The organism is Caulobacter sp. GW822-FHT01G02 (genome assembly GCF_058802865.1).
The window spans coordinates 401,729-491,445 of sequence record NZ_JBXAON010000001.1 but is presented as its reverse complement, the minus strand read 5'-3'; the positions used below and the strand labels follow the sequence as shown (position 1 = coordinate 491,445).

91 protein-coding genes, 1 tRNA gene and 2 pseudogenes are annotated in these 89,717 nt (G+C 67.8%); 49 read left to right on the top strand and 45 right to left on the bottom strand.

The genetic code is table 11. The annotated features are described in order from the left end of the window. Together AC1RNC_RS02245 and AC1RNC_RS02240 are read left to right on the top strand one after the other, a co-directional pair. Nucleotides 1-224: pseudogene (locus AC1RNC_RS02245) on the top strand (hypothetical protein); the annotation flags it as partial. Between the two features lie 15 nt (nt 225-239). Continuing rightward, the gene (locus AC1RNC_RS02240) at nt 240-701 is read left to right on the top strand and encodes a hypothetical protein (RefSeq protein ID WP_492883359.1); all 462 of its coding nucleotides are present in this window, start codon (nt 240-242) and stop codon (nt 699-701) included. Here the strand turns inward: AC1RNC_RS02240 and AC1RNC_RS02235 are convergent. After that, nucleotides 698-1,324 (bottom strand): glutathione S-transferase family protein, encoded by a 627-nt coding sequence (locus AC1RNC_RS02235; RefSeq protein ID WP_492883357.1) that lies wholly within the window; start codon nt 1,322-1,324, stop codon nt 698-700. The genes AC1RNC_RS02240 and AC1RNC_RS02235 overlap by 4 nt on opposite strands. A gap of 91 nt (nt 1,325-1,415) precedes the next feature. Between AC1RNC_RS02235 and AC1RNC_RS02230 the strand changes: the two genes are divergently transcribed. The 9 genes from AC1RNC_RS02230 to AC1RNC_RS02190 all read left to right on the top strand — a co-directional run bounded on the left by AC1RNC_RS02230 (nt 1,416) and on the right by AC1RNC_RS02190 (nt 12,952). Then, a complete protein-coding gene (locus AC1RNC_RS02230) occupies nt 1,416-2,750 on the top strand; it encodes a spinster family MFS transporter (protein WP_492883355.1) in 1,335 nt (444 codons plus the stop codon). Between the two features lie 107 nt (nt 2,751-2,857). Then, entirely contained in the window at nt 2,858-4,360 is a 1,503-nt protein-coding gene (locus tag AC1RNC_RS02225; RefSeq protein WP_492883353.1) for a spinster family MFS transporter, read from the top strand. A gap of 53 nt (nt 4,361-4,413) precedes the next feature. Further along, nucleotides 4,414-5,724 carry an adenylosuccinate lyase gene (gene purB / locus AC1RNC_RS02220; RefSeq protein WP_492883351.1) on the top strand — a complete coding sequence of 437 codons (1,311 nt, stop codon included), beginning with the start codon at nt 4,414-4,416 and terminating at the stop codon, nt 5,722-5,724. Nucleotides 5,725-5,726: 2 nt separating this feature from the next. Continuing rightward, nucleotides 5,727-6,485, top strand: a complete 759-nt coding sequence (locus AC1RNC_RS02215) for a 2OG-Fe(II) oxygenase family protein (protein ID WP_492883349.1) — start codon at nt 5,727-5,729, stop codon at nt 6,483-6,485. Further along, the gene (locus AC1RNC_RS02210) at nt 6,457-6,966 is read left to right on the top strand and encodes a DNA-deoxyinosine glycosylase (protein ID WP_492883347.1); all 510 of its coding nucleotides are present in this window, start codon (nt 6,457-6,459) and stop codon (nt 6,964-6,966) included. The genes AC1RNC_RS02215 and AC1RNC_RS02210 overlap by 29 nt, the downstream gene beginning before the upstream one ends. 98 nt (nt 6,967-7,064) lie before the next feature. Next, nucleotides 7,065-9,059 carry a M13 family metallopeptidase gene (locus tag AC1RNC_RS02205; protein ID WP_492883345.1) on the top strand — a complete coding sequence of 665 codons (1,995 nt, stop codon included), beginning with the start codon at nt 7,065-7,067 and terminating at the stop codon, nt 9,057-9,059. Between the two features lie 113 nt (nt 9,060-9,172). After that, nucleotides 9,173-10,546: an ethanolamine ammonia-lyase subunit EutB gene (locus AC1RNC_RS02200; protein WP_492883343.1), complete on the top strand. Its 1,374-nt coding sequence runs from the start codon at nt 9,173-9,175 to the stop codon at nt 10,544-10,546. After that, entirely contained in the window at nt 10,543-11,349 is an 807-nt protein-coding gene (gene eutC, locus AC1RNC_RS02195) for an ethanolamine ammonia-lyase subunit EutC (RefSeq protein ID WP_492883341.1), read from the top strand. The genes AC1RNC_RS02200 and eutC overlap by 4 nt, the downstream gene beginning before the upstream one ends. A 109-nt stretch (nt 11,350-11,458) precedes the next feature. Continuing rightward, nucleotides 11,459-12,952 carry an amino acid permease gene (locus AC1RNC_RS02190; protein ID WP_492883339.1) on the top strand — a complete coding sequence of 498 codons (1,494 nt, stop codon included), beginning with the start codon at nt 11,459-11,461 and terminating at the stop codon, nt 12,950-12,952. A 56-nt stretch (nt 12,953-13,008) separates the two neighbouring features. On the opposite strand, the gene AC1RNC_RS02185 is transcribed toward AC1RNC_RS02190, so the two are convergent. Continuing rightward, entirely contained in the window at nt 13,009-13,326 is a 318-nt protein-coding gene (locus AC1RNC_RS02185; protein ID WP_125156314.1) for a DUF1476 domain-containing protein, read from the bottom strand. A 403-nt stretch (nt 13,327-13,729) separates the two neighbouring features. On the opposite strand from AC1RNC_RS02185, the gene purC reads away from it, so the two are divergent. Then, nucleotides 13,730-14,488: a phosphoribosylaminoimidazolesuccinocarboxamide synthase gene (purC, locus tag AC1RNC_RS02180; RefSeq protein ID WP_125156313.1), complete on the top strand. Its 759-nt coding sequence runs from the start codon at nt 13,730-13,732 to the stop codon at nt 14,486-14,488. Nucleotides 14,489-14,542: 54 nt separating this feature from the next. After that, nucleotides 14,543-14,782, top strand: a complete 240-nt coding sequence (gene purS / locus AC1RNC_RS02175) for a phosphoribosylformylglycinamidine synthase subunit PurS (RefSeq protein ID WP_395442981.1) — start codon at nt 14,543-14,545, stop codon at nt 14,780-14,782. A 43-nt stretch (nt 14,783-14,825) separates the two neighbouring features. Here purS and AC1RNC_RS02170 read toward each other — a convergent pair whose 3' ends face one another. Beyond that, on the bottom strand, nt 14,826-15,452 hold the full coding sequence (locus AC1RNC_RS02170; RefSeq protein ID WP_492883336.1) for a TetR/AcrR family transcriptional regulator: 627 nt from the start codon (nt 15,450-15,452) through the stop codon (nt 14,826-14,828). 82 nt (nt 15,453-15,534) lie between these two features. On the opposite strand from AC1RNC_RS02170, the gene AC1RNC_RS02165 reads away from it, so the two are divergent. The 7 genes from AC1RNC_RS02165 to AC1RNC_RS02135 all read left to right on the top strand — a co-directional run bounded on the left by AC1RNC_RS02165 (nt 15,535) and on the right by AC1RNC_RS02135 (nt 21,544). Continuing rightward, a complete protein-coding gene (locus AC1RNC_RS02165) occupies nt 15,535-16,809 on the top strand; it encodes a cytochrome P450 (protein ID WP_492883334.1) in 1,275 nt (424 codons plus the stop codon). Between the two features lie 11 nt (nt 16,810-16,820). After that, nucleotides 16,821-17,000: a rubredoxin gene (locus AC1RNC_RS02160; RefSeq protein ID WP_492883332.1), complete on the top strand. Its 180-nt coding sequence runs from the start codon at nt 16,821-16,823 to the stop codon at nt 16,998-17,000. 171 nt (nt 17,001-17,171) lie between these two features. Next, nucleotides 17,172-17,384: a ParD-like family protein gene (locus AC1RNC_RS02155; protein ID WP_492883330.1), complete on the top strand. Its 213-nt coding sequence runs from the start codon at nt 17,172-17,174 to the stop codon at nt 17,382-17,384. 34 nt (nt 17,385-17,418) lie between these two features. Beyond that, complete coding sequence (gene map / locus AC1RNC_RS02150; RefSeq protein WP_492883329.1) at nt 17,419-18,165, top strand: type I methionyl aminopeptidase; 747 nt, start codon at nt 17,419-17,421, stop codon at nt 18,163-18,165. Between the two features lie 133 nt (nt 18,166-18,298). Further along, a complete protein-coding gene (locus AC1RNC_RS02145; RefSeq protein WP_492883327.1) occupies nt 18,299-18,784 on the top strand; it encodes a DUF3291 domain-containing protein in 486 nt (161 codons plus the stop codon). A 55-nt stretch (nt 18,785-18,839) separates the two neighbouring features. Beyond that, nucleotides 18,840-19,502: a phosphoribosylformylglycinamidine synthase subunit PurQ gene (gene purQ, locus AC1RNC_RS02140; RefSeq protein ID WP_492883326.1), complete on the top strand. Its 663-nt coding sequence runs from the start codon at nt 18,840-18,842 to the stop codon at nt 19,500-19,502. Nucleotides 19,503-19,612: 110 nt separating this feature from the next. Continuing rightward, a complete protein-coding gene (locus AC1RNC_RS02135; RefSeq protein ID WP_492883324.1) occupies nt 19,613-21,544 on the top strand; it encodes a CocE/NonD family hydrolase in 1,932 nt (643 codons plus the stop codon). A 62-nt stretch (nt 21,545-21,606) separates the two neighbouring features. Here AC1RNC_RS02135 and AC1RNC_RS02130 read toward each other — a convergent pair whose 3' ends face one another. Next, the gene (locus AC1RNC_RS02130) at nt 21,607-21,786 is read right to left on the bottom strand and encodes a hypothetical protein (protein ID WP_492883322.1); all 180 of its coding nucleotides are present in this window, start codon (nt 21,784-21,786) and stop codon (nt 21,607-21,609) included. A gap of 349 nt (nt 21,787-22,135) precedes the next feature. Here AC1RNC_RS02130 and AC1RNC_RS02125 point away from each other — a divergent pair. The 3 genes and pseudogenes from AC1RNC_RS02125 to AC1RNC_RS02115 all read left to right on the top strand — a co-directional run. After that, nucleotides 22,136-22,336, top strand: a pseudogene (locus tag AC1RNC_RS02125) (hypothetical protein); the annotation flags it as partial. 117 nt (nt 22,337-22,453) lie between these two features. Continuing rightward, on the top strand, nt 22,454-24,661 hold the full coding sequence (gene purL / locus AC1RNC_RS02120; protein WP_492835041.1) for a phosphoribosylformylglycinamidine synthase subunit PurL: 2,208 nt from the start codon (nt 22,454-22,456) through the stop codon (nt 24,659-24,661). A gap of 20 nt (nt 24,662-24,681) precedes the next feature. Continuing rightward, nucleotides 24,682-25,035: a hypothetical protein gene (locus AC1RNC_RS02115; protein ID WP_492883320.1), complete on the top strand. Its 354-nt coding sequence runs from the start codon at nt 24,682-24,684 to the stop codon at nt 25,033-25,035. Between the two features lie 12 nt (nt 25,036-25,047). On the opposite strand, the gene AC1RNC_RS02110 is transcribed toward AC1RNC_RS02115, so the two are convergent. The 3 genes from AC1RNC_RS02110 to AC1RNC_RS02100 form a co-directional block, all read right to left on the bottom strand. Then, nucleotides 25,048-25,800: a hypothetical protein gene (locus AC1RNC_RS02110; RefSeq protein ID WP_492883318.1), complete on the bottom strand. Its 753-nt coding sequence runs from the start codon at nt 25,798-25,800 to the stop codon at nt 25,048-25,050. A 64-nt stretch (nt 25,801-25,864) separates the two neighbouring features. Continuing rightward, a complete protein-coding gene (locus tag AC1RNC_RS02105) occupies nt 25,865-27,682 on the bottom strand; it encodes a PAS domain-containing hybrid sensor histidine kinase/response regulator (RefSeq protein WP_492884374.1) in 1,818 nt (605 codons plus the stop codon). 118 nt (nt 27,683-27,800) lie between these two features. Continuing rightward, nucleotides 27,801-28,721: a M20/M25/M40 family metallo-hydrolase gene (locus AC1RNC_RS02100; protein ID WP_492883316.1), complete on the bottom strand. Its 921-nt coding sequence runs from the start codon at nt 28,719-28,721 to the stop codon at nt 27,801-27,803. Between the two features lie 145 nt (nt 28,722-28,866). Between AC1RNC_RS02100 and AC1RNC_RS02095 the strand changes: the two genes are divergently transcribed. From AC1RNC_RS02095 to AC1RNC_RS02080, 4 genes are all read left to right on the top strand, one after another. Continuing rightward, the gene (locus AC1RNC_RS02095; RefSeq protein WP_492835049.1) at nt 28,867-29,103 is read left to right on the top strand and encodes a BolA/IbaG family iron-sulfur metabolism protein; all 237 of its coding nucleotides are present in this window, start codon (nt 28,867-28,869) and stop codon (nt 29,101-29,103) included. Nucleotides 29,104-29,112: 9 nt separating this feature from the next. Further along, entirely contained in the window at nt 29,113-30,003 is an 891-nt protein-coding gene (locus tag AC1RNC_RS02090; protein WP_492835051.1) for a hypothetical protein, read from the top strand. Nucleotides 30,004-30,073: 70 nt separating this feature from the next. Beyond that, nucleotides 30,074-30,415: a Grx4 family monothiol glutaredoxin gene (gene grxD, locus AC1RNC_RS02085; protein WP_492835053.1), complete on the top strand. Its 342-nt coding sequence runs from the start codon at nt 30,074-30,076 to the stop codon at nt 30,413-30,415. Nucleotides 30,416-30,422: 7 nt separating this feature from the next. Next, entirely contained in the window at nt 30,423-30,842 is a 420-nt protein-coding gene (locus AC1RNC_RS02080) for an acyl-CoA thioesterase (protein ID WP_492883313.1), read from the top strand. On the opposite strand, the gene AC1RNC_RS02075 is transcribed toward AC1RNC_RS02080, so the two are convergent. The 9 genes from AC1RNC_RS02075 to AC1RNC_RS02035 form a co-directional block, all read right to left on the bottom strand. Then, on the bottom strand, nt 30,839-31,066 hold the full coding sequence (locus tag AC1RNC_RS02075) for a hypothetical protein (protein ID WP_492883311.1): 228 nt from the start codon (nt 31,064-31,066) through the stop codon (nt 30,839-30,841). The genes AC1RNC_RS02080 and AC1RNC_RS02075 overlap by 4 nt on opposite strands. Further along, a complete protein-coding gene (locus AC1RNC_RS02070; protein WP_492883309.1) occupies nt 31,066-31,422 on the bottom strand; it encodes a hypothetical protein in 357 nt (118 codons plus the stop codon). The genes AC1RNC_RS02075 and AC1RNC_RS02070 overlap by 1 nt, the downstream gene beginning before the upstream one ends. An 89-nt stretch (nt 31,423-31,511) precedes the next feature. Next, nucleotides 31,512-32,453 carry a zinc metalloprotease HtpX gene (gene htpX / locus AC1RNC_RS02065; RefSeq protein ID WP_492883307.1) on the bottom strand — a complete coding sequence of 314 codons (942 nt, stop codon included), beginning with the start codon at nt 32,451-32,453 and terminating at the stop codon, nt 31,512-31,514. Nucleotides 32,454-32,469: 16 nt separating this feature from the next. Then, nucleotides 32,470-32,781, bottom strand: coding sequence for a TFIIB-type zinc ribbon-containing protein (locus tag AC1RNC_RS02060; protein ID WP_492883305.1), 312 nt, complete (start codon nt 32,779-32,781; stop codon nt 32,470-32,472). 306 nt (nt 32,782-33,087) lie between these two features. Then, entirely contained in the window at nt 33,088-33,705 is a 618-nt protein-coding gene (gene rpsD, locus AC1RNC_RS02055) for a 30S ribosomal protein S4 (RefSeq protein WP_099580201.1), read from the bottom strand. Between the two features lie 163 nt (nt 33,706-33,868). Continuing rightward, nucleotides 33,869-34,093: a type II toxin-antitoxin system RelE/ParE family toxin gene (locus tag AC1RNC_RS02050; RefSeq protein WP_492884372.1), complete on the bottom strand. Its 225-nt coding sequence runs from the start codon at nt 34,091-34,093 to the stop codon at nt 33,869-33,871. 29 nt (nt 34,094-34,122) lie between these two features. Then, nucleotides 34,123-34,299, bottom strand: coding sequence for an antitoxin (locus tag AC1RNC_RS02045; protein ID WP_492836063.1), 177 nt, complete (start codon nt 34,297-34,299; stop codon nt 34,123-34,125). Nucleotides 34,300-34,350: 51 nt separating this feature from the next. Further along, a complete protein-coding gene (gene fghA, locus AC1RNC_RS02040) occupies nt 34,351-35,184 on the bottom strand; it encodes an S-formylglutathione hydrolase (RefSeq protein ID WP_492883303.1) in 834 nt (277 codons plus the stop codon). A 1-nt stretch (nt 35,185) separates the two neighbouring features. After that, nucleotides 35,186-36,295 (bottom strand): S-(hydroxymethyl)glutathione dehydrogenase/class III alcohol dehydrogenase, encoded by a 1,110-nt coding sequence (locus AC1RNC_RS02035; protein WP_492883302.1) that lies wholly within the window; start codon nt 36,293-36,295, stop codon nt 35,186-35,188. A 115-nt stretch (nt 36,296-36,410) separates the two neighbouring features. Here AC1RNC_RS02035 and AC1RNC_RS02030 point away from each other — a divergent pair, with 115 nt between their 5' ends. After that, complete coding sequence (locus AC1RNC_RS02030) at nt 36,411-37,301, top strand: LysR substrate-binding domain-containing protein (RefSeq protein ID WP_492883301.1); 891 nt, start codon at nt 36,411-36,413, stop codon at nt 37,299-37,301. Here AC1RNC_RS02030 and AC1RNC_RS02025 read toward each other — a convergent pair. The 3 genes from AC1RNC_RS02025 to AC1RNC_RS02015 all read right to left on the bottom strand — a co-directional run bounded on the left by AC1RNC_RS02025 (nt 37,298) and on the right by AC1RNC_RS02015 (nt 39,984). Further along, nucleotides 37,298-38,590: a DUF1254 domain-containing protein gene (locus AC1RNC_RS02025; protein ID WP_492883300.1), complete on the bottom strand. Its 1,293-nt coding sequence runs from the start codon at nt 38,588-38,590 to the stop codon at nt 37,298-37,300. The genes AC1RNC_RS02030 and AC1RNC_RS02025 overlap by 4 nt on opposite strands. An 80-nt stretch (nt 38,591-38,670) precedes the next feature. After that, entirely contained in the window at nt 38,671-39,087 is a 417-nt protein-coding gene (locus AC1RNC_RS02020) for a host attachment protein (RefSeq protein WP_492883298.1), read from the bottom strand. A gap of 90 nt (nt 39,088-39,177) precedes the next feature. Beyond that, nucleotides 39,178-39,984, bottom strand: a complete 807-nt coding sequence (locus tag AC1RNC_RS02015) for an RNA methyltransferase (protein ID WP_492835074.1) — start codon at nt 39,982-39,984, stop codon at nt 39,178-39,180. A gap of 77 nt (nt 39,985-40,061) precedes the next feature. Between AC1RNC_RS02015 and AC1RNC_RS02010 the strand changes: the two genes are divergently transcribed. Continuing rightward, nucleotides 40,062-41,057: a serine hydrolase gene (locus tag AC1RNC_RS02010; protein WP_492883296.1), complete on the top strand. Its 996-nt coding sequence runs from the start codon at nt 40,062-40,064 to the stop codon at nt 41,055-41,057. Here the strand turns inward: AC1RNC_RS02010 and AC1RNC_RS02005 are convergent. Next, nucleotides 41,054-43,540, bottom strand: coding sequence for an ATP-binding protein (locus AC1RNC_RS02005; protein WP_492883294.1), 2,487 nt, complete (start codon nt 43,538-43,540; stop codon nt 41,054-41,056). The two genes, AC1RNC_RS02010 and AC1RNC_RS02005, sit on opposite strands and share 4 nt — an antisense overlap. Nucleotides 43,541-43,800: 260 nt before the next feature. On the opposite strand from AC1RNC_RS02005, the gene AC1RNC_RS02000 reads away from it, so the two are divergent. The 4 genes from AC1RNC_RS02000 to AC1RNC_RS01985 all read left to right on the top strand — a co-directional run bounded on the left by AC1RNC_RS02000 (nt 43,801) and on the right by AC1RNC_RS01985 (nt 47,199). Continuing rightward, on the top strand, nt 43,801-45,012 hold the full coding sequence (locus AC1RNC_RS02000; protein ID WP_492883292.1) for an NADP-dependent isocitrate dehydrogenase: 1,212 nt from the start codon (nt 43,801-43,803) through the stop codon (nt 45,010-45,012). A 175-nt stretch (nt 45,013-45,187) separates the two neighbouring features. After that, nucleotides 45,188-45,766 (top strand): DUF2939 domain-containing protein, encoded by a 579-nt coding sequence (locus AC1RNC_RS01995; RefSeq protein ID WP_492883290.1) that lies wholly within the window; start codon nt 45,188-45,190, stop codon nt 45,764-45,766. 10 nt (nt 45,767-45,776) lie between these two features. Beyond that, nucleotides 45,777-46,712, top strand: coding sequence for an AEC family transporter (locus AC1RNC_RS01990; protein WP_492883288.1), 936 nt, complete (start codon nt 45,777-45,779; stop codon nt 46,710-46,712). Nucleotides 46,713-46,818: 106 nt separating this feature from the next. Next, complete coding sequence (locus tag AC1RNC_RS01985; protein ID WP_492883286.1) at nt 46,819-47,199, top strand: VOC family protein; 381 nt, start codon at nt 46,819-46,821, stop codon at nt 47,197-47,199. A gap of 61 nt (nt 47,200-47,260) precedes the next feature. On the opposite strand, the gene alaS is transcribed toward AC1RNC_RS01985, so the two are convergent. Then, nucleotides 47,261-49,906, bottom strand: a complete 2,646-nt coding sequence (alaS, locus tag AC1RNC_RS01980; protein ID WP_492883284.1) for an alanine--tRNA ligase — start codon at nt 49,904-49,906, stop codon at nt 47,261-47,263. 303 nt (nt 49,907-50,209) lie between these two features. After that, on the bottom strand, nt 50,210-51,280 hold the full coding sequence (gene recA, locus AC1RNC_RS01975; protein WP_099580226.1) for a recombinase RecA: 1,071 nt from the start codon (nt 51,278-51,280) through the stop codon (nt 50,210-50,212). 279 nt (nt 51,281-51,559) lie between these two features. Here recA and AC1RNC_RS01970 point away from each other — a divergent pair, with 279 nt between their 5' ends. Next, on the top strand, nt 51,560-53,167 hold the full coding sequence (locus AC1RNC_RS01970; protein ID WP_492883281.1) for an EAL domain-containing protein: 1,608 nt from the start codon (nt 51,560-51,562) through the stop codon (nt 53,165-53,167). A 51-nt stretch (nt 53,168-53,218) separates the two neighbouring features. Here AC1RNC_RS01970 and AC1RNC_RS01965 read toward each other — a convergent pair whose 3' ends face one another. Beyond that, complete coding sequence (locus AC1RNC_RS01965) at nt 53,219-55,042, bottom strand: DUF885 domain-containing protein (protein ID WP_492883279.1); 1,824 nt, start codon at nt 55,040-55,042, stop codon at nt 53,219-53,221. A 111-nt stretch (nt 55,043-55,153) separates the two neighbouring features. Then, on the bottom strand, nt 55,154-55,531 hold the full coding sequence (locus tag AC1RNC_RS01960) for a nuclear transport factor 2 family protein (protein WP_492883277.1): 378 nt from the start codon (nt 55,529-55,531) through the stop codon (nt 55,154-55,156). A gap of 63 nt (nt 55,532-55,594) precedes the next feature. On the opposite strand from AC1RNC_RS01960, the gene AC1RNC_RS01955 reads away from it, so the two are divergent. The 5 genes from AC1RNC_RS01955 (at nt 55,595) to AC1RNC_RS01935 (ending at nt 59,386) form a co-directional block, all read left to right on the top strand. Then, nucleotides 55,595-56,116, top strand: coding sequence for a GNAT family N-acetyltransferase (locus AC1RNC_RS01955; RefSeq protein ID WP_492883275.1), 522 nt, complete (start codon nt 55,595-55,597; stop codon nt 56,114-56,116). A 101-nt stretch (nt 56,117-56,217) separates the two neighbouring features. After that, nucleotides 56,218-57,837, top strand: coding sequence for an autotransporter domain-containing protein (locus AC1RNC_RS01950; protein ID WP_492883273.1), 1,620 nt, complete (start codon nt 56,218-56,220; stop codon nt 57,835-57,837). A gap of 139 nt (nt 57,838-57,976) precedes the next feature. Beyond that, nucleotides 57,977-58,288 (top strand): hypothetical protein, encoded by a 312-nt coding sequence (locus AC1RNC_RS01945; protein ID WP_492883271.1) that lies wholly within the window; start codon nt 57,977-57,979, stop codon nt 58,286-58,288. A 20-nt stretch (nt 58,289-58,308) separates the two neighbouring features. Next, nucleotides 58,309-58,722, top strand: coding sequence for a response regulator transcription factor (locus AC1RNC_RS01940; RefSeq protein WP_492883269.1), 414 nt, complete (start codon nt 58,309-58,311; stop codon nt 58,720-58,722). Nucleotides 58,723-58,840: 118 nt separating this feature from the next. Next, the gene (locus AC1RNC_RS01935; RefSeq protein ID WP_492883267.1) at nt 58,841-59,386 is read left to right on the top strand and encodes a DUF4199 domain-containing protein; all 546 of its coding nucleotides are present in this window, start codon (nt 58,841-58,843) and stop codon (nt 59,384-59,386) included. Between the two features lie 18 nt (nt 59,387-59,404). Here AC1RNC_RS01935 and cckA read toward each other — a convergent pair whose 3' ends face one another. The 7 genes from cckA to AC1RNC_RS01900 form a co-directional block, all read right to left on the bottom strand. Beyond that, a complete protein-coding gene (gene cckA / locus AC1RNC_RS01930) occupies nt 59,405-61,480 on the bottom strand; it encodes a cell cycle histidine kinase CckA (RefSeq protein ID WP_492835104.1) in 2,076 nt (691 codons plus the stop codon). A 102-nt stretch (nt 61,481-61,582) separates the two neighbouring features. Next, the gene (flhB, locus tag AC1RNC_RS01925; protein WP_492883265.1) at nt 61,583-62,692 is read right to left on the bottom strand and encodes a flagellar biosynthesis protein FlhB; all 1,110 of its coding nucleotides are present in this window, start codon (nt 62,690-62,692) and stop codon (nt 61,583-61,585) included. A 9-nt stretch (nt 62,693-62,701) separates the two neighbouring features. After that, nucleotides 62,702-63,457 carry a flagellar biosynthetic protein FliR gene (gene fliR / locus AC1RNC_RS01920; RefSeq protein WP_492883263.1) on the bottom strand — a complete coding sequence of 252 codons (756 nt, stop codon included), beginning with the start codon at nt 63,455-63,457 and terminating at the stop codon, nt 62,702-62,704. A gap of 21 nt (nt 63,458-63,478) precedes the next feature. Next, the gene (gene fliQ, locus AC1RNC_RS01915; protein ID WP_099580251.1) at nt 63,479-63,742 is read right to left on the bottom strand and encodes a flagellar biosynthesis protein FliQ; all 264 of its coding nucleotides are present in this window, start codon (nt 63,740-63,742) and stop codon (nt 63,479-63,481) included. A 145-nt stretch (nt 63,743-63,887) separates the two neighbouring features. Next, nucleotides 63,888-65,144 carry a DUF418 domain-containing protein gene (locus tag AC1RNC_RS01910; protein ID WP_492883261.1) on the bottom strand — a complete coding sequence of 419 codons (1,257 nt, stop codon included), beginning with the start codon at nt 65,142-65,144 and terminating at the stop codon, nt 63,888-63,890. A gap of 105 nt (nt 65,145-65,249) precedes the next feature. Next, complete coding sequence (locus tag AC1RNC_RS01905; RefSeq protein ID WP_492835112.1) at nt 65,250-65,552, bottom strand: hypothetical protein; 303 nt, start codon at nt 65,550-65,552, stop codon at nt 65,250-65,252. A 77-nt stretch (nt 65,553-65,629) separates the two neighbouring features. After that, a complete protein-coding gene (locus AC1RNC_RS01900) occupies nt 65,630-67,003 on the bottom strand; it encodes a hypothetical protein (RefSeq protein WP_492883259.1) in 1,374 nt (457 codons plus the stop codon). A gap of 381 nt (nt 67,004-67,384) precedes the next feature. On the opposite strand from AC1RNC_RS01900, the gene AC1RNC_RS01895 reads away from it, so the two are divergent. Next, entirely contained in the window at nt 67,385-67,864 is a 480-nt protein-coding gene (locus AC1RNC_RS01895) for a ribonuclease H family protein (RefSeq protein ID WP_492883257.1), read from the top strand. On the opposite strand, the gene AC1RNC_RS01890 is transcribed toward AC1RNC_RS01895, so the two are convergent. Continuing rightward, nucleotides 67,861-68,232: a methylglyoxal synthase gene (locus tag AC1RNC_RS01890; protein WP_492883255.1), complete on the bottom strand. Its 372-nt coding sequence runs from the start codon at nt 68,230-68,232 to the stop codon at nt 67,861-67,863. The two genes, AC1RNC_RS01895 and AC1RNC_RS01890, sit on opposite strands and share 4 nt — an antisense overlap. 168 nt (nt 68,233-68,400) lie before the next feature. Between AC1RNC_RS01890 and AC1RNC_RS01885 the strand changes: the two genes are divergently transcribed. Continuing rightward, nucleotides 68,401-69,630: a pyridoxal phosphate-dependent aminotransferase gene (locus tag AC1RNC_RS01885; protein WP_492883253.1), complete on the top strand. Its 1,230-nt coding sequence runs from the start codon at nt 68,401-68,403 to the stop codon at nt 69,628-69,630. Between the two features lie 13 nt (nt 69,631-69,643). On the opposite strand, the gene AC1RNC_RS01880 is transcribed toward AC1RNC_RS01885, so the two are convergent. The 3 genes from AC1RNC_RS01880 to AC1RNC_RS01870 form a co-directional block, all read right to left on the bottom strand. Continuing rightward, a complete protein-coding gene (locus AC1RNC_RS01880; RefSeq protein ID WP_492883251.1) occupies nt 69,644-71,242 on the bottom strand; it encodes a peptide chain release factor 3 in 1,599 nt (532 codons plus the stop codon). 18 nt (nt 71,243-71,260) lie between these two features. Then, on the bottom strand, nt 71,261-72,751 hold the full coding sequence (locus AC1RNC_RS01875; RefSeq protein ID WP_492883249.1) for a DUF1570 domain-containing protein: 1,491 nt from the start codon (nt 72,749-72,751) through the stop codon (nt 71,261-71,263). 115 nt (nt 72,752-72,866) lie between these two features. Continuing rightward, on the bottom strand, nt 72,867-75,248 hold the full coding sequence (locus tag AC1RNC_RS01870; RefSeq protein ID WP_492883247.1) for a TonB-dependent receptor: 2,382 nt from the start codon (nt 75,246-75,248) through the stop codon (nt 72,867-72,869). Nucleotides 75,249-75,487: 239 nt separating this feature from the next. On the opposite strand from AC1RNC_RS01870, the gene AC1RNC_RS01865 reads away from it, so the two are divergent. Next, entirely contained in the window at nt 75,488-75,625 is a 138-nt protein-coding gene (locus tag AC1RNC_RS01865) for a hypothetical protein (RefSeq protein WP_492835127.1), read from the top strand. 4 nt (nt 75,626-75,629) lie between these two features. On the opposite strand, the gene AC1RNC_RS01860 is transcribed toward AC1RNC_RS01865, so the two are convergent. Then, nucleotides 75,630-76,010, bottom strand: coding sequence for a hypothetical protein (locus AC1RNC_RS01860; protein ID WP_492836067.1), 381 nt, complete (start codon nt 76,008-76,010; stop codon nt 75,630-75,632). Between the two features lie 147 nt (nt 76,011-76,157). After that, the gene (locus AC1RNC_RS01855; protein ID WP_492883244.1) at nt 76,158-76,487 is read right to left on the bottom strand and encodes a DUF1491 family protein; all 330 of its coding nucleotides are present in this window, start codon (nt 76,485-76,487) and stop codon (nt 76,158-76,160) included. A gap of 123 nt (nt 76,488-76,610) precedes the next feature. Between AC1RNC_RS01855 and AC1RNC_RS01850 the strand changes: the two genes are divergently transcribed. Beyond that, the gene (locus AC1RNC_RS01850; RefSeq protein ID WP_492883242.1) at nt 76,611-77,534 is read left to right on the top strand and encodes a hypothetical protein; all 924 of its coding nucleotides are present in this window, start codon (nt 76,611-76,613) and stop codon (nt 77,532-77,534) included. Here AC1RNC_RS01850 and divJ read toward each other — a convergent pair whose 3' ends face one another. After that, the gene (gene divJ / locus AC1RNC_RS01845) at nt 77,535-79,286 is read right to left on the bottom strand and encodes a cell cycle sensor histidine kinase DivJ (RefSeq protein WP_492835131.1); all 1,752 of its coding nucleotides are present in this window, start codon (nt 79,284-79,286) and stop codon (nt 77,535-77,537) included. A gap of 197 nt (nt 79,287-79,483) precedes the next feature. On the opposite strand from divJ, the gene AC1RNC_RS01840 reads away from it, so the two are divergent. The 5 genes from AC1RNC_RS01840 (at nt 79,484) to AC1RNC_RS01820 (ending at nt 82,596) form a co-directional block, all read left to right on the top strand. After that, nucleotides 79,484-80,278 (top strand): sensor histidine kinase, encoded by a 795-nt coding sequence (locus AC1RNC_RS01840; RefSeq protein ID WP_492883240.1) that lies wholly within the window; start codon nt 79,484-79,486, stop codon nt 80,276-80,278. 43 nt (nt 80,279-80,321) lie between these two features. Next, nucleotides 80,322-80,762 carry a SufE family protein gene (locus AC1RNC_RS01835; RefSeq protein ID WP_492883238.1) on the top strand — a complete coding sequence of 147 codons (441 nt, stop codon included), beginning with the start codon at nt 80,322-80,324 and terminating at the stop codon, nt 80,760-80,762. Further along, nucleotides 80,755-81,705 (top strand): oxygen-dependent tRNA uridine(34) hydroxylase TrhO, encoded by a 951-nt coding sequence (gene trhO, locus AC1RNC_RS01830; RefSeq protein ID WP_492883236.1) that lies wholly within the window; start codon nt 80,755-80,757, stop codon nt 81,703-81,705. Before AC1RNC_RS01835 ends, trhO begins: the two co-directional genes overlap by 8 nt. A 53-nt stretch (nt 81,706-81,758) precedes the next feature. Beyond that, complete coding sequence (locus AC1RNC_RS01825; protein WP_492883234.1) at nt 81,759-82,208, top strand: PA2169 family four-helix-bundle protein; 450 nt, start codon at nt 81,759-81,761, stop codon at nt 82,206-82,208. A 94-nt stretch (nt 82,209-82,302) separates the two neighbouring features. After that, on the top strand, nt 82,303-82,596 hold the full coding sequence (locus AC1RNC_RS01820) for an ArsR/SmtB family transcription factor (RefSeq protein ID WP_492883232.1): 294 nt from the start codon (nt 82,303-82,305) through the stop codon (nt 82,594-82,596). Nucleotides 82,597-82,808: 212 nt separating this feature from the next. Here AC1RNC_RS01820 and AC1RNC_RS01815 read toward each other — a convergent pair whose 3' ends face one another. After that, nucleotides 82,809-83,516 carry a hypothetical protein gene (locus AC1RNC_RS01815; RefSeq protein WP_492883230.1) on the bottom strand — a complete coding sequence of 236 codons (708 nt, stop codon included), beginning with the start codon at nt 83,514-83,516 and terminating at the stop codon, nt 82,809-82,811. A 185-nt stretch (nt 83,517-83,701) separates the two neighbouring features. Between AC1RNC_RS01815 and AC1RNC_RS01810 the strand changes: the two genes are divergently transcribed. Next, nucleotides 83,702-84,451: a glucose 1-dehydrogenase gene (locus AC1RNC_RS01810; RefSeq protein WP_492883228.1), complete on the top strand. Its 750-nt coding sequence runs from the start codon at nt 83,702-83,704 to the stop codon at nt 84,449-84,451. Between the two features lie 60 nt (nt 84,452-84,511). On the opposite strand, the gene AC1RNC_RS01805 is transcribed toward AC1RNC_RS01810, so the two are convergent. From AC1RNC_RS01805 to AC1RNC_RS01780, 6 genes are all read right to left on the bottom strand, one after another. Beyond that, complete coding sequence (locus AC1RNC_RS01805; RefSeq protein WP_492884370.1) at nt 84,512-85,183, bottom strand: DUF6456 domain-containing protein; 672 nt, start codon at nt 85,181-85,183, stop codon at nt 84,512-84,514. A 62-nt stretch (nt 85,184-85,245) separates the two neighbouring features. Continuing rightward, complete coding sequence (locus tag AC1RNC_RS01800) at nt 85,246-85,617, bottom strand: helix-turn-helix domain-containing protein (RefSeq protein ID WP_395442938.1); 372 nt, start codon at nt 85,615-85,617, stop codon at nt 85,246-85,248. A gap of 120 nt (nt 85,618-85,737) precedes the next feature. After that, entirely contained in the window at nt 85,738-86,673 is a 936-nt protein-coding gene (locus tag AC1RNC_RS01795; protein ID WP_492883225.1) for a hypothetical protein, read from the bottom strand. A gap of 15 nt (nt 86,674-86,688) precedes the next feature. Beyond that, nucleotides 86,689-87,621, bottom strand: a complete 933-nt coding sequence (locus tag AC1RNC_RS01790) for a sugar kinase (RefSeq protein WP_492883223.1) — start codon at nt 87,619-87,621, stop codon at nt 86,689-86,691. Nucleotides 87,622-87,623: 2 nt separating this feature from the next. Beyond that, nucleotides 87,624-89,408: a DUF885 domain-containing protein gene (locus AC1RNC_RS01785; RefSeq protein WP_492883221.1), complete on the bottom strand. Its 1,785-nt coding sequence runs from the start codon at nt 89,406-89,408 to the stop codon at nt 87,624-87,626. 111 nt (nt 89,409-89,519) lie between these two features. Continuing rightward, a tRNA-Gly gene (locus AC1RNC_RS01780) sits at nt 89,520-89,594 on the bottom strand. Between the last annotated feature and the right edge of the window lie 123 nt (nt 89,595-89,717).

The window sequence follows — 89,717 nt, the reverse complement described above, 5'->3', positions numbered from 1 at the left end:
TCCCTCGCCCCCTCTTGGCGCCCCCGGCCCGGCCGGCGCCCGTCCGTCAGGTCTACTACGACCACATGGGCAACCCGGTCGCGACCGGCGAAGTCCGCGACGGGACCTTCCAGCAGGTCTCGGCCACCGCGCCGACCGGCGGGACGTGCCGCAACGCGACGATCTCCTACTACGACGAGCGCGGCCGCCTGGCCCAGCGCCCCGTCCAGATCTGCCCCCGCTAGAACGGAATCAAAACGATGATCCGCAAGCCCGTGATGGCCGCCCTGGCCCTCGCCACCCTCGCCCTGGCCGCCTGTGAAAACGGGCATGAGGCCATGTCCAACCCGAAGATCTGCGCCGACTTCCGCAACAACGCAGGTCCTGGCGCCACGGCGGCTTCGGATCCGTCGACGCCGGTCGACGAGTGCGCCCGCCGCTGGGCCTACAGCCTGGCCGGCTCCAAGGACGGCGCCGAGATCGTGGCGGAGGCGGTCGTGGCCGCCTGCGCCCCGGTGCTCAGCCGCTGGAACCAGGCCTCGCTAGGCCAGACCGCCAATAGCGGCGAGCAGGCCCTGAGCCTGACCACCGGCCAGCCGACCAACCCGCTGGCCGAGCACAGCAGCTTCGCCCAGGGTCGCGCGCTGTTCTACGTGGTCCAGGCCCGCGCCGGCCGCTGCAAGCCGCCGCCGGTCACCAACGGGGCGCCGGCGGGCCTCTAGGCCAGCGAAGCGCGCTCCCACTCCAGGAACTCCGGCGTCGTCAGCAGGCGCTCGGCGTAGGCTTGCGCCGTTCCGGTGTCGCCGTAGTCCGCGGGCTTGATCCCGTAGGTGCGGAAGCGCGTCGCCACCGGCGCGTAGAAGGCGTCGGCGATCGACCAGTCGCCCAGCAGGAACGGCCCTCCGGACTTCGCCAGCAGCTGGTTCCAGCGCTCGACGATCGTGCGGACGTTCTTCCGCGCGGCCTCGGAGATGTCGAGCGCGTGGGGCGCCTCCTCCAGCGCCATCGGGCATTCGCCGCGCAGGGCCTGGAAGCCGCCATGCATCTCGGCCGCCGCCGAACGGGCCAGGGCGCGCAAGGTCGGGTCGGCCGGCCACAGCTTGGCGTCGGGATAGGTCTCGGCCAGGTATTCGCAGATGGCCAGCGAGTCCCAGATCGTCAGGTCGCCGACCTTCAGCACCGGCACCTGCCGGCTGGGCGAGTGCGCCGCGATGGCCGCGTCGCTGGCCGCGCCCTGACGCAGCTGGATCTCGATCTCCCGGAACGGCGCGCCGGTGCGCTTCAGCGCCAGCCACGGCCGCAACGACCAGCTGGACCACTTCTTGGTGCCGATCACGAGTTCCATGGCGCGCGCTCCCTGATGCGATTGCCGCCCGGCTTACCCTGCGTCTAAGGTGGCCTCAACGATTAGAACAACTGTTCGAGGAAGAGCGCTCATGGCGGAAGCGGCTACACCGTCACCGGTCATCAATCCCGTTTCGACGGGTTATCGCCGGTACGCCCTATGGGTGCTGCTGATCATCTACACCCTGAACTTCCTGGACCGGCAGGTGGTCAACATCCTGGCCGAGCCGATCAAGCGCGACCTTGGCCTGGCCGACTGGCAGCTGGGCATGATGACGGGCCTGGCCTTCGCCATCTTCTACACCGTGCTGGGCATCCCGATCGCTCGCCTGGCCGAGACCAAGAACCGGCCCTTCATCATTGGCGCCTCGGTGGCCGCGTGGAGCGCGTTCACCGTGCTGTGCGGCTTCACCCAGAACTTCTGGCAGCTGATCCTGGCGCGGATCGGCGTCGGGGTCGGCGAGGCCGGCTGCACGCCGCCCGCCCACTCGCTGATCACCGACTACGTGCCGCGCGAGAAGCGGGCCAGCGCCATCGCCTTCTATTCGATCGGCACGCCCCTGGGCACCCTGGCCGGCATGGCCATGGGCGGCCTGGTCGCTGACGCCTATGGCTGGCGCGCGGCCTTCATGGTGGCCGGCGCGCCGGGCGTGATCTTCGCCCTGGTCGCGGCCTTCACCCTGGTGGAGCCGCGCCGCCAGTTGGCCGCCGACATCGCCGCCCGCGCGAGCTCGCAGATCAGCTTCGCCGCCGCCATTGCGGTGCTGGCGACCAAGAAGACCTTCTGGCTGGTGGCCCTGGCCGCCTCGATCAAAGCTTTCATCGGTTACGGTTACGCGCCCTTCATCGCCTCGTTCTTCTTTCGCAACCATGGACCCGAGATCGCCCAGTTGGCCGCCGGCTTTGGCCTGAAGTCCGCCGGCTTCCTGGGCCTGGCGCTGGGCCTGATCGGCGGCACCGCCGGCGTGGTCGGGGCCTGGCTGGGCGGCGTCCTGGCCGACCGCCTGGGGGCCCGTGACCTGCGGGCCTATGTCATGGTCCCGGCCTTAGCGTCGCTGGTGACCATTCCCATCTTCATCACCGCCGTCAGCCTGGACGCGCCGATGCACGCGATCGGCTTTCTATCGATCAACGCCCTGCTGGCCACCCTGTGGTACGGCCCAGTCTACGCCACGGCTCAGAGCATCGTCGAACCCCACATGCGGGCCACCGCCTCCGCGGTACTGCTGCTGATCATCAACCTGATCGGCCTGGGCCTGGGACCGGTGGCCGTCGGCCTCCTGAGCGACGTGCTGGCCGGTCAGATGGGCCTGGGCGAGGCGCAGGGCGTCCGCTGGGCGCTGATCGTCTCCGCCACGCTGGGCTTGGCCGCCTTCGGCCTGTTCTGGGCCGCCCGCAACAGCATCCGCGAGGAGATGGTCGCCTGATTCCCAGAGCGCCAAGGGCCCGGAATTTAGCCTCTGGCGCTTTGGCTTCCGCTCCGTCACAGTCCCCTCAAACAATTAGAACAAATGTTTGAAGGGAGAGAGTCAGTATGGCCGACGCGCGTGCGTCCGGCGGCGAACGGCCGCTTTATTCGAATGGCTACAAGGCGACGGTGCTGGGGCTGCTGCTGGCCACCTACACCTTCAACTTCATCGACCGGACGATCATCGCCACCATCGGTCAGGCCATCAAGGTCGACCTGAAGCTGACCGACACCCAGCTGGGCTTGCTGGGCGGCCTCTACTTCGCCCTGCTCTACACCCTGCTCGGCATTCCCATCGCGCGTCTGGCCGAGCGCTGGAACCGCGTGACCATCATCTCGCTGTCGCTGGTCGTCTGGTCGGGCTTCACCGCCCTGTGCGGCGCGGCGACGAGCTTCGCCCAGCTGGCCCTGTTCCGCTTCGGCGTCGGCGTCGGCGAGGCCGGCTGCTCGCCGCCCAGCCACTCGCTGATCAGCGACTATTACGAGCCCAAGAAGCGCGCCTCGGCCCTGTCGATCTATTCGTTCGGCATCCCCCTGGGCACCATGTTCGGCGCGGTGGCCGGCGGCTGGCTGGCCCAGGAGTTCAGTTGGCGGGTGGCCTTCGTCATCGTCGGCCTGCCCGGCGTGATCCTGGCCCTGATCGTCAAGCTGGTGATCAAGGAGCCGCCGCGCGGCCATTCCGAGATCGTCGAGCGCCCGATCGAACCCGAGAACCTCGTGGTCGAGCCCGCGCCCAAGCCGGCCTTCTCCATGGCCAACGAGTTCTCCGAGCTGTGGGCGGTCTTCAAGATCCTGTTCTTCAAGTGGCCCGTCCTGCACATGGTGCTGGGCGTGACCATCGCCTCGTTCGGCTCCTACGGTTCAGGCGCCTTCGTGCCGTCCTACTTCGTGCGCGCCTTCGGCCTGGGCCTGGCTCAGGTGGGCCTGATCACCGGCCTGATCGGCGGCTTCTCGGCCGGCGTCGGCACCCTGGTCGGCGGCTTCTTGAGCGACTGGGCCGGCAAGCGCAGCGTCAAGTGGTACGCCTGGGTCCCCGCCATCGGCCTGATCATCTGCACGCCGATCTACATCCTCGCCTATCTGCAGAGCGACTGGCAGGCGACGGCGATGATCCTGCTGATCCCCGGCATCTTCCACTATGTCTACCTGGCCCCGACCTTCGCCGTGGTCCAGAACTCGGTGGAGCCGCGCCGCCGGGCCACGGCCACGGCCCTGCTGTTCTTCTTCCTGAACCTGATCGCCCTGGGCGGCGGGCCGGTCTTCACCGGCTGGCTGATCGACCACCTGGCGCAGTACCACTTCAACACCCCGGACGCGGCCGGCGTGGTCCACAGCCTGCTGGGCTCGTTTGGCGTCGAAGGCGGCCAGAGCTTCGCGGCGACCTGCCCCGGCGGCATCGCGCCCAAGGGCTCGGCGCCCGAACTGGCGGCGCAGTGCCGCTCGACCCTGGCCCTGTCCAGCCAGCAGGGAATCATCATCTCGCTGTGTTTCTACGCCTGGGCCGGCGTCCACTACGCCCTGGCCGCCATCGGCATGGTCAAGCACATGAAGTCGCGCGAAGCGGCGTAAGTAATAAGCCTCTTCCCTTGACTCCCGGGGCGGGCGGGCCGAAACGCCCGCCCATGATCAGCCGCTACGCCCGCCCCGAAGCCGCCGCCATCTGGTCCAGCCAGACCAAGTACAAGATCTGGTTCGAGATCGAGGCCCACGCCGCCGACGCCATGGCCGAGATCGGGACCATCCCGAAGCTCGCCGCCGAGACGATCTGGGAAAAGGGCCGCGACGCGGTCTGGGACAGCGACCGCATCGACGAGATCGAGCGCGTCACCAAGCACGACGTGATCGCCTTCCTGACCCACGTGGCCGAGATCGTCGGCCCCGAAGCCCGTTTCCTGCACCAGGGCATGACCAGCTCGGACGTCCTGGACACCTGCTTCGCCGTGCAGCTCAGCAAGGCCACCGACCTGCTGCTGGAAGACGTCGACCTCGTTTTGGCCGCCCTGAAGCGCCGGGCGCTCGAGCACAAGATGACCGTCTGCGTCGGCCGCAGCCACGGCATCCACGCCGAACCGATCACCTTCGGCCTGAAGCTGGCCGGCTACTACGCCGAGTTCCAGCGCGCCAAGGAACGCCTGGCCATGGCCAGGTTCGAGATCGCCACCTGCGCGATCTCGGGCGCCGTCGGCACCTTCGCCAATGTCGACCCACGCGTCGAGCAGCACGTGGCCGACAAGATGGGCCTGGCGGTCGAGCCGGTCTCGACCCAGGTGATCCCGCGCGACCGCCACGCGGCCTATTTCGCGGCCCTCGGCGTCGTGGCCTCGTCGGTCGAGCGCCTGGCCACCGAGATCCGCCACCTGCAGCGCACCGAGGTCCTGGAAGCCGAAGAGCCGTTCGATCCGGGCCAGAAGGGCTCGTCGGCCATGCCGCACAAGCGCAACCCGATCCTGACCGAAAACCTGACGGGCCTGGCCCGCCTGGTCCGCTCGGCCGTGGTCCCGGCGATGGAGAACGTCGCCCTCTGGCATGAGCGCGACATCAGCCACTCGTCGGTCGAGCGCGGCATCGGCCCCGACGCCACCATCCACCTCGACTTCGCCCTGCGCCGCCTGGCCGGCGTCATCGAGCGCTTCAACATCTATCCCGACAACATGGCCAAGAACCTGGACAAGCTGGGGGGCCTGGTCTTCTCGCAGCGCGTCATGCTGGCCCTGACTCAGGAAGGCGTCTCCCGCGAAGACGCCTACGCCGCCGTGCAGGGCAACGCCATGAAGGTCTGGCGCGGCGAAGGCCGGTTCATCGACTTCCTGAAGGCCGATCCCGTCGTGTCCAAGGCCCTGTCGGACACCGTGCTCGAGGAGCTGTTCGACTACGGCTACCACACCAAGAATGTCGACGTGATCTTCAAGCGCGTCTTCGGCGAGCAGGCCTAAGCATGAGCGAACCGCCGGTTCTCCGCCTCAATCCGGCGCTGGATCCGGCGGTCTTCGCGCAAGCCTATGCGCGCGACGGCCTGGTGCGTATTCCCGAGGCGTTCGAGGCGGCGGTCGTCGATCGCCTGGCCGGCATTCTCGAACAGACCATCGACTGGGACATCATCTGCTCGGATGAACACGGCGGGGCCGAGGTCATCACCCGCGCCCGCCGGGCCGAGCTGGGCGATCAGGTCGTGGCGGGCAAGCTGTACGCGGCCACGGTCCGCGCCCGCACCGGCTTCGCCTATGTCTATCTCGGCTATCCGATGATCAACGCCTATGTCGAAGGCCGCGACCCGGGCCATCCGATCCACGCCCTGACGGCGTTCCTGAACAGTCCCGAGTTCATCGCCTTCGGCGCCGCCGTCACCGGCGAGGCGGGGATCACCAAGATCGACGGCCAGGCGACCTGCTACCGCCCGGGCGACTTTCTGACCCAGCACGACGACACCGGCGTCGGCGAGCGCCTGGCCGCCTATACCCTGGGCCTCACCCGCCAGTGGCGGCCGGACTGGGGCGGCCAACTGCTGTTCCACGACGATCACGGCGACGTGGCGCGCGGCTTCGCGCCGGCGTTCAATGTCCTGACCCTGTTCAAGGTGCCCCAGCAACATTCGGTGGCCCCGGTCGCGCCCTATGCCGGCGCCCCGCGCCTGACGGTCACCGGCTGGCTGCGCAACGATCCGCCCAATGGCGCCGGCGCCCCCATTGGCGGCTAAGCGCGGCTTCCCACCGGTCGTCGACGCGAACACCCGTGTTCTCGTGCTGGGCAGCCTGCCCGGCGAGGCCTCGCTCGCGATCAGGCAATACTACGGCAATCCACGGAACGCCTTCTGGCGGCTGATGGAAGGCGTGATCGACGCGCCGCTTACGCCGCTGGCCTACGAGGCGCGGCTGGCGACGCTGCTCGAGCACGGCGTCGGCCTATGGGACGTGATCGCCGAGGCCAAGCGCGAGGGCAGTCTGGACGCGGCTATTCGCGATCCGGCGGCCAACGACCTCTTGAAGCTGATCGAGACCTTGCCGGCGCTGCGGTGCGTCGCCTTCAACGGCGGCACGGCGGCGAAGCTCGGCGCGCGGCTGATCGGCGAGCGGGCGCCGACGATCGCCCTGCCCTCGTCCAGCCCCGCCCACGCGGCGCGCAGCTTCGGCGAGAAGGCGGACGCCTGGGCCCGCCTCAAGACTTTTCTCGTCTCCTAGTCCCGGTCCGGGCGAGCCGGCGACGACATTACGGGAAATTCATCTGCGCGCCGGCCGCGCTTGGGGCAGCATCCCCGGCTCAGAGGGGAATCCTACACATGCGCATCTTCCTGCTGGCCGCCGTTTCCGCGGCTGCGATTTCCGGCGCGGCCTTCGCCGCCGACAAGCCGATGTATGGGACCTGGGGCGTCGACCTGACGTCGCGCGACCTGACGGTGAAGCCGGGCGACGACTTCAACAAGTTCGCCAATGGCGCCTGGGAGAAGCGTACGACCATCCCGGCCGACCAGGCCTCGGCCGGCGTCGGCTACGACGTCTACAACCGCTCGCAGGACCAGCTGCGCACCTTGATCGAGACGGCCGACGCCTCGACCCCGATCGGCGCGCTCTATAAGAGCTTCGTCGACGAGGCCAAGGTCGAGCAGGTCGACGACGCGCCGCTGAAGGTCGATCTGGCCGCCATCCAGGTGATCACGTCCAAGGCCGAACTGGCCAAGGCCATGGGCCGCGCCCACGGCGGTTTCGGCCCCGACCTGTTCTCGCTGGACATCTTCGCCGACGCCAAGATCCCCGAGATCAACACGCTCTATATCGGCCAGTCGGGCCTGGGCCTGCCGGACCGCGACTACTACCTAACCGACGGCTTCAAGCCGCAGCTCGAAGCCTACAGGGCCTTCGCCGAGCGGGCGCTGAAGATGGCCGGCTACGCGGACCCGGCCAAGGCCGCCGCCGACGTGGTGGCGTTCGAGACCGCCGTCGCCAAGGTCAGCTGGCCGGTCGCCGACCGCCGCGACATCGACAAGGTCTACAACCCCGTCTCCCTCACCGAACTGCAGGCCTATGCCCCCGAGATTCCGTGGGCGGACTATCTGGCCGCCGCGGGCGTCACGGGCCGCGACCAGGTGGTGCTGGGTGAGAAGACCGCCGTCCGCGACATCGCCAAGCTGTTCGCCGCCACGCCGCTGGAAACCCTGAAGGCCTGGCAGACCGTACAGGGCGTCCAGGAGATGTCGCCCTATCTGTCCAAGCGCTTCGTCGACAGCCGCTTCGAATATGTGAAGGTGTTGAGTGGCCAGACCCAGTTGCGCCCCCGCTGGAAGCGCGGTGTTCAGCTGGTCGACGGCAGCCTCGGCGAGGTGGTCGGCCAGACCTATGTCGCCAAGTACTTCCCACCCTCGTCCAAGGCCCAGATGGTCGAGCTGATCGCCAATCTGAAGATCGCCATGGCCGAGCGGATCCAGAAGGCGCCGTGGATGGCTCCGGCCACCAAGCAGGCGGCGCTGACCAAGCTGTCGAAGATGACGGTGATGGTCGGCTATCCGGACAAGTGGCGCGACTATTCGGCCCTGAAGCTGGACGCCAACGATCTCTACGGCAATGTCCGCCGCAGCGGCGCCTTCGAGTGGGCCTATGCCCTGAACGACCTGGGCAAGCCCGTCGACCACGCCAAGTGGGGCATGACCCCGCAGACGGTGAACGCCTACAATGGCGGCCTGGAAAACAAGATCGTGTTCCCGGCCGGCATCCTGCAGGCGCCCTATTTCGATCCGGCCGCCGACCCGGCGGTGAACTACGGCGCGATCGGCGCGGTGATCGGCCACGAGATCAGCCACGGCTTCGACGACCAGGGCCGCAAGATCGACGAGACCGGCAAGTTGCGCGACTGGTGGACGGCCGAGGACGCCAAGCGCTTCGACAGCCAGGCCGCGGTGCTGGGCGCGCAATACGACGCCTACGAGCCGGTGCCGGGCATGCGCATTAACGGCCAGCTGACCATGGGCGAGAACATCGCCGACCTGGCCGGCCTGCAGGTGGCCTATGACGCCTATCACGCCTCGCTGAAGGGCAAGCCCGCCCCGGTCGTGGCCGGCATGACCGGCGACCAGCGCTTCTTCCTGGCCTTCGCCCAGGCCTGGCAGGACAAGTCGCGCCCCGACTCGCTGAAGCAGCAGATGGCCTCCGACCCGCACGCGCCGTCGAACTTCCGGGTCATCGGCCCGACGCGCAATGTCGACGCCTGGTACGCGGCCTTCGGCGTCAAGCCGGGCGACAAGTTCTACCTGCCGCCGGAAAAGCGCTCGCGCATCTGGTAGCCGCGGAACTGACCAACCGAAAAGCATGGGCGGGGGCGTCGCATCGGCGCCCCCGCTTCGCGTTTGCGGCGCCGCGCTTCTCGGGGCACCCTCTCCGCGACCTCGGAGAGAGCATGACCTTCGCCTCAACCATCGGCGCGACAACGTGGAGGTTCGACGGCCTGGCCGACCTGCTGGCCAAGGCTTCTCCACCGCGCTCGGGCGACGCCCTGGCCGGGATCGCCGCGACCAGCGCCCAGCAGAACGTCGCCGCCAAGCACGCCTTGGCGGACGTCCCGCTGAAGGCCTTCCTGTCCGAGGCCGTGGTTCCCTACGAGACCGACGAGGTCACCCGTCTGATCCTGGACGGCCATGACCTGGCGGCCTTCGCGCCCGTCGCGTCCCTGACCATCGGCGAGTTCCGTGACTGGCTGCTCTCGGAAGCCGCGACACAAGCCGCCCTCGCCCGCCTCGCGCCGGGCCTGATCCCCGAGATGGCCGCCGCCGTCAGCAAGATCATGCGCAACCAGGACCTGATCCTGGCCGCCAGCAAATGCAGGGTCGTCACGAAGTTTCGCGACACCATCGGCCTGCCAGGAACCATGGCCGTGCGGCTGCAACCCAACCACCCGACCGATGATCCGGCCGGGATCACCGCCTCGATCCTGGACGGGCTGCTGTACGGGTGCGGCGATGCGGTGATCGGCATCAACCCGGCCAGCGACAACCTCTCGGTGCTGGGCGACCTGCTGCGGCTGATGGACGACCTGATCCAGCGGTTCGAGATTCCCACCCAGTCGTGCGTCCTGACCCACGTGACCAGCGCCGTGGAACTGGTCGAGCGCGGCGCGCCGGTGGATCTGGTCTTCCAGTCGATCGCCGGAACCGAGGCGGCCAACGCCAGCTTCGGCGTCACCCTGGCCCTGCTGAAGGAAGGGCTGGACGCCGGCCGCTCCTTGAGGCGCGGGACCGTCGGAGACAACCTCATGTACTTCGAGACCGGACAGGGCTCGGCCCTGTCGGCGGGGGCGCACCACGGTGTCGACCAGCAGACGCTGGAAGCCAGGGCCTATGGCGTGGCGCGCGCGTTCGAGCCTCTGCTGGTCAATTCCGTCGTCGGCTTCATCGGCCCCGAGTACCTGTACGACGGCAAGCAGATCATCCGCGCCGGGCTGGAGGACCACTTCTGCGGCAAGCTCCTGGGCGCGCCGCTGGGGGTGGACGTCTGCTACACGAACCACGCCGAGGCCGATCAGGACGATATGGACACCCTGCTGACCTTGCTGGCCACGGCGGGCGTCACCTTCGTCATGGGCGTGCCGGGGGCGGACGACGTGATGCTGAACTACCAGTCCACCTCGTTCCACGACGCCCTCTATGTCCGCGAGCTGCTGGGCCTGAAGCGCGCGCCCGAGTTCGAGGCCTGGCTGGCCCGGCTGAGGATCACCGGCGACGACGGCCGGCTGGCTCCCGCCCGCGCCGGCCATCCGCTACTGGCCAGCGCATGAGCCGGCTGGTCCCGCCCGACCCCTGGAGCGCCTTGCGCGCGCGCACCCCGGCCCGCATCGCCATCGGTCGCTCCGGGTCCAGCCTGCCGACTCGCGAGGTGCTGGCCTTCTCGCTGGCCCACGCCCAGGCCCGCGACGCGGTGCGCACGCCGTTCGCGGCCGAGCAGGTCGCCGCCGGGATCGAGGCGCTGGGCGTCCCCACGCTGCGCGTCGACAGCGCCGCGCCCGACCGCGCGACCTATTTGCGCCGGCCGGACCTGGGCCGCCGCCTTTCCGACGCCAGCCGCATCGCCCTGGCCTCGGCGCGCGGTCCGGCCGACCTGGCGATCGTCGTGGCCGACGGCCTCTCAAGTACGGCCGTCCACGCCCACGCCGCGCCGCTGGTCGCCGCCCTGCTGCCCTACGTCAGAACCGAAGGCTGGAGCCTCGCGCCCATCACCGTCGCCGGTCAGGCCCGCGTGGCCCTCGGAGACGAGGTCGGCGAGTTGCTCGGCGCGCGGCTCGTGTTGCTGCTGGTCGGCGAGCGGCCGGGCCTGTCCTCGCCCGACAGCCTCGGGGCCTACCTGACCTTCCAGCCGCGGGTCGGGCGCACCGACGCCGAACGCAACTGCGTTTCCAACATCCGCGCCGAGGGGCTCTCCTACGACCAGGCCGCCTTCAAGCTGGCCTGGTTGATGCGTGAGGCGCTGCGCCTGTCGGCCACCGGCGTGGCGCTGAAGGACGAAAGCGACATGAAGGGCCTGTCCGACGCCGCCGAGCAGCCGATGATCGCCCGCGATTTGGACGAACCGCGTTCGCCGTGATGAAATAGTAAACGGCGATCGGGGTCGGGCGACCGACAGATCCTCCAGGACTCGTCCGCGGGCGAACGCGGGGCGCACCCTCGACGTCCAGACCATGGAGGGACGGGTCATGAGCGAACCAGGACCGGGCGGCGGCGTCAGCTACGAGACCGTCGACGACGGCTATTTCGAAAAGCGCGGCCTCAAGCGCTACGCAGGCGTGTTCTCGCTGTGGGCGCTGGGCGTCGGGGCGGTGATCTCGGGCCAATTCTCCGGCTGGAACCTGGGCATGGGCGTCGGCGGCTGGGGCGGCATGCTGGTCGCCACCCTGATCATCACCGTCATGTATCTGGGCCTGACCTTCTCGATCGCCGAGATGGCGGCGGCCCAGCCCCACACCGGCGGCGCCTATTCGTTCGCCCGCTCGGCCATGGGTCCCTGGGGCGGCTTCATCACCGGCCTGTGCGAGAACGTGGAATATGTGCTGACCGCGGCCGTGGTCTGCTTCTTCATCGGCAGCTATCTGGGCGGGATCTTCGAGACGCCGGCCTGGGTCCAGCCGCTCTACTGGATCGGGGCCTATGTCGTGTTCGTCGGCCTCAACGCCGGCGGGGTGGCGATGTCGTTCCGCTTCACGGTGTTCATCACCCTGCTGGCCCTGGCCTGCCTCGTCGTGTTCTGGGTCAGCGCCTTCCCGCACGCCGACTTCGGCAGATACGCCCTGAACGTCGGCCCCGGCGGGACCGAGCTGAAGGACGGCCACGGCCCCTTCCTGCCGGCCGGGATCGGCGGCGCCCTGGCCCAGCTGCCGTTCGCGGTCTGGCTGTTCCTGGCCATCGAGCAACTGCCCCTGGCCGCCGAGGAATCGCACACGCCGCAGCGCGACCTGCCCAAGGGCATCATCCTGGGCATGCTGACCCTGATCGTCTCGGCCCTGCTGGTGCTGTGGCTGAACAGCGCGATCCCCGCCGGGACCTTCGCCCTGTCCAAGTCGGGCGAACCGATCCTGGACGGCTTCCGGGCGATCTACGGCGGCTCGCTAGCCAAGCTCCTCTCGGCGATCGCCGTGGCCGGCCTGGTGGCCAGCTTCCACGCGATCATCTTCGCCTATGGCCGGCAGATCTATTCGCTGTCGCGGGCCGGCTACTTCCCGCGCGCCCTGTCGGTGACCCATGGCGTGCGCAAGACCCCGGACGTGGCCCTGATCACCGGCTCGCTGGCCGGCCTGGCGGTGATGCTGGTCGTCTGGTTCGCCCTCGGCGCCGAGAAGGGCGCGGCGATGATCGGCGGAACCCTGCTGAACATGGCCGTCTTCGGGGCCATGCTGTCCTATGTCGCCCAGGGCGCGTCCTACATCCTGCTGCGCCGGAAACTCCCGAACCTGGAACGGCCCTATAAGAGCGTGTTCGGCGTGGCCGGGGCCGGCGTGACCGTGATCATCTCGCTGGTCACGATCTTCTACCAGCTGAAGGACCCGGTCTATCGGACCGGAGTCATCGGGGTGGCGATCTGGTTCGCGGTGGGAATCGCCTACTTCGCCGCCGTCGGCCGCAAGAAGCTGGTGCTGTCGCCCGAGGAGGCCTTCGCCATCAACGGCGGCAAGGCCGCCTACGAGAGCCACTGACCATGAAAAAGGCCGCCCCAAGGGGCGGCCTCGTTCAGACCATCAAGGCTTGAGGCTTACTCGCCGGCCTTGATCTGCTCGCGCGCGACGGCCAGCAGTTCGTCCATCTTCATGCGAACCTCGCCCTCGGAGGCGGCGACGCCCGAGCCCTTGAGGTCCTCGAAGACCTTGCGCAGCACGTCTTCGTCGCCCGGCTGTTCGAAGTCGGACTTCACCACGGCGCGCGCGTATTCCTCGACGGTCGCCAGGCCCATGAGACCGGCCGCCCATTCGCCCAGCAGGCGGTTGCGGCGCGCGGCCGCCTTGAACTCGATTTCCTGGTCGTGCGCGAACTTGCGTTCGAAACCCTGTTCGCGTTCGTCGAAGGTGGTCATGAAGGCCCCAAAGTCGCCGAGAGCCTGTCGCGGCAAGATAAGTCATCTGGCCGCGACAGGCTCTAATTCTAAACGTTTAGAGCATGATGGTCGCCGAAACCGGCGTCCACTTTCGACTATCATGCTCTTACGCCGGCTGCATATCCTGCGGCGGTCTCCGCCGCAATCGGCGGATAGGCCGCGGATGACGTTTCCAACCATAACATAGCCCCAACACCGTCCGAAAGTTGTCCTTCGTTTGCGCGGCCGCGCTGATTCAGGTAGGTTCCGCGCGACATTTTCCAGTGAGCGGCCTTGAGTCGAACGCCGCGCGCAGCTATCCGCCGCGCGCGCTTTTCGTTTCTCCGGAAGATTCCGGACTTGAGGAGCGGCGCGCGCTTACAGAAGGGCCTCGACGAGAGCCATGACGACCCGTCGCAAGAAGATCTACGAAGGCAAGGCCAAGATCCTCTACGAAGGCCCCGAGCCCGGCACCCTGATCCAGTACTTCAAGGACGACGCGACGGCCTTCAACGCCCAAAAGAAGGCCATCCTGGAAGGCAAGGGCGTCATCAACAACCGGATCAGCGAGTACATCATGACTCGCCTGAACTCGATCGGCGTCCAGAACCACTTCATCCGCCGCCTGAACCTGCGCGAGCAGCTGATCAAGGAAGTCGAGATCGTCCCGCTCGAGGTCGTGGTGCGCAACATCGCCGCCGGCTCGATCGCCACGCGCCTGGGCCTGACCGAGGGTCAGCCCCTGCCCCGCTCGATCATCGAATTCTACTACAAGGACGACAAGCTGGGCGACCCGATGGTCTCCGAGGAGCACATCACCGCGTTCAACTGGGCCGCGACCCAGGAGATCGACGACATGATGGCCACCGCCCTGCGGGTGAACGACTACCTGTCGGGCCTGTTCAGCGCTGTCGGCATCACGCTGGTGGACTTCAAGATCGAGTTCGGCCGCATCTACGAGGGTGACTTCTCGCGGATCATCCTGGCCGACGAGATCAGCCCCGACAGCTGCCGCCTGTGGGACACCGTCACCAACGAGAAGCTGGACAAGGACCGCTTCCGTCGCGACCTGGGCAATGTCATCGAGAGCTATACCGAGGTGGCCCGCCGCCTGGGGATCATGAAGGAAATGCCGACCGTCATCCAAGGCGGCGTGCACTAAACCCTTCATCTGGAAGCAGCGCGGCCCGGAGCGCCGCGCGGGGAGAATCTGTCAGTGAAAGCCACCGTCCACGTGTTCCTGAAGCCCGGCGTGCTCGACGTTCAGGGCAAGGCCGTCGAGAACGCCCTGCATGGCCTGGGCTGGCCGTCGGTGAAGGACGCCCGCGTCGGTCGCGTCATCGAGTTCGACCTCGACGCCGCGGACGCCGAAGCCGCCAAGGCCGAGGTCAAGACCATGTGCGAGAAGCTGTTGGCCAACATGGTCATCGAAAGCTACCGCATCGACATCGCCTAGAGCCGTTCAAAAGGGCTCTAAACGTCTGATTCTAGAGCGCGATCTAGGCGCTGAAGCTGGCCCTCAGCGCCGCCAGGCTGGTCTCCCGGATGGGCTCCAGGTCCATGCCGGGATCGACCAATAGCTGGGTCGAGAGCCCCAGCAGCAAAGCCCCCACCATCAACGCGACCGCGTCGGCGTTCAGCCCGGCGCGGATCACGCCCTCGCGCTGCCCCCGCAGGACCAACGCCTCCAGGCGGGTCTCGACGTCCCTGTGCGCGGCCGCGAACGGCGCGCGCAGGTCCGAGACGTCGGACACCGCCCCGGCCATCAGCGTGAAATAGGCCCGCATCTCGCCGTCGCGCGTCAGGTTGCGCAGGAAGACGTCGACGAAGCCCAGCACGGCCTCCAGACCGTTCAGCGTGTCCAGCTGGCGGGCGTCCAGCAGCGCCTCGACCCGCGCCCCCAGCCGCGCGATCAGCGCCTCGATCAGCCCCTGCTTCGAACCGAACCTCTGGGTGACGAGCCCCCGGCTGTAGCCGGCGCGCTGGCCGATGCTCTCGAAGGTGGCCGCCGCCACGCCGCGCTCGGCGATCAGCTCGGCCGCCGCCCGAAGGAGCTCGCTCTCGGATTGCTGGCGGCGATCGAGCTGGGTTCGGCGCGCGGCGGGCGCCTTAAGGGTCGCGGTCATCTTGCGGAACATAGTTATTTGTTGGACAACAAGCAAATAAGAAGGACGGCCCCTAGGCCGCCGGGAGGAACGAGGAGCCGCCATGACGATCTCCACCGACATCGCCAACACCATCATCGACCCGAAGGCCTACGCCGACGGCGATCGCGTCGACCAGGCTTTCGCCCAGCTGCGCCGCGAAGCGCCGCTGGAGGTGGCCCAGCCCGACGGCTTCGATCCGTTCTGGGTGGTGACCCGCCACGCCGACATTCTCGAGGTCGAACGCCAGAACGAGCTGTTCCACAACGGCGACCGCGCCACGGTGGTGACCACGATCGAGGCCGACAAGAAGGTCCGCGAGATGATGGGCGGCTCGCCCCATCTCGTCCGCTCGCTGGTCCAGATGGACAACCCCGACCACTTCGCCTACCGCAAGGTCACCCAGGGTTCGCTGCTGCCACAGAACCTGCGGGCGCTGGAAGCGCGGATCCGCGAGATCGCCCGGGGCTTCGTCGACCGCATGGCCGAGCACGGCGACCGCTGCGACTTCGCCCGCGACGTGGCTTTCCTCTATCCCCTGCACGTGATCATGGAGGTGCTGGGCGTCCCGGAAAGCGACGAGCCCCGGATGCTGAAGCTGACCCAGGAGCTGTTCGGCAACGCCGACCCGGACCTGAACCGGTCCGGCAAGTCGGTCACCGACGTCAACGAGGGCATCGACAGCCTGCAGTCGGTCGTCATGGACTTCATGATGTACTTCAACGCCATCACCGAGGACCGTCGCGCCAAGCCGCGCGAGGACCTGGCCAGCACCATCGCCAACGGCAAGATCAACGGCGAGCCGATGGGGCACCTGGAGGCGATGAGCTACTACATCATCGCCGCCACGGCCGGGCACGACACCACCTCCTCGACCACCGCCGGCGCGCTATGGGCCCTGGCCGAGACCCCCGAGCAGTTCGCCAAGGTCAAGGCCGATCCGTCGCTGATCCCCGGCCTGATCGAGGAATCGATCCGCTGGGTCACGCCGGTGAAGCACTTCATGCGCACCGCCACCGCCGACGCCGAGTTGGCGGGCCGCAAGATCGCCAAGGGCGACTGGATGATGCTGTCCTACCCGTCCGGCAACCGCGACGAGGCGGTGTTCGAGGACCCGTTCAAGTTCCGCGTCGATCGCACGCCCAACAAGCACGTGGCCTTCGGCTACGGCGCCCATATCTGCCTGGGCCAGCACCTGGCGCGCATGGAGATGCGGGTGCTGTGGGAAGAGCTGTTCGCTCGCCTCGACAGCGTCGAACTGGACGGCCAACCCACCCGCATGGTCGCCAACTTCGTCTGCGGTCCGAAGTCGGTGCCGATCCGCTTCAAGATGCACTGAAGGGCGGAACGATGAGCGCGGAACCCTTCAAGGTCTGGCAGTGTCGCACCTGCGGCTACATCTACGACGAGGAGCAGGGCGATCCGGGTGAAGGCTTGGCGCCTGGAGCCCGCTGGGTCGACATCCCCGATGACTGGATCTGTCCGATGTGCGGCACGCCCAAGTCCGACTTCGACATGATCGAGCTGTAGCGCCAGCTAGGAGATCCTCCTGAACGCCCCGTCATTCCCGCCGGGAGATGACGGAACATCCGCCGCGACGTCTGCGGCTTCCTGATCGATGAGGCGCGCGCCAGGTCCAGTTGCCATGAGCCGTTTTGGAATATATGAAATATATACGTATCGTATATTCCGGAGCGCTGGGTGGGTATCGTCAATATCGAGGATGAGCTGCACGAGCGGCTGCGCCGCGCGAGCAAGGCGTCTTATCGGTCGATCAACGCCCAGGCGGCGTTCTGGATCAAGATCGGGATGCTCTGCGAATTGAACCCGGGCCTCACCTTCCAGGAGTTGGTGGCGCGTGAGCTGCGGGATGCGGGTGTCGACGCCCTTGATCCTGCCGGCGCGGCAACATGACAAAGGCCAAGGCCAAGGTTCCTCGGACGCCGTCATGACCATCGAGACCGAAGAGCAGCTTGAGAAGCTGCGCGCCGTTGGCGCTCTGGTGGCTCGCACCCTGGCCGCGATGGGCGAGGCGCTGGAGCCCGGGATGACGACCAAGGCGTTGGACGATTACGGCCGCGCTCTGCTGGAGAAGGAAGGCGCGCGTTCGGCCCCCGAGCTCACCTACGGCTTTCCGGGCGCGACCTGCATTTCGGTGGGGCCTGACTGCGCGCATGGCATCCCGGATGACACCGTGGTGAAGGCGGGCGACCTGATCAACATCGACGTCTCGGCCGAACTGGACGGGTTCTTTGGCGACACCGGCGCAAGCTTCGCGGTTCCGCCGACGAGCGCTCGCATTGAACGCCTCTGCCGCGACGGCCGCCGGGCGATGTGGGCTGGAATTCGGGCCGTGAAGTCTGGCTCCTCGTTGAACGAGGTCGGCCGGTCCATCGAGACCTTCGCCCGGAAGCACGGTTACAGCCTGGTGCGCAATCTGGCGAGCCACGGCGTCGGCCGTTCGCTGCACGACGAGCCGACGGAAATCCCGACCTGGTATGAGCCGCGTGACCGCCGAACGATCCCGGAGGGCTTGGTCTTCACCATCGAGCCATTCTTGTCGCTGGGCGCGGAGTGGGTCGAGGAACAGGATGATGGTTGGACGCTGCGTCCACCGCTGCATCAGGCCACGGTGCAGTACGAGCACACATTGGTCGCGACCCGCCGAGGACCGATAATCCTGACGCTAGCCTGAGCCCGTATCGGATCGGGCTCACGCGCGGCGTCCAAGCGCGGTGGAACTTGCAATCCTCAAAATTCCCGCACCGCCCCCTTCCGCTCGAAGCTTCGCCGCACGATGTTCGGCCGGAGCGGAAGGGAGATCGCCGATGAACGCCAAATTCCATCTGGCCGAGGTCAATGTCGGCCGGCTCAAGGCCCCGATCGATCACCCGATGATCAGGGACTTCGCCGACAACCTCGACCGGATCAACGCGCTCGCGGAAAGCTCGCCCGGCTTCGTCTGGCGGCTGACGGGCGAGGGAAACAACGCCACCGACCTGGCGATCGACAATGATCCCCTGTTCATCCCGAACCTGTCGGTCTGGGAGGACATCCCCTCCCTCGGCGCCTACGTCTATCGCAGCGGTCACGTGGAGATCATGCGCCGTCGCCGCGAGTGGTTCGAGCATATGGACCTCTACATGGCCCTCTGGTGGGTCCCCGCCGGCCACACGCCGACGGTCGAAGAGGCCTTGGAGAAGCTCGCCCTGCTCGAGGCCCACGGCCCGACGCCGGCCGCCTTCACCTTCAAGTCGCCCTTCCCCCCGCCTACCGGCGAGGCGGTCGAGCCCGAGCTGGACGAGTGCGCCTGACTTTCCCACCGCGCGGGACTGACATCCCGGCCAAACGGTGCTACAGGCCCGCGCCATGAAAGCCGCCGTCGTCGTATTCCCCGGTTCGAACTGTGACCGCGACTGCAAGGTCGCCATCGAGCGCTCCGCCGGCGCCCGCGTCGAGATGGTCTGGCACCAGGAGACGGCGCTGCCGGACGACCTGGACCTGATCGTCCTGCCCGGCGGCTTCTCGTATGGCGACTATCTGCGCTGCGGCGCCATGGCGGCCCAGAGCCCGGTCATGAAGGAGGTCGTCGCGGCCGCCGACAAGGGCGTCGCCGTCGTCGGCATCTGCAACGGCTTCCAAGTCCTGACCGAGGTTGGCCTGCTGCCCGGCGCCCTGCTGCGCAACGCCGGCCTGAAGTACGTCTGCAAGGCCGTCGACCTCGACATCGTCAACGGCCAGACCCGCTTCACCGCCGGTTACGGCGAGCAGCGCGAGGCGGTCATGACCGTCGGCAACGGCGAGGGCAACTACTTCGCCGACGAGGAAACCCTCGACCGGATCGAGGGCGAGGGCCAGGTCGTGTTCCGCTACAAGCAGAACCCGAACGGCTCGGCCCGCGACATCGCCGGTATCGTCAACAAGGGCGGCAATGTCCTGGGCCTGATGCCCCACCCCGACCGCTCGTTCGACCCGGACCTGGGCTCGGACGACGGCGCGGTGCTGTTCCGCAGCATCTTCCAGAGCGCCTGAGTCCGACCTCCCTCCGTCCGCCGACGAAAAATGGGCTCGGCGACGCTGTTACTGTGTAGCAGCCGAAAAGTCCCGGTCCTAAGGTGCGGCCCTCTGTAGGAGGGCCACTTATGAATCTCGTCTCCACCCTGCGCGCGGGCCTGCTGGCCGCCGCGGCCTTGACCGCCTTCGGCGTCGCCGCCCACGCCCAGGTCACGCCGATGACGCCGGACATCGACGGCAAGTACGTCGCGGCCAAGATCAACTACGACTACGAAAAACGCGTGGTGATGATCCCGATGCGCGACGGGACCAAGCTCTACACCGTCATCGTGGTCCCCAAGGGCGGCAAGAACCTGCCGATCATGCTGACCCGCACCCCCTACAACGCCGCAAAGCGCGCCGCCCGCGCCGACAGCCCGCGCATGGTCGCCGCCATGCCGCAGGGCGACGAGCCGTTCGTCGCCGACGGCGGCTATATCCGCGTCTTCCAGGACATCCGCGGCAAGTACGGCTCGGAAGGCGAGTACGTGATGACCCGGCCGCTGAAGGGGCCGCTGAACTCGTCCGAGGTCGACCACTCCACCGACGCCTACGACACCATCGACTGGCTGGTGAAGAACGTGCCCGAGACCAACGGCAAGGTCGGCATGCTGGGCAGCTCGTACGAGGGCTTCACGGTCGTGATGGCCCTGGTCAATCCGCACCCGGCCCTGAAGGTCGCCGCGCCGATGAGCCCGATGGTCGACGGCTGGATGGGCGACGACTGGTTCCAGTACGGCGCCTTCCGCCAGATCAACTTCGACTACTTCACGCGCCAGACCACCGTCCGCGGCGCGGGCGAAGGCGTCCAGCGCCAGGGCTATGACGACTACGCCAACTTCCTGCGCGAAGGCTCGGCCGGCGACTACGCCAAGAACCATGGTCTGGACCAGCTGACCTGGTGGAAGAAGCTGGCCCAGCACACGGCCTATGACAGCTTCTGGAGCGAGCAAGCTCTCGACAAGACCATGGAGAAGACGCCGCTGAAGGTGCCGACCATGTGGATCCAGGGCCTGTGGGACCAGGAGGACATCTGGGGCGCGGTGCACAGCTACCCGGCGCTGGAGTCCAAGGACGTCAACAACGACAAGAACTATCTGGTCCTGGGCCCCTGGCGGCACAGCCAGGTGAACTACGACGGCTACAACCTGGGTCCGTTCAAGTGGGACGGCGACACCGCCCTGCAGTTCCGCCGCGACGTGATGAAGCCGTTCTTCGACCAGTATCTGAAGGACGGCCCCAAGGCCGACACCCCGCCGGTGCTGATCTACGATCCGGGCCAGAACAAGTGGAACCGCTACGCCAGCTGGCCCCAGGGAGGAACGCAGGCGAAGGCCGGCAAGAACCTCTATCTCAGCGCCCAGGGCGCCCTCTCCTTCTCGGCCCCGGCGCCGGCCAAGGGCGCGGCGGCCTATGACGAGTACGTCTCCGACCCCGCCAAGCCGGTGCCGTACGTGCAGCGTCCGGTGCAGTTCGCCGACGGCGACCGCTGGAAAGCCTGGCTGGTCAGCGACCAGCGCCACGCCGAGAGCCGCACCGACGTCGTGAGCTATGTCACCGAGCCACTGAAGGAGCCGCTGAAGATCGCCGGCGTGCCGAAGGTGAACCTGTTCGCCTCGACCAGCGGCACCGACAGCGACTGGGTGGTCAAGCTAATCGACGTCTTCCCCGACGAGGTTCCCAGCCAGCCCGAACTGGGCGGCTACGAACTGGCCGTGGGTATGGACATCTTCCGCGGCCGCTATCGCGAGAGCTTCAGCGAACCCAAGGCCCTGACGCCCAACAAGCCGCTGAAGTACCAGTTCATCCTGCCGACCGCGAACTACACCTTCCAGCCGGGCCACCGGATCATGGTGCAGGTCCAGTCCAGCTGGTTCCCACTGTACGACCGCAACCCGCAGACCTTCGTCCCGAACATCTTCTTCGCCAAACCGGCCGACTACGTGAAGGCCACGCAGAGGGTGTTCCACAGCGGCGCCGACGCCAGCTTCATCGAACTGCCGGTGGTGGACGGCAAGTAACAACGAGAAAGGCCGGCGGGGTCACCGCCGGCCTTCCTTCTACGGAGAGAGTGTCGATCAGGTCAGCGGTCGCCGCGCCTGACGTTTTCATCCTGCTGATTGGCCTCGCCACCAGGGTTGCGGCCCTGCTCGTCCTGCCTGGGTCCGTCCTGCCTGGGTTGCCCTTGCTGCTGTTGCTGGCCGGGCGTTCGGCGTTGCTGGTCGTTCTGCTGCTGCTGCGGATCGCGGTTGTTGTCAGCCATGGGCCTTACTCCTGTTACACAGCGCGCTCGTGACGCACGGAGATAGAACGGGTCGGGACTCGCGGCGTTCCTACGGCCGAGCCGCCTTAATTCAGGCTAAGCTTTGGAATTCACACAGCTTTGCCAGAAACCCTCGCCACGCTGCCGCGATCGCCCGAAGCCGAAACGTTCATTCCGCTGATCGCGCCACTTAAAGCAAAGCTTTCGCCTCCAGCGTGAGATTCAAGGTTAATCCGCACTTTGCGGGGGAGAGAACTGGAATCCTCGTTTCGCAGCGCGCAACGTCAGCCGAACACTGAATGGGGAGGCGTCGGCGGAGCCCTCCGAAGACGCACAGAGTCAAAACACCATGGCCGACCACGAAGTTCGGTTCCCCGAGACCTATGTCAGCGGCGTGCCCGTCTGGGCCAAGCGCCGCAAGCGCTCCAGCGTGCATCCCCTGCTGAATCTGGTCCTCATCCTGCTGGCCCTGTTCGGGGCCGTGGTCATCGGCGTGTCGCTGCGCATGGGCTCGGTCGAGAAGGGTGGCGTCGTGATCGATCACTGGCTCGGCGAGGGCGGCGCCCACATGGAGCGCCTCATCAGGTCGATGTAGCCCGCCGTTCGGCCGGCAAGAAGAGCGACAGACTGTGGCGGAATCTGAACGAGCGGGGTAGAAGGCGCGCCCATGAGCACGCCCCAAAAGCCCATGGCCGAATTGGCCGCCGAGTTCGGCCTGAAACCGGCCGAGTATGACGTTGTCCTCAAGCGCCTGGGGCGAGAGCCCAACTTGGTGGAGTTGGGCGTGTTCTCGGTGATGTGGTCCGAGCACTGCTCGTACAAGTCCTCGAAGAACCAGCTGAAGAAGTTCCCGATCGACGGACCGCGCGTGATCTGCGGGCCTGGCGAGAACGCCGGCGTCATCGACATCGGCGACGGCGACGCGATCATCTTCAAGATGGAGAGCCACAACCACCCGTCCTACATCGAGCCCTACCAGGGCGCGGCGACGGGCGTGGGCGGCATCATGCGTGACGTCTTCACGATGGGCGCGCGGCCGATCGCCCTGCTGAACGCCCTGCGCTTCGGCGATCCGGAGCACCCGAAGACCAAGCGCCTGGTGGACGGCGTGGTCGCCGGCATCGCCGGCTACGGCAACTGCGTGGGCGTGCCCACGGTCGCGGGCGAGACCAACTTCCACAAGGGCTACAACGGCAACATCCTGGTCAACGCCATGTGCGTGGGCCTGGCCAAGGCCGACAGCATCTTCTACTCGGCCGCCCCTGGCCCGGGCCTGGCGGTCGTCTATTTCGGCTCCAAGACCGGCCGCGACGGCATCCACGGCGCGACCATGTCCTCGACCGAGTTCACCGAGGACTCCGAGGAAAAGCGCCCCACCGTCCAGGTCGGCGACCCCTTCGCCGAGAAGTTGCTGATCGAGGCGACCCTGGAGCTGATGGCCACCGGCGCGGTCGCCGCCATCCAGGACATGGGCGCGGCGGGCCTGACCTCCTCGTCGGTCGAGATGGCCGGCAAGGGCGGCGTCGGCATCGAGCTGAACATGGACATGGTCCCGCAGCGCGAGACCGGCATGTCGGCCTACGAGATGATGCTGTCGGAAAGCCAGGAGCGCATGCTGGCGGTCCTGAAGCCTGGCCGCGAGCAGGACGGCCACGCCATCTTCGAGAAGTGGGGCCTGGACGCCGCCGTCATCGGCTACACCACCGACACCGGCCGCCTGGTGCTGAAGCACCACGGCGAAACGGTCTGCGACGTGCCGCTGGCGCCGCTGTTCGACGACGCGCCGCTGTATGACCGCCCGTGGGTCCAGCCCAAGCTCGACCCGCGCCTCGATCCCGCGACCATCCCCGCCCCGATCGACTGGAACGAAGCGGTCCTGAAGATCGTCGGCTGCCCCGACATGGCCTCCAAGCGCTGGCTGTGGGAGCAGTACGACCGCCACGTGATGGCCGACACCCTGGAAGACAGCGCCACCGGCTGCGACGCCGGCATCGTGCGCATCCACGGCACGGGCAAGGCCATCGCCGTCACCAGCGACTGCACCCCGCGCTACGTCCAGGCCGATCCCTACGAGGGCGGCAAACAGGCCGTGGCCGAGGCCTGGCGCAACCTGACGGCCGCCGGCGCCCTGCCGATCGCCATCACCGACAACCTCAACTTCGGCAGCCCCGAAAAGCCCGAGACCATGGGCCAGATCGTCCGCGCCACCGACGGCATGGCCGAGGCCTGCCGCGCGCTGGACTTCCCGGTCGTGAGCGGGAATGTCAGCCTCTACAACGAGACCAACGGCGTCGCCATTCCGCCGACCCCGACCGTCGGCGCCGTGGGCCTGCTGGAAGACTACGACCTGCGCACCGACTTCTCCAGCGTCGCCGAGGGCGATACGCTGGTGCTGATCGGCGAGACGCGCGGCGAATTGGGCGCCTCGATCTATCTGCGCGAGATCCTGGGCCGCGAGGACGGCGCGCCGCCGCCGGTCGACCTGGCGCTGGAGCGTAAGAACGGCGACTTCGTGCGCGGCCTGATCAGCTCGGGCCTTGTCGCGGGGGTCCACGACCTGTCCGACGGCGGCCTGCTGATCGCTGCGGCCGATATCGCGCTGGCCAGCAAGGTCGGCGTCACCCTGAACGCCACCAGCACCGCCCACGCCCACCACTATCTGCTAGGCGAGGACCAGGCCCGCTACCTGATCGCCACGCCGGATCCCGACGCGGTGCTGGACGCGGCCAAGGACGCTGACGTTCGCGCCAGTGTCGCCGGCGTCGCCGGCGGGAACGACTTCGCGTCGAAGGACCTTTTCAGCGTCTCGCTCGACGCCCTGCGCACGGCTCACGAAGCCTGGCTGCCGGGCTACATGAACGCCCCGAAGGCCTAAGCCCGGAAGGCTCCAGCACGATGCGTATCCCCGCCCTAACCGCCGCCATCGCCGCCCTGATGCTGAGCGCCTGCGCGGCGCCCAGCGCCCAACAGGCCGCTCTGTCCGCCCAGACCCTGGCCGCCCAGTGCTCGGCCAAGGGCGGTTCGATCCAGCCGGTCGGCAAGGCCCAGATCCCGACCTGCGTCGTGCCCTATGCCGACGCTGGCAAGGCCTGCACCGACAAGAGCCAGTGCGAGGGCGCGTGCATCCTCGAGGGCAACCTGGAACCCGCGAGCGACGTCACCGGCCAGTGCCAGAAGACCAATCGCCAGTTCGGCTGCTACGCCAAGGTGGTGAACGGCAAGTCGACCGGGGCGATCTGCGTCGACTGATCCCGCTCGGGGTCAGGCGTAGGTCACGTTCTCCAGGCTGAAGGCGAAGGGCGTGGACGTTCGTCCCGGCCCGCCGCCGGTCATCACGATATCCGCGCTGACCAAGCCCAGAAGTGAGATCTCGGTGTTGACCTGGGACAGGATGGCCGCGTTCATCACCTCGCCCTCAACGACCTGAGAGGCCACGCCGATCCAGATCGTCGGCCTGAACGAGAAGACGGCCTTCTGGCCGGGCGCGATGCTGGTCTTGCTCGCGAAGAGCTTTCCGGCCTTGTAGATGTTGGCGTTGATCGCGCCCATGGCCAGGTTGTTGCGGACTTCGATCTCGGTCACGCTGGTCGCCGGACCGGCGGCCTGCAACGTGTCGCCCGAGGCCGTTAGCGACAGAGCGAACGCCTGGCCATTCGCCGCCGACATCTGCGGCGAATAATTGCCATAGCTGTCGGAAGCCGAGACCATGTTGCTCATGGGATAGGTGAAGGGGTGGTTCCAGCCCTGGCCGCAGTTCTTGATGACCCGCCAGGCCACCGCCAGTTCGTCGAACGACGTCGAGGCGTTCCTGCCGAAGATCACGATGTCGCTGCTGTTGAGATCGTTCGACTGATTGATGAAGTTCAGCTTGACGGCATGGCCGTCCCGCTCATCGCCCGCCTGAGCGAAAGCGGTGACGTCGGCCTGGTTACGGTCGTTGGACTCGTTGACGAAATCTGGCGTGGCCACCTCCGTCGAGGCGGCCGCAAGCGGTTCAGCGGTGTCGGCGGGCATGGCTATCCTCCCAGCGTGGATCGCAATCCAAACTAGAATAACGCCGATATGCAACCAAGTCGAATCAGGCGGCGTGCGTCCGGCCCGACCACCGCGCCACCGTCTCCAGCAGCTTCGTCGGGTTGATCGGCTTTCCCAGGTGGTCGTCCATGCCGGCCGCCAGGCAGGTGGCGATCTGTTCGGGCAGGACGTTGGCGGTCATGGCCACGATCGGGGTGGCCGCGCCGCGCGCGCCCTCCATGGCCCGGATCTCGCGGGTGGCGGTCAGGCCGTCCATGACCGGCATCTGCACGTCCATCAGCACGAGGTCGAAATGGCCCTGGCGCATGGCCTCGACGCCGGCGACGCCGTCATTGGCGGTCTCCACGTCCACGCCGAACGGCTCCAGCATGGTCTTGATCAGCTCGCGGTTGACGGCGTTGTCCTCGACCAGCAGCAGGCGCACGCCCGCCTCGCCATCCAGCAGCGGCGTGGCCTCCGCCTCCTGCGCGGCCAATTCGGCCAGCGGCCCGCGGACCTCGAACCAGAAGGTCGAACCCTGCCCTTCGACGCTGTCGACGCCGATCTGGCCCTCCATACGCTCGACGATGCGGCGCGAGATGGCCAGGCCCAGGCCCGTGCCCCCGAACCGGCGCGAGACAGCCGCGTCGGCCTGCGAGAAACGGTCGAAGATGTTGTCCAGGTGCTCCGGCGCGATGCCGATGCCGGTGTCGGTCACCGCGCCGCGCAACAGCGCCGCGTCGCCCTCGACTTTCTGGCTAAGCGCCACCGTGATCGAGCCGTGGGCCGTGAACTTCACGGCGTTGGACAGGAAGTTCAGCAGCACTTGCGACAGGCGCGGCCCGTCCAGGTTCATGGGCCTAAGGCCCTTGCTGGTCTTGACCTTGATGACCAGGCCCTTGGCGACGGCCCGCTCCTCGACGAGCGCCGCGCAGGACGAGGCCATGGCGGCGGGATCGAACGGCGCCGGGTCCAGCTCCAGCCCGCCGGCCTCCAGCCGCGAAAAGTCCAGCACGTCGTTGACCACGCTCAGCAGGGTGTTGCTGGCGTCGAGGATGTGGCCGACCTGGCGGGCGGCGGTTTGGCTCAGGCCGCGCGAGCGGCGCAGCACCTCGGCGAAACCGATGATGGCGGTGAGCGGCGTGCGCAGCTCGTGGGTCATGTTGGCCAGGAAGTCGGACTTGGCCGCCGACGCCGTCTCGGCCAGCTCCAACGCCTTGGCGATGTCCAACTCCAGCTGCTTGCGCTCGGTGATATCGCGCGAGGTGACCAGCAGGATCCCGGAGCCGTCGCCCAGCAGAGAATAGGCGCTCTCCAGCCAGATCAATGTTCCGTCCTTGCGCGTGCACTCGTAGTCGGCGGTGGCGGGCGGGCCTCCGGGCGTCAGGCCGCGGATCAGCTTCTGGACGCGCGCGAAATCGACCTCGCCGACCATGGCCTGGGGCGGCAAGGCCATGAACTCGTCCAGCGTGTAGCCGGTGATCCGCTGGATGCTGGGCGAGCTATAGACGCGCTCGCCCTTTGGCGACCACAGGGCCACGTGGTCGGTCAGGTTGTCGCTCAGCAGGCGATAGAGGCGTTCGGCCTCCTCCGCCTCGACCCGGCGACGGTCGGCCTCCTCGATCGCCTCCTGCTTGGCGTCGAGGCTGGCGGAGAGGTCGTCGCGCAAGCGTTCCAGCCGCAGGCGCTGGCTGGTCAGCCAGTAGGACAGCGGCGCGGCCACCACCAGCGCGATCAGCAGGGTCGAGAGGGGCGTGTAGGCGTTCGGCGTGTTCAACAGGACGATGTTGACCAGATAGTCCGTCGCCATGACCGCGCACACGATGAGAGCCACCGTCGGCGCGGTTCCAAAGATCCGATCTTTCAAGACGCCCAGGTTGATGGTGTGCTCCCGCTGCCGACTGAATCACGTTGCACCTCGCCAGAATAAGGAAAGATTGCGTGGCTCCGCCAGCCGCGGCGACATTTCGTCGCGCGGAAATTCAAATCAAACCCGAGACTTAGCGCCCCGAAGCCTTGACCACATCGTCGAGGTCCTTTTCGAGCGCCAGGCTGGCCTGGACGACGGTCGCCACCGAACGCTTGAAGAAGTCCTGAGGCACGGTCGCGAAATCATCCGTGGGCTTATGATATTCGGGATGGTCCTCGACCCCGAAATAGACCCACGGCACGCCCTTTTCGCCAAAGGCGTAGTGGTCGGACTGGGTGGTCCAGTTGTTTTCCTTGCCGTCGGTGTCGGTGTCGTGGCCCAGCTTCAGCGTCACCTTCGCGGTCGTGGCGACCTTGACCAGGATCGGCTTCAGGAAGGGGAACGGCGAAGCGCCCGAGACGTAGAGCTCGTTCTTGGCGTTCTTGCCCAGCATGTCGAAATTGACGTCGAGCGCGATGGTCTCCAGCGGAACCGGCGGGGCGGCGGCGAAGGCCTTGGCGCCGCGCAAGCCGCTCTCCTCGGCGTCGACCACCGCGAAGATCACGTCGTGCTTGGGCCGCTTGGCCTTGAAGGCCTCGGCCACGGCCAGCAGACCCGCCACGCCCGAGGCGTTGTCATCGGCGCCGTTGTAGATCTCGCCGTTACGGACGCCCAGATGATCGTAGTGGGCCGAGACGACCATCGCCTTGCCGGGCCTGGTCCCCTTGATGCGGGCCACCAGGTTGACGCCCTGCAGCTTGGTCCCGTCGCGCTTGGCGAACTCGAAGGGCTGCTCGAACCTGTCGCCGATCGGCGAGAGGCCGATCTGCGCGAAGCGCGACAGGATGTAGGTCCGCGCCTTTTCCGAACCCGGCGTGCCAGGCGCACGGCCCTGCATGTCATCGGCCGACAGGGTGCGGACATCGTCGATGGCCTTGTCGCCGGGAGCGGCCAGCGCCGGCGCGGCGGCGGAGAGGATCGCCGCGGCGATCAGCGCAGAAAGACGGATCATGGCGCCTACATGCCGTGCGCGAGGTGGCGAATTCAATTAAATCTCGCTCATATCGCCGTGGACCCTCGTGACCAACGCTGTCAGCGTAGGTTCGTTGTTAAGAAATCCCGGCCAAATAAGCCCTTCAGAGACCGGAGCCTTCCCAGTGCCCATGTCCCACGCCGAGCTTGAGGCCCGCCTCACCAAGGCCTTCCCCGATTCCGAGATCGTGCTGACCGACCTGGCCGGCGACAACGACCACTGGAAGGCCCGCATCGTCTCGCCGGCCTTCAAGGGTCTGCCGCGCGTGCGCCAGCACCAGCTGGTCAACAAGGCCCTGGCCGACGTGCTGGGCGGGACTCTGCACGCCCTGGCCCTCGAAACCGCTGCTCCGGCGGAATAGGAGAAGGGCGTGCGCTACCGGCCCTTCGGCGCCTCGGGCATGGCGATTTCGGCGCTCACGCTGCGCCTGGCCGACAGCTCGCGCCTCCGGACCAGCGAATGGCGCGCCCTGATCTTCACGGCGCTGGAAAACGGCATCAACAGCTTCCAGGTCGAGGGCGACTCGCCCGAACTGCTGAAGGGTGCGGCCGAGGCCTTCGCCAGCGTCGAGCGGCGGCTGCTGTTCCTGACCTGGCGGGTGCGCGGCGACGCGGCGGCCCTGGGCCACGAGGCCGTCGACGACCTGCTGAAGTCGGCGTTCGAGGGTCTTTCGCTAGACTATCTCGACCTCGTGCTGATCAACGACCCGCTGGCCCCGGCCCTGCCGCCCGTCTTCGAGGCCGGCCTGCGCTCGCTGTACGACAGCCACGCGATCCATGGCCTGGGCGTCGCCAGCCGCGGCGACATCGATCCGCATCTGCTGAAGAACGGGATGGTCACGACCATCTCCTCGCCGTTCAACCTGTCGTCCGGCTGGGCCGAGCGTCACCGCATCCGCCACGCCTCGACGCACGATTTCGCCGTGATCGGCGAGGACTTCTGGCCCCAGGTCCTGCGCGAGGGCGGCGGCCTGGCCGCTCCGAAACCGTCCCTTTGGCGGCGCCGGTCCGACCCTCTGGCCGATATCGGCGGTTATGAGTTCCTGCACGCCACCCAGGGCTGGAGCGGCGAGGACATCTGCCTGGGCTACGCCCTGACCGAGCCGTCGCTGTCGACCGTGCGCATCACCGCCGACACCCGCCAGGATGTCGAGCGTCTGGCCGCCGTGGTCGAGCGCGACCTACCCAACGGCGTCTGCGCCCAGATCGAGATGGCCCGCTTCTCGGCCCAGGAACGCGAGAAGGCCGCCAATCGTACTTGATAGACAGGGCGCACTTGACCCTTCGGCCCGGGGCGCCTAGCTGAAAGCCTTGAGTTCCAGGACAATCCCGATGACCGACGTCGCCTCCTCCCCCGCCCTCGACTTCATCGCCAAGACCGTGGCCGAAAATCCGGTCGTGGTGTTCATGAAGGGCGTGCCGGACCAGCCGCGCTGCGGCTTCTCGTCGGTCGTCGTCCAGATCCTCGACCACCTGGGCGTCGAGTTCATCGGCGTCGACGTCCTGCAGGACGACGACCTGCGCCAGGGCGTCAAGACCTTCACCGACTGGCCGACCATCCCACAGCTCTATGTGAAGGGCGAATTCCTGGGCGGCAGCGACATTATCCGCGAGATGTTCCAGTCGGGCGAACTGAAGACCCTCTTCGTCGACCAGGGCCTCATCGCGGCCTGATCCGCGCGTGAGCCGCCTGTTCGTCCCTCCGGGTGACGCCTATTCCCTGACCTTCGAGCCCAAGGCGTCGGACATCGACGCTAACGGCCACGTCAACAACGTGGTCTATTTGGGCTGGGCCCAGGACCTGGCCATCGCCCATTGGGAAGCCTGGGCGACGGAGGAGCAGCGCGCGCCCTGGAGCTGGATCGCGCGCCGCCACGAGATCGACTATCGCCGCGAGCTGCTGCCCGGCGAAATCGCCACCGGCTACACCTGGGTCGGCGAGCTGAAAGGCCCGCGGTTCGAGCGCTATGTCCGCATCGACGGCCCGGACGGCGAGATGTGCGCCCAGAGCCGCACCGACTGGGTGCTGCTCGACATCGCCGCCAAGCGCCCCGCGCGCGTCCTGCCCTGGATGATCGAACGCTTCACGCCGAAGGGTTAGGGAAGCGTCTTCTCAGGCTTGTAGATCCGGAGCATCCGGAGGCCGCCGCACCGCGAACATGTGCCGAGCGTGTAGCTCGTTCCAAAGCCTCCGTAGCGGATGCCGCCCGTGGAGGCCAACGACCGCTGCCGACCACAGCTCGTGCACTGGATCTTCCAAGCGCTCGACTCTCGGGCCACATTCTCGGCGAAGTTGCCGAGGGCCTTCCGGATTTTGTCGAACATCAGAGGCCCCCTCGCCGCTGCCCTTCAGACGCTGTCGGATTGGCGATCAAGACCCGCTCGCCGCGCTTCAGACCAAGCTCTTCATAACTAAACGTCATGTCCGCCCAGACCTTGGGACCCTTGCAGGTCTCCAGTCGGCGACGGGCGAAGGCGACCACCGCCCGGCCATCCTTGCGGTCCACCCGGAAGACCATGTCCGCCCGGTTGGCGCAGCCTCGGCTCTCGATCCGGATCGTCACCGCGCGGCGCTCCAGCGAGACCATGAGCAGAGGCTCCAGCTCCGGCCAGGTTTCGCCGGAGACAAGCCTCGGCGTCGTCGCGCAGCCGGCCAGCACGAACGCCGCGCCGGAGAGCATGAAACGCCTGCGTGACCCTCCGCTCGCCATCCACTCCACATGTCGCTAACCGCCCGGAGGCGGAGCATCCCCTAACGAGGATCGGCTGGCTACCCCCAGGGACCGGGCTCGCGGTCGGGGCTGGGTGGGACCGAGGGCGCGGTCGCCATGGCCGGGACGGGGCGACGGGCCTGGCGCGAGACGCCCAGCCGCATCAGCGCCTCGACGCGGTTGCGGGTCGCCGGGTGGGTCGAGAACAGGCTGTCGGCGCCCTTGCCGTTCAGCGGGTTGATGATGAACATGTGGGCCGTGGCCGGATTGCGCTCGGCCTCGTAGTTCACATAGCCGCCGCGGGCGTAAGCCTCGATCTTCTCCAGCGCGCGGGCCAGGGCCGCCGGGTCGCCGCCGATCGACGCGCCGATGCGGTCGGCCTCGTACTCGCGGGTCCGGCTGATGGCCATCTGCACCAGCATGGCGGCGATGGGCGCGAGGATGGCGATGGCGATCGCCCCGATCACGCCGCCCGGCCGCTCCTCGTCCCGCGAACCGCCGAAGAAGAACGCGAAATTGGCCAGGGCCGAGATCGCGCCCGCGATGGTGGCCGTCACGGTCATGGTCAGGGTGTCGCGGTTCTTCACGTGGGCCAGTTCGTGGGCCATCACGCCCCGGATCTCATCGCGAGTCAGCAGGGACAACAGGCCCGTGGTCGCGGCGACGGCGGCGTGGGCCGGGTCGCGGCCGGTGGCGAAGGCGTTGGGCTGGTCGCTCTGGATCACCGTCACGCGCGGACGCGGCAGGCCAGCCTTCCGCGCCATCTCCACGACGTCCGTCACATAGTGACGGATCAGCGGCTCGGGATGGCTCTCGTCCACCGTCTGCGCGCCATAGGTCCGCAGCACGATCTTGTCCGCGTTCCAATACGAGAACGCGTTCAGCGCCACGGCGAAGGCCAGGGCGATCAGCATCCCCGTGGGACCGCCGATCAGATAGCCGGCGCCCATGAACAGCGCGGTCAGGCCCGCCAGCAGCATGTAGGTCTTGAGGTGGTTCATCGGTCTATCAGGGTCGTCAGTCGAAGATGTCGAATAGGTCGAAGCGCTTTTTCTTTTGGCCGTACGAGCCCGAATGGCGACGGTCATCGTCATGGTCATGGCGCCCATGATCGCGCTTGTGGTGATCGTGGTGATGGTCGGGACGCGTGTAGGGCCGCGGCTCGTTGTAGATCGCCTGGGTCTCTTCGCGCTCCAGGGACATCAGCTTTTCAAGTTCGCCCCGGTCCAGCCAGACGCCTCGGCAGCGCGGGCACATGTCGAACTCGACGCTGGCGCGCTGCACGGCCTGCATGGAGCCATCGCAGTTGGGGCACATCAGAAGGGGCATCAAGGAACCTCCGGTCCAAGGGAATGGATCGGGTGTCCTCGATGACAGGCGGCGCCTTTTGGGGAGGGGCGGTGGCGGCCGGACCCAGACATCGAGAACACCCGATGCGGTCCGACATCACGAGTGCTTGCATCACTCGCCAGAGGGGCCCGGTCCCGCCTCCTAAAGCTGGGATAGCGCCCTAGCCGTTTCAAGAGGCGCGAAGCCCTTAAGGACAAGACCCTCCCCCCGCGATGCGCGGAGGGTGCAACAAAAAAGGCCCCGGATCGCTCCGGGGCCTTTTCCGTATCTGTTCGGATCCGACGCTTACGAAGCGTAGAATTCGACGACCAGGTTCGGTTCCATCTTCACCGGATACGGAACTTCCGACAGTTCCGGAGCGCGGACGAAGGTGGCCGACAGGCCCTTGGCGTCGACCGACACGTACTCGGCGAAGTCGCGCTCGTTCGAGGCGACGGCTTCGAGCACGAGCGCCATGTTGCGCGACTTTTCGCGGACCGCGATCACGTCACCGGCCTTGCAGCGGTACGACGGAATGTTCACGCGCTTGCCGTTCACGGTCACGTGGCCGTGGTTCACGAACTGGCGGGCGGCGAACACGGTCGGCACGAACTTGGCGCGATAGACGATGGCGTCCAGGCGCGATTCGAGCAGCGAGATCAGGTTCTCCGAGGTGTTGCCCTTGCGGCGAGCAGCTTCCTCGTAGGTGCGCGAGAATTGCTTCTCGGTCAGGTTGCCGTAGTAGCCCTTCAGCTTTTGCTTGGCGCGCAGCTGCAGGCCGAAGTCCGAAACCTTCTGCTTGCGGCGTTGGCCGTGCTGGCCGGGGCCGTACGAGCGTTGGTTGACCGGGGACTTGGGACGGCCCCACAGGTTTTCACCCATGCGACGGTCGATCTTGTACTTGGCGCTATGGCGCTTGGACATAAGTCACTCTTTTTATTCGATCCGTGCCGGCCCCTCGAACGAGGTGCGATCTCAACGGCGGCTTCGGGTCAATCCGTCATGCGTTTTTCGCGCCGTCCGGCGAGCCGGCGGCGTGAAGGCGCGGTTTATGCCGGAGGAGCCCATACGAGTCAATGCGGTCGCCTCAGAGCTGGGCGGCATGCCGGATACGGACGATGCGCACGGCATCGTCGCCGAAATAGTAGCGGATCACGTAGGGCGGCACGACGACCAGTTCCCGCAACGTGGCTGTCGCCAAGCGCCCACGTTCGGGGTGCTCAGCCAAACTCTCGGCCGCCGACCTCAGACGCGCGGCGATGCGTTGCGCGGCCAGGGGACTGAACTGCCCGATATACTCGCGAATGGCCATCAGGTCGGCCAGCGCACGCTTGGTCCAGACTACTTGCGCCACGTCGCTGGAGCAGGCTGCTCATCAGGCGTGCCCCAGGTGTCGAGCCAAGCCGCCACCTCTTCATGCGGAACAACGCGACCAGCCGCGATGTCGGCCATGCCTTCGGCGTCGGCGGCCGCTTCGGCTTCCTCGTCGATCTCGAAGATGGAGGGTTCGGGGACCATTGAGGCAGCATAGCAGATCGCCATGCGCCCTCAACGGCCTGCTATCACGAACTACAATTTTCGCGCGTGATATTCCACGTGCTCGCCAATGAAGGTCGAGATGAAGAAATAACTGTGGTCGTAGCCCTCCTGCCGCCGGACGGTGACCTTGCGGCCGGCCTTGGCGGCGGCGGCTTCGATCAGTTCGGGCTTCAGCTGGCTTTCCAGGAAGTTGTCGGCTAGGCCCTGGTCGATCAGGATGTCGTCGAACGCGGCCCCCTTGCCGTCCTCGATCAGCGCGCAGGCGTCGTGGGCGCGCCAGGCGGCGCGGTCCGGCCCTAGATAGGCGGTCATCGCCTTGTCGCCCCACGGGCAGTTCAACGGCGAGACGATCGGCGAGAAGGCGCTGACCGACCTGAAGAGCTCCGGATGCTTCAGCGCGATGGTCAGGGCGCCATGGCCGCCCATCGAGTGGCCGAAGATCCCCCGGCGCGCCGGGTCCAGCGGGAACGCCCCATCGACGGCCGCCAGCAGATCGCCGGTGACGTACGAATGCATCATGAAATGCGGCGCCCACGGCGCCTGGGTGGCGTCGACATAGAAGCCCGCCCCCTGTCCCAGGTCGTAGGCTGGATCGTCGGCCACGCCCTCACCGCGCGGCGAGGTGTCCGGCGCCACGATCGCCACGCCGTGCCGGGCCGCATAGGCGTAGACGCCCGACTTCACCGTGAAATTGTCCTCGGTGCAGGTCAGACCCGACAGCCAGACGATATAGGGGAACGGCCCCTTCCCGTCCGGAACCCACACCGTGAACTTCATCGGCGTGCCGGTGCTGGTCGAGGCGTGCTTGCAGTAGCGCAGCGTTCCGCCGTGGACGCGATGGGTGGCGGTGGTTTCGACGGTCATCCTAGAACGTCACCACGGTGCGGATGCTCTCGCCCGCGTGCATCAGGTCGAAGGCCTTGTTGATGTCCTCCAGCGGCAGGACGTGGGTGATCATCGGGTCGATCTGGATCTTGCCGTCCATGTACCAGTCGACGATCTTCGGCGTGTCGGTGCGGCCACGCGCGCCACCGAAGGCGGTGCCGCGCCAGACGCGGCCAGTGACCAGCTGGAACGGGCGGGTGGAGATCTCCTTGCCGGCCTCGGCCACGCCGATGATGATGCTCTCGCCCCAACCGCGATGGCAGGCCTCCAGCGCCTGACGCATGACCGTGGTGTTGCCGGTCGCGTCGAAGGTGTAGTCGGCGCCGCCGTCGGTCAGGGCCACCAGATGCTGAACCAGATCGCCGTCGACGGTCTTCGGGTTGACGAAGTGGGTCATGCCGAACTTGCGGCCCCAGGCCTCGCGGTCCGGGTTGAGATCGACGCCGACGATCATGTTGGCGCCGACCAGCTTCAGACCTTGGATGACGTTCAGGCCGATGCCGCCCAGGCCGAAGACGATGGCGTTGGCGCCCGGCTCGACCTTGGCGGTGTTGGTCACCGCGCCGACGCCCGTGGTCACGCCGCAGCCGCAGTAGCAGGCCGTCTTGAACGGCGCGTCGCGGCGGATCTTGGCCACCGCGATCTCGGGCAGCACCGTGTAGTTCGAGAAGGTCGAGCAGCCCATATAGTGGGCGATGGCCTGGCCCTTGTACGAGAAGCGGCTGGTGCCGTCAGGCATCAGCCCCTTGCCCTGGGTGGCGCGGATGGCCGTGCAGAGGTTGGTCTTGCCGGAAAGGCAGCTTTTGCACTGACGGCATTCGGGCGTGTAGAGCGGGATCACGTGATCGCCGACCGCCACCGACGTGACGCCCGGACCGACCTCGACCACCACGCCCGCGCCCTCGTGGCCCAGGATCGACGGGAAGATGCCTTCGCTGTCCAGACCGTCCAGCGTGTAGGCGTCGGTGTGGCAGACGCCGGTCGCCTTGATCTCGACCATCACCTCGCCAAACTTCGGCCCCTCCAGGTCGACCTCGACGATCTCCAGCGGCTTCTTGGCCTCGAAGGCGACGGCGGCGCGGGTTTTCATGGAGAGACTCCCTAGAGATTTGCGCGATCTTGGTACGCCGCGCGGGCCGCGTCGATAATCCCGATCTGCGCAAAACATTGTTGCTCACACGGAACAATTATCGCAACTCTCGCGCATGAGCCGCTGGGACGGGATCGACGAATTCGTGGCCACGGCCGAGGCCGAGAGCTTCTCCAAGGCCGCCCTGCGCCTCTCCCTATCGACCTCGGGCGTCAGCCGCGCCGTCGCGGGGCTGGAAGAGCGGCTGCAGACCCGCCTGCTCTATCGCACCACCCGCCGCGTCAGCCTGACCGACGCCGGCCGCGCCTTCCTGACTCGTTGCCGCCAGCTGATCCTCGACCGCGACGAGGCCCTGGCCGCCGTCGGCGAGGAGGATGGCGAACTGAAAGGCCTGCTGCGCATGACCTGTTCGACGGCCTATGGCGAGCGGTTCGTGGCCCCGGCGGTCAACGCCTTCATGCTGGCCCACCCCAGGCTGTCGATCCTGATCGAGCTGGACGACGCAGTGCGCGACATTGTCAGCGAGGGTTTCGACCTGGCCATTCGCTTCGGCCGCCTGACCGACAGCCGACTGATCGCCAAGCGCCTGGCCTCGCGCACCCGCCGGCTCTGCGCCGCGCCCGGCTACCTGGCGCGCGCCGGCGCTCCGCGGACGATCGCCGACCTCTCGCGCCACGCCTGCGTGCTGGGCGCGGTCGACACCTGGCCGCTCCGTGAGCATGGCCCCGACGGCGAGCGCGAGATCGCCTTCAAGCCGCAAGGGCGCTGGCGCTGCAACAGCGGCCAGGCGGTGCTGGACGCGGCGCTGCAGGGGCTGGGGATCTGCCAGCTGCCGAACTTCTATGTCGACGCCGCGATCGCCGACGGCCGTCTGGTCCCGCTGCTGGAGGCCCACCGCCCCGCCGACGAGGGCGTCTGGGCCGTCTATCCGCACCTGCGCCTGCTGCCCGCCAAGGCCCGCCTGCTGGTCGAGCACCTGGAGCGCAGCCTGGCCGAGGCCGGCTAGACCTTGACCACCGCCGGCAACCGGAAGCGGCCGTCCAGCAGTTCCGCCTTGGGCAGGTAGGCCCGTAGGTACATCGCGAACGGGCCGGACTTGGGCGCGGGCAGCCAATTGGCGGTCTTGTCGCCGCCGGGGTCGGCGCGGCCGATCCAGAGGTCGAGGGTCCCGTCGGCGTTGCGCTTCAGGCCCTGCGTGCGGTCGCCGATCGCGTAACGCTTGAGCGGGTTGTCGGTGAAGAAGAACTGGCCGTCGGCGGTGGCCTCGTACATCGACAGCGACCAGAAGCCGTCCAGCGGCAGCTGGGCCGGAAGGCTCAGGCGATAGGGGCCATCGCCCGTGAAGGTCCCCGCCCCATCGTCGCCGGCCGCCTTCAGGTACATGGCCTCGGCCACCGGCAGCGCGCCCAGGCCCTGCAGGGCGACGATGGCGCGATAGAGATAGTCCTGGCCGTAGTCGCCGAGATTGGGCCGCGGATACGACCAGCCGCCGGTGAACACCTGCCGCCCCTTGGCGAAGACGGTGATCATCTTGGCCTCGTCGACGCCGTCGGCGGCCGCGGTCTCGCTGAAGGGTCCCGCACCGAGGAAGGCGCCCGTGCCACGCAGGATCTTCAGGTCGGTCGGCGGGGCCGGGTCGCTGGCCAGCAGGATCCGCGCGGCGGCGAAATAGTCCGCCGGCTTGGCGTCGCGGGCGGCGTAGGCGGCGAGCGGGCCGCCAGCCGGCCCCTTCAGCACGAAGCCGTCCTGGGCCTTGTGGGTGGCGGCCAGGTCCTCGCCGCCGTCGGTCAGGATACGGATCAGCATCCAGGCATGCGGCGTGGCGATGCGGACGGGGTTCGGTCCCGTCGAGGCCTGGCCCGGTCCGACCAGGGTGAAGGTCCCGCCCTCGCCGCCGATCGTGCGCGTCCCCAGCACCACATTGTTGTTGGTGAACATGTCCATCACCGCCACCGAATAGTAGCGCTTGCCCATCGGCGGGATGGTCAGGGTCGCGGCCCCCTTGGAAAGATCCAGGAAGGCGGACGAATAGAGGGTGTCGTTGTTGGGCGTCGTGACCCAGCGGGCCGTATGGTCCGATAGGGTGCGGGTATGGCTCAGCCTGTTGATCGCCGCGCCGGGGGCCTTGAGGAGGCGCGTGCGGGTCGTGGCCATCTCTATCAGGGGCAGGGCGTAGAGATAGGCGTTGCGCGCGGCGGTGGCGTCGCCATCCATTTTTTCCTGGATAGCGGCGCGCGCCAAGCTCGGCGTCAGCCCCACGAATCCGGCCAGAGCCAGCAGTTCACGACGGTTCATTCCGCCCTCCCCAACATTTGTTTGAAGGGAGTGAACGCGGGAACGGCGCGGGACGCAAGCGTCGCGCGCCGTCAGTCGGTTCAGTCCGCGCTTGCGAAACGCGCGGCGTGAACGACACTTTCCAGGGTGATCAGCGTGGCGTCGACGCGGTCGTGAGCGTCCGAGCCGACGATCTTCTTGGCGACGGCCGACGACAGGGCCTCGCGCAGATGTCCCAGGGCCCTGGGCGGCGCCACGAGGACCACCTGGTTCAGGTCATGCTTGGCCACCAGGGTTTCCACGCGCTTGGCCAGATCGGCGAGGAACGCCTTTTCGGCCCGATCGTGCGCGTCGCCCGAGTGGGTGATATGGCTGGGAGCGGCGTGGTCGTGATGTTCCTTCACGTCAGCCAGCCATTCGGGCCGATCATGCAGCGGTCCGTCGATCCGCGTCTGCTCCAGCAGCCGGGCGCGACGTCCATCGGCGACGACGATCAGGGTTGTTGCATCGGGGGTCATGGACGTTCCTTACTTTGCCACGGCTGGAGCGTGCGCCCGCCGGAGCGGCGAAAGGATGATTAAAGTCAAATTCGCGCCGAGCTTTGATCCTTAAGGAGCCTCGCTCTTGGCGGCCTTGGCGGCCAGCTTGGCCAGGACGCGGCCGCGCCCCTTGCTGAGCGCGGTGATCACACCCCGGAAGGTGCGGACCTCCTGGTCGGTCAGGCGGGCGCGGGCCAGAGGGACGCGCAGGTTGCGCACCATCGAGGGCTTCTTCTCCGGCGGATGATAGAAGCCGGCCTTGTCCAGCTCGCCTTCGAGGTGCTCGTAGAGGCCCATCAGGGTCGCCTGATCGGCGGGCTCCTCGACGTTCTGCTCGAACTTCTTCCAGGGGCGGTCGTCCTGGGTCATCTTCCATTCGTAGGCGTTGATCGACACCGCCTGGGCCAGGTTCAGCGAGCGGAAGCGCTCGTCGATCGGGATCGAGACGATGGCCTGGCACAGAGCGATGTCGTGGGTCTCAAGCCCCGCGCGCTCGCCGCCGAACAGCAGGCCGACGCCGCGGCCCAGGGCGACCTCCTCGGCCAGGTGGCCGGCGCTCTCGCGCGGGGTGTAGACCGGCAGGCGCGTCTCGCGCGGGCGGGCGGTGGTGGCGTAGACCAGCTTGAGATCGGCGATCGCCGCTTCCAGAGTGTCGAACACCCTGGCGTCGTCCAGCGGCCAGTTGGCGCCGGAGGCGCTGGCCCAGGCTCGCTCCTGCGGCCAGCCGTCACGCGGCCGCACCAGGCGCAGGTCGTAGAGCCCGAAATTGGCCATCACCCGGGCCACCGCGCCGATATTCTCGGCCAACTGAGGCTCGTTGAGGATCACGCAAGGGGGCGTGACTTTGGGCGGGACGGGCTTGAAGTCTTCGGTCATCCGCACCCTTTGCCGCCGACCGCGCACCGTATGCAAGAGGCAGCGCAGCCGAACCGCCACGGCCGCGTTTAGCCCGCATGTCCCGCCGCGCCCTCCTGACCGCCCTCCTCGCCCTGCCCTTGCTGGCCTCTTGCGGCGAGAAGCCGATGCTGGGGCAGGAAGAGCCGGCCATGAAGCCGAAGGACCTCCAGAAGCGTATCGAGGCCATCGCCGTCCGCGCCGCGCCCGCCGTGTTGGGCGTGGCGGTCGAGGATCTCGGCACGCGCCAGCTCTGGGCGTTCAACGGCGACCGGCCGTTCCCGCTGGGCGGAGCCGCGCGCATCCCGATCCTGGCGGCGGTTATGGCCGAGACCGAGGCCGGGCGCCTGCCGCTGAATGAAATCCTGACCGTTCGTGATGTCGACCTGTCGCCGCCGCCCAGCGCCGTCGCCGACGCCTGGCCGGGCCGCCGGACCTGGAGCGTCGCCGAGCTGGAGACCCTGGCGCGCGAAGGCGACAACACGGCGCTGGACCTGCTTATCAAGCGGGTCGGCGGGCCGGGCGGCGTCAACGGCTGGCTGGACGTCAAGCGGGTCGAGCACGTCAGCGTCGACCGCTACCGCCGCCAGATCGCCACCGACGCCCGCGGCCTGGCCTCGTTCCGCGCCGACTGGAAAGGCGAGGCCGCCTGGCGCAAGGCGGTCGACGCCGTGCCGGCCGACGCCCGGGCCCGCGCGGCCCGGGCGCGCGCGACCGACCCGCGCGACACCGCCACGCCGGTCGGCCTGGTCCGCCTGCTGGAAGCCTTCATCAATCGCGAGCTGCTGTTCAAACCCGATCCGGCGCGCTTGCTGGACCGCGATCCTGGCTACCTGGCCGACGCCCTGCCCGATGGCGCCAGCATCATCCAGTCGGCCGGCGCCCCGCGGTCGGACCTCGGCGTCCAGCCCACCAACCATGCCGTGGCCTTCGTCGAACTGAAGGACGGCCGCCGGATCGCCTTCGTCGTCTTTCTGACCGCCTCGACCGCCGACGCGGCCCAGCGTGAGGCGATCATCACGGACGTCGGCCGAGCGGTCTTGAAGGAGTTCTAACCCTTTCGGGCCCGCGCCAGGGCTTCCAGCAACTGCGCCGGATGCAACGGCTTGGCCAGATGCAGGTCGGCGCCAGCGGCCTCGGCGGCGGCGATGTGCTCCTCCATGGCGTTGGCCGTCAGCATGACCACCAGGATCGGCGGCGCGCCCGAGGCGGCCTCGCGAGCCCGGATCGCCCGCGTGGCCGTCAGTCCGTCCATGACCGGCATCTGCATGTCCATCAGCACCGCGTCGAAGCTGGCCTCGTCCAGCGCCCGCAGCGCCGCCTCGCCGTCGCCAACCATGGTCAGGTCGACGCCGAACGGCTCCAGAACGATCTCGACGACCTTTCGGTTGGTGGGGTGATCCTCGGCGACCAGCACCCGCATGCCCTCCAGCGAGATCTCGCGATCCTCCTCGACGGCGGTCTCGGCCAGGGTCGCGCAGCGCTTCAGCGGCAGCAGCACCTCGAAGCGCGCGCCGTGGCCCGGCGAGGCGTCGGCGCTGATGCCGCCGCCCATCATCTCGGCCAGGGCCGCACAGATCGAAAGGCCCAGGCCCGTGCCGCCGAACTGGCGGGTGATCGACTGATCGGCCTGGACGAAGCGCTTGAAGAGGCGGTCGCGCACGCCCTCGTCGAAGCCAAGCCCGGTATCGCGCACGACGAAGCGGACCTTGTCGTCCACCCGGTCGACCTCCAGCGAGACCTCGCCCCGCGCGGTGAACTTCACGGCGTTGGCCAGGAGATTCGAGAGAATCTGGCTGATCCGCCCCGAGTCGCCCTCATAGGTCCCTTCCGCCTCGGACGAGACCGACCAGCGGAACACCAGGTGCTTGGCCTCGGCGGCGGCGGCGTGCAGCTCAGCCATGCCGCGCACCAGCTGGGTCAGGTCGAACGGCCCGACGGTCAGCTGGAACTCGCCGGCCTCGATCTTGGAGACGTCCAGAATGTCGCCCAGCACCTGCTCCAGCAGGCGTCCCGACGATGAAACCAGAGCCGCCAATTCCCGGCGGGCGACCGGGTCCTCCTCGTCGCCGAGGCGGTCGCCGATGGCGATCACGCCGTTCAGCGGCGTGCGCAGTTCGTGGGACATGTTGGCCAGGAACACCGACTTGGCCTGGTTGGCGCGTTCCAGCGCGGCGGTGCGCTCAGCCACGCGGTCCTCCAGCGAGCGGCGCAGCTCCTCGTTGCGCTCCCGCTGGCTGCGGAGCGCTCTAGCCAATGAGCCGATCTCATCGGTGCGAGCCTCAATGGGTTCGGCGGCGGTCGGATCGCCCCGGCGCTGGGCCTCGGCCAGGGCCTCCAGCGGCGCGGCCACCATCTGATTGGTCAGGCGGTAGAGCAGCAGCACCTGCAGGGCCACGCCGACGAAGCCGAACAGCAGCACCCAGGAGGCGGTCTTCAGCGACGACAGAACGATGTCGCCCGGCGGGAAGGTCATCAAGAACCACCAGCCCGGCTCGACGAGTCGGCCATAGGCCACCAGTCGGTCGCCCCTTGGTGTGAGGACGGCGCCCACGTCGCGCTTCTGGGCGCGGATCGTGTCCACCAGGTTCTTCAGGTCGTTGTCGGCCTCGAACTTGCGCAGCAGGCCAACGTCGACCACGCCGTCTCGAGCCAATCCCTGGGCGCCGATCAGTTCGCCATCGTCGGCGACGATCAGGTTACGCCCGCCCGGCAGAGCGTCGGCCACGGCGCGCAGCAGGTAGCTGTCCAGCGACAGGCTGGTGCCGAACGCCCCCATGAACTGGCCCTTGTAGTAGAAGGGCGTCATGCAGGCCGCGTTCAGCCCTCGGCCGCTGGGATCGGAGATCAGGCGCCGCAGCTTGGTGCACTTCATCACCCGGTCCGGATTGTTCTCCGGCAGGGTCAGGAGGGTCATCTCCTCGCTGGCGATCGAAAGGGTCGGCGGTGCGTCGCGTCGGTAGTAGAGCAGCTTGTCCTGCCGGTGCGGACCGAACATCACCATCCGCGTCTTGGGCGTGAAGAAGTAGAAGTTGTCGTAGTGGCGGATCTGGGCCTCGCCGGTCGCGGCCACCACGTCCGTGGCCGCGACGAACAGCTCCCGCTCGGGCAGGCTCATCGTTACGGCGTTGGGGAGGTAGCCGCCGATGCCGTAGACGTAGCGGTTACCGATCCGCGCCCCGTCGAACAGACCGTCGACCGAGCGACGGGTGCCGTCGCCCTTTTCCGGGAACAGCCGTTGGAACTGGGCGAGGATCTCGGGATCGTCGCCCATGTTCAGACGCCGCGTCAGCGCCTCGCTCGCCGCGTCGTGGACCTTGACCAGGTCGGAGAACAGCCGGTCCTCGGTCTTGACCCGCTCGCCGACATATTCGGCCAGGTGCCGCGTCTGGGTGTCGGCCGCGCTCTTGCGCACGAAGACGAAGGCCGCCGCCGTCGCGACGCCTGTCACCGCGATCGACAGGATCGCCACCATGGTCAGAAGCCGCCGCGCCAGCGGCGTCGTCACGGTCGTGACCGCTCCGGAACTCGTATTCAAAATTGCTCCCCCAGCCCGTCTGGGACAGACCGGCTCGCGTCCTCAAGAAAGAGCCGTGCTTCAAGAAACACGGCCTGGCCCGCGCCCCTGGGCCGTCGCCCTCGAAACGCTACGCTGGAAAACCGAACTTGATCACGAGGTCCAACCGACCCGCTTTTCCCCCGCGACGCAACAGTCTATAGCCTCCCGGACCGCGCCGCTTCCTGGCCCTGTGCGCCAGATCGCCACAGTCGCGCCACCGCCAGAGGAACATCCCCGCAATGGCCAAGATCAAAGTCGCCAATCCCGTCGTCGACATGGACGGCGATGAAATGACCCGCATCATCTGGAAGCTCATCAAGGACAAGCTGATCTTCCCGTATCTCGACCTCGAGCTGGACTACTACGACCTGTCGGTCGAGAACCGCGACGCCACCGACGACCAGGTGACCATCGACGCGGCCAACGCGACCAAGAAGCATGGCGTCGCCGTCAAGTGCGCCACCATCACGCCGGACGAGGCCCGCGTGAAGGAATTCAATCTGAAGAAGATGTGGAAGTCGCCGAACGGCACGATCCGCAACATCCTGGGCGGCGTGATCTTCCGCGAACCGATCATCTGCCAGAACGTGCCGCGCCTGGTGCCCGGCTGGACCCAGCCGATCATCGTCGGCCGCCACGCCTTCGGCGACCAGTACAAGGCCACCGACTTCCTGTTCCCGGGCAAGGGCACCCTGACGATGAAATTCGTCGGCGAGGACGGCGCGGTCATCGAGCACGAGATCTACAAGGCTCCCGGCTCCGGCGTGGCCATGGGCATGTACAATCTGGACGAGTCGATCCGCGACTTCGCCCACGCCTCGTTCGCCTACGGCCTGGGCCGCGGCTATCCGGTGTACCTCTCCACGAAGAACACGATCCTCAAGGCCTATGACGGTCGCTTCAAGGACATCTTCCAGGAGATCTTCGACGCCGAATACGCCGAGGCCTTCAAGGCCAAGGGCATCCACTACGAACACCGCCTGATCGACGACATGGTCGCCTCGGCGCTGAAGTGGTCGGGCGGCTACGTCTGGGCCTGCAAGAACTACGACGGCGACGTGCAGTCGGACATCGTCGCCCAGGGCTTCGGCTCGCTGGGCCTGATGACCTCGGTGCTGATGACGCCGGACGGCAAGACGGTGGAAGCCGAAGCCGCACACGGCACCGTCACCCGGCACTACCGCCAGCATCAGAAGGGCGAGAGCACCTCGACCAACTCGATCGCCTCGATCTTCGCCTGGACGCGTGGCCTGGCCCACCGCGCCAAGCTGGACAACAACCAGGACCTGGCCAATTTCGCCCTGACCCTGGAAAAGGTCTGCATCGACACCGTCGAAAGCGGCTTCATGACCAAGGACCTGGCGCTGCTGGTCGGCGACAAGCAAGGCTGGCTGACCACCGAAGGCTTCCTCGACAAGATCGACGAGAACCTGAAGAAGGCCATGGCCTAGACACTCCGGGCTCCGGCCTGAACGAGAACGCCCCGGAGGATCGCCTCCGGGGCGTTTTTCGTTTCCGCAGGTCACTTCGCCAGCCCCCTCCCCCACCCTCCGCGCCTCTCGCGCGAGCGGTCTTGCGGGGAACGGCGATAGCTGGGATATCCGGCGTTAACCTTTCGGAGGCGGCATGACCCTGCAGAAGCGGATCTGGGACCTGATCGTGCTGGCGATCTTCGTCTTCGCCGCCGCCTTCGCCACCGCGCCGTGGTTCGCGTTCCGCGCCCTGAAAGCCGCCGCCCAGTACGAGGACGTGCAGGCGATCGGCGAGTTGGTCGACTTCCCCGCCGTGCGCCGCAGCCTGACCGGCCAGCTGGTGGCCGAGGCCCCCGCCGCCCAGCCGGAAGCCCCGTCGATCTGGCGCGACCCGCTCAACGTCTTCAGGAAGGCCATCGAACCGCTCGCCCCGCCCGAACCCAAGGTCGACCGCTACCTGACCGTGGCCGGCGTCTCGGCCCTGACCCGGGGCTACGCCCCCGGCAAGGCCCCGCCCGCCATGTCCCGCGATGCTTCGCTGGGCGACCAGGTCAAGGACACCATCAAGGGCCCCTATCCCGGCATCGCCTATTGGGACCCCAACCGCGTGCGCATCGCGGTCGAGCGACCGGACGGCAGCGGCAGGGTCACGATCTTCACCTTCGAGCGCAGGGCGCTGTTCACCTGGAAGCTGGTGCACATCCGCCTGCCCGGCGACGAGCGCCAAGGTTGATCCGCCTCTCGTGACGCCTCTCGTCCTCGACGTTCTGGCCCGGGTCTGGCCTTTCTTCCTGCTGGTCGGCGCCGGCGTGGCCCTCGCCCGGCTGCGCCTGCTGGACGGACGGATGACCCAAGGTCTGTCGGCCTATGTCTATTGGGTCGGCTTTCCCGCCCTGCTGATTCACTCGCTGTCGCGCCTGGGCCGGCCCAGCCATGACCTGATCCTGGGCCTGGTCGCCTATGCCTGTATCGGCCTTCTGCTGATGGCCGCGACCGTGGCGGCGGGCCGTACGCTGGGCTGGAACCGGGCCGAGCGCGCCGGGGCTGGCATGGCGTCCGGCGTCGGCAACAGCGCCTTCCTGGCCCTGCCCGTCACCGCCGCGGTCCTCGGGGCCGAAGCCGCGCGGCTGGCCGCGGGCGTGGTGGCCATCGACTTCGCGGTGCTGGCGACCGCCGGCGTGGGCCTGCTCGGCTGGGCGGCCGGACGGTCGGTCTGGCGCTCGACCGCCCAGGCCTTCCGCAATCCGGTCGTGGCCGCGGCCCTGGGCGGCGTCGCCCTGGCCCTGCTGGACATCGCCCTGCCCGAGCCGCTGGACCGCGCTGTCGGCATGGCCGCCGCCTCGGGCAGTCCGGTCGGCCTGGTGGCGCTGGGCGCGGCCCTAGGCCTGAGCGAGGCGGAGGACGAGGCCGCCCCAGCGACCGCGCCGGTGGTCCTGGCCACGCTCGTCAAGCTGGCCGCCTTCCCACTGCTGGTCTGGCTGGCCGTCGGCCTGACCCCGGCCCCGCCCCTCTTCCGCGCCGGCGCGACCCTGCTGGCGGCCGCGCCGACGGCGGTCAACGTCTTCATCCAGACCCGCGCGTACGGCGTCTGGCCGCGCGGCGCCGCGCGGATCGTGGCCCTGACCACGGCGCTCTCGGCGATTACCCTGTCTGTTGTCGCGCTGCTGCTGAAGCGCTGACGGCTGGAAGACCCGCGCCCCACGCTGCTCCTGCTGACTCGTCCTGGCGCGGCGATGAGGTTCGATCCCCGCGATCGCCGTCCCTCGACGGTGCGGGAGAATGGACATGCTGAACTACATCACCATCGGCGCAAGCGACCTGGATCGGGCGGCGACTTTCTATGACGCGGTGCTGGGCGCGCTCGGCGCTGTGCAGGCTTGGCGTCAGGGCGACTGGATCGCCTACGGGCCGCCCGGCGTGGAGGCGTCGGTCTATATCTGCAAACCCGAGAACGGCCAGCCGGTCCAGGCCGCCAACGGCGTGACCATTGGGCTCGAGGCGGAGAGCACGGCCCAGGTCGACGCCATGCACGCCGCGGCCCTGGCCCACGGAGGAACCTGCGGCGGTCCGCCCGGTCCGCGTCCGCAGTATGGCGAAGGCTTCTACATCGCCTATGCCCGCGATCCGGACGGCAACAAGCTGTCGGCGATGTTCAAGGCGGCCTGAACGACGAAGACCCGCCGCGCGACGCGGCGGGTCTTTTCTATCACAGGCGATCGTAGGCCGATCAGCCGGCCAGGATCGCCTTGACGGCGGCCAAGCCTTCGTTGGCCTTGCTGTCGTCCGGCGCGCCGCCCTGAGCGAAGTCGGCCTTGCCGCCGGCGCCCTGGCCGCCCATGGCGATCACGGCGGCCTTGGCGAGGTCGGCGGCGCTGAACTTGCCGGTCAGGTCGGCGGTGACGGCCACGGTGACGGCGGCCTTGCCGTCCGAGGCGCCGACCAGGGCCACGACCCCCGAGGTCAGCTGCTTCTTGAACTCCTCGGCGACGCCGCGCAGTTCCTTGCCGCCGACGCCGTCCAGGACGCGGGCGATCAGGGCGACGCCATTGACGTCTTCCGGGCCCGCCGCCGCGCCACCGCCGCCGCCCAGGGCCAGCTGCTTCTTGGCTTCGGCCAGTTCCTTCTCAAGACGCTTGCGGTCGGCGATCAGGGCGTCGACGCGCAGCGTCACCTCGGCGACCGGGGTCTTGAACTGCTCGGCCAGCGACTTGGCGACGCCCGCCTGGTCCAGCAGGAAACGGCGGGCCGCCTCGCCCGTCAGGGCCTCGATGCGACGCACGCCGGCGGCCACGCCCTGCTCCGAGACGATCTTGAACAGGGCGATATCGCCCGTGCGGGCCACGTGGGTGCCGCCGCACAGCTCGACCGAATAGGCCTTGGCCTCATCGCTCAGCGACTTGCCGAGCGTAAGCACGCGGACGCTGTCGCCGTACTTTTCGCCGAACAGGGCCACGGCGCCGGCCTCGATGGCCTCCTGCGGGGCCATTTCCTTGGTCTCGGCCGGGACGTTCTGGCGGATGACCGCGTTGACCTCGGCCTCGATCTTGTCCAGTTCCTCGGCCGTCAGCGGGCCGCCGTGGCTGAAGTCGAAGCGCATGCGCTCGCCGTCGACCATCTGGCCCTTCTGGGCGACGTGCGGACCCAGCACGTGGTGCAGGGCGGCGTGCACCAGGTGAGCGGCCGAGTGATTGGAACGGGTGGTGTGGCGCCGCTCGGCGTCGACCGAGGCTACGACCTGGTCGCCGACCTTCAGATCGCCCGACAGTTCGACGCGATGCACATAGAGCTCACCGGCCTGCTTCTGGGTGTCGACCACGCGGTTCTCGCGACCGTTGGCTTCCAGTACGCCGGTGTCGCCGGCTTGACCGCCGCTCTCGGCGTAGAAGCTGGTGCGATCCAGCAGCACCTCGACGGTCGCCCCGCCCGTGGCGCTTTCGACCTCGACCCCATCGACGACGATCGCCTTCACGACGCCCGTGGTCTCGGTGGTCTCGTAGCCGACGAAGTCCGTCGCGCCGGCCTTTTCCTTGATCGCGAACCAGGCGGCCGCGCCGGCCTGCTGGCCCGAGCCGGCCCAGTTGGCGCGCGCCATATCGCGCTGCTTCTGCATCGCCGCGTCGAACGCGTCGGTGTCGACGGTCAGGCCCTTGGCGCGCACGGCGTCCTGGGTCAGGTCCAGCGGGAAACCGTAGGTGTCGTAGAGCTTGAAGGCGGTCTCGCCGTCCAGCACGCCGCCGGCGGTCAGGTTGGCGGTCGCCTCGTCCAGCAGGCCCATGCCGCGGCCCAGGGTGACGCGGAAGCGCTCTTCCTCCTGGCGCAGGGTCTCGACGATCGAGGCCTCGGCGCGGCGCAGCTCCGGATAGGCTTGGCCCATCTCGGCCACCAGGGTCGGGGCCAGGCGGTGCATCAGCGGCTCGTTCGCGCCCAGCAGATAGGCGTGGCGCATGGCGCGGCGCATGATCCGGCGCAGGACGTAGCCGCGGCCTTCGTTCGACGGGGTGACGCCGTCGGCCAGCAGGAACGAGGACGAGCGCAGGTGGTCGGCGATGACCCGGTGCGACGGGGCCTGGTCGCCTTCGGCCTTGACGCCGGTCAGTTCGACGCTGGCGGCGATCAGGGCCTTGAACAGGTCGACATCGTAGTTGTTGTGCACGCCCTGCAGGACGGCCGCGACGCGCTCCAGACCCATGCCGGTGTCGATCGAGGGCTTGGGCAGCGCGACGCGCTCGCCGCCGGCCAGTTGCTCGAACTGCATGAACACCAGGTTCCAGATCTCGATGAAGCGATCGCCGTCCTCATCGGGGCTGCCCGGAGGGCCGCCAGGGATGCCTTCGCCATGGTCGAAGAAGATTTCCGAGCACGGGCCGCAGGGGCCGGTGTCGCCCATCGACCAGAAGTTGTCGCTGGTCGGGATGCGGATGATGCGATCGTCGGACAGGCCGGCGATCTTCTTCCACAGGTCCGCCGCCTCGTCGTCGGTGTGGTAGACCGTGACCAGCAGCTTTTCCTTCGGCAGCTTGAACTCGCGGGTCAGCAGGGTCCAGGCATGATGGATCGCCTGTTCCTTGAAGTAGTCGCCGAACGAGAAGTTGCCCAGCATCTCGAAGAAGGTGTGGTGGCGGGCGGTATAGCCGACATTGTCCAGGTCGTTGTGCTTGCCGCCGGCGCGGACGCACTTCTGCGAGCTTGCCGCGCGCGGATAGGCCGGGGTCTCGGCGCCGGTGAACACGTTCTTGAACGGCACCATGCCGGCATTGACGAACAGCAGCGTCGGATCGTTCTGCGGCACCAGCGGCGCGGACGGGACGACGGCGTGATCGGCCTTGCCGAAATAGTCGAGGAAGGTGCTGCGGATCTCGTTCAGGCTGGGCATGAGCGTCTCAAGTCTGGGCGTCCGGCGAGCGGCCGGGAGTCGCGCGCTGCATAGCGCGGTTTTTGGCGGAGGGGAAACCGACTCGGCAGATGGGGGCTCGGGACGGAGCGGAAAAGGGCGGGTTGGGCGCGCCGATGCTCCCCCGCGATGCGGGGGAGCATCTTCATCCGACGAACGAAAAAGGCCGCCTGGCATGGGGTCCAGGCGGCCTGCGATCGCGGCCCTCGCGGCGGTCCGGCCGCGGGCGTGTTGAAGGCGGGGACGCCCGGGGTCGGGCGAGGGCCGCGAAACCTCGCGAGAAGACTATTCCTCCTCGCCGTCCTCCGGGCCGCCGACCAGAAGCTCTTCCTCGATCTTCTGCGACGACTTGCGAACCGCGGCCTCGATGGAGGCGGCGACGTCGGGATTGGTCTTCAGGAACTCGCGGACATTGTCGCGGCCCTGGCCGATGCGCTGGCTGCCGTACGAGAACCACGAGCCGGCTTTGTCGATGATCCCGGCCTTGACGCCCAGGTCGATGACTTCGCCCAGCTTGGAGATGCCCTCGCCGTACATGATGTCGAACTCGACCTCGCGGAACGGCGGGGCGACCTTGTTCTTGACCACCTTCACACGAACGTTGTTGCCGATGATCTCGTCACGCACCTTCACCGATCCGGTGCGACGGATATCCAGGCGCACCGAGGCGTAGAACTTCAGCGCGTTGCCGCCCGTGGTCGTTTCCGGGCTGCCGTACATCACGCCGATCTTGTGACGGATCTGGTTGATGAAGATGACGATGGTGTTGGCCTTGTTGATCGAAGCGGTCAGCTTGCGCAGCGCCTGGCTCATCAGACGGGCCTGCAGGCCCGGCAGGCTGTCGCCCATCTCGCCTTCGATTTCAGCCTTCGGCGTCAGGGCCGCGACCGAGTCGATCACGACGATGTCGACGGCGCCCGAACGCACCAGGGTGTCGGTGATCTCCAGGGCCTGTTCGCCGTTGTCAGGCTGCGAGACCAGCAGATTGTCCAGATTGACGCCCAGCTTGAACGCATAGCCCGGATCCAGGGCGTGCTCGGCGTCGACGAAGGCGGCGGTGCCGCCGGCCTTCTGGACCTCGGCCACCACGTGCAGGGCCAGGGTCGTCTTACCCGAGCTTTCAGGGCCATAAATCTCGATGATCCGCCCCTTGGGCAGGCCGCCGATGCCAAGCGCGATGTCGAGGCCCAGCGAGCCCGTCGACACCGACTCCATCTCGACCTTGCCCTTTTCGCCCAGCTTCATCACCGAGCCCTTGCCAAACGCGCGGTCGATCTGGGCGAGAGCCGCCTCTAGCGCGCGTTGCTTGTCGCCTTCTTCTTTGCCCACGAGTTTCAAAGCCGCCTGACTAGCCATTGTTGTCCGCCCTCTATCCCATGATTCCGGTCGCCCGATCGGCGCTTCCCGCGCCGCGTCCCAACGACCTGTGGAACATGATCAAGTCGTACGCCCTTTGTTCCATGTTCGCAAGATGTTCTCCTCCATAGAAACGACCGTTTCTGTCGTAGGTTATAGTGTCGCACCGGCGATAACCGGATATGAGGTCGCCCGTCCCTGCCCGAAACGGCTCTTTAAGTCCCGTCATGCCAGCTTCGCCGCTTCTTGGGGGCCCGGTTTTCTGGGGGGACTACCGACTTGTCTATCGATCCGCGTCGCCTTCTGGGCCTGGCGTTCGCCAGCGCCGATCTCCTCGTCGAACTGCAAAACGGCCGCGTGCGCCTGGTGCTGGGCGCCGCGCAGAAGGTCATGGGCCAAAGCGAGGCGGGGCTGACCGGCAAGGTGTGGCCGCACCTGTTCCACCCCGATGACCAGCCGTTGATGGACGCCATGCTGAACTGCGCCGACGACGGCGTGCGCCGTGGTCCGGTGGTGCTGCGCCTCGGTGGTCCCGGAAACCGCCACGTCCGCGTGATCCTGCGCGCCCTGCCCGAGAACGACGGCCGGGTCTCGCTGGCCGTCACCGCCGCCCAGTCGGCCGGTCCGCCGCTGACGGCCGGTACGCTGCATCCCCGCGAGTCATTTGACGACATCGCCAAGGGTCTGTTCGAGGCCGCCCGCGTCACAGGCCTGGAGCTGGAACTGGCCATGGTCGAGTTCGCCGGCCTGGAGACGATGCGTGACGGCCTGCCGCCCGGTGAGGCGGTCGCCCTCGACATGCGCGTGGCCAGCGCCGTCCGCGCCGAGTCACATGGCGGTTCGGCCGCCACCCAGCTGTCGCCCGATCGTTTCGCCCTGCTGCGCACCCGCGACGACCGTCCGGACAACATGATCAAGCGCCTGACCCGCATGGTCAGCACCGAGGCCCGCGCCCACATCGTGCCCCTGGAGGCCGGCGGCAGCTCGGCCCGCGCGCTTCGCGCGCTTCGCTACGCCCTCGACGACTTCCTGCGCGAGGGCCTGAAGGACATGCCGCCGATGACGCTGTCGGAGGCGATGAACCGGTCCGTGAAGCGCACCCTGGCCCGCGCCGGCGCCCTGGGCGTGGCTGTCAGCCAGCGCCGCTTCAACCTCGCCTACCAGCCGGTCGTGTCGCTGATGACCGGTCAGGCGCACCATCACGAGGTGCTGGTGCGCTTCGAGGACGGCGGCAGCCCGTTCGCCCTGATCCGCATGGCCGAGGAATTCGACCTGATCGAGGAGCTGGACCACGCCATCGTCGAACAGGCGGTGAAGAAGCTGTCCAACGACCAGGACCGGAAGCTGAAGCTGGCGGTGAACGTCTCGGGACGAACGATCGTCAACGAGACCTTCGTCGACCACGTCGGCCGCCTGCTGTCCAAGCACGACGAAGCCAAGGGCCGGCTGATCTTCGAGGTCACGGAGACGGCCGCGATCGACGACCTGCCGCGCGCCAACCGTCATATCCAAGGCCTGCGCAGCCTGGGCTCGATGGTCTGCCTGGACGACTTCGGCGCGGGCTCGTCGTCGTTCGCCTATCTGCAGCAGCTGTCGCTCGACATCGTCAAGATCGACGGCCGCTATGTCCGCGAGTTGGCCGACAATGGGCGCGATGGCGCCCTGGTGCGTCGTCTGGTCGAGCTGTGCCAGGATTTGAAGATCCGCACCGTGGCCGAGATGGTCGAGACGGTAGAGGTGGCCGATATCGTCCGCGCGGCCGGCGTCGACTTCGCCCAGGGCTGGCTCTATGGCAAGCCAGCCGACAAGCCGAGCCCGCCCTTGCGCCCCACCCCCGCGGTCGCCGCGGTGGCCCGCCGGACAGGAGCGTCGGAGAGCTGGGGGTAGACCATAACCCTCCTCCCCCGCCTGGGGGGGGGGAGGAGATTTCCAGCTAGCTCAGGCCTTGCCGCCCTTGCTGACGATGTAGTCGTCGATCACGCGTTCCAGTGTGGTCAGCGGGGTCATGCCCGAGAGCAGGCCCGCGTCGTGGAACTCGCGGATGTCGAACTTCTTGCCGAGCGCCTTCTGGGCCTTGGCCCGGGCGCGCAGCCAGACGATCTTGCCGATCATGTAGCTGCAGGCCTGACCCGGCCACACGACGTAGCGTTCGATCTCGGTGATCGCGCCGCTCTCCTCGTCGCCCATGGTCTCGGCCATGTACTTCACGGCCTGCTCGCGGCTCCACTTCTTGTAGTGCATGCCGGTGTCGACCACGAGGCGGACGGCGCGGAACAGGGCGTCGTGCAGCATGCCGATTTGACCGCGCGGATCGGTCTTGTAGATGCCCATCTCGACGGCTAACTGCTCGGAATAGAGCGCCCAGCCCTCGGTGTAGCCCGAGAAGCCGATGATCTTGCGGATCATGGGCAGGCCCTTGGCCTCGTTCGAGATCGACAGCTGCAGGTGGTGACCCGGGACGCCCTCGTGCACCGTCAGGGTGGTCAGGGTGTACTTGGCCTGCTCCTTGGTGTCGCGCAGGTTGATCCAGTAGATGCCCGGGCGCTTGCCGTCGAGCGAAGGCGAGTTGTAGTAGCCGCCCGGCGCGCCCGCCTCGATGGCCTTGGGCACGCGACGAATCTCCAACGGCGCCTTGGGCAGGGCGCCAAAATAGGCCGGCAGCTGCTTCTGGATCCAGGCGGCCTTTTCGTTCAGATCCTTGATCAGCTGTTCCTTGGCCGCGTCAGTGTTCGGATAGATGTCCTCGCCCAGCTTGGCCAGGCGCTCGCCGACCGTGCCCTTGGTCATGCCGATGCTCTTGAAGAGCTTGTCGGCCTCGGCGTTGATCGACTTCACCAGGTCCAGGCCCAGTTGGTGGATCTCGTCCGGCTTCAGGTCCGAGGTCGTGTAGTTCTTCAGCGACACGGCGTAGTAGTCGCCGCCGTCCTTCAGGCGCCACACGCCGGCGTCGTGGGTGGCCTTGCCACGGACGCTCTCCAGCAGGGCGATCTGGCGCTTTAGAGCCGGCAGGACCGAGCCTTCGTAGATCCGCGAGGCCTCGGCGGCCCAGTCGCCCCCAATGTTCTTCTCTTTCGTCCGGCGCGCGATCGACTTGACCAGCGGCGCGTCGGCCGTCGGGGTGTCGGCGAAGGCCTTCATCTGGACCAGGGTCTTGTCGATGATGAAGTCCGGCGGGATCACGCCGTCGGCGAAGTCCTGCTTCGCGATCGCGCTTTCCTGATCCATCAGGCGGGCGAAGCCCTCCATGCGTGACAGATAGGCGTCGGCGTCGGCCTTGGTCTCGATGCTGTGCTGGGTGTCCAGGAAATCCGGCATCTGCTGGTAGCTGCCGGTCAGCTGGCTGAGGACGTAAGGCGCGCCCGAACCGCCGCCGCCGTAGGTGAACTTCCTGTTGCCCTCGTCCTGCACCGCCAGCACGAACTCGACGGTGTCGTAGTTGGCGGCGTCCATGCCCTTCAGAGCGCGGCGGTCGATGCCGCGCAGGGCCGCAAGTTGCTGGGACGTCTGGGCCGCGCCGGCCTTGATGGCGGCGAACGAGCGGTCGCTGAGCAGACCCTTGGTCCAGGCCAGCTCGCCGCTGTCCAGGCCCAGGCCGGTCGCCGTCTCGGGCGACTGGCGCAGCTGCTTGGCCATGATCTCGTCGAACAGGGCGTTAAGCTTGGCGACCTCGCCTTCGCGGGCGAAGGCCAGGGACGGAAGGCCGCCGGTGGCGGCGAAGCCGGCCGCGGCGGTGGCGAACATCATGTGACGACGGTTGAGCAAGGCTTTTCCTCCCCAGGACCAGATTTGAGGGCGAAGGCGTAGGCCCCTGCCCGGCCTTAGCGAAATTAATTCCGAGTCATCCGGCGAAATCCAGCCACGATTGCGCGCGCGTCAGGCAAGCGTGACGAACAGCTCGTTCTCGATCACCCACTGGCCGGTGACCTTCTTCCAGGTGGCCAGATAGGTCCCCGACTGCTCGGGGGCGTCCTTCCATTGGCCGACCCAGCGGCCGCGCTCGGCGGCGCGGGTCCCTTCGGCGTTCAGGCGGATCTCTTCCGTCGTGCGGACGTAGGCCCCGAAGCCCTTTTCGGCGAACTGGCTGGCGAAGGCGGCCAGCACGTCCTCGGCCCCCAGCAGCAGCGAGCCGTCGCCGGCGATCAGGGTGACGCGCGGATCGAAGAACGGCCGCAGGCGCGCGGCGTCCTTGGCGGCGATCAGCTTGTTGGTCAGCTTGCGGCGGGCGGCGATGGCGTCTTCCGGCGTGGTCATGGTCTTCCCTACTCTGCGCGCCGGTGTAGCTTGCTCATTGTTCGACGCAAACTCAGAGCCGCGATGCCCGCCCCGACCCTGACCACCGCCCGCCTGACCCTGGCGCCTCCGACACTCAGCGACTTCGAGGACAGCCGCGACATGTGGGCCGATCCCGTGGTGGTCCGCCACGTGGGCGCCCGACCGTTCACCGACGAGGAGACCTGGACGCGGCTGATGCGGGCCCGGGGCCTGTGGGAGGTGCTGGGCTTCGGCTACTGGGCGGTGCGCGAGACCTCGACCGGCCGCTATGTCGGCGAGGTGGGTTTCGCCGACCTGCGCCGCGATATCCAGCCCAGCCTGTACGGCCTGCCGGAGATGGGCTGGGTGCTGTCGGCCTGGTCGCACGGTCAGGGCTTCGGTACGGAGGCGGTCCGCGCGGGCCTGGCCTGGATCGACGAGACCCTTGCCCCGCCGGTCGTGCCTTGCATCATCGACCCCGAAAACGCCGCCTCCCTGGCCCTGGCCGCCAAGGTCGGCTTCACGCTGAAGACCCACGCGACGTTCAGGGGCTCGCCGATCATGGTGCTGGAGCGGCGCCGGTAACCCTTGTACAGTTTTTACGAAACTTCAGCTTGATCCGGGCCGTCGCGCCCCATAGGTTCCGCGGCGTCGCGGGGGCGCGATCGCTTACGGAGTCCAAGTAAGTGTTGAGTTCTGCTCACCGGGCTGGCGCGCTCACGCCGGCCACGGGCCGATTCCGCGCGTCGACCGCGCTCTCGGCCATCCTCGCCCCCATGCTGCTGCTGTCGCCCGTCGCCGCCCATGCCGACGATCCGTCCAAGGCCAGCCCGATCTTCGGCGACAAGCCGCTCACGGACGGTGACGACGAGGTCACCAACAACGGTCCCGTCGACCTTACCGCGGACGTCGATTTCCTCGCCGGCTCCGACGCGCTGGTGAACAACGACGTCATCACGGTCGGCGCCGGCGCGACGGCCCCCGTGAAAGTGTCCCTGCTGTCGCTCGACGCCCTCAAGAACCAGGGCCTGATCGACCTGCGCAACGGCCATGTCGGCGACGTCCTGACGCTTTCAGGCGACTATAACGGGGCCACCAGCAAGGCGCGCCTGGGCCTCGATGTCGGGCCGAACGGCGCCGACATGCTTGTCGTCGGCGACGTCGCCAACGGCAGCACGCAGATTCTCCTGGGCGGCGTTTCGGCGAAGACCGCCGTCCTCACCGGCGACAAGGGCCCCATCCTGATCCAGGCCGGCGCGGACTCGAAGGCGGACGCCTTCCGCATCGAGAACTACGAGATCGGTCTGATCCGCTACGGCCTGCTCTTCGACGCGAAGACCGCCACCTACCGCCTGAAGGGCGTGGCGGGTCAAAGGACCTATGAAGCGCTGAAGATCTCCGAGGGCGCCGGGTCCGTCTGGCGCCAATCGGCTGACGCCTGGAGCGCGCATGTGGCCAGCCTGCGCGACGCCGGCTCCGCCGCCAACGGCGCGGGCCTGTGGGGGCAGTCCTATGGCGGACGGCAGGACCGCGATGACGATGTCGCCGCGTCGGCCCAGCGCGAGGTCGCCGTCGACTACGAGCAGACCACCTATGGCGGCCAGATGGGTCTGGACCTGCTCAACGCCGGCCTGGACGACGGACGCATCGCCTTGGGCCTGACCGGTGGCTACGCCGACGCGAAGATGCGGTTCAGCGGCGTCGCGGGCCAGGAGGTCAAGCTTAGGGTTGTCAATTTCGGCGGCTATGTCGCCCTGACCCAGGGCGGCTTCTTCCTCAACGCCCTGGCCAAGGCCGACCGCCAGTCGATCAAGGCGCGCAACGATGTCGACGGCATCGACGCCAAGTTCGACGGGACCGCCTACGGCGCCCAGGTCGAGACCGGCCATCGGTTCGGCGACGGCGATCTGGCCTATGAGACGCTGCTGGGCGTCAACTATGTCAGCACGCGCCTCGACGACATGGAGACCCTGGGCCAGCGCCTGGACTTCGATCACGCCACTGGCTTCACCGCCAGGGCCGGCCTGCGCGGCGCGGCGCGGAACGACTTGCTGGGCGGCGCCCTGACCACCTATGGCGCGGCGTTCGTGGTCCACGACTTCACGGTCAAGAACGGCCTCACCCTGGTCAGCGGCGGTGAGAGCGAGCACCTGTCGAAGGACGGCGGCCGCACCTTTGGCCAAGTCACCGTCGGCGTCAGCTACCGGTCCGCTGGCGGCATGATCACCTTCGCGGAGGCTGGCGGCGACTACGGCGGCGGTCGACAGGGCGGCGGCCTGCGGATCGGGGCGCGCTTCGGCTTCTAGCGCGAGGGCCGCTGGACTTCTCCCAAAGTCCGGCGGCCAACGCCGTCCTCTCCTAGACGGGCTCCAGGCCCAGCTGTTCGACCACGGTCCTCATGGACGCACGATGGGAAGTTTCCGCATCCGGTGCTAGGACGCGTCCATGGTTCGCAAAGTCACCGCCAAAGTCATCAAGGATCCGACCGCGGAGGCCGACCGCGCCTGGTTCGAGGCTCATCCCGAACGACGCTTCCGCCTGCGCGATCCGGCCCTGGTCGAGTTCCAGGACCCACTGGGCGATCCTGGCGAGGGCTTCTCCTGGCGCGTGCTGATCGCCCGTCTGCCCGACGGCAGCCGCCTGCGCCTGCCGGTCTCGCTGGCGTGGGAGCTGCACAACGACCACGCCAAGGACCAGCATCTGAAGATCCTGTTCGACCAGGTCGCCCCGCCCGAGGCCAAGGCGCGTCTAGGCTGAACCGGATCATGCGGGGGGAGATGATCCGCACGATCCTCCTGTGGGCGCTGGTCCTGGCGCTGGGCGCGTTCGCGCTGCAGTGGCTGGAGTACCGGTTCGTGGCCCGCGCCTTCTCCTGGCAAATCTATGTCGGCCTGATCGGCGCGGCCTTCGCGGCCGGCGGTGTCTGGGTCGGCTGGAAGCTGGCGGCGCGGGCGCGGCCCGAGAGCTTCCAGCGTAACCACGCGGCCCTCGCCGCCCTGGGCCTGACGGGCCAGGAGGTGAAGGTGCTGGAGCGCCTGGCGGCGGGCCGCTCCAACAAGGAGATCGCCCGGGACCTCGGCCTCTCGCCCAACACGGTCAAGACTCACGTCGCCAACCTCTACGCCAAGCTGGAGGTCAGCCGTCGCACCCAGGCGATCGGCAAGGCCCGGGATCTGGCGCTGATCCCCTAGCTTGACCGCCGCCCTGTAGGGCGAAACTGTCGATCTAACCCTTTCGGGCGATACCGTCGCGGGCACGACGACGGCAGCTTCGGGACGCGTCGCAGGGGCGGCGCGGAGGAGGAATCCCATGACACGCACCATCCTGACCTACGGCCTGATCTCGGGCGTCATCATCCTGCTGGGGATCCTGGCGACGATCGTCTTCAACCCCGGCGGCCATTCGCACGGCAGCGTCTGGCTAGGTTACCTGATCATGCTGATCTGCCTGTCGGCGATCCTGCTGGCCGTGAAGTCGCACCGCGACAAGGCGTTGGGCGGGGTCATCAGGTTCTGGCCGGCCTTCCTGATCGGCCTCGGCGTCGCGGTCGTGGCGACCATCGCCTACGCCGCCGTCTGGGAGGTCTATCTGGCCATCACCCACTACCGCTTCATGGACGAGTACACGGCCAGCATGCTGGCCCAAAAGAAGGCCGCCGGGATCAGCGGCGCGGACTATGCGAAGGCCGTCGCACAGATGGAGCAGATGAAGGCGAGCTACGCCAACCCACTGTTCCGCATACCTATGACCATGGCCGAGATCTTCCCCGTCGGCCTGCTGGTCGCCCTGGTCAGCGCGGCCCTGGTGCGCAATTCCAAGTTCCTGCCGGCCAAGGCCTCGGTCGCTCCGCGATAGGTGAGCGACCAAGGAGCCTCAAGCGGCCTGCAGCTGCTGCTTGACCCGCTCGGCCAGGGTCTTGATGTCGATCGGCTTGGGCAGGAAAGTCACGCCCGTCTCGCCTTCCAGCAGATCGCTGAACTCGGCCTCGGCATAGCCGGAGATGAACATCACCGGCGCATTGCCCAGATAGCCGCGGGCCTTCTTCAGCAAGGTCGGGCCGTCGATGCCGGGCATGATCACATCGGAGATCAGCAGGTCGATCGTGCCGGCGTGCTCCTCGGCGATCAGCAGGGCCTCCTCGCCGTCGGCGGCCTCCAGCACCTCGTAGCCGCGCGCGCGCAGCAGGCGGGCGGCTACGCTGCGGACGGCGTCCTCGTCCTCGACGAACAGGATGCGGCCGGCGCCCGACAGGTCGCGGGCGGCGCGCGGCTTCACCGGCTCGGCGGCGACTTGGACGGCGGCCGCGCCGGCCGGAGCGTCGTAGATCGGCAGGAAGATGCGGAAGGCCGCGCCCTCGCCCGGACGGCTGTGGACGTGGATCCAGCCATCGCTCTGCTTGACGATGCCATAGACCGTGGCCAGGCCGAGACCGGTGCCCTCGCCCACCGGCTTGGTGGTGAAGAACGGGTCGAAGATCTTGCCCATCACGTCGGGCGGGATACCCGGACCGTCGTCCGACACCTCGATGAAGGCGACGTCGCTCTCGGCGGCCGGGAAGCCCAGACCGATGGCTTCGTCGCGGGTCAGGCGCGCCGTGCGGATGCGCACGATGCCGCCGCCCTTGGCCGCGCGAACGGCGTCGCGGGCGTTGACGGCCAGGTTCATGACCGCCGTCTCGAGCTGGCTCTTGTCGGCTCGCACCTTGGGCAGGTCGCGGCCGTAGTCGGTGATCAGCTTGACATCCTCGCGCAGCAGGCGGCGCAGCAGGACCTCGAACTCCGAGATCAGCTCGCCCAGGTCCAGCACTTCGCGTTGGACGGTCTGCTTGCGCGAGAAGGCCAGCAGCTTGCGGACCAGGTCGGCGGCGCGCACCCCCGTCTGGCGAATTTCGTTCAGGCCCTCGTACGACGGGTCGCCGACCGGGTGACGGTGCAGCAGTTCGTCCAGGCGCAACTGGATGGCGGTCAGCAGGTTGTTGAAGTCGTGGGCGACGCCGCCGGCCAGCTGGCCGATGGCCTGCATCTTCTGCGACTGGGCCAGCTGAAGCTCCATCTGCTTCTGCTCGGACACGTCGATCATGTAGGCCACGACGCGGCCCTCGGCGCGATAGAGATAGAGATGGGCGATGCGGGTCTGATCGCGGGCCAGACGCACCTCGAACGGGCCGGCCTTGCCCTCGTTCAGGCGGGTCTCGGCCTCGGCGCGCGAGGCCGGATCGATCAGGTCTCCGAACACCATGCCGGCCTTGCCGCCGGTCATGGTCGTCAGGGCCGGATTGACCTCCAGCACCCTCGACTTGAAGGGATCCAGCCCCTCAAGCAGAGCCGCACCGAACGGCGAGGCGCCGGCGAAGGCGTCCAGGGTGGTCGGCGGCGGGGCGACGCGCTCGGCGACCGGCGCGGCCGCCAGTGTCTCGACCACGCGTTCAAGCTCGACGATCGGCGTCAGACGGATCAGCAGGCGACCGCCCGCCAGGCGCGAGACATTGGCCGTATGGTCGACGCCACTGGCCCGCAGCACGCCCTGAGCCATCTCGCCCTTGCGGGCCTGGACCAGGGCGGCGAACAGGCTGGAGCCGGCCACGCCCTTGGGCAGGCGGCGCTGGTCGCCCATCACCTCGCGCCAGGACAGGTTGGCGGCCAGCAAACGACCGTCCGGCGCGGCCAGGGCCGCCGGCTCGCTGAGGGCGTCGATGAAGCCCTCGGCCTGGTCGACGTCGGCGCCCGTCACCGCCGAGCCCCGGATGGCCACAAGGCCCAGGATCGCCACGCCGGCCACGCCGAGCAGCAGCAGCAGGCCGGCCAGGGTCACCGGCCCGGCCTTCAGCGCCGGCGCCACGGCGAACGCCGCCGCGGCCACGAAGAATACCGCCGCGCCCGCCAGCCACGGATCGAAGCGCCGGCGGGGCGCGCCGGTCGTAGCTTTGTCCTGGAGCTGGAAATCGGCCATGGGCGGGATTGTTACCTTTGTTACGGCGAAGCCGCGACTCACCTGTAATCGGAAAAGAATAGCCTTTCCCGACAGCTAGGTCAGTTTTCCGGAAATTGAGTCTTATAGAGGACGCGCACGCTGCCCGCCGCGCCCCTCGGGCCGCGATTGGGGCTTCTTTCCGTTCATGATGAAGCTGATGACCTTGGCGACAGCCTCGAAGTGCTCGACCGGGATCTCCTGGTCGACCTCGACGCTGGCGTAGAGGGCGCGGGCCAGGGGCGGATCCTCCAGCACCGGCACGCCGTGCTCCTCGGCCAGGGCGCGGATCTTCAAGGCCAGTTCGTCGACGCCCTTGGCCACGCACATCGGCGCGGGGGTCTCGCCGGCCTCGTACTTCAGCGCGACGGCGTAGTGGGTGGGGTTCATGACGACGACGGTCGCCTTGGGCACGGCCTGCATCATCCGCTGGCGCGAGCGCTGCATCTGGATCTGGCGGCGCTTGCCCTTGATGTGCGGGTCGCCGTCCGACTGCTTGTACTCGTCCTTGACCTCCTGGAGGGTCATGCGCATCCGGTTCATGAACCGGATCCGCTGCCAGAAGTAGTCGAAGGCGGCGGTGGCGACCAGGAAGATGATCACCATGATCAGCAGCTTCTTGGACAGCTTGAGCGCCTCGGGGATCAGCAGCGACACGTCCATGCCGACCAGGTTGCGCACCTCGCCGACATTGGGCTTCAGCACCATCCAGGCGATGAAGGCCGTGACGCCGATCTTCAGGACCGACTTGGCGAACTGCACCAGCCCGTCCATGCCGAAGATGCGGGTGAGACCCTTCAGCACGTTCAGCTTGCTGAAATCGGGCTTCAGCTTGTCCGGCGTCAGCATGAAGCCGGTCTGCGAAACGTTGGCGATCACGCCCAGGGTGGCGGTGACGATCATCACCAGCAGCAGCGGCGGCAGGGCGGCCATCACCGCCTGCTTCATGATCAGCACGGCGCCGCCGCTGGAGATCTCGATCGTGCCGGCGTGGGCGATGAACGGATAGAGCGCGCTCACCAGGTCGCGCGTCAGCCAGCCGCCGGCCAGCAGGATCACCGAGACCGCGCCGGTCAGCGAGGCCAGCTGCGGGATGTCCGCCGACTTGACGACGTCGCCCTTGGCCCGAGCGTCCGACAGCTTCTTGGCTGACGGCTCTTCTGTTTTCGACTCGGGATCTGAATCTTCCGCCATGCCGCGCCCCTAGTTGAACACGGCCAGGAGTTCGCGGTAGCGATCGGTCCAGACAATGGCGATGCCGCCCAGCGACAGCGCCAGCAAGGACAGGCCCAGGATCACGCTGAGCGGCGAGGTCACGAAGAAGATCTGGAAGGCGGGCATGACCCGGCCGACCAGCCCCGTGGCGAGGTTGAAGACCAGCGAGAACACGATCACCGGCGCGGCCAGCTGGATGCCCAGCGAGAACGACTGCGCCACCGTCCGCACCGCCAGGGTGACGGCGTCGTTGATCGGCACGGCGCGGGTGAACGGGAAGATCGTGTACGACTTGACGATCGCGCCGATGAACAGGTGATGCATCCCCGTGGCCATCACCAGGGTCAGGCCCATCATCGACAGGAAGGTGGCCACCGCCGTGCTCGATCCCTGCATCGAGGGGTTCACGCTCTGGGCGAAGGACAGGGTGGTCTGCATCGAGATGATTTCACCGGCCGTGGTCAGCGAGCTCATGAACAGGCGCAGCACCGAGCCGATCATCAGGCCGATCAGGATCTCGTGGATCACCCCGCCGACCAGGCCGCCCAGGGTGGTCGGGATCGGCGGCGCGGTGTTCTGCACCAGCGGCCCCAGCAGCAGGGCCATCAAGAGGGCGAAGGCCAGGCGGACGCGCGGCGGCACCGACTGCTCGCCGATGCCCGGCATGGTCATGACCATGGCCCCGACCCGCGCGAAGACGAGGCCGGCGACATAGACCTGGAACGCCGTGGCGAAGGAGTTCACCTGAAGGCCCCTGCCCTTGCGCTACATGCCGGCGATGCGGGCGGCGATCTGGCGCATGAAGCCGCTCATCAGCGCGCCCATCATCGGCAGGAAGATCAGCAGCGACACGAAGATGGCGACGATCTTGGGGGCGTAGACCAGGGTCTGTTCCTGGATCTGGGTCAGGGCCTGGAACAGGCCGATAGCGACGCCGATCACCAGGCCGACGATCAGGCACGGGGCGCACAGCTGAAGCGTCAGCCAGATCGCGTCCCGGCCGACATCAAGAACCTCTGCGCCCGTCATGCGAAGCCTCGTGGGAATCGGCCGTACTGACCGTGCTGTTTCGAGGCCTGAAGATGGGCGAAATATGGTTAACAGGGCGTTAGGGGTTGTCGCCCGGGCGGTCGGAACCGCGGGGCGCGACGGTGGGTCGCGGGGGGCTTGGCGCTCAGGCCGCCACCGCGCCCGCCGCGCCTTTCCGGATTGGCAGCAGGCGGCCCATGGTCAGGCAGCGCCAGATCCACTCGAAAGGCCCCATTTCGAACCGCTTGAGCCACAGCGGCGACCAGGTCAGTTGCAGCGCCCAGATCGCCAGGACGATGCCCCACAGCGCCGGCCGGTCGACCTGCCCCATCAGCGCGCCACGACCGCCGTAGAAGATGCCGGTCATGATCAGCGACTGGGTCAGGTAGTTGGTGAAGGCCATCCGCCCGGCCGCCGCCAGGGGCGACAGCACCGCCGCCGCGCCGGCCTTCAGCAGCAGGATCAGCACGCTGGCATAGGCCAGCGAGATGAACGGCGTCAGCAGTCGGCCTAGAACCTCCCCGCCCAGGATCGGCGCGCCGACCATGACGCCGCGCCAGGCCAGCCACGACACGATCGCCAGCCCAACGGCGCCGACGGCGGCGATCGCCCCATAGCGTCGCGCGCTGGACCGGCCGGCCAGGAAGCCGGACTTGAACAGCGACAGGCCGATCATCATCAGGCCCAGGGTCGAGGGCAGCAGGCGCGGATAGCCTGACAGCAGCCGCTGGTATTCCTTAGTGTTAACGCGATAGGCGCCGGCCCAAGAACCTTTCGCCTCGGCCAGATCGGCCTCGGCCCTGGCCTTGCGCTTGGCGATGGCGGCGGGCGGCGGCGTCAGTTGCGCTTCGGCCCTGGCCCGCGCCTCGGGCGGCGCGAGCGGCAAGGCGCCGGGCGGCAGGTGCTGCAGCGTCATGACGCCGTAGAGCAGCACCCCGACGATCATCAGCGTCCGCGCCGACAGCGAGCGGCAGAAGAACATGATCGCGCCGGCCGAGGCGTAGAGCGTGAGGATGTCGCCCCACCAGATCCCGAAACCATGGATCATGCCCAGGACCAGCAGCACCACCAGGCGCCGCGCCAGGAACTTGCCGCGCGTCCTGTCCGACAGCTCGCCGCCCACCAGGAACAGCGAGACGCCGAACAGCATCGAGAACAGGGTGACGAACTTCTCGTGGAAGAAGGCCTGGACGATCCAGAACGCGATCGCCGTCCAGCCCTCGTGGGGGAACGGCCAAGTGGCCGGGTTCAGCGAGCCCAGCATCGGCGCGGCGAAACCGTCGGCGTTGACCGCCAGGATGCCCAGAATGGCCAGGCCGCGGATCAGGTCCAGCGCCTGGATCCGCGCCTTGGCTTTGATCGGCGGGACCGTCGTTCCCGCGTTCGCATCAACCGCCGTCATCGCCCCCTCCAAGCCACGGCCTAATCTGGCCGGGCTCGGGGCAGGCTGTCGCGTCTATTCCGCGTCATGAAGGACGAAGGGCGCCGGGCCCCCCCGCCTGCGCGCCTAGCGGATGCGAATCCGCACCGGGACCTGGATGTAGGAGCCGGCGCGGCTCTTGCCGTCCGGACCCAGCAGGTCGACCTGGGTCTGCGAGATCATCGACAGGGCGGCCTGGCCGACGCCGAGGTCGTTCGGGCTCTCTTCCTGCACGGTGCAGGCGGTCAGGCGACCGTCCTGCTTGACCATGCAGTTCAGCAGGGCGACGGCGACGCGCGGCTCGGACACGGGGGTCAGCAGGTCCGACGGAGCCTTGGCTTGAGCCGGGGTGGCGACGACGGCGGCGGCGAGAGCGAGCGAAGCGATCACGAGTTCATCCCTTACTTATCTTTGTTGGCCGGCCTTCCGCCGCCCCTTCTCCCGCTTTGGGAGTGTTCCGTTTCGGATCAGGCGGCCTGAGCCTGCTTCAGCCGTTGCAGGCCCTGTGCCGCCAAGTCCGTGAGCGAGCGCAAACCCAGCTCGGAAAAAACGTCGAAGGCGCTGGCCAGGGCCGCGCCGGCGCGCGCCAGGCGACCATCGTCGCGGCCGGTGATCTCGACCCGGGCCTCGTAGAGGCGGGCCAGGTTCATCTGGGCCACGGCCCAGCTGGCCGGATCGCGACCGCCGGGCGCGGCGGCCAGCTCGGCCTTGAAGGCCATCTCGGCGGCGTCCAGCACCGCGAGATCGGCGGTCAGCTCGGCGCAACGCGCGAGACACAGGGCGCGGTTGTTGGCGACCACGGCGCGCAGGGCCAGGGCCGGCTGGGCCTTCAGCACCTGGGTGGCGCGGTCATAGGCCGAGACGGCCTGCTCGAAGGCGCGCTCGCTGGTCGAGGCTTCGCCCAGGGCCTGCAGCCCCGCGCCCAGCGACGCGCCGGCGCGGGCCCAGTCCATCGGGCTGTGCTCGATCGCCAGCACGTCGACGGCGGCGAAGTGAGCCTCGACGCCGTTGGTGATGTGGGTCAACTCGCCGTCCAGCTCGCCCAGCAGGACGAGGGCCTGACCACGCAGGCCTTCCAGGCGGGCCCAGCCCAGGGGTTCGAAGTCGGAGTCGAGCGCGCTGGCGGCCGTCTTGGCTTCGGCCGCGGCCAGTTCGGCCAGGGCGCGATCCTTCAGGCGCTCGGCGCAGGCCAGGATCAGTTCGATACGGGCGGCGCGCTGGTCGGCCAGCAACAGGCGGGCCGGACCGCCCTTCACCCGCTTGACGGCCGCCAGAGCGCGCAGCGGCGCCTCATAGGCCTGCACCGCAGCCAAGGCGCGGTCGACATTGTTCTCGGAGAGGGCGGCTCGGCCTTCGAGGCCGGCGGCCAAGGCGTTGCAAAGCGGCGTGCGCTGGCTGACCGGCGTGCGGGCCAGGGTGGCGGACGCCGCGGCGATCAGGCCCTCGTCGCCGAACAGGTCCGCGCCCAGAATGGCCAGAATGGCCTGCTCGCAGCGCGCCGCGGCCAAGGCCTCGGATCGGCGCTCGGCCTCGAAGATCTTCACGCCGGCCTCGGCCTGGGCCGCGCCCTTGCGCAGCGCGGCGGCGTCGCCGCCGCGGCGGGCCAGCTCGCGCCAGACGACGGCGGCCTCCAGCAGACGCGCGCCGCGATCCTTGGCGCCGATCCGGCCGGCGACCACGTCGGCCGAGCGGGCCTCATTGTTCAGCAGGCGCAGGTCGAGCAGCTCGAGCAGCGAGGTGTCCCCGCCGGTCAAACCTTCACGCCAGGCTCCCTTGGAGTCGGCGTCCACACCAAACAACCGCTTTAGATCCCGTCCGAACTCGAACATCGCCTTGCGCACTCCGCCTACGGATCGTCCCACGTCGGGACAGCCCGACGGAGGTTCAACGCACAATCAGCAAAACCGGAGCCAGCGACTTTAACAAGTGGTTAACAGGTGTTTACAGCGCGTTAGCCATAAATATTTTCCATATTTTTACACCTTGCTTCAAATTTCGGCCAATTTGGTTGAACATGTAGTGAATTGGCACACTTCTTGCTTTGCCGAATACAAGCAGAGCCGCCGATCGACGCGACTTGTTAGAACTTTGTTCATTGAACTGAAAATGACGTTAACCATAAGATTTAAGCCCTGGTTTACCTTTCGTTCACGGGCGCCCTCCCCTTCTCGCGGCGAAGCAGGCTAGAACCGGGCCAGGAACGCCTTTTCTGGAGCCCACCCATGGCCGCTGTCACCCTGTGGATCGCCAGCGTCTGCCGTCCCGATCCGGGCTATGGCGGCTGGTCCTTTGTGCGGCGGCTGGACGGCGAGACCGGCGCGGCGGCGATCAAGGGCGCGGCTGGCGGCGAGCGGCGCACCAGCGCCGCGAAGATGAGCCTGACGGCCCTTGCCGAGGCGCTGGACTGCCTCTCGGACCTACCCAAGGACACGCCGGTGATCCTGCGCTTCGCCGATCCTGATCTGGCCGCGGAACTGGTGGCGTCCGACGGAGCCTACGCCACGGCCGAGCCGGAAGCTTGGGCCGCCGCGCGCGCCGCGCTCGCGGGCCGTCCCGTTCTGGAACTGGTCCCCACGCCGTCCTCCGCCCCGGCGAACGGCTTTCTGAACGCCTGGGCCGATTTCGGGCTGGACACGGCCAAGTCGCGCGGCAGCTTCAAGGCCGCGATCCCGAGACCGAACCTGCTCAAGTTCCCAGGCTAGGCGCCCACGATCAGGTCCGCCGTCGCCGGATTGCAGGCGAACGGGATGTTCGCCAGGGTCGCCATGCGGATCAACGCCTTGACGTCGACGTCGTGCGGTTGCGGCGACAGCGGGTCGACGAAGAAGATCAGCACGTCCAACCGCCCCTCCGCGATCATCGCCCCGAGCTGCTGGTCGCCGCCCAAGGGACCGCTCTTCAGCCGCACCAGATCAAGATGCGGCAGCGCGTCCAGGATCCGGCCGCCGGTCGTGCCGGTGGCGAACAGCGCCTTGTCCTTGAGATAGCCTTCGTGCGCCACGGCCCAGTCGACCAGAGCGGCCTTCTTGTCGTCGTGGGCCACGAGACCGATGGCGAGGGGAGCGGGCATGGCGCGATTCCGGAACGGCTGGGGCCGCACTCATTTCGCGCCCCCGCGCCGATGGCAAGCATCGCTGTGCTCGCGGCTTGAGCACGGCGCGCTTTTGCGCCGGCCACCTCTTGCGCCCGCCGCCGGAGAGGTTCGTCCTGAGCCTGTCGGGCGATGGGGAGAACGATCATGACCAAACGGATGACTGGCGAGCCGGCGCTGGGGCGCCGATCCTTTCTGCGGAGCGCGGCCTTCCTGGCGGCCGCGGCGCCAATCCTGACCGAGGCCCAGCTGGCCATGGCCGCCCAGGCGAGCACGCCGCCATCCGGCATGGCTCTGCACGGCCAGAGCCCCAACGCGCCGCCGCCGGGCATGACGCTGATCAACGCCAACGAAAACCCGCTGGGTCCCAGCAAGGCCGCGTGCGACGCGATCGCCCGGGTCGCCCCCTTGGGTGGGCGCTACGACCTGAACGGCGAGACCGACCTGCTGGCGCGAACCTTCGCCGCCCAGAACGGCCTCAAGCTCGAGAACGTCGCCGTCTATGCCGGCTCGTCCGAGCCCCTGCACTACAGCGTGCTGGCCTTCACCTCGCCCACGAAGAGCTTCGTCACCGCCGATCCGTCCTACGAGGCGGGCATGTACGCGGCCAAGACCAGCCAGGCCAAGGTGGTGAAGGTGCCCCTGACCGCCGACTGCGCCCACGACGTCAAGGCCATGGTCAAGGCCGACGCCCAGGCCGGCGTCATCTATATCTGCAACCCGAACAACCCGACCGGCACGCTGACCACCAAGCAGGACATCGTCTGGGCGCTGGAGAACAAGCCGGCCGGCTCCATCCTGCTGGTCGACGAGGCCTATATCCACCTGACCGACGCCCAGGACACCCTGGACCTGGTGGCCGCTGGCAAGGATCTGATCGTCCTGCGGACCTTCTCGAAAATCTACGGCATGGCGGGCATCCGCTGCGGCTTCGCCGTCGCCCGGCCCGACCTGCTGGCCAAGCTGACGCCGTTCGGCCAGAACGCCATGCCGATCACCGGCTCGGCGGCCGCGCGGGCCTCGCTGGAGGACTCGGACCTGGTCCCGGCCCGCCGCAAGATCATCGGCGACACCCGCCGCGACACCCTGGCCTGGCTAAAGGCCAACAACTACAAGGTCATCGGCGATCCGCAGACCAACTGCTTCATGATCGACACCGGCCGCAACGGCAAGGCGGTGTTCGCGGCGATGAAGGCCAGGAACGTCCTGATCGGCCGCACCTGGCCCATCTGGCCCAACGCCGTCCGCGTCTCGGTCGGCACGCCCGAGGAGATGGCCAAGTTCAAGGTCGCGTTCAAGGAGGTCATGGACGCCAAGCCGATGGCGTTGGGCGACCACGCCCAGCACGCGGAACTGGACTACTACGCCACCCTTTAGGGCGGCGTAGCGGTTACGCCCGTTCCTTCGTCCGCTCGAAGCGCACCTTCGGGTAGCGCTCGGCGACGTAGCCGATTTCCCAGGACGACTTGCCCAGGAACACCGGCTGCTCGTCGATGTCCTGGCCCATGGCCGACTTGTGCTTGTTCACGAAGTCCTCGACGTCGGCCTTGTCGCCGCCCAGCCAGCGGGCCTCGGCATAGGGGCTGGCTTCGAAGATGCACTCCAGCTGGTATTCGTTGGCCAGGCGATCGGCCATGACCTCGAACTGCAGCTGGCCCACGGCGCCGACGATGAAATCGCTGCCGATCATCGGACGGAACAGCTGGGTGACGCCCTCCTCGGCCAGACCTTCCAGCGCCTTCTTCAGGTGCTTGGCCTTCAGCGGATCCTTGACCCGCACGCGACGCAGGATTTCCGGAGCGAAGTTGGGCAGGCCGGCGAAGCGCAGGGTCCCGCTCTCGGACAGGCTGTCGCCCACCCGCAGGACGCCGTGGTTGGGGATGCCGATCACGTCGCCGGCGAAGGCGTCCTCCGCCAGCTCGCGGTCGGACGCGAAGAACATGATCGGCGCGTTGACGCTCATGGCCTTGCCGGTGTTCTGGGCCTTCAGCTTCATGCCGCGCGTGAAGCGGCCGCTGGTCAGGCGCAGGAAGGCGATCCGGTCGCGGTGGTTGGGGTCCATGTTCGCCTGGACCTTGAACACGAAGCCCGACACCTCGCTGTCGCCCGGGGCGACGTGGGTCTCCACGCCGTTGCGCGTGGCGGCGGCGGGCTTGGGCGCGGGAGCGTAGGCGCCAATGCCGGCCAGCAGTTCCGAGACGCCGAAGTGGCGCAGGGCCGAGCCGAAGAACACCGGCGTCATGTGGCCTTCCAGGAACGACTGCACGTCGAACGGCTTGCTGGCCTCGGACACAAGCATCGCGCCCTCCTCGACCTCGGCCTGCTCCTCGGGCGTCAGGTACTGGACCACCGCGTTGGAGTTGAAGGCGACGGGGGAAGGGTGGCCCTCCTCGTCGGTCGAGCTCTTCTTGGCATAGGGCACGAACTTCTTGCCGCGCAGATCCATCATGCCCTTGAAGCGGCCGCCCGAACCGGCCGGCCAGTAGAGCGGCGCCGGGTCCAGGGCCAGCTTGGACGAGACCTCGTCCAGCAGTTCGAACGGATCCTGCGCCTCACGGTCCATCTTGTTGATGAAGGTGATGATCGGGATGTCGCGCAGGCGGCAGACCTCGAACAGCTTCAGGGTCTGAGGCTCGATGCCCTTGGCCGCGTCCAGCACCATGATCGCCGCGTCGGCGGCCGTCAGGGTGCGGTAGGTGTCTTCCGAGAAGTCTTCGTGGCCAGGCGTGTCCAGCAGGTTGAACATCAGGCCGTCGTGGTCGAACGTCATCACCGACGCCGAGACCGAGATGCCGCGCTCGCGCTCGATCTTCATCCAGTCCGACTGGGTGCGGCGGGTCTGGCCGCGCGCCCGCACGGCGCCGGCGGCCCGGATCGCCCCGCCGGCCAGCAGCAGGTTTTCCGTCAGGGTCGTCTTGCCGGCGTCGGGGTGGCTGATGATGGCGAAGGTGCGCCGACGGGCGGCTTCAGCGGCGGGGGAAGAGCTCATGCGCGGGGACTAGCCCCATCAGCCCTTTTTGTCACCTTCCGACGGCGTATCAGTCGGTCGCCGACGCGCCAAGGCCTCGTCGAACCGCCTTTTAGCCTCGAGCCGTTCGGGGCCGGCGTGCGGATCATTGAACACCGGCTGCACCATGGCGGCCGCCTCGTCGAAACGTCCTCGCCGCATCAAGGCGTCCGCCGCGGCCATACGGAACGGCGCCACCTGGGGCGCCAATTCCTGAGCGCGCAGCAGCACGTTCACAACATTGTCGCTGGGATAGCCGGGCTCTCCACGCCGGCTGATCCCGTAGTCGAACAACAGCAGCGGATTGTCGCGATCCACGGCGAAGCCCTTGCCGAACCAGTCGCGCGCCTCGTTCAGCAAGCGCTGCGCCTGGGCCGGCTCCGCCGCCGCCTGCCGCATGCAGGACCAGCCGAGTGTCTGCAGGGCCTCCACGTCGCGGGGGTCGATCTCGATCCGCCGCTTCAGAAGCGCCTGGGCCTTCGCGCGATCCCCAAAGTCGTTCTCGGCCCGCGCGAGCGTCATGTCCGCCAGCCGATCGCCGGAGTAGCGCGCGGCTCGATCCCGGATCATGGCCAGGACTTGCGGACGCTCGTCCGGCGGCACGCCCATCTTCAGGCGCTGGTTCTCGAGCAGCAGATCGTCCGCCGAGTCGGGCAGACGCGTGACCGGCGACGGCGTCGTCGTCGAGGGCGGTCGCGACATCCGGCGCCCCGGCAGGGCGTCCATGTAGCGACGAAGCACGAGCGGCAGCCTATCCAGCGGCGCGTCGACGGCTTCGGACATCAGGGCCACCGGATCGCCGCCCGCCGCGACCGCCTCGGCATAGCGAGCCAGGCGCGCCAGTCGCTCAGGATCGGACATCATGTAGTGGGTGAGGAGCCAGGATTGCGCATAGAAGGCGGCGATGTCGGATCGATTGCCCCAGAGGGCCCTCCGCCCCAGAATATCCTCGAACGGCGTCCAGCTCGTGCCGCGCAGCCAAGCTATGCGGGGACTGGTGACGCCCAGCTCGACAGCGTCGGGTTTGAAGCGGGCGGTCGAGAAGTATTCAGCGTAACCCTCGACCAGCCATGACGGATAGGCGGCGGGCGCGTGCTGCATCATGAAATGATGCGTGTACTCGTGGAACAGCACGCGGCGACCACGCTCCTCCCCGTCGTCCACGCTCATGACCGCGAAGACATCGCCGACGGATGCGGAGTAGAAGCCGCTGATGTCCTTCGACAGGGTCGGCCTTACCTTGCGAAGATCGATGTCGCGCGGAACCAGATAGATCGGCAGCGGCCGGGCCTGCCGCGCGTCGACACCGTGTAGCTCCCGGAGCAACCCATCGAAGTCCTCGAGGTCCCGCGCCATTTGCGTGAGCACCCGCTCGCTCACCCGCCCATACAGGGAGAAGGATCGCGTTTCCGTGTGCAGCCAAGCCGCGCTCCCGAGCGCCACGGCCCTTCCAGCGCGGAGCAGGAGAGGCGCGGCGGCGACGCTGGTCACGAATATCCGCCGCGACATCCTTCGACTCATCACGCCACTCCTCGGTCACTCAAGCCACGACGCGATCTGACATGCGATCGCGTCGTGACACAACCTCGCCGCGCGGACTTGCCCGTCAGAACTTCGCCGACACGCGGGCGTACCAGAGGCCGCCGTCGGTGTCGTAAGGCGCGTTGCGCGAATAGATCAGGCCGCGCGAGGCCTGGAACGTCGCCTCGTCCGGATAGGTGTCGAACAGGTTTTCGGCGCCCACCGTCAGCTTGATCGCGTCGGTGACCTGGGCGCTGACCGACAGGTCCACCAGGGTCTTGCCCGCGAAGTTCTGAATCAGGTCGGCCGCGCCGTTGGCCTGGGCGTCGGTCCACTCGCCCGACCAGCGAGCGCGGACCATGCCGCTGAAGATGCCGCGCGCGTAATCGAACGACACGTTGGCGGCGTTCTGCGGCAGGCCGTTTTCCAGATTGATGCGGGCCAGGTTCGAGACCTCGGTCAGCTTGGAGCGGGTGACCTTGGTGTCGTTCCAGTTCCAGGCCGCCGTGACGCCGGCCCGGCCGCCCAGAAGCTGGCCGCGCCACGAGCCGACCACGTCGACGCCCTGGGTGCGGGTGTCGAACGAGTTGGTGAAGTAGCTGACCGTCGTCAGGCTGTCGGCGCCCGGGACGCCGGCCGCGACCAACTGGGCCCGCAGCGCCGGCGTCACGGTGAAGTTCGGCGACACGGCGAAGCGGTTGTCGACCTCGATGCGGTAGTAGTCGACCGAGGCGGTGAAGCCGCCCTGGCGGAAGACCGCGCCGAACGAAAGGTTCTTCGATTCCTCGGGCTCGAGCGGCTTGCCGCCCAGGGCCACGGAGATCGGATTGATCGGCGACAGGCGGCCTGAGGTGAATAGCAGCAGGGTCGTGGTGTTCAGGCCCTGCGAGGTGCGGGTGTTGTTGATCTGGCCCGCCGTTGGGGCGCGGAAGCCGGTCGAGACCGCGCCGCGAAGGGCGAAGTTCGGCGTGAACTCATAGCGCGCGGCGATCTTGCCGTCGGTGGTCTGGCCGAACTCCGAGAAGTCCTCGTGGCGCACGGCGATGTCGGCGTCCAGCTTGTCGGTGATCGGCAGGTCAAGGTCGACATAGGCCGCGTAGCTGGTCTGGTCCCACGCTCCGGCCTGGCTGGGCGCGTAGCCCGGGAAGCCGTTCGAGCCGCTGGGCAGGCCGGCCGGCGCGCCAGGGCCGACGTCCCACGAATAGCGGTCGCCCGCCTGGATCTTGTAGGTCTCCTTGCGGGCTTCCAACCCCAGGGCCAGGTTGGCCGGCTTGGCCAGGACTGACCAGTCCAGGGGGCGCGAGGCGTCGAAGTTCAGCGTCTTCTCTTCCTGGATCAGCGCACCGGCGTCGAAGCTGGTCGGCGACTGCGGACCGAACGAGGCGTTGATGCTGTTGTTCAGGAAGTAGTCGACCTTGTCCTTGCCCCAGCCAGCCGACAGATCCCACGACCAGCCCATGGCGTCGCCGCGCAGGCCGCCATTGACCGAGGCGTTGGTCTCGTCCTGGCCGAACTTCGGCGAGAAGCCGGCCGGATAGATCTGGCTCAGCGACCAGCCGGGGAAAACGGGGCTGGTCCTGTACGAGGTGTCGGTTGACGGGTTGCGCCAGTTGAAGTCGGTGACGCCGTGCAGGTCGCTGTAGGTGGCGAAGCCGTAGGCCTCGACCGCGTCGCTGATCGGCAGGACCAGGTTCAGCGAGCCGCGCCACACCTCACGGTCCGGCTGGCCCCAGCGCTGTACGGGGTTCGGCACCTTGATGCTGGGATTGGCGGCCTGGAAGGCGATGGCGTCCGGACGCTGGCGAGTGCGCGAGGTCGCCTCGGCGTTGGTGTAGTCGATCGCGCCGACCAGGCTGCCGCCCTTGCCGATCGCCAGGCCGTAGCGCGCGCCGATCTCGGTCTTGTCGCCGTCGCCGGCATAGTAGCGACCGAACTGGCCATAGCCGTCGAAGCCGGTCTTGTCGCTGAGGATGATATTGATCACCCCGGCGATGGCGTCAGAGCCGTACTGGGCCGAGGCGCCGTCGCGCAGCACCTCGATGCGCTCGATGCCGCTGGTCCCGAGGGACGCCAGGTCGACACCCTGCTGGCCGCGTCCGCCCAGCACCGCCGAGCGGTGGCGGCGCTTGCCGTTGACCAGCACCAGGGTCTGGTCGGGCGAAAGGCCGCGCAGGGTGGCCGGGCGCACGAAGGCCTGGCCGTCGGCGGCCGGCAGACGCTGGACGTTGAACGACGGCGTCGTCGCCGCCAGCTTGTCCATGATCTCGTCAGAGACGGTGTTCTTCAGCGCTTCCTGGCTGACGACGTCCACGGGGGCGACCGACTCGAAGGCCGTGCGATCGACGCGGCGGGTGCCGGTGACGACGACGGTGTCGACCTCGGTGGCGGTCGCCTGCTGAGCCGCCTGCTGGGCGTGGGCTTGGCTGGAGAGGGCCAGGGCGAGCGCGCCCCAAGCGACCGTGGACATGAGCTTCATCGTCAACCTGCACTGGAGAGTTTCAGCGCGGCGTAGCGGCGGGTCTTGTCGAGTCGGCGACGGTAAGACGTCGGTTTGATGAAGCCTCGCACACCCGCGTTCTTCTGAAAGCCGCAATTCGCCCGGAAATGGGTCAAAATGCCCCTATTCGAAGAATGGGTTTGGAGTCATGCTTTCCATATTCGGCACCGGCGGCGTCAGATCGTCGGGCGAATGGAGGAAATCGAACGATGGCCCTGCTTGACCATCACCGCGCGCCCGGCCGACAACATCCGGCCAACAGCGCGCTCTGCTTCGGCGTCACCCTGGCCGGACTGGTCGTCCTGGCCGTTACGCTTGGCTGGTTGATGACCCTGGTTCGATTCTGAGGCCCTAGGCGGCCAGGCGCCGCCAGACCTGACGATCGGCTTCCAGGTTGGTGAGCGCGCCGGAATTCTGGCGCTGCAGCAGCGCGGCCATGATTTCGATGCTCAGCTGCGCATAGCGAACCTGAACGTCTTCCTTGCGGCAGCCGCGGCCCGGCGCGATGAACAACGCGGCATTGACGTCCGGCGCCTTGGCCACGATCAGCGCCGCCAGGCGCTCGGCTCGCTCACGGTCCTTGTGGTGCAGCAGCGGCTCTTCCGCGAACAGTTCCTTGCCCAGTTCGCCGACATAGTTGAGCGACAGCGCGGCGAAACGGTCGCGCGCCATCGGGGGCGCGAGGTCGGCCGCGTCAAAGCTTAGAATGACGTCGTTCATGAGAAAAAGCATGGCGGATACTGGCTGCTGAACTCTGGGGAGGGGGTTCGAAAGCTCGCGCAGCATGCCCAAAATGAGCTTTAGGTCCGGTTTAGGAGCAGGGTTAATGGCTCCCTAGAGTCGAGTTCTCCCCAATCCTTCCACCGATATTGAAAGCGCCTAGGGCTCCACCGGCTCGGTCAGGAAGTGACGGCCGTCACGGTCCTCGATCTCCACCACCCATACGTCCGGGTCGATTCGGGCGGCGCGCTCCGCATAGGCGTCGAGATCGGGCTCGAATTCGGAACGGACCGGCTGCATCCAGAAGCGCTCGCCGTCACCGCGCGTGGCTTCGCTGTAGAGCCGCGCGGTTCCGGCCCGGCGGTCGACGATCTTGACCAGCACCGCCCCGGCCCGCGCGTCGCCCTTGCGGGCGACCATGGCGAAGGCGCCGCCCAGTTCGGCGCGGCGGATCAACGCGCCGACCCAGATATCCGTCGAAAGAAGCATCGCTAACCGAACCGCAACCCCACGGGGCGCATAGGTCGCCCTCTAAGTCTCGAAGCATACGAGAAAACCTCGCCCCTCCACTCCCTTAAATGAGAGAGCGGAATTTCCAGGAGTTGACGCGCGATGGCCGCCGAAACCGGCTTCCACTTTCGGCTATCGCGCTTCGGGACGCCCCAGAAAGGTCGCTGGGCGCGATGGATCGGGGTGTTGATCGGTCTGACGGTCGTGGCCGTTCCGACGGCGCTGTACGCCAACGCCGCCGACCAGCTCTACGAACGCACGCTGATGACCGCGGCCGACGGTCGCTGCAGGCTGTTCACGCCTACCGTCTCGGTCGCCCTTGACGCCTCGCGCGCCCAGGCGCGCGGTGCGACCCTGCGCTCCGGCGCCAGCGAACTGCAGGTCACCGCCCTGGAGCAGCGCGCCCGCGCCAAGGCCGCTGGCGCGGCCTGCGATTCCAAGGACCTGATCCTGGCCGCCTCGCGGGTGAAAAAGGCCTTCGAAGGCTATACCCAGATGCTGGCCATGACCTATCCGGGCGATGTCGCGTCCTGGAAGGCCGAGCGCTCGGTGTCGGCGACCATCCCCGTCTGGCGGCTGTCGCAGCCAGCGACCTTCGGCGGCGACCGTCTGATGTTCGGCCTGGTGGGCCGCAACCTGGCGCTGACGGCGGTGGCGACCTTCGACAACGGCCAACGCCCCTATGCGGCGCGGATCATCATGCGGGACACGAGCCGGACCCTGGGCCCCTACATCGCCTCCAACGCGGGTCGGAACCTGGCGGCCAAGGTCGCGCCGCGTAACGCCAGCCTGGTGTTCGCCGCCCAGACCCGCGAGGAATCGCCCCTCACCCTGCTGCCGACCAGCGCCAAGACCGGCCTAGCCTTCCGTTTCCCGCCGGCGGCGATCGACTCCATGTTGAAGCTGGATCCGCGCGAGGCGGTCACGGTGGAGTTCGTGTTCCAGGGCCGCGGCGGCGACGAGGTCACCCGCAAGGCCTATATCGAGGTGGGCGATTTCGCGGCGGGCTGCGCGTTCCTGCGCTGATCAGCGCGGCGCGAAGGCGATGACATTGTCGCCCAGGGCGGTCGGCGCGGGCTTGGGCTCGCCCTCGATCGGGGTTTCGGCCGGCGGCGCGGGCTCGGTCAGGGTTTCCAGCGTCACCGATTTCAGAGGCGCCAGCAGCACCGGCAGGCGCACCGCCACGCTGGTGCCCGCGCCCAGGCGGCTCTCGATCGTCATCTCGCCGCCGTGCAGCTTGGCGAAGGCGCGGACCAGGGACAGACCCAGGCCCGTGCCCTTGGCGCGTTGTTCGACGCCGCCGGCCTGCTCATAGGGACGACCCAGGCGTTCCAGGTCCTCGGGGCTGATGCCGACGCCGGTGTCGGCGACGATGATCTCCAGCACGCCGTCATAGCCGTGGGCCGTGACCGTCACCTGGCCGCCGCGCGGGGTGAACTTCAGGGCGTTGGAGACGAGGTTCAGCACGATCTGCTTCAGGGCGCGGCGGTCGGCGTCGACCTCCAGCTCGCCCGGCGGCAGCACGCCACGCAACTGGACGCCGGCGCCGTCGGCCTGGACGCGCAAAAGGCGCATGGCCGCCTGCACCGCCTCGCGAGCGTCGAACACGCCGCGCTGCAACTCGAAGCGCTCGGCCTCGATCTTCGACATGTCCAGCACGTCGTTGATCAGGTCCAGCAGATGTCCGCCGCTCTCGTGGATCAACTCGGCATATTCGGCGTAGCGGTCGCTCAGGGGGCCGAACATCCTGGCGCGCATGATGTCCGAGAAGCCCATGATGGCGTTCAGCGGCGTGCGCAGCTCGTGGGACATGTTGGCCAGGAAGCGAGCGCGGCCGGCGGCCAGGGCCTCGGCGTCGACGCGAGCCTGATCCAGAGCGGTCTCGCGGTTTCGCTCGACGGTGACGTCGCGCAGCAAGCCCACCAGTTGATTGGGCGCGATGCGGGCCAGATCCAGGGCGACAGTGCGCTCGACGCCCAGGGCCGGGTTGAAGGTCAGGCTGGCCACGCCCTCGCGGTGGGCGGCGGCGATGGCGGCGGTCAGCCGCTGGCGATCACCCGGGGCGGCCGCGCCTGTCAGGCCACGATTGACGAGGTCGACAGTCGTGACGCCGCGCGGCGGCGCGCCGCGCACGGCGGTCACCTGGCCTTGCCCGCGAATCGCGATCGCCAGCTGCGGCAGGCCGTCCAGCAGGCTCTCAAGCCCGATGATCTCGGAAGCATAGCGGTCGTCGCGCGCGCCCTGGCGGCGGCGACCGATCAAGAGGCCCGCGGCCAGGCCGAGGCCCGTGGTGACCAGGGCCAGAAAGCCCAGCACGAAGGCCACCGGGCCCGTCGGGGCCGGCGGGGCCAGGCCCGAAAGCTGGGTCAGGGCGGCGACGCAGCCGCCGATCAGGGCCAGGGCCGCGCCCTCGGCCAGACGCTTGGGTTGGTCCAGGGTCGAGGCCGCCGCGACGGGCGCCAGGCACCAGGCCGCCATGGCGCCGGAGACTCCGCCCGTCAGCACCGCCGCCAGCGAGCCGCCCACGGCCCACAAAACCAGCAGCACCGACTGGGTGCGCTCGTCGTCGCGTGAGAAGACCAAGGCCACAAGGGCCGGGACCGCGCCGGCGCCCAGGGCCGCCCAGACGGGCCAGCCGCCGGCGCTGTTGGCGAACAACGTCGCGGCCGCGGCCAGGCAGATGGCCGCCAGCCAGCCCAGACGCCATGCATGCGCGGGGTCCAACCCCGCCTGGGGGGCGGGGCGTCGGATCGGGTCTGGAAGCGTTTCGAATTCCAAGGGCCGGTCGACTTGCAAGCGCGGCGGGGAGGCGCCGTCGTCAAACCTTAACGCGAGGGAGCCCTTCCCTCCAAGGCCGCACAATCGTTAAGCGATCTTTCCTCGTGGAAGCGCTGTGGACGGAAACGGAATCGTAAGCGCGAGCCGGCATCCTCCGGGTCCGAAGTCACTACGGACAGAAGGTCCGGGAGTCCGTCATGCCAGAACCGGTGTCCCTGGACACGCTGTCCGACCGCACCTTCGCGGACTCCGACTCGGCCGATCGCCGGGCGGCCGCGAACGAGCGCCGCCGCCTGGCCCTCGACGATCGCAAGCGGTCGTTCCTGCGCATGGTCAGCCACGAACTGCGCACCCCGCTCAACGCCGTGATCGGTTTCTCCGAGATCCTCTCGCACGAACTCTACGGACCGCTCGGGAACCCGCAGTACAAGGAATATGCGGGTATCGTGCACGAAAGCGGCATGAAGCTCCTGAAGCTGGTCAACCAGATCGTCGAGATCGCCCGCCTGGAGGGTCACGTCACCGACATCGAGATGACGCCCGAGCCTCTGGACGAAGCGCTGGACGACGTGATCGACGGCCTGAGGGCCGAGATCCGACGCCGCGACGTCATCGTCCACGTGGTCAATCAGGGCGCCCTGCCGGCGGTCATCGCCGATAGTCGCGGCCTGCGGACCATGCTTACCAATCTCCTGCAGAACGCCGTTACGCACTCGCCCGCCGGGGGAGTCGTGCATGTCGCCGCCGGCAAGATCGGCGGCGAGATCGAGATCACCATCCGCGACCAGGGCCCCGGCGTGGAGAGCGCCGAGCTGCCGCGCCTGCTGCAACCGTTCGAACAGGGCGGCTCGGCCCTGACCCGTTCCAACGAAGGCGTCGGCCTGGGCCTGCCGATCGTCGACCTGCTGTCGCGGGCCATGGGCGGGCAGCTGAAGCTGTCGTCCAGCCTGGGCGCGGGGTTCCTGGCGCGGCTCATCCTTCCCGTCGCGTAGGCGCAAGCTTGCCTTGAACCGGCGCGCCCCCTAATTGGCCGCCATGACCAGTCCGATTGACGCCGCCCTCAACGACCTCGCCGACGAGTTCGAGCTCCTGGGCGACTGGGAAGAGCGCTATCGCTACGTGATCGAGCTGGGCAAGGAACTGGAGCCCCTGACCGACGCCGAGCGCTCGGAAGACAACAAGGTGCGCGGCTGCGCCAGCCAGGTGTGGCTGGTCACCCTACCCCAGGCCGACGGGACCCTGGCGTTCAAGGGCGACAGCGACGCCCATATCGTCAGCGGCTTGGTCGCCATCATGCTGCGCCTCTATTCCGGCCGCACGCCCGCCGATATCGTCGCCTTCGACGCCAAGGGCGCGATGGACAAGCTGGGCCTGTCCGAAGCCCTGTCGTCGCAACGCTCGAACGGCCTGAAGTCGATGGTCGCCCGCATCCGGCGCGACGCCCAGGAAGCCCTTGGGACGCCCCGCCTTGGCTGAGTATCGCGTCGCGGCGCTCTATCGCTTCACGCGGTTCGAGGATCCGGCGGCGATCCAGGGGCCTCTGGCGGCCTTGTGCTGTCGCCTCGGCGTCAAGGGCACCCTGCTGCTGGCCCGCGAGGGTCTCAACGGCACCATCGCCGGCGAGGACGCCGCCATCGAGGCGGTGCTGGAGCACATCCGCGCCCTGCCCGGCTGCGCCGATCTGACGCCCAAGACCGCCTGGGCCGAGCGCATGCCGTTCTACCGGATGAAGGTCCGCCTCAAGAAAGAGATCGTCACCCTGGGCGAGCCGGACCTGGATCCGACCGACGCCGGGACCTATGTCGAGCCCGCCGACTGGAACGCCCTGATCGCCGATCCCGACGTCGTGGTGATCGACACCCGCAACGACTACGAGGTCGCCGTCGGATCGTTCGCGCGCGCGGTCGATCCCAAGACGGCCAGCTTCTCGGAATTCCCCGCCTGGTTCCGCGACTATCGCGCGGGCCTGGAGGCCAAGCGTGGCCCGGACGCCCCGCCGCTGAAGGTGGCCATGTACTGCACCGGCGGCATCCGCTGCGAGAAGTCGACCGCCTTCCTGAAGGCCGAGGGGGTCGAGCAGGTGTTCCACCTCAAGGGCGGCATTCTCGACTATCTGGAGCAGGTGCCCGAACCCGAAAGCCTGTGGCGCGGCGAATGCTTCGTGTTCGACGAGCGGGTCGCGGTCGGTCACGGCCTGTCGCAAGGCGCTCACGTCCTGTGCCGCGGCTGCCGGATGCCGGTCAGCGTGGAGGCCCAGACCTCACCGCTGTATGTCGAAGGCGTCGCCTGTCCGGCCTGCCACGACCAGCGCAGCGAAGAACAGAAGGCCCGCGCCGCCGAGCGCCATCGCCAGGCCCGGCATTGCGAGGCCCTGGGCATCGATCACGTCGGCGCCACTTTTCCTTCAAGGCCAAGCTGAACGCTTCGCCGTCGCCCCGCGTTGACCCGGCTCCCCTTCTCTAGGAGAGCCCCATGCATACGAACGAAGACCACATCAAACTCGTCAATGGCCTGGTCGAAACCACCATCGACAGCGCCGATGGCTATGCCGAGGCCGCCAAGGACGCCGACGCCTCGCGCTACAAGGATCTGTTCGAGCGCCGCGCCCAGGAACGCCGCTCTATCGCCTCGGAACTGCAGGACGAGGTTCGCCGCCTGGGCGGCGAGGCCAAGGACGACGGCACCATCCTGGCGGCCGCCCACCGCGTCTTCCTGAACCTGAAGGACTCGATCACCAAGGGCGACGAGGCCGTGGTCAACGAGGTCGAGGCCGGCGAGGACCACATCAAGGCCAAGTACGAAAAGGCCCTGCAGGACACCGACGTCGACGCCCAGACCCGCACGGTCATCGAAAAGGCCTGGACCTCGGTGAAGTCCGGCCACGATCAGATGCGCGATCTCAAGCTGTCGTTGAAGCACTAGGTTCAGCGCCAGAACGGCAAAGGGCGGGATCGAAAGGTCTCGCCCTTTCGCATGGGGATTTGCCTCCGCGCTCGACCGATCGCATATGAAGGCCATGGAAGACGCGTCGCGCCCCGTTCTCGATGAACGCCAGGTCAATCTGATCGCCAAGGCCCTGGCCGAGCCGCGTCGACGCCAGATTCTCAAGGAGGTCGGCGCCAACAGCGCACCAACGGCCTGCGGGGCGCTCGCCCAGCACGTGGCGGTCAGCGCCGCCACCTTCTCGCATCACATGAAGGAGCTCGAGACGGCCGGCCTGATCCGCATTTGCCGCCAGGGCAAGTTCGCGTTCCTGATCCTGCAGCGCGACGTCCTCAACGCCTACCTCGCCCAGCTGGCGGAGATATGAAGACGGCGCGATAGGCTCTTCTAAATAGCAGGGCTGCGGGGAGGCATGGTCGTCTGCCGGAGCCTTGGCTTATTTGAAGGGCGTGTGCGACATGCCGGGCGGCTCAAACACCGAGGCCCGCATGGCCGCATCGTAGGTCGCATCCAGCCGCGATCGTTTCGCGGACCATCGCCGCCATCGCCATGCTGTCGTGCTGAAGCGCTTGATCCTCTCTACGCCCTAGACGTGACCCGCACGCCGCTGAAATGGGCCAGCGTGCCGGGGCCGATCCAGAGCGCCACGGCGCCCTTGGCGTCGGCGCCGTGCTTGAGGTCGCCGACGATCAGGGTCGGCTGCTCGGCACCGTCGACATGTAGCCGGGCCTTGGGGCCCGACACCACGATTCGCACGTGCGTCCACCGACCAGGTTCGAGATCGACATAGGTCTCGTACATGGCTGGGGCTTCGGCGCGCAGCCGCTCCCAGGGATAGTCGGGGTGCGAGATGTATTGGACGGCATGGTTGCGGCGTAACTGGTCGTCGGCCCGGCCGTTGGTCGGACGCAGATAGATGGCCTCCAGCTTGGCTTCCTCGCGCACCCGAAAGGCCACGCCCACGAAGCCTCGCGCCGTGGCGCTGGCTGTCACGCTCGGGGCGCCGCTTATCCAGGCTTCGATGACGCCGTCGCCGAAGGCGGGCGTGTCCAGCACCACCAGCCGGTCGAGCTCGGGGACGTTTTCCAACGCCGTGGCGCGCAGGGCGGGATGGCCCCGATAGTCCGTCCGCGCCGTCTCAACGCCGATGGCCCGGATCGCTCCGGTCTCCAGGCCCGTCCCGACGGCGACGCGTGGCGCGGCGAGGGCTGCCAGGGAGCTGGCCGAGGCTATCGACAGCGCGGCGCCGCCGATCGCGGCCCGACGGGTTTGAGCATTGCCGGACATTTGAGGCTCTTGGTGGTGGGACCACGCCACTTTCATCGTCACGCATGGCCGCATCAAGGCCATGCTTGGCGGGCGAACCCGACAGCCCGTCAGAAAATCTCTCGAGCCTCGCTCATTGAATCACTTCGATGATTATCTAAATGTCGAAGCATGCGCCGTTTGGGCGCCGAAGAGTGAGAGAGATCATGAGCAAGCTTGCTGGCAAGACCGCCGTCGTCACGGGCGCCTCGAAGGGCATCGGCGCGGCCATCGCCAAGGCCCTGGCCGCCGAAGGCGCGGCGGTCGCCGTCAACTACGCCTCCAGCCGTGAGGGCGCCGACAAGGTCGCAGCCGAGATCATTGCGGCGGGCGGCAAGGCGATCGCGGTCCACGGCGACGTCGCCAAGAGCGCCGATGTCACTCGGCTGTTCGACGAGACCCACAAGGCGTTCGGCGGCGTCGACATCCTGGTGAACAACGCCGGCGTCTATGAATTCGCCGCCCTGGAAGAGGTCACCGAGGAACACTTCCATCGCCAGTTCAACATCAACGTCCTGGGCCTGCTGCTGGCCACCCAAGAAGCGGCCAAGCGCTTCGGCGCCGATGGCGGCAGCGTGATCAACATCAGCTCGGCGGCGACCACCGTCGATATCCCGACGGCCTCGGTCTATACCGCCACCAAGGCCTCGGTGGACTCCATCACCCGCGTCCTGGCCAAGGAGCTGGGTCCGCGCAAGATCCGCGTCAACGCCATCTCGCCCGGCGCGGTCGAGACCGAAGGCACCCACACCGTGGGCATCATCGGCAGCGATCTGGAGGCCCAGATGATCGCCCAGACCCCGCTCGGCCGCCTGGGCCAGCCGTCGGATATCGCGCCGGTGGCGACCTTCCTGGCCTCGCCGGAAAGCTTCTGGATCACCGGCGAGATCATCGCCGTGGCCGGCGGCAACCGCTAACCGTTTGTCTGGAGCGCGTCCGGGCGGCGAACCGCCCACACTTCGCCTGACGCGCTCACGTCACGCCATCCGATAGTGCCGCGCCAGGCGCTGCAGGGCGAGTTTCAGGACCGTCTTGCCCGCCCGGCGCGGCAGCTTCAGCGACCGCTCGGCCGTCTCCAGCGCCGAGCCGAGCAAGCAGACTCGCTCAAGGATTTCCCGCAGCCCCGGGCCCACCGCCGCCAGCGCCTTGGTGATCCGCTCGCGGGTCGCGATGTCGCGTTCAGCCGGCGCCAGGCCGGAGCGGCCGCCGTCGACGCGAGGCGTCGCGTCCCAGCGCATGGTCATCCGACCTTGCGTCCCCAGGCTCTCGAATTCCTCGCGCAGCCGCTCGCCGGCGGCGGCTTCGATCGGCGTCAGCCAGGGCTGACCGTCCCCATCGCGACGACGCGCCAGCCAGGCGATCGGCGACTCGCCGAGATTGCGCCGCACCGGGCCGCCGGGGCCGGCGACCTCCGCCTCGATCACGCCCGGCCGTCCGGGTGGCGGCGGCGGCGCGACAGGCTCCGGCCGCGCCGTCATCGTCCAGCCGCCCTGGGCGCGCGGCCTTAGCGTGGCCTCGCGGGCCAACGCCTGGAACGCCGCCTCGTCCAGGGTCAGCATCACGCAGCGACGTCGGCTGGCGCCCAGGCGCACGCCGTAGCCCGGTCCCCTCGCCTCGACCACCGCGCCGGGACGAGACAACAGCCGCATGGCGCGGTCGGCCAGACGGCGGGCTTCCAGCTCCGCCTCGAAGACCTCGTCGGGGGCCGCGCTCACGCCGGGATCTCCTCGGCATGGGCCGGCGCCTGCCGAAGGCAGGCTTCCAGGTCCGAGAGGCGGCGATCGAAGGTCACGTCCTCGCGCATGTCCTCGATCTTGCGGCAGGCGTGGCCGCAGGTGGTGCGGTCGCGGCCGAACGCGAAGGCCACCCGCGCCAGCGACCAGTGGAAGGTGATGTGGGTCAGGTAGATGGCCAGTTGCCGCGCGCGGACGGCGGCGTGGGTGGCGCGCCGGGGCGCGCTGATCTCGACCGCCGGCACCCCGGTGGCCAGGGAAACGAGATGGGTGACAAAGCCGACCGTCAGGCGGTCGCGGCGGGGATCGGGCGTAATCGCCCAGATGTCCTCAAGGGCTTCAACCAACATGGCGTCCTCTCCTCCCTGCCGCGAGCGCGGCGGGCGAGGACTACTATAGGTATATTTTCATAGAGAGAGGAAGATATTCCTATTTCACTCAAACTTTACGCGCCTAAGGCTTTGATTTCCCTATGCTGCGATAGCCTCTACACCCGCAATCGGACGGGCATTCGTCCGTCGTTCGTCCGCGATCACACCCCGTTCGGCGACGGGTGTCGGAAGGGCGATTCGCGTCGCGGGCGCCTGGTCGAACAGCGCCTGCATGCCTAACAACCAGGCGTCATCCACGACCGTCCCGGCAAGGCGCAGGCGTTCGCAAGCGCGAATGGCCTCGTCCGCCCCGACCCTGGGGTTGGCCGCCAGAAGGTCCGGCGAACAAGCGTCTCGCACCGCCTGGGTCACCGTGAACGGCGCGGGCGGCCCCTCCCGCAACCACTGTTCCGCCAGGTGAAAGCCGTCAGCGCCGAACAGGCGCATCATGTAGCTGGTCTTGGCTTGGATCTGGATCCCGCCCTTCCGGTCGACCGCGATCATCGGGAACGCCGGGGCCAGCGACGGCAAGGCCGTGTTGGCGTAGAAGGCCATATCCCAGTAGCCGCTGGCGATCCGAACGAAGTGCGCGGCGTCCCGCACCAGGGCCAGTCCCGACTCCTTCATCGGCAGGATTTCGACCTTGGCCTTCCGCACGTCGACGGTGTCGTTCGACACATCGACATACAGCGCGCCCAACTGGATCGCGTTCTGGAAATACCGATCGCGCAGAGCGCCCCAGACCATCCGCCCTTGGCCGCCGTTGTCGAAGAATGCCTTCAGCGCCCGCTCACCCGCCGATCGGGGCTTGGCGGGCCGTGCGTTCAGCCGCGACAGGACATCGATCGTGATCTCCAGGCACATGCCATAGGGGTAGGGTTTGCCGTAGCGTCCGCACGCTTCAACCGCCAAGGCTTGGTCGGTCTCGCCGCGCAGGGCCAGGAACGTCGCCTCAAGAGCGGGAAGCGCGGGGATCAGGAAGCGCTTGGTCAGCGCCGACTGCAGGCGGTCGGCGTTGAGATCGAACTCACGCATGGGACTTCTGGATAACTAGACGCCTTCGAGGGCGACACCATATGGCAGGATAGCACCTCGGTGCGAGACCACCAGCGCAGCCAGCGCGTGCGCGCGCCGCACCGCTTCCGGAATGGGGAGCCCCTCCAGCCGCGACGACAGGTAGGCGGCGTTGAAGCTGTCCCCTGCCCCCGTGGTGTCGACGGCCTTCACCCGGCCCGGCGGTGGCGTCGCCGTGCGGCCTTCCGGCTGGTGGACATTGACCGCGTGGCTCTCGTCGCGGGCCACCACCTCGGCGCCGGCAAGGGCCCATTCGGCGGCCAGATCCTCGGCCTCGCGGCCGTAGAGCGGGCGGCTGTCCTCGCTGCTCAGCGAGATGTAGCGGCACGACGGCACGACGCCGTCCAGGGCCGCGCGCGCGGCCTCGGGGCTGGGCCACAGGGCCGGGCGGTAGTTGAAGTCCAGGGCCACGGCGACGCCCAGCGAGTGGACATAGGCCAGAATGTCCTTCAGCCGCGCCCGGCCGATGTCACCGACCACCGCCAGGGTCACGCCCGACAGGTAGACAAGGCCGCTGGCCTTGGCCGCCTCGATCAGCTGGTCGGCGGTGTGGGCCGAGAACAGGTCGCGGATCGGGGCCCGCTCGCGCCAGTAGTGGAACTTCCGCTCGCCGTGCTCGTCCAGGACGATGGCGTAGAGGCCCGGCAGACGGTTCTCGACCTGGCGGACCAACCGCGTATCGATCCCCTCGCGGCGCATGGCCGACAGTACGCCCTCGCTGAACGGATCGCCCTGCCCGAGCGCCGTGCAGTAGGCGACCTCATCACCCAGCCGCGCCATGTAGATGGCCGTGTTGAAGGTGTCGCCGGCGAAACCCATTCGATAGATACTGTCGGCGCTCCCATTCTCCGGTGAAGATTCTGGCGAGAGCTCGACCATGCACTCGCCCAGCACTGTGATCCTGGCCACGCTCAGTCCTTCTTCTTGGCCGGTTGGGCCTGGGATTGCTGGTCGATCCAGGCGTCGATCCGGGTCTCCAGCACCGCCAGCGGCAGCGAGCCGTGCAGCAGCACCGCATCGTGGAAGCCGCGTTCGTCGAACCTGTCGCCCAGCCTGGCCTCGGCCCGCTTGCGCAGGTCCAGAAGCCTCAGCTCGCCGATCTTGTAAGCCAGGGCCTGGCCGGGCCAGGAGACATAGCGCTTGAGTTCGACCTCGATATTGGTCGGCGACAGGGCCGTATTGTCGGTGAAGCAGGCGCGGGCCTGCTCCAGGGTCCAGCCCTTCCAGTGCATGCCGGTGTCGGCCACCAGGCGGCAGGCGCGCCACATCTCGTAGGACAGGCGGCCGAAGACCTCGTAGGGGTCGCGATAGATCCCCATCTCCTCGCCCAGCCATTCCGAATAGAGGCCCCAGCCCTCGCCGAACGCGGTGAAGTAGAGGTTGCGGCGGAACTCCGGAACATTGATCTGCTCGGCGGCCAGAGAGATCTGGATATGGTGGCCGGGCGCGCCCTCATGCAGCACCAGGGCCGGCAGTTCGTACAGCGGTCGCTGGTCCAACTCCGAGGTGTTGATCATCAGCCCGCCGGCGCGACCGACCTTGGCGTCGCCGCCGAAGTAGCGGCCGGTGGTGTAGCCCTTCTCGATGCTGGCCGGCACCGGCCGCACGCCGTAGGTCAGGCGCGGCAGGATCCCGAAATGGGCTGGCAACTGATCGTCGGCGCGCTTGGCGATCTCGCTGGATTTCTCCAGCAACTGCTGGCGGCTGGTGGCGTAGAAGCGCGGATCCTTGCGCAGCATGGCCAGGAAGGCCGGCAGGTCGCCCTGGAATCCGGCGGCCTTCATGGTCTCCTGCATACGGGCGCGGATGCGGGCTACCTCGGACTGGCCGATGTCGTGGATCTGGTCCGGCGTCAGGGTGGTGGTCGTGTGCCGGCGGGCCAGGAAGGCGTAGTAGCGCTTGCCGTCTGGCAGGTCCGAGGCCGCCAGGCTCTTGGCCGCGTGCGGGACGTACTCGTCGTTCATGAACTTGAGGAAGGTGGCGCGGGCCGGGGCGACCTTGTCGGTCATCGCCTTCTCGCCCTCGGCCACCAGCGCCGCGCGCGTCGCCTCCGGGATAGTGGCCGGCAGGCCGCGCAGCGGCGTCATCAGCGGATCATCGGCCAGCGGCGTGGCGACGGCGCGCTGGGCGCGCTCTTGCACCGCCTGGGCGGTCGGAATGGCCTGGACGAAGCCGGTCTTCACGCCGCGACGGGCATTGTCGATATTGGCCGCGTACCAGCCGGGCATGCTGTTCAGCAGGCCGATCCAGCGCTTGGCCTCGGCCTCGCTCTTCAGCTTCATGCCGCTGGCGCGGTACAGCATCATGACGTCGAAGCCGCCATCGCTGCTGAACGGCATCCGCGACTCGTCGTAGCCGGCGGCCTCGATGCGGTCCTTGACGGTCCACGCCAGCAGGTCGCGGGTCAACATCTCCTCGTCGGAGAGACCCTTGGTGTCCATCGACGACAGGGCGCTCGAGATCGCGTTCAGCTTGGCCAAGCGCTCGGCGTCCGCAGCCGGCGAGACATCGGGCAGCCGCCAGCGGCTTTCATTCGAACCGCCGGAATCGGGATCCTCGTCGGCGGCGCCGAGCGCCTCGTAACGGGCGACCAGGCTGGTCAGGGTGTCGGAGGGCGCGGCTGACACGGCCGAAACGACCAGGGCGGCGAGACAGACGCCGGCCAGGGCGGCGCGCCAGGGTGCGATGCGAGTCATGAGGCGCAGCTTAGGCGAACGCGGATCGCCCGGCGACACGCGAATCGCTCACGGCAATCCCTTGGCGAGGACTGATCAGAGGCGTCTGAATTTTCAGAAGATGATCGAGAATGGAGCGGGCGAAGAGATTCGAACTCTCGACCCCAACCTTGGCAAGGTTGTGCTCTACCACTGAGCTACGCCCGCCCATTCGCGAGATATATAGTCGCTCCATTCCCCCGGTAATTCCGAAAGAATGGAGCGGGCGAAGAGATTCGAACTCTCGACCCCAACCTTGGCAAGGTTGTGCTCTACCACTGAGCTACGCCC

What these genes read in the sequence shown, in the direction of transcription:
- AC1RNC_RS02240 (WP_492883359.1), top strand. Translation starts at nt 240, where the DNA reads ATGATCCGCAAGCCCGTGATGGCCGCCCTGGCCCTCGCCACCCTCGCC.
- AC1RNC_RS02235 (WP_492883357.1), bottom strand. Translation starts at nt 1,324, where the DNA reads ATGGAACTCGTGATCGGCACCAAGAAGTGGTCCAGCTGGTCGTTGCGG.
- AC1RNC_RS02230 (WP_492883355.1), top strand. Translation starts at nt 1,416, where the DNA reads ATGGCGGAAGCGGCTACACCGTCACCGGTCATCAATCCCGTTTCGACG.
- AC1RNC_RS02225 (WP_492883353.1), top strand. Translation starts at nt 2,858, where the DNA reads ATGGCCGACGCGCGTGCGTCCGGCGGCGAACGGCCGCTTTATTCGAAT.
- purB (WP_492883351.1), top strand. Translation starts at nt 4,414, where the DNA reads ATGATCAGCCGCTACGCCCGCCCCGAAGCCGCCGCCATCTGGTCCAGC.
- AC1RNC_RS02215 (WP_492883349.1), top strand. Translation starts at nt 5,727, where the DNA reads ATGAGCGAACCGCCGGTTCTCCGCCTCAATCCGGCGCTGGATCCGGCG.
- AC1RNC_RS02210 (WP_492883347.1), top strand. Translation starts at nt 6,457, where the DNA reads ATGGCGCCGGCGCCCCCATTGGCGGCTAAGCGCGGCTTCCCACCGGTC.
- AC1RNC_RS02205 (WP_492883345.1), top strand. Translation starts at nt 7,065, where the DNA reads ATGCGCATCTTCCTGCTGGCCGCCGTTTCCGCGGCTGCGATTTCCGGC.
- AC1RNC_RS02200 (WP_492883343.1), top strand. Translation starts at nt 9,173, where the DNA reads ATGACCTTCGCCTCAACCATCGGCGCGACAACGTGGAGGTTCGACGGC.
- eutC (WP_492883341.1), top strand. Translation starts at nt 10,543, where the DNA reads ATGAGCCGGCTGGTCCCGCCCGACCCCTGGAGCGCCTTGCGCGCGCGC.
- AC1RNC_RS02190 (WP_492883339.1), top strand. Translation starts at nt 11,459, where the DNA reads ATGAGCGAACCAGGACCGGGCGGCGGCGTCAGCTACGAGACCGTCGAC.
- AC1RNC_RS02185 (WP_125156314.1), bottom strand. Translation starts at nt 13,326, where the DNA reads ATGACCACCTTCGACGAACGCGAACAGGGTTTCGAACGCAAGTTCGCG.
- purC (WP_125156313.1), top strand. Translation starts at nt 13,730, where the DNA reads ATGACGACCCGTCGCAAGAAGATCTACGAAGGCAAGGCCAAGATCCTC.
- AC1RNC_RS02170 (WP_492883336.1), bottom strand. Translation starts at nt 15,452, where the DNA reads ATGACCGCGACCCTTAAGGCGCCCGCCGCGCGCCGAACCCAGCTCGAT.
- AC1RNC_RS02165 (WP_492883334.1), top strand. Translation starts at nt 15,535, where the DNA reads ATGACGATCTCCACCGACATCGCCAACACCATCATCGACCCGAAGGCC.
- AC1RNC_RS02160 (WP_492883332.1), top strand. Translation starts at nt 16,821, where the DNA reads ATGAGCGCGGAACCCTTCAAGGTCTGGCAGTGTCGCACCTGCGGCTAC.
- map (WP_492883329.1), top strand. Translation starts at nt 17,419, where the DNA reads ATGACCATCGAGACCGAAGAGCAGCTTGAGAAGCTGCGCGCCGTTGGC.
- AC1RNC_RS02145 (WP_492883327.1), top strand. Translation starts at nt 18,299, where the DNA reads ATGAACGCCAAATTCCATCTGGCCGAGGTCAATGTCGGCCGGCTCAAG.
- purQ (WP_492883326.1), top strand. Translation starts at nt 18,840, where the DNA reads ATGAAAGCCGCCGTCGTCGTATTCCCCGGTTCGAACTGTGACCGCGAC.
- AC1RNC_RS02135 (WP_492883324.1), top strand. Translation starts at nt 19,613, where the DNA reads ATGAATCTCGTCTCCACCCTGCGCGCGGGCCTGCTGGCCGCCGCGGCC.
- AC1RNC_RS02130 (WP_492883322.1), bottom strand. Translation starts at nt 21,786, where the DNA reads ATGGCTGACAACAACCGCGATCCGCAGCAGCAGCAGAACGACCAGCAA.
- purL (WP_492835041.1), top strand. Translation starts at nt 22,454, where the DNA reads ATGAGCACGCCCCAAAAGCCCATGGCCGAATTGGCCGCCGAGTTCGGC.
- AC1RNC_RS02115 (WP_492883320.1), top strand. Translation starts at nt 24,682, where the DNA reads ATGCGTATCCCCGCCCTAACCGCCGCCATCGCCGCCCTGATGCTGAGC.
- AC1RNC_RS02110 (WP_492883318.1), bottom strand. Translation starts at nt 25,800, where the DNA reads ATGCCCGCCGACACCGCTGAACCGCTTGCGGCCGCCTCGACGGAGGTG.
- AC1RNC_RS02100 (WP_492883316.1), bottom strand. Translation starts at nt 28,721, where the DNA reads ATGATCCGTCTTTCTGCGCTGATCGCCGCGGCGATCCTCTCCGCCGCC.
- grxD (WP_492835053.1), top strand. Translation starts at nt 30,074, where the DNA reads ATGACCGACGTCGCCTCCTCCCCCGCCCTCGACTTCATCGCCAAGACC.
- AC1RNC_RS02075 (WP_492883311.1), bottom strand. Translation starts at nt 31,066, where the DNA reads ATGTTCGACAAAATCCGGAAGGCCCTCGGCAACTTCGCCGAGAATGTG.
- AC1RNC_RS02070 (WP_492883309.1), bottom strand. Translation starts at nt 31,422, where the DNA reads ATGCTCTCCGGCGCGGCGTTCGTGCTGGCCGGCTGCGCGACGACGCCG.
- htpX (WP_492883307.1), bottom strand. Translation starts at nt 32,453, where the DNA reads ATGAACCACCTCAAGACCTACATGCTGCTGGCGGGCCTGACCGCGCTG.
- AC1RNC_RS02060 (WP_492883305.1), bottom strand. Translation starts at nt 32,781, where the DNA reads ATGCCCCTTCTGATGTGCCCCAACTGCGATGGCTCCATGCAGGCCGTG.
- rpsD (WP_099580201.1), bottom strand. Translation starts at nt 33,705, where the DNA reads ATGTCCAAGCGCCATAGCGCCAAGTACAAGATCGACCGTCGCATGGGT.
- AC1RNC_RS02050 (WP_492884372.1), bottom strand. Translation starts at nt 34,093, where the DNA reads ATGGCCATTCGCGAGTATATCGGGCAGTTCAGTCCCCTGGCCGCGCAA.
- AC1RNC_RS02045 (WP_492836063.1), bottom strand. Translation starts at nt 34,299, where the DNA reads ATGGTCCCCGAACCCTCCATCTTCGAGATCGACGAGGAAGCCGAAGCG.
- fghA (WP_492883303.1), bottom strand. Translation starts at nt 35,184, where the DNA reads ATGACCGTCGAAACCACCGCCACCCATCGCGTCCACGGCGGAACGCTG.
- AC1RNC_RS02035 (WP_492883302.1), bottom strand. Translation starts at nt 36,295, where the DNA reads ATGAAAACCCGCGCCGCCGTCGCCTTCGAGGCCAAGAAGCCGCTGGAG.
- AC1RNC_RS02030 (WP_492883301.1), top strand. Translation starts at nt 36,411, where the DNA reads ATGAGCCGCTGGGACGGGATCGACGAATTCGTGGCCACGGCCGAGGCC.
- AC1RNC_RS02025 (WP_492883300.1), bottom strand. Translation starts at nt 38,590, where the DNA reads ATGAACCGTCGTGAACTGCTGGCTCTGGCCGGATTCGTGGGGCTGACG.
- AC1RNC_RS02020 (WP_492883298.1), bottom strand. Translation starts at nt 39,087, where the DNA reads ATGACCCCCGATGCAACAACCCTGATCGTCGTCGCCGATGGACGTCGC.
- AC1RNC_RS02015 (WP_492835074.1), bottom strand. Translation starts at nt 39,984, where the DNA reads ATGACCGAAGACTTCAAGCCCGTCCCGCCCAAAGTCACGCCCCCTTGC.
- AC1RNC_RS02010 (WP_492883296.1), top strand. Translation starts at nt 40,062, where the DNA reads ATGTCCCGCCGCGCCCTCCTGACCGCCCTCCTCGCCCTGCCCTTGCTG.
- AC1RNC_RS02000 (WP_492883292.1), top strand. Translation starts at nt 43,801, where the DNA reads ATGGCCAAGATCAAAGTCGCCAATCCCGTCGTCGACATGGACGGCGAT.
- AC1RNC_RS01995 (WP_492883290.1), top strand. Translation starts at nt 45,188, where the DNA reads ATGACCCTGCAGAAGCGGATCTGGGACCTGATCGTGCTGGCGATCTTC.
- AC1RNC_RS01985 (WP_492883286.1), top strand. Translation starts at nt 46,819, where the DNA reads ATGCTGAACTACATCACCATCGGCGCAAGCGACCTGGATCGGGCGGCG.
- alaS (WP_492883284.1), bottom strand. Translation starts at nt 49,906, where the DNA reads ATGCCCAGCCTGAACGAGATCCGCAGCACCTTCCTCGACTATTTCGGC.
- recA (WP_099580226.1), bottom strand. Translation starts at nt 51,280, where the DNA reads ATGGCTAGTCAGGCGGCTTTGAAACTCGTGGGCAAAGAAGAAGGCGAC.
- AC1RNC_RS01960 (WP_492883277.1), bottom strand. Translation starts at nt 55,531, where the DNA reads ATGACCACGCCGGAAGACGCCATCGCCGCCCGCCGCAAGCTGACCAAC.
- AC1RNC_RS01955 (WP_492883275.1), top strand. Translation starts at nt 55,595, where the DNA reads ATGCCCGCCCCGACCCTGACCACCGCCCGCCTGACCCTGGCGCCTCCG.
- AC1RNC_RS01945 (WP_492883271.1), top strand. Translation starts at nt 57,977, where the DNA reads ATGGTTCGCAAAGTCACCGCCAAAGTCATCAAGGATCCGACCGCGGAG.
- AC1RNC_RS01940 (WP_492883269.1), top strand. Translation starts at nt 58,309, where the DNA reads ATGATCCGCACGATCCTCCTGTGGGCGCTGGTCCTGGCGCTGGGCGCG.
- AC1RNC_RS01935 (WP_492883267.1), top strand. Translation starts at nt 58,841, where the DNA reads ATGACACGCACCATCCTGACCTACGGCCTGATCTCGGGCGTCATCATC.
- cckA (WP_492835104.1), bottom strand. Translation starts at nt 61,480, where the DNA reads ATGGCCGATTTCCAGCTCCAGGACAAAGCTACGACCGGCGCGCCCCGC.
- flhB (WP_492883265.1), bottom strand. Translation starts at nt 62,692, where the DNA reads ATGGCGGAAGATTCAGATCCCGAGTCGAAAACAGAAGAGCCGTCAGCC.
- fliQ (WP_099580251.1), bottom strand. Translation starts at nt 63,742, where the DNA reads ATGACGGGCGCAGAGGTTCTTGATGTCGGCCGGGACGCGATCTGGCTG.
- AC1RNC_RS01910 (WP_492883261.1), bottom strand. Translation starts at nt 65,144, where the DNA reads ATGACGGCGGTTGATGCGAACGCGGGAACGACGGTCCCGCCGATCAAA.
- AC1RNC_RS01895 (WP_492883257.1), top strand. Translation starts at nt 67,385, where the DNA reads ATGGCCGCTGTCACCCTGTGGATCGCCAGCGTCTGCCGTCCCGATCCG.
- AC1RNC_RS01890 (WP_492883255.1), bottom strand. Translation starts at nt 68,232, where the DNA reads ATGCCCGCTCCCCTCGCCATCGGTCTCGTGGCCCACGACGACAAGAAG.
- AC1RNC_RS01885 (WP_492883253.1), top strand. Translation starts at nt 68,401, where the DNA reads ATGACCAAACGGATGACTGGCGAGCCGGCGCTGGGGCGCCGATCCTTT.
- AC1RNC_RS01880 (WP_492883251.1), bottom strand. Translation starts at nt 71,242, where the DNA reads ATGAGCTCTTCCCCCGCCGCTGAAGCCGCCCGTCGGCGCACCTTCGCC.
- AC1RNC_RS01870 (WP_492883247.1), bottom strand. Translation starts at nt 75,248, where the DNA reads ATGTCCACGGTCGCTTGGGGCGCGCTCGCCCTGGCCCTCTCCAGCCAA.
- AC1RNC_RS01865 (WP_492835127.1), top strand. Translation starts at nt 75,488, where the DNA reads ATGGCCCTGCTTGACCATCACCGCGCGCCCGGCCGACAACATCCGGCC.
- AC1RNC_RS01860 (WP_492836067.1), bottom strand. Translation starts at nt 76,010, where the DNA reads ATGCTTTTTCTCATGAACGACGTCATTCTAAGCTTTGACGCGGCCGAC.
- AC1RNC_RS01855 (WP_492883244.1), bottom strand. Translation starts at nt 76,487, where the DNA reads ATGCTTCTTTCGACGGATATCTGGGTCGGCGCGTTGATCCGCCGCGCC.
- AC1RNC_RS01850 (WP_492883242.1), top strand. Translation starts at nt 76,611, where the DNA reads ATGGCCGCCGAAACCGGCTTCCACTTTCGGCTATCGCGCTTCGGGACG.
- AC1RNC_RS01840 (WP_492883240.1), top strand. Translation starts at nt 79,484, where the DNA reads ATGCCAGAACCGGTGTCCCTGGACACGCTGTCCGACCGCACCTTCGCG.
- AC1RNC_RS01835 (WP_492883238.1), top strand. Translation starts at nt 80,322, where the DNA reads ATGACCAGTCCGATTGACGCCGCCCTCAACGACCTCGCCGACGAGTTC.
- AC1RNC_RS01825 (WP_492883234.1), top strand. Translation starts at nt 81,759, where the DNA reads ATGCATACGAACGAAGACCACATCAAACTCGTCAATGGCCTGGTCGAA.
- AC1RNC_RS01820 (WP_492883232.1), top strand. Translation starts at nt 82,303, where the DNA reads ATGGAAGACGCGTCGCGCCCCGTTCTCGATGAACGCCAGGTCAATCTG.
- AC1RNC_RS01815 (WP_492883230.1), bottom strand. Translation starts at nt 83,516, where the DNA reads ATGTCCGGCAATGCTCAAACCCGTCGGGCCGCGATCGGCGGCGCCGCG.
- AC1RNC_RS01810 (WP_492883228.1), top strand. Translation starts at nt 83,702, where the DNA reads ATGAGCAAGCTTGCTGGCAAGACCGCCGTCGTCACGGGCGCCTCGAAG.
- AC1RNC_RS01805 (WP_492884370.1), bottom strand. Translation starts at nt 85,183, where the DNA reads ATGCGGCTGTTGTCTCGTCCCGGCGCGGTGGTCGAGGCGAGGGGACCG.
- AC1RNC_RS01800 (WP_395442938.1), bottom strand. Translation starts at nt 85,617, where the DNA reads ATGTTGGTTGAAGCCCTTGAGGACATCTGGGCGATTACGCCCGATCCC.
- AC1RNC_RS01795 (WP_492883225.1), bottom strand. Translation starts at nt 86,673, where the DNA reads ATGCGTGAGTTCGATCTCAACGCCGACCGCCTGCAGTCGGCGCTGACC.
- AC1RNC_RS01785 (WP_492883221.1), bottom strand. Translation starts at nt 89,408, where the DNA reads ATGACTCGCATCGCACCCTGGCGCGCCGCCCTGGCCGGCGTCTGTCTC.